The organism is Alteribacter aurantiacus DSM 18675 (assembly GCF_000429705.1).
Lineage (GTDB): Bacteria > Bacillota > Bacilli > Bacillales > Salisediminibacteriaceae > Alteribacter > Alteribacter aurantiacus.
Map to the genome: position 1 here is coordinate 1,208,414 of NZ_KE386941.1, position 115,343 is coordinate 1,323,756.

The window sequence follows — 115,343 nt, forward strand, 5'->3', positions numbered from 1 at the left end:
GATCCTTCTTGTGCGTACGCAAGTGATCGTTTAGTGTCGTGATTTGCTTCGTTAGGATAGCAACTTGCACTTCAGGAGAACCAGTATCGTTCTCGTGAGTTTTGAATTCGTTGATGATTTCATTTTTGTGCTCTTGTGATAAAGCCATCCAATCCACCTCCTTAAATATAGATCCCCTATCGCCTAGCGGACGTCGGTGACTCGTTCCGCCAAGTGAAGGTTAACATTAAATATAATACTAGCTTTGCCCGAAAAAAACAAGGGTAGACATTACTTTTCTTTAAAATCAGCAAAATAATGACGAATTTGTTCTTCATCTGACTTTAACTGAGCGAGCAGCTCGTCCACTCCTGAGAAGCTTTTCTCGGAGCGAATTCGTTCGTACCAGCGTATGGAAACACTTTCACCATACAAATCTCCATTGAAGTCAAACAAATGGACTTCCACTGTCAGTTCATCGGGACGCTCTTTGTTAAATGTCGGCTTATATCCAATATTACACATGCCTTCATACCATTTTCCGGATGCAGCTAATTCAACCGCATACACTCCTGGTTTAGGAATAAGATAGGAATCTTCTTTATTCACATTGGCTGTCGGGTATCCGATTGTTCTCCCTCGCTTGTCTCCACCGACTACGAGTCCTTTTGTTTCATAGTTTCTTCCAAGCAACTTCGTTGTCTCTTTTAATTCTCCGGAACGAATAGAGGAACGAATACGGGTTGAACTGATCTTTTCTTCGTCTTCATCCACCTTTTCCACTACTGTATGGCGAAACTCCCCACGAGAATGAAATTCAATCGTTTCCATTGTTCCTTTGCCTAAACGCCCGTAGGAGTAATCAAAGCCCGCTACAACGTGTTTCACATTTAAGCCAATCAAATAGTCATCACAAAAGTCTTGTGGTGTGAGTTCTGCGAATGCAGGTGTAAAATGAACAATAAAAAGATAGTCAGGACCCAACTTTTTAATCTCCGATTCTTTTTTGACAAGTGGAGTCAAATAATCAATAGCCTCCCCTTTTCTAAGCACTTCTTTTGGGTGAGGATCAAACGTCATTACGCCACTTTTTAAACCACGATTGTTTGCCTCTTCTATCGCTGTTCCAATCACTTTTTGGTGACCTCTATGAACACCGTCAAAGAAGCCGAGAGCCAGAACAAGTGGAGAAAAATCGGACTTTTGATAAGAATGAGGATGTTTTATATGAATTGTTTGCACATTGCCACCTCGAATACCTGCATGATCATTTTAGAAAAAAATCAATGTATTTTTAGCATTTTTTCCGGTTTCATCATACCAGCTTTGTTTGGGTGCTTTTGATAGATTGCCAAGCACTCCCCATGTTGATTATACAAAGTGAAACGGGATTCGTCCATGGTTTTTGGTAATGGAATGACAGCTCCGTTCATGACTTTTGCTTCTGTCTCTTCGTCAATGGTAAGACTAGGCCAGTTTTTAAGAGCATGTTCAAAAGGGTAAAGAGCATCAGATAAAGTCCCGCTTTCTTTCATTTGCGCAAGTTCTTCTTCAGTAAGGCATTGCTCTTTCGTAAATGCACCTGATGCGGTTCGGGTTAAATCAGACATGTGTGAAGGATAACCCAACTTCTCCCCCATCGTTACAGCAAGGGTTCTGACATACGTTCCTTTGCTGCATGTAACTCTAAAACGAAACCTCACTAATTCATCTTCGTGTGTAACAGGAGATGTCCTCTCCAAATGATAGATGGTTACTTCTCTTGAAGGTCTTTCAACTTCGATTCCTTGACGAGCATACTCGTAAAGTCGTTTACCTTTCACTTTTACTGCGGAAAACATGGGTGGTGTTTGCTTAATCGTTCCTTGAAGTTCTTTAAGGACATTGTCCACTTCATGTTCTCCAATCGTATCCAAGACTCCTTTTTTTTCTACGGTTTCACCAGACACATCTTCAGTAGTCGTTGAATAACCGAGCGTTGCTTCCCCTTCATACTCTTTGGCTTCAGCTGTCATATACTCAACAAGCTTTGTGGCCCGTCCGATACAAATAGGTAAAACCCCCTCCACATCAGGATCTAGTGTTCCTGTATGACCTACCTTTTTCGTTTCAAACAGTCTTTGCATTTGCCTTACACAATCAAAGGAGGTTTTCCCTCTCTTTTTCCATAGTGGCACGATTCCTTCTGGGTTCATCCTGTACACCTCAATTCGACTTTTTTGATTTTATTACTCTGTTTTTTTATCTACTATGTGTCATTCAATCCGAATCGTATCATGACCCAAAGGATCTGGTTACTCAAAGAGCTAAAGAAAAGGGATGACCCAAAGGATTAACTACATCCTTTGAATCATCCCCGGCATTCATTGCATTAACGGTCGTTAAGCTTTCTAAGAAGCTCTTCGATTCGATTGCCGCGCTCAATGCTCTCGTCGAACTTAAAAAACAATTCAGGTGTTTTTCGAATTTGGATTCGCTTTCCAATTTCAGAACGAATAAATCCGGTTGCTTTTGAAAGACCGTTTAAGGTGTTTTCCTTTTGTTCATCATCACCATAAACGGTAATAAAAGCTGTAGCTTGCTGGAGGTCCCCTGTTACATCAACAGCAGTGACTGTGACAAAGCCTACTCTTGGGTCTTTGATTTCACGCTGAATAATATCAGTTAGCTCTTTTTTTATCTGTTCTCCGATGCGATTTGCACGAACATTACTCATAGTGCGCACCTCCAAATGTAGTTACGGGTTTAGGTTCTATGTATAAACGAAGGTAGCTGCCTCCCTTTAGAACCACTCCCATTGAACCGAAGCAGTCTCGATCTCCGGAACGCTGTCAATGAAATGTAATGCTTTATTTAATTCCTGCTCCAAACGGACCTTGTCTGAGCTCACGGAAACTAGTGTGATTTCCGTTCTTTGCCAGACGTTTTGGTGGTCCGTTTCGGCAGCCGAAATATTGAAGCGATCGCGAAGGCGGGTCATCACACTTTTTAACACCCCGCGCTTCTCCTTTAATGACTGAGCATCATAAATAATCGCTTCGATTGTAATCGTTGCAATCATTAACGCTTAATCTCTTCCATTACGTAGGCTTCAATGACGTCGCCTTCTTTAACGTCGTTATAGTTATCCAATGTAATCCCGCACTCGTAGTTTTTCGCTACTTCTTTTGCATCATCTTTAAAACGCTTCAAGTCACGGATACCACCTTCGTGGACAACAACGCCATCACGAATCAAACGAACGGTTGCATCACGGGAGATCTTGCCTTCAGTAACGTAAGATCCTGCAATCATACCGATTTTCGACACTTTAAAGGTTTGACGGACTTCCGCTTGACCAATTACTTTTTCTTGGTACTCTGGGTCAAGCATCCCTTTCATTGCCTGTTCAACTTCTTCAATCGCATTGTAGATGACACGGTGAAGGCGAATGTCGACACCTTCTTGATCGGCGGTACGTTTCGCATTTACATCCGGACGTACATTAAATCCGATGATAATAGCGTTTGAGGCACTAGCAAGAATAACGTCAGATTCGGCAATGGCTCCTGCACCTGTGTGAATAATATTAACTTTAACACCTTCCACTTCGATCTTTTCAAGAGAGCCTTTCATGGCTTCTACAGAACCTTGTACGTCTGCCTTAATTATAATGTTGAGATCTTTAATATCCCCTTGTTGAATCTGGTTAAACAAGTCATCCAGACTTACGCGGGAAGATTCACGACGCTCTGACACTTTTTGTTGCATCGCACGTGTTTCACCGATTTGTCGGGCTTTCTTCTCGTCTTCAAATACCATGAATTGATCGCCGGCTTGCGGAACGCTGTTAAGACCGGTAATTTCCACAGGAGTCGAAGGTGGCGCTTCTTTTACACGACGTCCTAGATCATTGACCATCGCACGTACACGACCAAACGTGTTTCCTACTACGATTGGATCACCTACTCGAAGTGTTCCTGATTGAACGAGTAGGGTTGCTACAGGACCGCGACCGCGATCAAGTTCTGCTTCAACAACTGTTCCCCGTGCACGTTTGTTAGGATTTGCTTTGTACTCCTCGACTTCGGAAACAAGAAGAATCATTTCCAATATATCATCGATACCTTCTCCGTTAATCGCACTTACGTTAACGAAAATCGTATCTCCGCCCCACGCTTCTGCAACAAGGCCGTGTTCAGTTAGCTCTTGCATTACGCGGTCAGGATTAGCCCCTTCTTTATCCATTTTATTCACGGCTACAATAATTGGTACTTCTGCAGCTTTAGCATGGTTAATTGCTTCGACGGTTTGTGGCATTACCCCGTCATCTGCAGCTACTACAAGAATCGTAATGTCTGTTACTTCCGCACCTCGTGCACGCATTGTTGTAAACGCTGCGTGACCTGGTGTATCAAGAAACGTAATTTTTTTGCCTTTGTCCTCGACCTGATAGGCACCGATATGCTGTGTAATTCCACCAGCTTCTCCAGCTGTCACTTTCGTGTGGCGGATGCTGTCAAGAAGGGTTGTTTTACCGTGGTCAACGTGTCCCATGATCGTCACAACAGCCGGACGCTCAATTAAATCTTCAGGCGCATCTTCTTCTTCAATTGTTTCGAATTCCGCTTCATTAATGACAATCTCTTCTTCTACTTTCACACCAAAATCTTCAGCTAAAAGTTCGATTGTGTCGTTATCAAGCTCTTGGTTAATCGTGGCCATGACGCCTAATCCCATTAGTTTTTTAATAATTTCGGATGGTTCTTTATTCAACTTATCTGCAAATTCACCAACAGTAATCGGTAATGTATACGTAATTTCAGTTGGCATTGGCTTTGGAGCCGGACGGGATGGTTGGCGGTTTTGTTGCTGGTTGTTCCCGCGCTGATTGTTCCCGCGTTGGTTGTTACGGTTTCTATTATTATTGGTATTTCCCTTTTTTGCTTGGTTGTTATTCGGCTTATTTGAACGGGTTGTTTGTTTTTTATCATTCATAGGTGACTGATCACGTCCTTCATTACTTTTACGCGTAGGTGCGTTATTTTTTTGTTCCGTTTTCCCCTGTGTGTTATTACCTGACTCGAGCTTTTTTACAGCATCTTCAGTCAGCACACTCATGTGATTGGATACAACCACATTCATTGATTTAAGACGTTCAATAATGGCTTTACTTGTCGTATTTTTTTCTTTGGCATATTCGTAGATTCGCATCTTTTTCATCTATTTACCTCCTGAGATCATGGCACACTTACCTACCTTCCAAGAGGTTGAGCCATGAATCTTTATTCCAGTAACGACTGAAGCTTTTTGGCAAAGCCGTTTTCTTCGACTCCCAATACTACTCTTTCACTTTTGCCGATTGCTTGCCCTAGTATATGGCGTTCTCCTTTGATTAAGAGAGGGACACCATAATGGGACGCCTTATCGGTAATTTTCTTTTTCGTATTGTCGGATGCGTCTTCTGAGAGGATGACAAGATGCAGTCTGTTTTTTCGCATCGACTGTAATACTATTTCTTCACCTGTAACGATCATCCTCGCTCTATAAGCGAGTCCGAGCAGATTAAGGGCTTTATCGTTCATTTTTTCTTCCCTTCTGCTACTTCGGTTAAAAGATAGTCATAAAATTCTTCATCCACTTTTGTTTTCAAGTGTCTGGACAAAATGTTTTTTTGCTTGGCTTCTAAAACAACTTCTTTTGTTCCTGTGAGATAAGCACCGCGACCTGATTTCTTGCTGGTGGGATCAAAAAGAACATCACCTTCAGGCGTACGTACAATTCGTACGAGCTCTTTTTTGGGCTTCATCTCATTGGTCACGATACATTTACGTAAAGGAGTTTTCTTCGCTTTCATCTTCAGGACTCCTTACTTTTCAAAGTCCTCTTCTGAATAGGAGGCTGCTTCTGTATAATTCTCTTCTTGCTCGTCAAATCCTTCTTGATCGTAAACGTCGTGTTTTTCTTCTTCAAGAGCATTAGGATCATACAGACCAAGCTCAACTGCATCGGACTCACTCTTGATGTCAATTTTCCATCCAGTTAGTTTCGCTGCAAGGCGAGCGTTTTGTCCTCTTTTACCAATTGCCAATGAAAGCTGATAGTCAGGAACAACCACTTGCGTCATTTTCTCTTCTTCGTTCACTTTCACTTGAAGAACTTTTGACGGGCTAAGGGCATTTGCCACATACTCTTTAGGGTCTTCTGACCAACGGACGATGTCAATCTTTTCCCCTTTTAATTCATTTACAATCGTTTGAACACGTTGACCACGTTGACCTACACAAGAACCTACAGGATCTACTTCAGGATCTTCTGCATGAACCGCAATTTTTGAACGGTCACCAGCTTCGCGAGATACGGATTTAATCTCAACTGTTCCGTCGTAAATCTCGGGAACTTCAAGTTCGAACAAACGCTTCAAAAGGCCCGGATGAGTTCTTGAGATCATGATTTGAGGACCTTTGGTCGTTTTTTCAACCTTTGTAATAAATGCTTTGATTCGGTCATTATGTTTATATGACTCGTTAGGCATTTGCTCATTTAAGGGCATGATCGCTTCTACTTTTCCAAGGTCCACATAAATGAAACGGTGGTCTTGACGCTGAACGATCCCAGTCATAATATCTTCTTCTCGGTCAATAAAGTCCGAATAAATAATGCCTCGCTCAGCCTCGCGTACTCGTTGTGTTACAACTTGCTTAGCTGTTTGTGCTGCAATTCTCCCGAAATCTTTAGGTGTGACTTCGATTTCTACGATGTCATCGACCTGGTATTGAGGGCTAATCGACTTAGCTGCATCTTCGGAAATCTCTAGTCTCGCGTCGAAGACTTCCTCCACAACGACTTTTTGGGCGAAAACGCGAATATCACCGTTTTCCCGGTCAATATTAACACGTACGTTTTGTGCTTGGTTAAAATTTCGTTTGTAACCTGTAATCAAGGCTTGTTCAATCGCTTCAAGGATAATTTCCTTGTCAATGCCTTTGTTTTTCTCGATGCTCGTTAAGGCATCCATGAAATCACTGTTCATGAGTGGTATTTCCCCCTTTAATACAATTAATGGACATGTCGAATCGCCCGCCATATTCTAGATACGACCGGGACAAGACCCTTTATGGTTAAATAATGACGGCGAGACGCGCTTTAGCCACTTTTTCGTATGGAACTTGAACCGAACGTGTTCTCGTTTTCACGATCATTTGAATCGTAAGTGTTTCTCCGTCAAACTCCAACAGTTTTCCTTCGAACACTTTCTCACCGTCAATCGGTGCGTACGTAGTCACGTGCACGTTCTTACCAACGGCTTTCTTTACATCTTCTTCCTTTTTTAACGGGCGTTCAGCTCCTGGAGAGGACACTTCAAGGTAATACGCTTCTTCAATTGGGTCATCCTGGTCTAGCGCTTCGCTTAGTTTTTCACTAACCGCTGCACAGTCATCTAGATCGACGCCTTTTTCGGAATCAATGTATACGCGAAGAAAATAATTCTTTCCTTCTTTGACGTACTCTACCTCTACTAATTCAAGATCCATTTGTTCTACGATTGATTTTGCTATCGTTTCTGTTTTTGAAATAATGTTACCTGCCATATGTTTCGCCTCCTTGCTTTGAACGAACTGGACGTATGTTGGGATTGGTGTTCAAAATCAAGGCAAACGTTAAGAAAAGTATAGGTCTATGACTCTGTTTCCTTATTTTGAACGAAACTCATTTGGGCAACCCTTCAAGTGCCAAATAATGGACTTTTATCCAAAAGAAAGAGTGGGATGATCCCACTCTTCCGGCTGCCGTTATTCTAAGTATTGCCATCTAACTATAACATAAACCATTTTACACTGCAAACGAGCTAGAATAACGATAATTGATTGGAATCAGGCAACCCTTCCAAGCAACCATGATCATCAAGGTTTTGAAGAACGGTCTTTGTAATCTTGCTTCTCTTTTGTAAATCTTCTTTAGACAAAAATTCGCCGCCTTCTTTTGCCTTTTCAATATTAATTGCTGCGTTTGTACCGACACCAGTCAAAGCATTGAATGGAGGAATTAAACTGTCTCCATCAACGACGAATTCTGTTGCTTTCGAGCGGTACAGATCGACCTTTTGGAAAGAGTATCCTCTTTCGCACATTTCCAATGCTAACTCAAGAACGGTCACCAAGCTTTTTTCTTTTGGTGCTGCATCCAAACCTTTTTGATAAATCTCTTCCATTCGCTTTCGAATACTCGCTGAGCCACGATGCATCGTATCAAGGTCGAAATCGTCCGCACGTACGGTGAAGTACGCAGCATAAAACAAAATAGGATGGTGAACTTTAAAATACGCAATTCGAACCGCCATCAATACATAGGCAGAGGCGTGGGCTTTTGGGAACATGTATTTAATCTTAAGGCAAGACCCGATATACCAATCAGGTACACCGTGTTTTTTCATCTCTTCAATCCATTCTTCTTGAAGACCTTTTCCTTTTCGCACAAATTCCATGATTTTAAAGGCCAAGCTATCTTCAAGACCTTTGTATTGGAGATAGACCATAATATCGTCACGACAACCGATCACATCTTTTAACACACATGTGCCATCAGCAATTAAATCAGCGGCATTGTTTAGCCACACGTCGGTCCCATGGGACAACCCGGAGATTTGCACCAATTCACTAAAAGAGCTCGGTTTCGTATCTTCAAGCATTTGTCGAACGAAACGGGTACCAAACTCCGGAATTCCATATGTGCCTGTCTTACACATAATTTGCTCCTCAGTGACCCCTAGCGCTTCTGTACCGCTAAATAACTTGAATACTTCAGGGTCATCAACAGGAATATCTTGCGGGTCCATACCTGATAAATCTTGCAACATACGTATGACTGTCGGATCGTCGTGTCCCAGAATATCAAGTTTTAACAGATTGTCATGAATGGAGTGGAAGTCAAAATGTGTTGTTTTCCATTCAGATTCTCTGTCATCTGCTGGGAACTGGATTGGAGAGAAATCAAAAATATCAAGGTGGTCAGGTACTACGATAATCCCCCCTGGGTGTTGTCCTGTCGTTCTCTTTACTCCAGTACACCCGGATACAAGGCGGTCGATTTCTGCACCACGTAGCCTTAACTGATGATCATCTTCGTATCCTTTCACAAAACCGTATGCGGTTTTTTCAGCTACTGTACCAATTGTTCCTGCACGGTAAACGTAATCGACTCCGAACAGTTCCTTTGTATAGTTGTGAGCAACCGGCTGATAATCACCTGAGAAGTTCAAATCAATATCAGGAACCTTATCTCCTTTAAATCCCAGAAACGTTTCAAAGGGTATATCTTGACCGTCTTTATTGTATTTTGTACCACATTTTTCACAGTCTTTATCCGGAAGGTCAAAGCCCGAACCAACCGATCCATCATCAAAGAAGATACTATGCTTACAATTTGGGCACGCATAGTGAGGCGGTAACGGATTTACTTCTGTAATTTCTGTCATTGTAGCCACAAAGCTCGAACCAACCGATCCACGAGAGCCAACAAGATACCCATCATCTAGAGATTTCTTAACTAGCTTTTGTGAGATCAAATAAATGACTGAGAATCCGTTACTGATAATGGATTTGAGTTCTTTTTCGATACGAGCTTCCACAATTTCCGGCAATTCTTCTCCGTAAAGGCTTTTCGCTCTCGAGTACGTCATCTCTCGCATCTCATCATCCGCCCCTTCAAGATTAGGGGTATAAAGATCATCAGGGATTGGTTTAATTTCATCAATATCATCCGCTATTTTGTTCGGATTTGTAACAACTACTTCTTTTCGCTTTTCCTCGGGTAAGAAAGAAAAACATTCCAGCATCTCATCTGTTGTTCTGAAATGAACATCCGGAAGAGAATGACGGTTTAAAGGATTTGCTCCCCCCTGTGAAGCAATCAAGATCTGCCTGTACACTTTATCTTCAGGATTTAAATAGTGAACGTTTCCTGTCGCGACAACCGGCTTATCCAACTTCTCTCCAAGTTCGACGATGTTTTTCAAGATTTCTTTTAAAGCCAACTCATCTCTGATAATCTCTTTTTCAATGAGTTTATGGTAATTTGACGGTGGTTGTACTTCTAGATAGTCATAAAACCGTGCAATATCCTCTACCTCTTCAGGTGCTTTTTGCATCATCGCGTCAAAGACCTCACCGTTATCACAACCAGATCCTATCAAAACCCCTTCTCGATTTTTTTCCAATACGGATCTTGGAATACGAGGGACTCTGTGAAAGTAATCGATATGGGCGTGGGAAACGAGTCTGTAAATATTCCTAAGACCGTCTTGGTTTTTGGCAAGGAGTATACAGTGATGTGGTCGTTGTTTTTTATACTCATCTCCAGACGATTGGTCATTTAATTGATTGTGGTTTGTGATTTCTTTTTCTACAGCATCTTTGACCATTTTCCAAAGGAGGTGGCCTGTTGCTTCTGCATCATATATGGCACGGTGGTGGGAAACCAGTTCGATATTGAACTTTTTACATAACGTGTTCAACCGATAGTTTCGGTAATTAGGGTAAAGAAGCCTCGCAAGTTCAAGCGTGTCAATCACCGCGTTCGGCGTTTTCGGATAGCCGATACGCTTGTAGCCTGCATCAAGGAATCCCATATCAAAACTTGCGTTGTGCGCCACCAAAATAGCGTCACCCATCCACTCGTGAAAGTCTTTTAGAACGTCACCCACTTCCGGAGCATCCTTTACCATATCATCGGTAATACCCGTAAGATCAATGATTGTCGGGCTCAGCTTTTCGTGAGGGTTCGCAAATGATTCAAACCGATCGATGATTTCTCCATCTCTTACCTTTACTGCAGCAAGTTCAATAATGGTGTTATAAACGGCCGATAAGCCCGTGGTCTCCACGTCAAACACCACATAGGTATCATCCATCAGATTTCTGTCTTGTTCGTTATACGCAATCGGTACGCCGTCATCCACTAAATTCGCTTCCAGCCCGTACAATATTTTGATGCCTTCTTTTTTTCCTGCTCCGTATGCTTCAGGGTAAGCTTGGACAACGCCATGGTCTGTTACGGCAATCGCTTTATGTCCCCATTTTTTTGCTTGGGAAATGTATTTTGATACGCTCGTTACAGCATCCATTTGACTCATTGGCGAATGGAGGTGCAGTTCAACTCTTTTTTCGTCTTCTGGTGCAAGGTCTTGTTTTTCAACAGGGCGAACTTCTTGAATATCCCGCGCCATCATCGTAAGATCCCTTACGAACGTGTCATGTTGAATCATTCCTTTAACTTTGAGCCACATGCCTTTTTTAATGGCTTCTAAAGCAGGGACGTCTTCTTTATCTTTAGAGAACATTTTGATCAAGAATGAGTCCGTATAGTCCGTCATTTTAAATGTTAGCAATGTTCTTCCGCTTCTTAACTCGCGTGTTTCTGCGTCAAACACATACCCTTGAAAGACGATTCCGTTTTCTTCTTCCTGAATCTCTTCCATTCGTCTTGGCTCTTCTTTGATTGCTTTTCCGATTGAGACAGATGAAGTAGCACCCATTTCCTTCGCTTTCTTCTCTACCTTTTGTTTTTCAAGCATGGCCTCGACCACTTTGGAGTGATCTTCCTCCTGCTTCTTCTCAACGAACTTTTCATATGCCTCTTTCGACTCTTTTACAGTCGTATCAACGGTTAAAGGAGGAAAACCCGTTTTGATTAGAAGTTCCTTTAATGGTTCTGCCACTTTTCTCTTCATCATCGCCGCTTCAGCATCGTTAAGAGCCGCAAGAATGAGTTTGTTTTGATCGATCATCGGCGTTTGATCCTTAAGTCGGTGAATAAGACCGTTTGTACTTTGTTTTAAACATTCGACGAAATAAGGCCAGTAGTCGTTCACATGCTTTCTCGGATCGAGAGGTTCTTCATATGAAAGTGTGAGGTCGACAGCAGCAATATGTTTGAAGCCCTCTTTGATCGTTGTTTTGAATACGTCAAAAACCGGAAACGGAAGAATCCTAGGCAGACAAACTGAAAAATGCCACCGCTTTTCGTTTTTATATACTTCAAGCTTTTCTATGTATCCGCCTTTTACATGATGTTGTGCTATTTCAGTAGGCATGGCTACCTGTTCCAAAAGGAGTTCGAATCTCTCCTTACGTATCGTGCGCTCGTCTTGCATTTGTTCTTCCCCCTTACAATTCCACTTGAATCCTCTATATGAAGCATGATGCTAGCTTTAAAGTAAAGCCACTTCGCTGCTTTCGTAAAATACGACTGAAGTTCTAAAGTCTATCGTATATCGTGATTCCTTGTTAAGACACCTCTTCATTTGAACGATTCACCTGTGCCTTTAAACCATGAACCAATTGGTTCAATAAGAGTCACGATAGAGTGGAAGGGACTAAAACCTTCCGCCGTTTTTGTATGGTAGTAATATTTTTGACTTCCATCAATCTATTGGGAAAGTCGGCCACGTCATAATATCATGACACATACACGTGTTAAGGGTGCCCAAAAAGGCATTTCGTTCACCTTCACTGGACACCCTTATACTATGTTAAATCAGATTGTTTACAGATTCAAACGACTTTTTAATAAATCGCCAAGTTCGTCTACGTGAAGCTCCATTTTTTCTTCTTCCGTACGAAGTTTCACTTCAACGATTCCTTCATCTGCACGTTTACCAACCGTAATTCGGATCGGCATTCCCATCAAATCCGCATCTTTGAATTTAACGCCAGGCCGCTCCGGACGATCATCAAACAGCACGTCGTATGTTTTGTTTAACTCCCCGTATAGTTTTTCCGCGAGGTTCTTTTGTTGTTCTTGCTTCATGTTGACCGGAATTAAATGAATATGAAATGGAGCTACACTATGAGGCCACACAATTCCATGTTCATCATGGTGTTGTTCAATGATGGCAGCAACTGTTCTTGATACACCGATTCCATAGCTTCCCATCACCATAGGGCGGGATTTTCCGTTTTCATCCAAGAATGTCCCTTTCATTGATTCACTGTAACGCGTGCCCAACTTGAAGACATGACCTACTTCAATACCTTCTTTAAATTGGATCATACCTTTTCCGTCAGGAGACGGGTCTCCTTCTTGAATGAATCTGAGGTCATCGTAGTTCACATCGGAAAAATCGCGCTCTGGGTTCACGTTGCAATAATGCTTGTCCACTTCGTTTGCCCCACATACACCGTTGACTATGTATTCAACAGCGCGATCTGCAATGATTTTTACTTTATCTGAAATACCAATTGGTCCAACGAACCCTACTACATCGCCAATGTGTTCTTTCACATCTCCGTCGGTCCCTAAGTCAACCTTCGTAGCATCAAGAACGTGCTTCACTTTAATATCGTTTACTTCGTGATCACCACGTACGAGCACAAGGACAGGTTCATCATCTACCATAAATAGCATGCTCTTGATCAGATTTTCTTTGTCTGCACCTAAAAATGTAGACACATCTTCTATCGACTTCTTCCCAGGTGTGTCTTTTGTAACAAGCTCCTCTAGAGATTCGTTCGATTTTTCATAATTCACATGAACTGGAGCAATTTCAATGTTAGCCGCAAATGAAGATTCATCAGAGTAAGCAATTGTGTCTTCTCCAATATCACTTAACACCATGAATTCATGTGTATCTTTTCCTCCCATAGCACCTGAATCGGCAACTACCGCACGGAAATCGAGACCACAACGAGTAAAGACATTTGAATATGCGTCGTACATTTTTTGATAACTCACATCTAGGCCATCAAAATCTGTGTCGAATGAATACGCATCCTTCATAAGGAATTCCCGAGATCGTAATATACCGAACCTTGGACGTCTTTCATCTCTAAACTTTGTTTGAATTTGGTAAAGGGTCATTGGTAAACGCTTATAAGAATTAATATCATCACGAACGAGTGCCGTAATCACTTCTTCGTGGGTTGGACCTAACGCAAATTCCCTCTGATGGCGATCTTTTACTCGCATCAACTCAGGACCATACATGTCCCAACGGCCACTCTGTTGCCAGAGCTCGGCGTTTTGGATAGCCGGCATGAGCATTTCTTGTGCACCCGACTTGTCCATTTCTTCTCTAATTATATTTTCTACTTTCTTTAATGCTTTAAGACCTAAAGGTAAAAAGGAATATACGCCTGCAGAACTTTGACGAATGAGACCCGCTCGCAACATGAGCTGATGGCTTTTTACTTCTGCGTCACTTGGTGCTTCTCTCAATGTTGGGGATAAAAAGGTACTTTGTTTCATATGTATACCACCTCGTATTCTTTTTTTAAAGACTGCTTTTGTTTAAGGTGTTTCTTAGTTATTATGTTCATCACTAGAATTTGGTAAGCATAAGGGCTCTTCTTTGTATTAAAGAAGCACGCCTTACAAAAACAGTGTTATTAAAGCTTTCTTTGAAAATGACGTGCTGTGCTTACTTCCTTATGTTAACTTCCTTGCGATTCTAGCGTTCAGCTTCGCATAACAAAAGGACACGGCACTTCACATATAATTAAGTTTACTGACTAAGAGATCGCTCAATTTATAATATATAGAATTAAAGCATTAGCATAAGCGTTCTTCCTATACTTAAGGCGGTTAAGGAAAGTGTAGCTATGAACGATGTCACAGCTACACTTTATCTTAACTCTTTATTTAGCTTACAAGAAGAATTTATTAATATCGTTCCACGTTACTACAAGCATGAGAAGCATGAGCAAGGCAAATCCAATAAAGTGGACCATTCCTTCTTTTTGAGGATCGATCGGCTTTCCACGGACTGCTTCCAAACCAATAAACATGAGCCTTCCTCCATCCAACGCAGGGAGTGGCAGAAGATTAATAATACCTAGATTTACACTCAATATAGCAGCCCACTGCATGAGCACAAGAATTCCCATTGCGGCCACTTCACCTGTATAACTGTATATTCCTACAGGTCCAGCTAAGTGGTCAAGACTAAATTGCCCTGTTACGAGCATTCCTAATGCTTCAAGAATCAGAACGGTGTATTCATACGTCGTTGTAAAACCAAACAAGATGGATCCTAGAATGTTAAATTCAGTAGGGGGGTAAATACCCACAACGCCTTGGACTTGTTCTTCAGGACCCATTCTTTCTTCAGGTGTCATTTGAACTTCAAACGTCTCTGAACCTCTTTCTACTTCAAACAACAATGACTCGTTCGGACTTCCTTGTATGATAGAAGTCATTTCTTCCCACGTGGCTACACTCTCACCATCGATCGAGACAATTCTGTCACCACTTTCAAGACCTGCTTCTACAGCTACTCCATCATCGGTCACATCTCCTACAACCGATTCGTCAACAGGTAGGCCTGCAATTAACGCATACAGTGCTAAGATAACGACAGCTAAAGCAAAGTTCATTAAAGGTCCAGCAAAAATCGCCATTGCCCGCTGAGGGATGGTTTTTGAAGAGAACTGTCGATCGTATGGTGCAATTTGTGTAGCTTCTTCATCATGGATAAAACGTGCTTGCGGGTGGATCTCATACGTGACAAGACCTTCTTCATCCGGTACGTATCCTTGAACAAACAGTTTGTGTTCAAGATCAATCTTCTCGACCTGGATAACTTTACAATCAGGGTGTTTAGATTTGTTATTGACCACAATATCCGTAACACGGTCTTGATTGTCAAACTTCAAACCCACTTCATAACCCGGTTTAATTTCAATCATTTCCGGATCTTCTCCAGCCATACGAACAAATCCTCCTAAAGGAAGAAGCCTGATCGTATAGGTCGTCTCATTCTTTTTAAAAGAAAAAATCTTAGGACCAAATCCTATCGCAAATTCACGACATAAAATTCCAGCCCTCTTTGCAAAAACAAGGTGCCCCCACTCGTGAATAAAGACAAGGAGACCAAAAATGATCACAATAGCTATAAACGTGTTCACGTTATCACAACCTTTTATTTCATATCAGTTTGAATCACACTTCTCGTTCGACGGTCTACTTCAAAAATGGTTTCAAGGTCGGGATTGGAAATAACATCATGTTTCTCCAGAGCTTTTTCAATAATCGTTTCAATTTCCAAGAATGGGATGCGCCCGTTCAAAAACGCATCAACTGCAACTTCATTTGCTGCATTTAGAACCGTTGGTGCTGTGCCGGCAACCTTTCCAGCTTCATAAGCCATTTTCAAACAACGGAACCGATTAAAATCCGGCTTTTCAAAATGCAGTGTCCCAATTTCCCATAAGTTCAATTTCTTTTTATCCGGCAATGGAAGCCTATGTGGAAGGGACAAAGCATATTGAATCGGTACTTTCATGTCCGGCATTCCTAAATGGGCTAGTACGCTACCATCAATATATTCTACCATAGAGTGGATCATGCTTTCTTTGTGCAAGATCACGTCTATCATCTCATATGGCATATCAAAGAGCCAGCGGGCCTCTATTACTTCCAATCCTTTGTTCATCATCGTAGCGGAGTCAATGGTAATTTTGGCACCCATACTCCAGTTTGGGTGATTGAGGGCGTCGTTGACAGTTACACCTTCCAACTCTTCTCTTGATTTGTCTCGAAAACTCCCTCCAGAAGCGGTTAAAATTAGTCTTTCTACTTCTTTTTCAGAATTTCCTTCTAGACATTGATAGATGGCTGAATGTTCACTATCAATCGGGATGAGGTTGACTTTATATCGTTTAGCCCACTCAGTCACAATGTGGCCTGCAGTAACGAGCGTTTCTTTATTTGCAAGACCGATATCCTTGCCTGCCTTCATTCCGGCTAATGTAGGCTCAAGCCCCACACTCCCCATCAAAGCATTGACAACAATGTCGCCTTTGAGTTGTTCTACAGCTTCAATAAGGCCATCACTACCAAAGCCAACCTTCACGGATGAAGGTACCATAGTCTCAAGCTTTTCTTTGTCTTCTTTATTTTGAACACTAACAAATGCTGGATTGAATTCTTGTATTTGCTTTGCTGCAAGAGTGATGTTCTTCCCGCATGTTAAGGCATGAAGCTTAAACTGCTCAGGATGAGCACGGATCACATCAAGTGTTTGAACACCGATTGATCCAGTTGAACCAAGTAGAATGATCGTCTTCATCTCTATGACGCTCCTTTATTTGTACCTACTGAATGAACGATAATAAATACAAGATAGGCATTACAAAAATTAAACTGTCAAACCGGTCCAATATTCCACCGTGTCCAGGTAAAACTTGTCCTGAATCTTTTACTGAATAGTGGCGCTTTAGTGCAGACTCAACAAGATCCCCAAGTTGACCGGCAATACTTACGACAAGGATAAAGAGTAGGATCACAAACCAAGATTCGTACACTGGGAAGAAGTAGCTGTATACAAAACCAAATAGAATGGCAAAGAAAATACCTCCAAGCGATCCTTCAATTGTTTTTTTCGGACTGATTTCAGGCCATAATTTATGTTTTCCAAAAAAACGTCCACAGAAATAAGCACCTGAATCTGTAACCCATACAAGAACAAGAACGAAAAAGATAAAGATGAGCCCGTCATCCAAAAACCTAGCCGTTAAAAAATAATGAAAACCAAATCCTATGTATACAGAAGATAAGATAATAAAGCCGGCTTCATCAAACGTAAAACGGTTCTTTGAAATCACCGTAAGAGCTAAAAGAACAATGATCATAAGTAAAAAGGTTTCTGTTCGTTCCAAGTGGATGAGATCAAAGTTCAATATGTTTTCCGGTAACAAGAGAAGCCACATAAAAACAAAACCTATTACACCACGGTAAGAAAAAGGAGACATCCCCTTCATTTTTAAAATCTCAGCCATAGCTATAGTCGCAAGTAAAAAGATAAGGAGGGTAAACGGCAAACCTCCAACGAGTATAATTCCAAGAAATCCCGCACCGGCTATAACACCGGTAATAATTCGTTGTTTCATTGCCTACCCTCCTAAACTCCGCCGAATCGACGTGTCCTTTTTTGATATACTTCGAGCGCTTCAATAAAGTGTTCCTCTGTAAAGTCAGGCCATAACACGTCTGTAAACCAAAACTCCGAGTACGCCAGTTGCCAGAGCATGAAGTTGCTAAGCCTGATTTCTCCACTAGTTCGAATCAACAAGTCAGGATCCTTCAATCCGCTTGTCATGAGATGAGCTGAAAGAACATCTTCCGTTACATCCTCAATAGCCAGTGTGCCACGTTCAATTTCTTTATAAACATCTTTCATCGCCTCAACCATTTCATGACGGCTCCCATAATTCAATGCGAAATTCAAAATCAAGCCGTCATTGGAAGAAGTATCTTTAATGGCTTTGTTCACGGCTTCTTGAGTATGCTCTGGTAACGCATCCTTTGTTCCGGTTATACGCACTTGAACATTTTCTTCAATTAACTGAGGGAGTTCAGCCTTTAAAAAGCGCTCCGGCAATCTCATCAAAAAATCGACTTCCGGCTTGGGTCTTTTCCAATTTTCCGTAGAAAAAGCATAGAGCGTCAATGTCTTAACGCCTAATTTGTTGGACGTTTTAACCATTTTTTTAATGACGTTCATGCCTTCACGGTGACCCGCTACTCGAGGCAACCCTCTTTTTTTAGCCCATCGGCCATTTCCATCCATGATAATCGCAACATGTTCTGGAATATTTTGAGGATCGAGCACGATGTCTTCAGTAGCCGTTTTTCGTTCTTCTTTTTTACTCGTCCATCTTTTTAACATCATAAATCCCCCAACGTTTTAGAACAAAAGGGCAAGTACCTGCATAGGTACTATTAGCCGTTGCGGTAAAGTGTAAGACCTGTTACCACTAATTCTTAAATGTATAATGTGGAGACGTTTAACGAGTGGGCATGAAGGCCATTTGTCAATCCCGTTGTCTCCATTTTTAAGTGTAAAAAAACCCCCTGATAATAGAGGGTCTTTTACTCTGTTTATTTTACACGGTTTGAGCTTATACTTCCATAATTTCTTTTTCTTTGTTGTCAGCAATGCCGTCGATTGTTGTAACATAGCTATCCGTTACTTTTTGAACGTCATCTTGGTTACGTCGTAGCTCATCCTCAGTTAGTTCACCGTCTTTTTGCAGTTTCTTAAGTTCGTCGTTGCTATCACGGCGAATATTTCGAATAGCAACCTTAGCATCTTCGGAATATCTACGAACAAGTTTGACCAACTCGCTACGGCGCTCTTCTGTAAGTGCAGGAATTGTAATACGGATGATATTACCATCGTTTGATGGTGTAAGACCGAGGTCCGCTTTTTGAATCGCTCTTTCAATATCCGCTAGAGAAGATTTATCAAACGGTTGAATGGTTAACATTCTCGCTTCCGGTACTGAAATGGTAGCAAGTTGATTTAATGGTGTCATCATACCGTAGTATTCGACTTGTACTTTATCAAGAATGGAAGGGTTCGCACGACCGGCACGTAGAGTCGCAAGCTCCTTACGAAGAGATTCAATTGACTTATCCATTCTTTCTTTGGCTTGGTTAATCGTTTCTTGACTCATTATTTATTCGTCCCCCTTATAACTGTTCCAATTTCTTCGCCTACTACTGCACGCTTTATGTTACCTTCTTCCATGATGGAGAAGACAATTAACGGTATATCATTATCCATACATAACGATGAAGCAGTAGAATCCATTACAGCAAGACCGTCTTTTAAGAGGTCAAGGTACGTAAGAGATTCGTATTTCTTTGCAGATGCATCTTTTGAAGGGTCCGCAGAATATACTCCGTCTACTTTGTTTTTAGCCATCAAAATGACGTCAGCCTCGATTTCAGCTGCACGCAAAGCAGCTGTAGTGTCCGTTGAGAAGTACGGGTTCCCAGTACCTGCTGCAAAGATAACCACACGCTTCTTTTCTAGGTGTCTGATCGCTCGGCGGCGTATGTAAGGCTCTGCCACTTGTCTCATTTCGATTGATGTTTGTACTCTTGTTTGAACGCCGATGTTTTCCAAACTGTCTTGTAGAGCCAAGGAGTTCATCACTGTTGCAAGCATACCCATATAATCAGCGGTGGCGCGATCCATGCCTTTCGCACTTCCTGCCATCCCACGCCAAATATTTCCTCCACCAACTATGATAGCTACTTCAACATCAAGCTTAACAATCTCTCTGATTTGCTCTCCGATCGATTGGATTACAGAAGGGTCAATTCCGTAGCCCTGATCTCCGGCGAGAGCTTCTCCACTTAACTTTAATACAATACGTTTATATTTAGGATTCTCCATTTTACCCTCCTGACTTAGTCTAAAAACTAATGTTTGATTCATGATCGGATGAAAAAAGTTTTGCACTTGGGAAAAAGGGACACAATGTGCCCCTCTTATCCGACTTACTTTTTCACTTGTGACATAACTTCTTCAGCAAAGTTGTCTTCGCGCTTCTCCATACCTTCGCCTACTTCAAAGCGAACGAAAGATACAACACTTCCACCTTTAGACTGAACGTACTTCCCAACTCTTTGGTCAGAGTCTTTTACGAAAGACTGCTCGTTCAAGCAGATATCTTCAAAGAACTTAACAAGGCGACCTTCAACCATTTTTTCAACGATCTTCTCAGGCTTGCCTTCGTTTAACGCTTGTTGCTTAAGAACGTCACGCTCACGCTCAACTTCTTCTTCTGAAACAGCGTCGCGGCCTACATATTTAGGGTTAATCGCAGCAACGTGCATAGCGATGTCTTTTGCCGTTTCTTCGTCTGTTCCTTCAAGAACAGTAAGAACGCCGATACGTCCTCCCATGTGAAGGTATGAACCAAAGTTTTGGCTGTCTGTTTTCTCAACTAGTGCGAAACGGCGAAGAGAAAGCTTCTCTCCAATTTTAACAATTTGGTTGTTGATGTAGCTTTGAAGCGTATCATCAGAACCACCTTCAAACGCTTGTCCAAGTGCTTCCTCTACATCAGCAGGCTTGTTTTTAAGGATGTGATCCGCTACAGCTGCAACAAGGTTTTGGAAGTTTTCGTTTTTAGCAACGAAATCTGTTTCTGAGTTAAGTTCAATAATAACAGCTTGGTTACCTTCAGTTTTAACCGCAGTAAGACCTTCTGCCGCTACACGATCAGCTTTTTTCGCAGCTTTCGCGATTCCTTTTTCGCGAAGGAAATCTACCGCTTTGTCCATGTCTCCATCTGTTTCTGTTAGGGCTTTTTTGCAGTCCATCATTCCTGCGCCTGTTTTTTCACGTAGTTCTTTAACTAATTTAGCTGAGATTGCCATTGTAAATCCTCCTTGAAATTTCAGTAGGTTAAGTATCATAGTACCATCTTGACTTATCGAAGCCGTCCTTAAACGAAAACTTCTTTAAAAAAGGGTGATAAAGGGTCTGGCCCTCTATCACCCTTGTAGGACGTGCATATATTAAGCAGTTGTTTCTTCTTCTTTTTGTACTTCTTCTTCTTGACCTTGGTTAGCTTCAATAATAGCATCAGCCATTTTAGAAGTTAGAAGACGTACAGCACGGATCGCATCGTCATTACCTGGGATAACAACATCGATTTCATCCGGGTCACAGTTCGTATCAACGATAGCTACAACAGGGATGTGAAGTTTACGTGCTTCTGCAATTGCGATACGCTCTTTACGAGGATCGATTACAAATAGTGCGTCCGGAAGTGTGTTCATGTCCTTGATTCCGCCTAGGAATTTTTCAAGTCGGTCCATTTCTTTTTTAAGAAGGACAACTTCTTTCTTAGGAAGAACGTCGAACGTTCCGTCTTCTTGCATACGTTCAATGTTTTTAAGGCGTTGAATACGCTTTTGGATTGTTTCAAAGTTTGTAAGTGTACCACCTAACCAACGTTGGTTGATGAAGTACTGTCCAGCGCGCTCAGCTTCTTCTTTAACAGAATCTTGCGCTTGTTTTTTCGTACCAACGAAAAGAACTTTCCCTCCGTCAGCTGCGATGTTGCGTACGTAGTTATACGCTTCATCTACTTTCTTGACCGTCTTTTGAAGGTCAATAATGTAAATTCCGTTTCTTTCTGTGAAGATGTAGCGATCCATTTTTGGGTTCCAGCGACGAGTCTGGTGACCGAAGTGTACCCCAGCTTCTAATAGTTGTTTCATGGAGATAACTGCCACATCAAACACCTCCTTTGGTTTTTTATTATCCTCCGCATGATTCGTCTAAAAGTAAAACTGCGCTATGCAGCACCATTACTTAAATCCACATGCGTGTGTGATTAACACCGAGAATTACTATACCATAGGAAGATAGGTTCTAGCAAGGATTTAAGACGCATTATTTCAAACTTTTATTAGAAGTACAAAAGTCCGACGGCGTTATACATCGAATATGAATCCCACATTATTTATAAAACTTTAAAAAAAGTTCAACTTCCCCTTTGCCCATGTTCATTTTCTTTGCGATTTCATCTACTTTGAAACCTCTCTCTGATAAGGAAAGGATCTGGGCCGTTTGGGAGGTTTCCACGTGATCTTCGTTATTTGTAGGGGAAGGTGGAAGATATGTGGGTGTCGCTTTTGAGTGTTCCTTCATTGGTGAGTGATCATCGTTTTGCCTTTGTTCTTTGTCTTTCTTAAGTTCTTTTATCAAAGAAACATTATTTTCTTTCATTTCGGTTGTATATGCAAACAGCAAATCTTCAATTTCTTTTGTGGTTGTAGATGGATTAGAATGAGCCTCTACCTTATGTTGACGTTGGAAAAGCAATACGATCAAATAGAAACTGATAAGGTGCAAGGCGACGCTGACCATTAGTAAGTATTCCATTTTTGTTCCTCTTTCATTTTGATATATCAACAGTTCTTCCAATGTATGGGTGAAGATCATAACTTGCATTTTGTTGTGTTAGGTCTGTAGCTATATGTAGACTCGTTTTTTCCGAAGGTGTAATGACTTTTCGTTTCACTTTGTCTAAACGACTGGATTCTTTTGTGAGTATAGACTGGGTGACTTGGCCTCTTTGCTGAAGTTGATCTTGTATTTTTCCCGCCATTTGCGTTCTCGGTAGAACTACTTGCAATTCAAGTGCTTTTAGTCCGCCCATTCTAGATCAACCTCTCATCCATTTTATAATGAAGTGAGTGTAATTTCACTTTTATTCAATGTTAACGTAACACAATGGTGCTTAGCGAGAATTTTTCTTCTATATTTACCGAAATAAACGTTTACATTGGGGTTCAATCCCTTTTGAACGTGTAACGCTATCGATTCCGGTTGTTGTAAGACATAATGAATTTTTTCTTTTTTCTCACTGATCTCTTGAAAGTCTTTATTCGTTTTAACGATGTTATGCTTTACTTTTACTATGAACAGTCTTTCTTTACCAAGTAATGAATTTTCCTGTTCTTTCTGAATTAATATTCGATACAATTTTGACAGTTTAGTCATGACTTGCTTTGCTTCTTCATACATTTTTGAAACTTCTTTTTCTTTAATGAGTACCTCTTTATGGACTCCTAAGTAAAGGTGAGTTGGGGTGTTCATCTCATTTCCAGCTTCATTTACTTTAATTCCTTGTGCCGCTGACACACTTCCCCCAACGATATTGCCTCGTTGTTCCGTACATTCAACTTTCCCTAGGACACTTATGTTACTGTGTAAAATGGATTGCGCTACGATTAAATCATTACCCGCAAAAATGGTTGCTTGATTTACAAATGACGTGTGTACGTTGACTTCTGCCGTAATTGAACCTTTACCTTGAGAAACGATTCCTTCTCTTACGTAAATGCTACCACCACTGCTGAGGTCTGCACCTTCTACGGAGCCTAAAATGATAATGTCGCCCTTTGCATTAATTTCGTATCCGGCTGGAACATCCCCATGAACTTTTACCGAACCTGCAAAATCAATGTTCCCTGTTTTCATTGAAATATCACCATTTACTTCATGGACAGGATATACGTGAACGATATGATCTTCCACGCTCAATTTCCCACTGCAAGTAGCAATCAGTTCCGTTTGTTCACGATTTACTCGTGTATGTCGTCCTGCCCTTAGCGTCAAGTCTTTACCGGGAGTCGCCCTTATTTCTTGTCCGGAAACCGTCATTCCGTTTTCCCCTATTGTAGCTTCTACCTTTTTAGCAACTGTTGTTCCTGACTCAACATTTTTTAGCTGATGAATATTTCGCAAGTTCATGATCTGTGTCTCATTTTCACCTCCTTGCTCAAACAATGTTACAACGGCCGTCACAGTTGCCGGTGTTCCATGGATGACCTTTTTTCCACTTGCAATAACAACGGGGCTAGAAGCGGACAGGTCCTCCAAAAGAAATGAATCTATCTGTTTATAATCAATTCCATAAACAACACCAGAATTTTCCAAAAAAGTTAAAATCTCGTGTTTTGTCACAGCACCTTCAAGAGGCTTCTTCAAAGTTGCATATGCTTTTAAGTGATCGTTCGACAATGTAATATCAATGTACTCCTTTACCCTCATAGTCCTCTCCCTTCACACTACAACACATCGTTACATTCGCACCAATGCCGTTTGTAACTTAAACAAGGCTTTGGAATGAATTTGTGAGATCCGAGAAGTAGAAAGACTCAAGACTTTACCGATCTCTGTTAATGTAAGTTCTTCGAAATAAAATAAACTGAGAACCACCTGCTCATTGTCAGTAAGTCCTTTCATCATGTGTCCTAATTCTTCATATTTAGCTTTTTGTAGGACGTGCTCTTCAGGAGTCCTTGATTGGTGATCAATAATCGTAGAAGCGTATGTTTCACCTGGAACCTCATCACCTGTTTTTTCGTCAATAGAAAGCAAATGAGAAACGAGGCTCTCTTGCATAATTTGGAGAACTTCCTGTTCCGTTAACGAACATTCTAACGCGACTTCTGACGCTTCTGGTGCCCTTCCCAATTGCTGTTCTAGACGGTACTGAGTACTTTCAATTCGTTTGGCTTTTTCCCGTAAGGTTCTTGGCATCCAATCTTCTTGGCGTAAACCGTCTATTATGGCGCCTCTAATACGAAAGGAAGCATATGTATCAAACTTGAGTTCTCGCTTGTAATCGAACTTTGCCAATGCATCATATAGTCCCATGAGGCCATGACTTCTCAAGTCATCTTGCTGCACTCTTTTCGGTAAACCGGCTGCGACCCTTTGCACATGAAAGTCCACTAAAGGCATATAGGCTTCAATTAATCGATCGCATGCCTCGTTATCACCACCTGTTTTAAAGCGCTCCCAATACAGTTCCATCCCCTTCACTTCGCCAAGCTTTGGCATAATGTCCCCTCCCGACTATGACTTTTTCACACTGGCTAGTGGATTCATGTTCTTTGTCTTTGTCTTTGTCTTTGTCTTTGTCTTTGTCTTTGTTTGTTAAACCATCATGCGTTCACATGAAGGATTAAATGACTTTCATCTCTTGATTAATGGTACGAATTTCTAGCTTAAACGTCATTGAATTGAATTCAATTGTACGCCCATTCTTTCCTCCAACATCTTCACTCACAATTGGTATTCGATTGATTTTCAGTTCTTCTTTTACCGCTTCTATATTTCGTGGCCCTATTCTCATCGATTCGCTTGAGTTAGAATAGGCAAACATCTGTGCACCGCCTGCTATTTTTGCTTTCAAGGAAGATAATTGCGCGCCTTTTTTCTTCAAATTCAAAAGAAGGTCATGTATGGCTGTATCAGCGTATTTAGCTCGATTCAAATTCTCAGGCTTACATAATTTTGAGGTAGGTAACATAATATGAGCCATGCCGCAGTCATTCGTTTTCTCATCATAAACGACAATACCTACACATGACCCAAGTCCCATCGTTCTTAATTTCATTGGAGGTGTAGTCATCTTAAGATCTGCCATACTTACTTTCACGATATTATCCATCAAGTTGAACTCCTAATGACTGTAATAGAGGTTGAAATGACTTTGGGTCAGGAAGGAAGAAAAAATGACCATTCATTTTATTTTTATCGCAACCCTTTTCTGTCATCTTTGTATCAATCACTAAAGCATAGTCACTATGCATGGAATGGGCAATCAACCCATGGCTGACGATAGCCATTGCCATATCCACCACTGTTTGTGACACAGTTGGATAAAGTCTTAGCTTTGTAAACTCCGCAAGAGCTGAAAGGTACGATCCAGCTAAAATATTCCCTACTTCATTAAAGGCAGAAAGAGCCATTGATGAGTAAGGAGGGGTTTTAAGGGGTTCTTCTAAGTTAGATGTGAGTTCTTGCACAAGAGAAGATGCACCGTCTAAAGAAAGCATAAAGAATAAACTACCTGTCACATCACCCTCGACTTGAAGGAAAGCGGCAACAACGACCGCTTCTCCACCTCCAAGTCGTTCATTCATTTCCTCAAAAGGGACAAGATCCACTTGTGGCACACTCATATCCATCGGTTTATTCAAAAGCGTCGATAAGGCTGTGGCAGCATGTCCAGCTCCAATGTTTGCCGTTTCTTTAAAAGCATCAAGATGCTTCTCGCTGATCGCTTTTCGATCCATTACGATTTTGCCTCAATTGTTTTTAACTCCTCCAACTCAGCCTTGCTCAACACTTTGTTTAAGTTTAGTAGAATAAGAAGACGTTTTTCGAGCTTAGCGACTCCATTGAGGTAGTCAGCCTCAATGCCTCCTACAACTTCAGGCGGCGGCTCAATGTTATCTTGATTAATATCCATCACGTCGTTTGCTGCATCTACAATTAATCCCACTTCCATATCATCAACAGTTACGATAATTACCCTTGTCTGATTGTTGTACTCTCTCTCTTGAATGTTAAACCGCATCCTCAGATCAAGAATAGGAGTGACAACGCCTCGAAGATTAATCACACCTTTTATAAAAGATGCTGTATTTGGTACACGAGTAACTGTTTGTACTCTTTCAATCGACTTGACTTGTTCGACACCTACCCCATATTCTTCTTCTCCCAATTGAAAAACGATTACTTTTTGACTTTGTAAAACGCTCATTCAAACCCCTCCAATTTATGTGTGCCTACAAATTGATAACCTTTTTTACTTAATAATTGTATTGCAATCTATAATCAATGCTACTTCTCCGTCTCCTAAAATGGTTGCTCCTGAGATCGCAAACACTTGACTGAGGTAACTTCCTAATGCTTTTAAAACAATTTCTTGTTGCCCGATAAAGGAATCTACAATTAACGCTGCCATCTTTTCTCCCTTTCTGACCACAACAACAGAGAGGTACTCTTCCTCTCCTTTTTCTAAATCGGTAGGGGTATCAAAGATTTTCTTCAAAGAAATGAGTGGGACGACCCGGCCTCTAAAATCAATGACTTGTTGATTGTGCGCACGAAGGATATCTTCTTTTTTAATGATTGCCGTCTCGATAATAGAAGAAAGAGGAATAGCGTATTTTTCAACACCCACTTCCACCAGCATGACTGAAATAATAGAAAGCGTTAATGGAAGCTGAACCGAAAATGTTGTACCTTGCCCCTGACTTGATGTGATCGTCACACTTCCGCCTAGTGATTCAATCTTGCTTTTAACAACATCCAAACCTACACCCCGTCCAGAAACATCCGAGATCTCCTCTCTCGTACTTAGGCCACTAGAGAATAACAAATCATAGATTTGGGCTTCCGTAAGTGTTTTTGAAGATTCTTCTGTAACGACACCTTTCTTTATTGCTTTTGAGAGGACGTTATTTGTGTCAATTCCCGCTCCATCGTCGGAAACTTCTATAAACACGTGATTACCACTATGATATGCATGAAGCTGAATCGTACCTTGTTCGGGCTTTCCTCGCTTTATGCGTTCCCCGGGAGTCTCTACCCCATGATCAATGGAGTTTCGCAGTAAGTGCACAAGGGGGTCACCAATCTCGTCGATGACTGTTCTGTCGAGTTCGGTTTCTTGACCGACTACTTTAAGTTGGACTTGTTTATTCAAGTCTTTTGCAAGCCCTCTAACCATCCTTGGAAATCGGTTGAATACTTGCTCTACAGGTACCATCCTCATAGTGAGTATGATACTTTGCAAATCTGCAGAAATTCTGGTCATGTGTTCAACTGTATCTGTCAATTCGTTGTTGTTTAATTCATCTGCAATTTGTTCGAGCCTGCCCTTATCTATGACTAGTTCTTCAAACAAGTTCATCAAAGCATCCAATCGATCAATGTTTACACGAATTGTTTTATTTCCGGAGGTGCTTTTTACTGCTTCTTTTTCATTTGATTTTTTTGTTTCAACTTGTTTGATTTGTTCAATTTGCTTTGCTTCTTGTTGTCCTTCGTCCTCTTTTTTAGAGTCCAAGTCAATTTCAGTGACTACCACCTTTTCTACTTCGCTTACTTTGAAGATCCTCTCGTTAAGCTCGTCAGAGGTTTTTGTTGATAGAATGGTCAAGCTAAAGGAATTGTCAAACTGTTCGTCTTCCAACTTTTCTACAGGTGGGTTCGTTTTGATGACTTCTCCTACTTGTTCTAAAACATCAAAGATCATGACAACTCGAGCCGCTTTTAAAATACAGTCTTCACGAAGAGTGACCTCTACGTTGAAAGGTACATAACCTTGCTCCACTGATTGAGCGATTACAGTTAGTTCAAAATCATCAAAGGTTTCAGTATCAATAGAAGGCGCTTCCAATACTGCCGCTATTTCTTTTACGGCCCCATTTCTCTCAAACTCGCAAAGTTTCTCCAACACAGATTGAACATCTGCTGTGCCATCTCCACCTAAAGCAATGTCTTCTACCATTTTTTCAATATAATCAACAGATTCAAAAACCACATCAATTAATATCGTGTTCGCTTCATATGTATCATTCCTAATACCGTCAAGAACATTTTCCATTTGGTGAGTAAGATTCGTAATTTCTTCATAGCCCATTGTAGCCGCCATTCCTTTTAATGTATGGGCCGATCTGAAAATCTCTCCAATTAAGTCCTTGTTGTTCGGATCTGTCTCCAATTGTAACAAGTGCTCATTAATGGATTGAACGTGTTCACGACTCTCTTCAATGAACATATCCAAGTACTGATTTTTCTCCATCTTCTTTATTCCCACCTTTCTCTTAATGTTTGAGTAATTCCTTTGTGACTTGATTTAGATCAACGACCTTGTCGCACAGCCCAGCGTCAATGACAGATCTTGGCATACCATACACGATTGACGTGTGTTTTGATTCAGCAATCACAAACGCGTTTCCTACAGATTTAAGCTGTTTCACTCCACATGTGCCATCGCTCCCCATTCCGGTTAAAATTACCACTATTGTGCGTGTTTTTGACAAGTTGGATAGTGAATGAAGCATCACATCAACGGAAGGTCGATGCCCATTAACAGAGGACGCAGAGTAATCCAATTGAACTACGACAGAAGACCCAATTCTCTTCACTTTTAAATGGTAGCCTCCTGGAGCAATATAAGCAATCCCTCTTTTTATGATTTCACCATTTTCCGCTTCTTTTACTTTGATTTTTGATAGTTGATTTAGCCTCTCGCTTAACGACTTCGTAAATCCTGGCGGCATATGTTGCACGATTAAAACAGGATAAGGAAATGTTGAAGGCAAATCCTTTAAAATGTTTTGCAAGGCACGAGGGCCACCGGTAGATGTACCAATGGCAACAATCTGATTCATGGTCTTTGCACAAGCCGTCGTTGTTTCTTCCTCTACTTTATGATGATTTACCAATTCAACTGCTTGGCTTTGAATGGACGTTGATGCCGCTCTAACTTTTTGGATCAGGTCTGCTTGAACTCGGTGCATATCTAAGGAGATCGAGCCTGACGGTTTTGGAATAAAGTCAAATGCCCCAAGACTCATGGCTTCCATTGTTGTATCAGCACCTCTTTTTGTCGTACTTGAAACCATAATCACAGGAACGGGATTTTCTATCATTAGGGTTTTTAATGCTTCCAGTCCGCTCATCACTGGCATTTCTACATCTAACGTGATGACATCAGGATTTAGCTCTTTTACTAGAGCGATCCCTTGCTTTCCGTTTCTTGCTTTGCCAATGACTGTAATAGTGGAGTCAGCTTCAAGGAGGTCGCCGATCATTTTTCTCATAAAGGCAGAATCATCAATAATCACTACTCGGATCTTCTTGTCTATCGTCATTTATTTGTTAACCACCCTTTTAGTTTTGTTACAAAAGGATAGCGGTCGGTTTTTGGCTTTCCGCAATAATCATAGGCTACCTTCACCATCGCTTTGCTCACTTTTGATTGAGGTTTATCTTTAATGTAAGGTCGCTGATTACAAACCGACTCCCAAACCACGTTGTCTTTAGGTAAGAAACCAAAAAATTCAATCTTTTTATTTAAAAAAGAGCGGCATACCTTTTTGATATTCGAGGTAATTGCCAATGCTTGTTCTTGGTTTTTCGTCTGATTTACAAGGAGGTGAACTGGAAGTAAGGGATCTTCTTTATGTATAAACTTAATCATTCCATACCCGTCCGTTAGAGAAGTCGGTTCAGGTGTCGTAACGACGATTACATCATGAGCAGCAAATAACAGCTTCGTTCCCGAAGATGTGATTCCAGCACCAAAATCGAGAAGAATGACATCATAATCCTCAACAATTGAAGAAAGTTCATTTGTGAAAAATTCCAAATCCTCAGAGTGTAAGTGAACAAATTCTGCTAAGGCCGAGCCCCCTGTAACATAGTGAAGGTCATCTCGTGCTTTTTCAACAATTGTTGTTATCGGCCATTTATTCTTCATCATATCAATCATGGAATGCTTAGAAGTCTTTCCCATCAATAGATCGATATTCGCCATTCCCAAATCCAAGTCGATAATCAATACTTTTTTATTTACATTCGTAAGAGCCAAACTGAAATTTACGACGAAGTTGGATTTACCAACTCCTCCTTTTCCGCTCACCACAGCCATTACATGCGCTTTCGTGCTTACCGGTTTAATAGTACTGCTCTTTTGATGTTCATTCACTGTAAGCCTCAATTGTGACGCTTGATCTTTATGAACCATAATACTTGCCTGCCATTTGATCTATAATGCTATTTTTCTTCGCTAGTTGAATGTCGTCGGGTACATCTTGTCCTGTTGTTATATAGGAAGGCTTTAGGTGAAAGTCAGAGAGAACATTTGCGATTGACCCGTGTGAAGATGTTTCATCCCATTTGGTGAAAATCACAAATTCTGGTTCAAGCTTTTTGAATTGATTAATAATTAGTTTCATATCCTCATATTTACTTGTTAAAGACAAGACCAAATGGGTCTCCACATCCTCACTTAAATCGATCGTGTGTCGTAATTGATCAATAAAATCACCGTCTTGATAATTGCGCCCTGCTGTATCGATAAACACCGCGTCTTTGTCAGCGAGGGTTTGTTGTGCCTTTTTAAAGTCGTCAAGGGTGTAAACGACTTCAATTGGAACATTTAAGATGCGCGCATACGTTTTTAATTGCTCCACAGCACCAATACGATAAGTATCGGAAGTAATAAAACCGATCGATTTCTTTTCTTTCAACAAGGTGTATGAAGCCATTTTTGCAAGAGTCGTCGTTTTTCCGACACCAGTAGGTCCAACTAAGGAGATAAATTTTTTGCGATTTGGAGTTCCAGTAAAAGATTGTTCAGGAATAACTTGTTCCATAGCGTCTTTAAACCAAGAAACGTCATCAATAAATTCTGGCGAGTCTTCTTTGTACCATCGTTTCGTAACCTCACCCATGACGCGTCCTTTAAGGTCTTCTGACAATCCTTCTAAATAAAACAAGTGATTCATTTTCTCCAAAGGACCACCGGTATGATTGGGTAGTCCTTTTGGGGAGAGTGGTAAAATGGTGTGTTTTATCGAGCGTTGATCCTTATTCGTTTTTTCCACTCGGTTTGAAGGGATTACTGCAGGCTGTTTTTTCTTTTCTTTATGAATCGTTGGTTCAGGGTCAACTGCCGCGATTACTTCTAATTGTTTCTTAGTAAGAAATCCGAAAAACCCTCCTTTTTCAATTGTCCTTGAATGGAGAATGACAGCATCAGGTCCTAGTTCCTGCTTGATTCGGTTTAAGGCCTCGGGCATATCACAGGCTTGAATTTTTTTTACTTTCATATCCCTTTCACCACCCCAATACTTTGCACTTCAACGTTCGGTTCCAGTTCATTATAAGAAAGAACAGGAACTTGAGGAATATATCGTTCAATGAGATGACGTACATACATTCTCACAGCTGGAGAACATAAAAGAATCGGCATGTACCCCATTTGCTGCATTCTTTCAACCTCTTCCATGATTTGCTCAATAAGAAGTTGAGATCGCTCAGGATCAAGTGCTAAATAGTTGCCATGCTCTGTTTGCTGTACCGAATCTGATATGAGCTTTTCCACTGCTCCACTAACTGTAACGACGTGAAGAGCTTCATTGTCAGGTACGAACTGTTTAGAGATCTGTCTACTTAAACTCTGTCTTACATACTCCGTTAAAAGAGTTGTATCCTTTATCATCTGACCATAGTCAGCAAGGGTTTCAAAGATAATCGGAAGGTTTCGTATGGACACTTTTTCCTTTAACAAGTTACTTAACACTTTCTGCACTTCTCCTATGGTCAAAGGATTTGGTGTTACATCCTCTACCAACGTACTATAGGACTCGTTCAGATGGTCAATAAGTTGCTTCGTTTCCCCACGCCCGACAAGTTCATGCGCGTGATTTTTAACGACTTCCGTTAAGTGTGTTGATACAACAGAAGGGGGATCGACGACTGTATACCCGGATAATTCGGCCTTCTCTTTTGTTTCCTCTGTAATCCATAAAGCAGGAAGTCCAAATGCGGGTTCGATTGTCTCAATACCAGTAACTGCATCATCATCAACACCAGGACTCATAGCCATGTAATGATCGAGAAGCAACTCTCCTTTTGCGACTTCACTGCCTTTAATCTTGATTGAATATTCATTCGGCTGAAGCTGGATATTATCCCGTATTCGAATGACTGGAACGACCATCCCCATCTCAATTGCCAGTTGTCTTCTTATCATGACGACTCTGTCAAGAAGGTCGCCCCCTTGATTCGTATCTGCCAATGGAATTAAACCATATCCAAATTCAAACTCAATCGGATCGACTTGCAATAAACTGACGACACTTTCAGGAGAAGCGAGGTCATCGTCCGGTTCGTTCTCTATATCCGCTCGTTCTTCTTCTACTTTGCCTCGAGCTTCCTCTCTACTTAAGAAGAACCCGCCTGCACCAAGCATAAGAGCAACCATCGTAGGAATAGGCCAATTAATTGGCGTAGCAGCCCCAAGAAGGAAAATGGTAATGCCTGCTACATACATCATTTTCGGATAAGCAAATAGTTGTTTTGTGACATCGTGACCAAGATTCCCATCTGAAGCTGCACGAGTGACTACTATCCCTGTCGCTGTCGAGATGAGTAAGGCAGGGATTTGACTCACAAGACCATCCCCTACTGTTAACAGGGTGTACTTGTCAGCAGCCGCCGCAAGGGGCATCCCTTCTTGTAGCATTCCAATCACGAGACCAAAAATAATATTAATAATCACTATCACAATCCCGGCTATAGCGTCTCCTTTTACGAATTTACTTGCTCCATCCATTGAGCCGTAGAAATCAGCTTCTTGCTCAATTTTCTTTCTCCGTTCTTTAGCTTCAATATCGGATATCATTCCTGCATTTAAGTCTGCATCAATACTCATCTGTTTACCTGGCATGGCATCGAGGGTGAACCTGGCTCCTACTTCAGATACTCTTTCTGCACCTTTGGTAATCACGACAAACTGGATTACCACAAGAATGATAAAAATAACGAATCCTACTAATGCATTACCTCCTACAACAAAGGAACCGAATGTTTCGATAACATTCCCTGCATCACCATGATTACCAAGTATGGCTCTTGTCGTAGACACGTTTAGTCCCAATCGAAATAGAGTAACAAGTAACAGCAGTGTTGGAAAAATGGAAAACTGCAATGCTTCCTTTGTATTCATAGCAACTAATATAATCAGAAGCGCCAATGAGATATTAATGATGATTAAAAAATCTATGATGCCTGTAGGCAAAGGAATAATTAACATGATAACAATCGTTATTACCCCTAATAAAACGGTTAAATCCCTAGGTGCCATTGCACTTCTCCTTTTCTTTGCACTTACTGACCTGCTTGTTTATTTAAACGGTAAACGTAAGCCAAAATCTCCGCTACAGCTTTAAACAGCTCTTCAGGCACTTCTTGGCCGATATCCGCTTGGGCGTATAGGGCTCTGGCCAGAGGGCGGTTTTCTACTGTAATGACGTCGTTATTTTTGGCAATCCCGATTAACTTCAGTGCTACATAATCAACACCTTTAGCCGTGATGACTGGTGCTTCCATATTGCCTTCATCATACTTCAAGGCAACTGCATAGTGGGTCGGATTCGTGATGACGACATCCGCCTTTGGTACTTCTTGCATCATCCTGCTTGTTGCCAATTGCCGTTGTTTTTCTTTCATTCTCGATTTAATGAGAGGATCACCCTCACTTTTCTTATGTTCATCTTTCACATCTTGCTTTGACATACGAATGTTTTTTTCATGATCATACTTTTGGTACAAATAATCCAAGATACCTAAAAAAATGAGGAGTAATGCCACAGCGAGTCCCATGATAACGGTTAGAGAGCCAATCATTGTAGCACTGTCACCAACGGAATATAAACCGAGTGACAGAATATCATCCACATAAATCCAAATGATGGTAAAGGTGACGATTCCCACAAGACTGATCTTGAGCATGCTCTTAAGAAATTCAACTAAAGCTCTAACTGAGTAAATTCGTTTAAACCCTTGAATCGGGTCCATTTTACTGAGCTTCATCTTAATGGCCTCCGGTGCAAACAAGAAGCCGACTTGCATATAATTGCTTATAATGGCACCGATCATGGCTACAAACATAATCGGACCTACAATCCATACTACTTCCATCGTCAGGTCAAGGAACAATGCCTGAACATTTCTTTCTGTCAGTTCAAGAGTTAGTAAATGTTCAAATGTATAAGAACTCATTTTAAATAAGCGCTCTGATGCGTAACTTCCAATTAACCATAAAAATAAAAAAACAAATAATAAGATAATAGCTGTGTTTACATCAGAACTTTTAGCTACTTGCCCTTTTTTGCGAGAATCTTGTTTTTTCTTCGGTGACGCTTTTTCGGTCTTCTCTTGGGAGAAGAACATCAGATCGGCAGTAAGGTACATGTGCTAAAACCCTCCATAAAGCTCAAGTAACACTCTCATCGTTGCAATCATCGTCTCAATCAAATGACTCACGAGAATAAAAAACGGACCCATGACAAGAAAAAGCATTAAAAAACCAGCAATAATTTTAAGTGGCAGTCCCACTACAAAGACATTGACTTGTGGCACTGTTCTTGAAACCATTCCTAATGCTACATCAACTAGAAAGAGGCTTCCGACAATAGGCATCGCCATTTGAAAGGCGAGCATAAACATCGTATTCATACTTGTGACAACATGCATAACCACTCCCTTATCTCCTAAAGGAAGCGTTGGCTGATCGAGAGGTACAAATTGATAGCTATAAAACACCCCGTCAATCAATAAATGATGCGCATTTGTTGCCAGCATGAATAACAGTGCAAATGTATAGAGATAGCCTCCTGTCATTGGACTTTGAGCACCAGTTTGGGGGTCAATGACATTCGCAATCATAAACCCCATCTTTATGTCGATAAACCCACCTGCTACCTGTATCGCATATAAAACAAGAGAAGCCACAAAGCCGATCGTTAGTCCAACGAGTGCCTCTTTTATGATCAAGGTAAAAAAAAGAGCGTCTATCTCAATCACAGGCCACTCATAAGCAAAAAATACAATCCACGCCATGAAAAACGAGAATCCTACCTTATACATGGACGGGACGTTTTGATACGAAAAAAGAGGAAGGGTAATCACGAAAGCAGACATTCTCACTAAAACAAGAAGGTATGCAGGGAACCACTCAAGTAAATCAATCATTCTATTACCCTATGTATAGATGTAAATTGGAAAAGATATCTTCAGTAAATGAAAGAATGACATCCAACATCCAAGGTCCGAATATGACTAAACCTAAAAATACACCTACAATCTTTGGAATAAACGCCAAGGTTTGTTCTTGTATTTGAGTGGTTGCTTGAAACACGCTGACTAGTAAACCTATTCCTAATGCAAGAATTAATAAAGGACCAGCTACTAAAAGTACCGTGAATACCCCACGTTCTGCTAATGATATAACCATTTCTGAACTCACGTTTCACACCTCAGTTTTAAAAGCTTAATAATAATGAACGAATAACCAAATGCCATCCATCCACCATGACAAATAACAAAATTTTAAATGGTAAAGCAATCATTACTGGTGGTAGCATCATCATTCCCATGGCCATGAGAACACTTGCTACGACCATATCAATGATCAAAAAAGGGACAAAGATCATAAAGCCGATTTGAAACGCCGTTTTTAGCTCACTTATAGCAAATGCGGGAACAAGTGCAGTAAGAGGAATATCGTCCAAACTTTCAGGACGATCCAACCCCTGATAACCCATAAACAATGCCAAGTCTTTTTCTCGCGTGTGGTGGGCCATAAACTCTTTAATAGGTCCAGCTGCAGCTTCAAATGCCTCTTCTTGTGTTACCTCCTCGTTAAAGAGAGGCTGAAGAGCTTCTTCATTTATATCCTGAAACACAGGTGCCATTACAAAAAACGTAATGAACAAAGCAAGTCCAATAAGGACCTGGTTTGGAGGCATTTGCTGAGTTGCAAGACCAGTTCGCACAAAACTTAGAACGATAATGACACGAGTAAAACAGGTCATTAAAATAAGAAAGCTCGGCGCCAACGTCAGCACTGTTAATAGTAATAACAGTTGGATCGTAGATGTTAAATTCTCAGGTTCATCACTAAAGATGTCTAATGCCGGGATCTCAAGCATTACTTTTTCTCCTTCAATGTCGTGTGAAGTTTATTGTGAGTGTCTTTTACACTCTTTAAATTCTCATTGAGCATAGATGAAAAAGAATGTTTTGTATCTTTTTTAGCGTTAAACGACTGCCTTAACCAATGACTTGCTTTATTAAGAGGGATGTCGAATGCGTCTTGAGGTCGATGATCTTCAAGTAGTTTATCAACTTCTTGTTTATCCGAAATCTCTTTTAGCAATTGGACGTTCTCTCCCACTCCTACAATAAGAATTCTCTCCCCTACTTGAATGAGTTGAACAGAACGATTGGGACCTATATTTACACCACCTGCATTCTTAATGGCTGAATGAGCTTGGTGTGCCATATTTCGTTTATTAAATAGTTTTAAAAGCCCATAAATAAGTGCAATGACGACACCTAAAGCCACGAACATTTGAAATAACATCCCAATGTAACTTTGTTCATTTTGAGACGTTTGAACAAGCGTTTCATTATCCTGTTGGTTTTGTGATATTGGTGAGTCGTAACCATCCATTAGACCCTCTGTTACAGAACGATTGCTATCCCCAAAACCTTCTTCACTAAACACATTTTCCGGTAACAAGAAAATAGAAGTTACAAACCATAAAACTACAAACCATTTCATCTTCAACTGATTTTGCACACCAATCATTATCCTAACGTTTTGCCTATGGCTTCCAACACTCGTTCTGCTTGAAATGGCTTAACGATGAAGTCCTTAGCCCCTGCTTGAATGGCGTCAATCACCATCGCTTGCTGTCCCATAGCAGAGCACATGATCACTTTCGCATCTCCATCAAAACCTCGAATCTCTTTAAGTGCTGTAATTCCATCCATCTCAGGCATCGTAATGTCCATTGTTACTAGGTCTGGCTTATGCTCTTTGTAAAGAGAGACAGCTTGTTGCCCATCTTGTGCCTCTGCAACTACTTCATAATTGTTTTTAGTTAAGATATCTTTTATCATCATTCTCATAAACGCCGCATCATCTACTACTAATACTCTTGCACCCATTATTGGTACCCCCTGTAAAATAACTTATTTTAATTTATTGATTCTATCTCGTTGACTAACAATGTCTGTCACTCGAACGCCAAAGTTTTCATCAATAACAACTACTTCTCCTTTGGCAATCAGTTTTTGATTGACCAGTACATCCACCGGTTCTCCGGCGAGCTTATCCAATTCAATAATTGACCCTTGTGAAAGCTCCAATATGTCTTTGATCGATCTTTTCGTTCGACCTAATTCCACTGTCACTTCCAAAGGAATATCAAGGAGCATATCCAAATTTTTAACTTCAGTCGTGTGGCTCCTTCCTTCTTCCACCCCGAACTCACTAAACGCTACTGGTGCAACATCCGCTGTTCGTTGTGTAAGGTTGCCCGACGAGTAATCAAGTGTTTCAGATTCATAAGAAGGCTCTTGCTCCTCTGCAAGCCCCGGTGAAGGTTTCACTTCTCTTGGTATTTCAGGTTGTTGAGGAGAGGACTCTGTACTCAATTCATTTGAAGCTGCTACTTCAATTGAATCTAATCCCGGATTCATAAGCTCTTCCACCATTTCTTTTGCAAACGAAATACTAACTAATTGCATCATCTTGGAGTCAATTAATTCCCCCACTTTTAAGTGGAATGAAATATTTCCCAATACATCTCCATCGGGCATTTGGTTCAATCCTATGTTTTCAGACAAATCTAACAGATCGATTCCTGGTGGGGAAATGTCTACTCGCTTATTAAAAATGGTAGACATGGATGTTGACGCCGAGCCCATCATTTGGTTCATGGCCTCTTGAACTGCACTAATATGCATATCGGATAAGTTTTTGTCAGGATTTAGACCGTCTCCCCCAAGCATAAGATCAGCAATAATTGCAGCATCAGTCGTCTTTATGACCATAAGGTTTACACCTTCAAATCCTGTCGTATACTTCACATGGACGGCTACATGCGGTTGGGGAAATTCCTCGTCAAGATTTTCCTTTCTAATTACCGTTACTTTCGGTGTTGTAATATCGACCTTTTCGTTTAGAAGAGTGGATAAAGCTGTGGCTGCACTTCCAAAGGAGATGTTGCCGATTTCTCCAAGAGCATCCTGCTCGATACCGGACAAGTAATCTTCTGTTACAATACCTTGAGTGCCATCAGATTTAGTCTCATTCATACCATTTAACAAAGCATTTATCTCTTCTTGGCTTAACATATCATCAGTCAATGTGTTCTCCCTCCCCTATTTTTTCTGTAATTTGAACAGCCATGTTCTTCTTTTGTCTACCTGGTTGAGCCAGAAATTTAGGTTCATCCCCCACGCATACGGTTAAAGGGGAATCCGTTTGTTGGTTGAGCTCAATCACATCGTGTTTATCCAATTGCAAAAATTCTTGAATGGTAATGGAAGAACGGCCCAGCTCCACACTGATTGGTAGAAATGCTTTTTTCACATTCTTTTTTAACGATTCTTCTTCAAACGGTAGCCGTTCTTTATGTTTTTCTTGCATCCAAAGATGTACACTCAGTTTGGGAAGCAAGTGTTCGATAACCAGATGAGGCAAACAGAAATTAATCATTCCTGAAGCTTCTCCTATCAATGTTTCCAAAGAAATGACAACGACTGTTTCATTTGGGGAAACCAACTGAAGAAATTGAGGATTCTCCTCAAGTTCCTCCATCACGGGGTTAAACGCTTCAATGGATTTCCACGCTTCTTGATAGGTGTACAACATCTTTTGAAAAAGTTGTGAAATAATCTTTGTTTCGATTTCGGTTAAACCTTCGCTCTTGTTAAGGGCTTCTCCCTTCCCTCCAAGCAACCGATCGAGCATGGCATAGGCAACATTCGGATTTACTTCCATTAATAGCCGACCATCCATAGGGATGGGTTCGAATACGGTTAAAATTGTTCTTCTCGGAACAGAACGAATAAATTCTTCATATGGAAGTTGATCCACAGAAGCTACACTCATCTGAACATACGTTCTTAACTGAGCTGACATCTGAGTCGTAAGTAAGCGCGAAAAGTTCTCATGAAGCCTAGTCAAACCACGAACTTGATCTTTGGAAAAACGAAGGGCTCTCTTAAAATCATATGTACGTATTCTTTTTTTTGCGTCTTCTCTTTTTAACTCGTCTGCATCCATCTCACCCGTAGATATGGCCGAGAGAAGGGCATCAATTTCCCCTTGTGATAATACATCCGCCAAAACCTTCACCTGCCTTGTTTACCTGTGCTACTTTACTGTATAATACGCTCTCTTAAATACACGTTTTCTACAGCACCTGTGTCTAGTAGGTTATTAAAATACGTAATCAATTCTTGTTCCAGTTCAATGATCGAATCTGAACCTTTAAAGTCACTTGCACTTCGATCGGCTAATACTCTTATAATGATATTTTCAACTTGAAAATCTCGTTTTTCGAATTCTTCTTTTGCGTCATCGCTATCGAGTTGAATCACAAATTTTGTTCTAATCACATTGTTTGACAACAGGTTTGTTGTAATTTCATCCGTTTCAACACTCCATTTAATCATCTCTTCAATAGAGGGTTTTGAATCTGCAACTGTAGGACTTTCAAATTGGGTAATGATGACCAACCCTAAAACACCGATTAACGTTAAAGTAGTCAACATAATGACCATAATATTTACTAAGCGATTTTTAAACATTTAGTTTTTCCTCACCTCGTCCCAATTCATCATTGCCGTATTGAAAGTAAGGCCTGCTTCTTTATAAAAGTCTAAGATCTTTTTTGTTAAGTCTTCTTTTGATTCCTTCACTACAATCGCTTTTCCATTAATCAATGTAATCGTAGTATCCGGTAAGGTGTGAATTTGTTCAATAAGCAGTGCATTTAATATAAACTTATCGTTATTTAATCGTGTGAGCTCTACCATAAGATCATTGTTACCCTCCTTCTATACAGCCGCCCTAAGGATTGACCAAAGGGCGACTCTTTCTTTATCGTTTGAGGTTAACCAATTCTTGAAGGAGTTCATCTGACGTGGTGATCATCCGTGTGTTCGCTTGGAACCCTCTTTGACTCACAATCATCTCAGCAAATTCCTCACTCAAATCAACGTTGGACATTTCAAGGCCCGATACCATTAACTCTCCTCTTCCTCCAAGACCCGGAGCTCCGACTTGTGGATTGCCTGAGTTATTGGAAGCTTGAAACATATTGGACCCGGATTTTGTGAGACCGGCCGGGTTATTGAAGTTAGCGGTAGCAAGTTGCCCTAAAAGCCGGACCTCTCCGTTAGAAAATACACCATTGATTTCACCGCTACTTCCAATGCTGTAACTTTCAAGAACGCCTTCTCGGTTCCCATCAACTTCATCTATTTCCACGTTTGAAGGAGAAGCAAATTGCGTGATTCGAGAAAAATCAAGAGTAAACGCAACAGCTGGAGCATCACCAAGAGCGAGTGTCATCTCTTCTAACCATTCATCCTCGTCGTCGCCATCTTCCAGTCGCAATTCTCCACTTGTGAAATCCAATTGTTTTGACGCTCCAAACTCTTCGAACTCAAGTTCCCCGTCATCACCCTCAACTTCACGGCTAAATGTCGCTTCCCAGCTGTTTACACCATTCTTTGTAAAGTCCACTCTAATAGAATGGGTACGCCCTAGTTCATCATGAACCAAAAACTCCATCGGACGGGTACTACCTACTGCTCCTTCCGCGTTTAAGTTTCCACGAAGGGTTGCATTTTGTGTTGCTTGAGGATTAGTAACACCACCGGATTGAATGAGAAGATCGCCAAGTTGCGTGTCATTGATCACGCCGTTCTCGTCAGCAGGGTATCCTTGTATTCTCATTCCGTCAGCATTTACAAGTCTTCCTTGCTGATCAAGATAAAAGTTCCCGGCTCTCGTATAATAAGACTGGTTACCGTCAGCCGCTATAAAGAAGCCATCCCCAGATATAGCGAGATCAAGATCTCGTCCGGTCGACTGGACAGACCCTTGTGTTTGAACACTATCAACTGAAGAAAGCATTGAACCTAACCCCACTTGTTGCGGGTTGGTACCCCCTCTATTTTCTCCGGCTGATCCAGCTCCTGAGAGTTGCTGACTCACAAGGTCTTGAAATGTAACTCTTCCTTTTTTAAAACCATGGGTATTTACGTTTGAAATGTTGTTCCCGATTACATCGAGCTTCGTTTGAAAGTTTTTCATTCCACCGATTCCTGCATACATTGATCTAATCATTTATGAATCTCTCCTTTTTACCGCGTCCATCTATCGGCGGTCATTGGCTTCCTTTCGGTCCAGCCATTAGTGATCAATAATAATTGCCCCATCTATTCCTGTAAAAAGCTGAGAAGATGCTTCTTGCCGATTCATAGCAGTGATAATCGTTTCATTTTTTGCACTTGCGATGAGTGCAGCATTTTTCGTAAGAATAAGACTCTCGCTAACGCCTTTTGTTTTTGCTTCTGATAGCTTGGCTTCAATTTCAGCCCAAGTCCTGTGAGTAAAGGAAATATTTCGCTCGTCCATTCTTTTTTCTGCATGTTTACTTATTTTTATGGATGGATGAAGTGACTCGTTTAAGACAGATTGAAACGATTCCTTTGGCGATTTGCTTTTTAATGTGGGCAACGGCATTGGCTTATACAGATGATGAGAAGTGACTTTATTCATAGTCAGTCCTCCTTTATACAAGTACTTTTACGGATTGGAAATACTCATAATCTCTTTTTTAGAGAGATGGTGTTTGTCATCAACAATAAACGTTGTTTTACCTTCCTTAAACGAAACCTGGGTTACAACACCACTTTGTACAATACCGATATTATCACCTGCTTCATCGGTTTGTTTTTTCTCCCATTCTACCTTTTTACCAATCATGTCACCGTAACTTGTGAATGATTGTTGATCAGGTGCACTTACTAACTTATCCAACGTGGAAGAGATGTTTGCCATTTGCTCCAATGTGGAGAACTGGGCCATTTGCGCAATAAATTCTTTGTCTTCCATGGGATTTAGGGGATCTTGATTTTGCAGTTGCGTGATGAGAATCTTCAAAAAGGCATCTTTATCCAAATCGTCTGTTCGTTTATTTGAATTTCGAGCTTTATAATCTTCCAAATAAAGACTTTCGGTAGCAGAGTTAATCAAAATATCACCTCAAATTTTCTCATTAATAAATGCATTTAAAACATGTTCAAACTCGCCACCGGCCTTTTCATTTTGTTCCTCATGAACAGATGGTTCGTCCTTATGTTCTTCTCGATCATCTTGCTTTTCTTTGTATCCTTGCTGAGATGTGATTTCAATTTTGTCAACGGCAATGTGTTGTGAAGCAAAAGCTTGCCTTAAGTGTTGAACTTGTGAATCGATTAGCTCTCTTGCAGCTGATGTAGACGCCATGATGGTGGCCGCCATCACTCCATTTACCCTTGAAAGGGTGACATCAAGTCTTCCTAGGTGCTCGGGATAGAGTTTAATCGTCAATTGTTGAAGACCTTGCCCGTGTTGAACAAAAGATCGGTTCGCGATTGCTGTTTCAAATTGGTGCAAAAACCGATTAAACTGTTCTGATGTCTGATTTTTTTCACCTAAATGGATCGCTTGTTGTACAACCAAAGTCATAGGTTGAGTTAAATGGTCCAATCTCAACATTGCTGAAGGGCTTTGTACCCTTATTGGGTCCACATGTCTTGTAAAAGCCATTTTAAGTGTTTCATCAAATTGCCTTTGGTTTTTTTGATCCTTTGAAATGTTCGTTTCACTTTTGTCTTCCATACGAGTCCCTTGACTCGTTACCACTAAAAGCCGTTTTAATAATTCAGATAAAGCCGCCCCTAGCGAACTTGGTTCTTTTATTTCTTTAAATGCACTCATTAACTCAGGAGATTGCTCCATGACTTTATTTAGAACAGATACTAATTGACCCTGATACGTATTCCGCTGAACTTCGGAAGTGTTTAGGATCGTATCTTCATGGAATTTCTCATTCTCATTTCCCGTTATGTCATCTTGGGCGGTACGCAGATCCGGTGGTTGGTGATCTTTCGGTGCGATTAGCGCGTGTGCAAGAAGGACAGCCAATTTAACTTCTGGTGGCCATTCTTTCTTTTCAAGAGAACTAAACGTTAAGCTTTCGTCACTAACCTCCTCAACGGCATTAAGGGAATCGGGTAAAGAAGATAATACATGAATGAGTTCTTCTAAAAGTAAAACATCCTTATGAATCACCTCGTCCTCTTCAAGCATCAACACGTTTATTAATTCATCTAAAGGGCTTTGCTCATAGGAATTGTCATTCTCTATTTTAAAACGTTGATTATTATCAATGGGTGGGTCCAATAACTTGTTCAAGGTTTCGTGAAAGGTACTTTTAGATAATTTGTGATCAGGTGATCCATGTAATACGCTTAACATAGTTAAAGGCATAGCGGACGCTACTTGTGTGTTCACATTTACACCTCCCTTCGTTTCTTTTACACTATTAATTTTTCATTAGGCTAACTAACTGCGCCGCTTCCTCTGGATTCATTCTCGCTAAAATATTTGAACGATTGGATGTTCTCATTACCTTCAAATAAATCACAGCTTCATCTTGATCGATCTCGGACATGATGGCTGCAGCTTTGGATGCTGTCATGTTCTCCAGGGTTCGAACAATTTCACTTAAGTCACTCTTCTCATCTTGACTATCAGAAATTGAATCAACATCAACATCGTCGTCCTCTTCCGATTCTATACGTAGAATCTCTTCTTCAAGTTCTCCAATTGTGAACTCCATTGTTTCAATCGTTCTTAGACTTTGTGCATTTTCTGCTTCAAGCTCTTGAATTCGTTCTTCCAAATTCTCTCTTGCAATCTGATCTTCTCCTTCAATAAACGAGCTCAAAACCGGTAGCGCACTCCCTGTCTGTTTAACGGATTGTTTAAAGTCATCATTGACGAACCAAAAAACAACTAACGTAACGATTATAAGAAAAAGTACTGGGATTAGGACGAGCATGATTATCACTTGCATTTTATTCGATTGCCCATTCTCCAACTCATTCACCCTGTTTCTTTACTTAAATGAAAACGACTGTACCGCCATCTCATCCATGGTCTTTTGATCTTTTTCTTTTTGCCATTTATCGTAATCTGCTTTTCTTTTTTCTTTCACTTTTTCATATTTCTTTACATCCAATGCCCGTTGGGTTAGCTGATGCTCAGTGGAATGCATCTTTGTTCTTGCAAACTGAGTATCTCTTTGGCTGACATGGATCTTTTTTTCCACATCTTCCATGCTTGAATGGTAAAGCTGAATTTGATGAATAGATATTCCTTTTGACATTGCGGTTTCATAAGCATCTTGAAGCTCTTCTTTTTGTTTTAGCAAATGGTAAAGGTTTGTAGCTATGACTTCGAACTCTCTCGTTGCTTGGGTGCAAGCTTCATCGGCTACTCTCTTATCATGTTCTTTTAATTCAAGAATCTTCTGTAATGAGAAAGCAAAAGTCATTTCACTCACACCTTTCCGACCGTTTTCTTTAGTTGATCTATCGATTCTTGAAATGATACTTCCTCTTCGTTTCCCTGTTTTAAAAAGCTAATAATTTGTGGTTGTAAACGAATGGCTTCATCCACATCTTTATTAGATCCATTTTTATAAGCACCGATCGTAATTAAGTCTTCTGATTCTTCATAGATGGATATAAGATTGCGGATTTTATCTGCTGCCTGAATATGATCTTTGGCTACGATATCTTTCATCACTCGGCTGACGCTTTTTAAAACATTAACAGCAGGAAACTGACCTTTATTTGCAAGCTTACGATCGAGTACAAGATGACCATCCAAGATCCCTCTTACGGCATCGGCAACAGGTTCTGACAAATCGTCCCCATCAACTAAAACCGTATAAAAGGCAGTAATGCTACCAAACTTGTTTGTGCCACTTCTCTCCAATAATCGTGGGAGGATGGCAAATACACTCGGGGTATACCCTTTTGTTGTTGGTGGTTCTCCAACTGCAAGCCCGATTTCTCTTTGAGCCATGGCTACTCTCGTAACACTGTCCATCATTAACGTGACATTCATACCCAGGTCTCTAAAGTATTCCGCAATGGCTGTTGCGGTCATCGCACCTTTGATCCTCATTAGGGCGGGTTGATCTGAAGTTGCAACGACTACAATCGTCTTTTTTAATCCTTCCTCACCAAGATCACGTTCAATAAACTCTTTTACTTCACGGCCTCTCTCCCCAATAAGAGCGATCACGTTCACATCTGCATCCGAGTTTTTTGCAATCATGGCCATCATGGTACTTTTACCTACACCGCTTCCAGCAAAGATGCCCATTCTCTGTCCTTTTCCTACAGTAAACAAGCTGTCAACAGCCCTGATCCCAAGGTTTAGTGGAGAAGAGATACGTGGTCTCTCCATTGGGTTAGGTGGTGCATTGTCAGTAGGATACGGGATCGAACCTTTGCCACTATCCATCCCCTGTAGAGGTCTTCCGATTCCATCTACTACTTTGCCGATTAAATCGGTACCGACATTGATTCGTAGTGGATTTCGAGTAGACTCAACCAAACTTCCTGGAGCAATATCTTGCAGGGTATCGAATGGCATTAAAAGTACTTTCCCATCTTTAAATCCGACTACTTCAGCCATAATTTTTTTGGATGGCTTTTTTTCGGTACTTATGTAACACAGTTTACCGATGGAAGCTTGCGGCCCCCTCGCTTCAATCAATAAGCCTACCACTTGAGTTACTTTTCCATACCACTTGAAAGAAGTAAGCTTCGGGATTTCATTCAGGATGTGATTGACTTCCATTACATTCACCTTGTCTTTCCAACTCCAATAACTGCTCTTTTAATTCTTTTAGTTGACTACCAACCCCCGCTTCCATCTTGCCGTATGGGGTCTCAATGGTACAGCCATTAGAAGGTAGAGTAATATCTGGGTATATCATCATTTTGTGCGTGTGCGCAGTCATTTTTTCTAGCTCTTCTTTATGCCTCAACGTTTCTTCATAACGATTTGGGTGTACACAAATGATAATCTCATCTTGTTCTTTTACTTCTTCTATTGCATTGGAAACAATATTTTTCCAAACTTCATTTTCCTCAAGTTCAACACCAATAATTTTCTTTGCAACGGTTAAACCGATCTCCAATATTTGCGGGTAAGCATTCTCTAAAGTCTTTTCATACTCGTTTTGTGCTAGTGTAACGATCGACCTAGCTCGTTGAATTTCCTCTTTGCAAGAAGAGAAGCCTTCTTCTTTTCCTTTTGAGTACCCATCTTCAAAGCCTTGTTTCTTACTCGTTTCATACTGAAGATTCGCTTTTGCTAAAGCATTCGATTTCGCTTCTTCCATTTCCAGAGCCACTTGTTCTTTATATCGATTAGCCTCGTCGATCACCTTTTGTGCTTCTCGCTTTGCATCGGAAAGATAATAAATTACATCTTCTTTTATCTCTTGTTCTTTTTCTTCTTCCTTGAAGTTAGGTGAGATGGAGGTATCCGTTTGTGGTAATGAGGATTTTATTTCTACAATGGACTCTTTCGTCAGTGTCTTTGTAAAAGATGACTTGATTAGCTTAGACAATCACATCATCTCCCCCACCACGGGCAATGACGATTTCACCAGTTTCTTCAAGCCTTCTTATGACAGATACGATCCTTGATTGGGCTTCTTCAACATCCTTAAGTCTAACCGGCCCCATAAACTCCATCTCTTCTTTAAATGTCTCTGCCATTCTTTGTGACATATTTCCATAGAGCATATTTTTCACTTCTTCAGAAGCAACCTTTAACGCAAGTTGTAGGTCTTCATTTTCAACATCACGAATCACACGTTGAATAGAACGGTTATCAAGGGTCACGATATCTTCAAACACAAACATTCGTTTCTTGATTTCTTCTGCCAATTCTGGGTCTCTTGTTTCCAAACTGTCCAAAATGGTTCGTTCTGTAGCTCGGTCTACGCTGTTTAACACCTCTACAACCGACTCGATTCCCCCTGCTTGTGTGTAATCTTGTGTTACGGTAGCAGATAGCTTTTTTTCGAGTATCGTTTCTACTTCACTGATAATCTCAGGGGTGGTCCCTTGCATCGTTGCGATTCGACGAGCAACATCAGCTTGAACATCTTGTGGGAGAGATGACAATATTTGTCCAGACTGCTCACTATCAAGATAGGAAAGAATTAACGCAATGGTCTGAGGGTGCTCACCTTGAATGAAATTCAAAATTTGAGAAGCATCCGCTTTCCTCGCAAAGTCGAAAGGCCTTACTTGAAGGGTTGACGTAAGACGATTGATAATGGACATGGCTTCTTCCTCACCGAGCGCTTTTTCCAAAACGTCTTTTGCGTAACTAATTCCACCTTGAGATATGTAGTCTTGAGCCATAGCTAATTGATGAAACTGACTAAGTACTTCCTCTTTTATGTCAGGAGTTACTCTTCTCACACCTGCAATTTCAAGTGTAAGCTTTTCGATCTCTTCTTCTGTGAGGTGTTTATACACTTGAGCAGAAACATCCGGACCAAGAGAAATAAGTAAAACAGCTGCTTTCTCTTTTCCTGATAACGTTTTTCTTTTCGCCATGCTGTTTCCTCCTAATCCTCTGATAGCCACGTGCGAACAAGTTTCGAAAATTCTTCAGGCTTCTCTTTAGCCATCTTCTCAAGCTGTCTGCGGCGCGCCTTTTCTTCGGAATCTCTTTCTTGATTTACATCCGGAATATCATACCTTACGCTCTCTTGTTGCTCTTCACGTGTTTCATTACTAACATCTTGAGGTTTGGATTTACGTAGTAAAAGGAACAGTAGAAGAAGAACGGCTAATCCTAAGGCACCTGCTATGGCGTATCCCCAGTTAAAAGGTGTGTTCTCAGGTTGCTGACTGACGGCTTGCTTTCCAATGAACGGCTGCGCTGTAACGAAAATTCGATCTCTTATATCCGTATCTTCCCAACTAGCTAATACGTCGTTGGAGATGGACGTTCGTACCACGCGCATTAGTACTTCTTCTATGTCTTCAAGCCTTTCTTGAGGTAACGAAGTGAGATCTTCCGGATCAGGAGGTTCGACCATGACCTGAATGCCTAGATCCATTACTTGATATGGACTTTCAACGATTTCCCTCTTAATTCGGTTAACATCGTTATTAATTCTTTCTTCAATGAGTTCATAATCGCCGTTTCCAGACCCTGTGACCGCTGGGAAACCAGGAATATCATCCTCTCCTGTACCAGGAATCCCACCATCTGGTAGTTCCTCACCGGAGTAGGTTTCTGTAATTCTCTCTACGCTAACAGCAATTCCTTCCATGTTTTCCTCATCCACAGGTGTAACGAGTTGCTCTTCTCTGTTCTCTTTAGTGAAATCAATGTCAGTAGAAACCGTTACAAGGACCTTATCTGGTCCAACCATTGTGCCTAACATTTGTTGGAGTTGTCGTTGGATGTCCCGTTCAATGTCTTTTTGAATGGAACGATGTTGCTCATACACTGAAAGGGTTGAGTCTGTGACCGAATGGTCAGCGTATTCAAAATGATTGAACATTTGATCCATGATGACAATATTTTCAACAGGAAGGTTCGGTATGCTTTTAGACACTAAGTGAAACAGCGGCTTCACTTTACTCTGGTCCATTGATGCTCCAGGAGATAAACTCAACACAATCGATGCTGATGCAGTCCCTTGCTCATCTGAAAGCCAAATTGAATCTTCAGGTAGCGTAACCATGACCTGAGCACCTTGAACACCATCGACGGATCTTATCAACTTTTCCAACTCTGTTTGGATTAATCCCCGTTCTAATACATTGAACTCTTTATCAGTCGTTCCAAAACCCATATTCTCTTGAAAAGAACTATAGTCAATACTTCCGCTCCGCGGTAATCCTTCTGCTGCCAGTTCTACCTTCAAGTTGTCGACAACGCTTTCCGGTACTCGAATTTGCGTTCCATTTTCCGCTACTTCCGACACTATGCCCCTTGCATCCAACGTTGCTTTAATTTCTCCTGTTTCTTGTGCTGTTAAGTTCGTGTAAAGAGGTACATAATAGGTTCTCGAACCGAACCAAGACAGTAGAACAATTATAAAAAGGACAAGGATAACGGAACCAACGAGTAACCCTTTTTGTTTGGATGTCCTTGATTGCCAAAATTCAATTGTCTTTCTTTTGTAAGTTGTTAAAGTTTCGTTCATGGTTCCTCCTAAAAAAACATTAAGTACATCTTTTTCTATCTCACACTATTTGTAATCAATGATTGTAAATTTAGAAGATAGGATGAATCATCCATGATATAAACGCTCGTCATGAAGGGCTCGCCTTTCTTCTCACGATTGCAGTCCGTTAGAAAGTATTGTTTATGAGAACACGTTCTAAAAAAATAAACTTAGTATTGAATTCTCATTTTTTTTGCCGATATATACTACAAAGACACCCAAAAAAATGAATTACATACGAAAAATATACTAAACTTGCATTCGCATAATTTCTTGATAGGCTTCAATGGCTTTATTTCTAACTTCAACAGTTGTCTTGAGAGCGACACTTGCTTTTTGTGACGTGATCATGACCTCGTGAAGGTCAATATTCTCACCTCTTGCCATCTTTTCTGTTGCTTTTGCAGATGCAATTTGTTTGTGATTTACATCTTCTATTGCCTGATTTAACCACCCTGAAAATGCTTCTTTGGCCACATAACCAGGTCTGGAACTCATGTTGGACATGGTCGGCTTCATTATTGTGGATGGACTATGTATTGATTGTATTGATTCCATTATGATTCTCCTTTTTGTTGAACATCTACATAAGCTACTTTCCAATCTCCAATGCTTTCAATAGCATATTTTTGTGAGCATCTAGTGCTGTTATATTTGCTTCATACGACCTACTAGCACTCATCATATCGACCATTTCCTTTAAAGGATCTACATTCGGTAGTTGAACAAATCCGTTGTCATCAGCGTCCGGATGCGTAGGTTGATAGAACAGTTTAAAAGGAGTCTGATCTTCAACAATTCGACTAACCTTTACTCCGTTTCCCCTCTGTTCTTCTTGTGCACGGTTTAAATGCCCCTTAAACGTTTGGTTAGGTTCCATAACAACCATCTTCCTCCGATAAGGTTCCCACTCTCCATCCACCAGCCTACCTCTAGTAGACTCTGCATTTGCCATATTAGACGAGACGACATCCATCCTTAGTCGTTGAGATGTTAATGCCGAAGCAGAAGTATTTATTCCTTGAAACACGTCAGTTACCTCCCTTGACCAAGCACAGTCTGAATAGAGTTGAATCTTCCATTCATTCGATCGATAAGTGCATTATAGTAAATTTGATTTTTTGCCATATCAGACATTTCTAGATCTACGTCTACATTATTTCCATTATGGTTGTAAGAAGTGTTTGTGCGGTTAATTATTTTAGCATCTAACGAGGAAGATTCATTAAAAGTGAAATGCCTCACATCCGTTCGATTCGCTTCCATACTCCTGTTGCTAACTGCCTTTTCTAGCTCGTGGGAAAAGACCGTTTTTTTTGCTTTATAGTTTGGTGTATCTACATTTGCAATGTTGTTGGAAATCGTATGTTGGCGGGTCACCGAGGCATTAAGCGCGGACTGCAACAGTGTATTTGTCGAATTATTGAACAATTCCATATAACGGTACTCCCCATCTGTGTAAAATCTTCTTTTTAAAGTGAAAAAATTCCTCTATCTAGTCGTATTTTATATAAATATGAGGACATTGTCTAACTTTGATGAAAATTGGTACCATGTCAATCAAAAAGACCTAATTCGAGATATTTATGAAATTATACTCATAAATCCTTGATACCCTTCCCTTTCTTCTCTGTGTGACCGAATGGACCTCTTATCTCGAGTGAGTCTTTCGTACCATCACTTTTATATGTCTGAATATACTGATTAGCTTTACTACTCAGAGAGGCCTAATGCGTTTCTTCCTCCTTCCTTTAGTCCATTATTTACGAGCTTTACTTCAGTTGGCGGATCAATCGTCTTTCAGACAAAAAACCATTATCCATTACATTCAATTAATAAGAAAGGACGTTTGTATGATTATCTGGTTAAAGCGGGAGGATGTTGAGTCGTTATCCTACGTGAAAAGTATATTCCTTGACGAAAACAAAAAATTGGCCCCATTCACAATTTGAATGGGGCCTGGGTAACTCACCTAGCTGTTTTTTAATTTATCAAGCTCTAGCAAGAACTTGTCGTTTAACACTTTAATATACGTTCCTTTCATACCAAGGGAACGAGATTCAATAACGCCGGCACTTTCCAATTTACGCAAAGCGTTAACAATTACAGAGCGTGTAATCCCAACACGGTCGGCTATTTTACTTGCAACAAGCAACCCCTCATTACCTTCAAGCTCGTCGAAGATATGTTCTACTGCTTCGAGCTCACTGTAAGAAAGGGAGCTAATCGCCATTTGTACAACAGCTTTGGATCTTGCTTCTTGCTCAATTTCTTCAGTCTTTTCATGAAGAATTTCCATCCCTACTACTGTTGCACCATACTCTGCAAGTAGAAGATCATCATCATCAAAGGAATCGGATAATCTTGCTAGGATAAGTGTTCCAAGACGTTGACCTCCCCCTTGAATAGGAACAACGGTTGTTAGACCGTTTTCAAACAAGTCTTTGTTTTCAACTGGAAAAGCTGTAAATTCACTGTTAATGTCAAGATTTGAAGAGGTTTCTTCAACTTTAAACAAACCGCTTGTATATTCTTCAGGAAATTGTCTGTCTTCAAGCATTTGCTTCATACGCTCATTCTCAATCTCTTGTTTAATTGCGTATCCTAATAACTTTCCACGGCGACTTACAATAAAAGTATTCGCTTCAATGACATCACGCAGAGTAACAGCAACATCTTTAAAGTTCACTTGCTGTCCTCCGGTTTTTTGTAGTAACTCATTAATTTTTCTTGTTTTTGATAGTAAATCCATTACAAATCCTCCCGAGATTATAAAATATATTGACTAAGGTCGCGGTTTTCAACAACATTTTGTAGTTTATCATCCACGTATTTAGGTGTAATAACCACTTCTTCTAGATTGATATCCGAAGCTTCAAATGAAAGATCCTCCAGAAGTCTTTCTAAAATGGTATGCAAACGTCTGGCACCGATGTTTTCTGTTTCTTCATTTACACGAGTGGCAATTGTGGCAATCTTATAAACAGTTTCGTCAGAAAATTTCAAGTGTATACCTTCTGTTTCCATTAAGGCTTGATACTGCTTCAAAAGTGCATTGTCCGGCTCTACTAGGATACGCACAAAGTCATCTACAGTCAAGCTTGACAACTCGACACGAATAGGAAAGCGCCCTTGTAATTCTGGAATTAAATCGGATGGCTTTGAAAAGTGAAACGCACCAGCAGCGATGAAAAGCATGTGATCTGTCTTTACAGGCCCATACTTAGTCATGACGGTAGACCCCTCTACAATTGGAAGTATGTCTCTTTGTACCCCTTCACGAGACACATCTGCCGATTGCTGTTGATTCTTTCCCGCTACTTTATCAATTTCATCAATAAAGATCATGCCGAGTTGTTCTGCGCGGTTCACTGCCTCTTGCGTTACTTCATCCATATCAATCAACTTTTGTGCTTCATCTTCAGTGAGAACTTTACGTGCATCCTTGACGGTAAGTTTTCGCTTTTTCTTTTTCTTCGGCACCATGTTTCCAAGCATCTCTTGCATATTCATGCCCATCTGTTCCATGCCGGCCCCTTGAAACATATCCATGAAGTTCCCTTGTTGTTCATCAACTTCAACGGTTACATAGTGATCTTCAAGTTCGCCCATAGCAAGTTGTTGTGCTACGCGTTTTCGTTTATCTCTAATGCTCTCTTCTTCTTTTTGATCTTGGTTAGGCTGTTGTTGTGGGGTCTCTTGATTTCCGCCAAAGATCATTTCAAAAGGATTTTTGTAATTGTTTTCTTTCTTTTTTGACGGAACAAGAAGTTCCACGAGTCTTACATTGGCACTTTTCTCTGCTTCTTTTTTAACATCTGCCATCTTTTGTTCCTTCTCAATGCGAATAGCAGTCTCAACCAAGTCTCTTACCATCGATTCTACATCACGACCAACATAGCCAACTTCAGTAAACTTGGTAGCCTCCACTTTTACAAAAGGAGCGCCTACGATCTTGGCCAGTCTTCTCGCAATCTCTGTTTTTCCCACACCAGTAGGACCGATCATTAAGATGTTTTTCGGTGTGATTTCCTCTTTAAAGCTCTCATTCAACTTCGAACGACGATACCTGTTGCGAAGGGCTACTGCGACTGAGCGCTTTGCCTGGGACTGTCCAACAATATATTGGTCAAGCTTTTCAACAATTTGCCTTGGTGTATAGGCTTCACTCATTACGTTTATCCCCCTTGATCTTTAAGCTTCGCTTGTTAGTTCTTCAACAATGATTTCTCTGTTCGTGTATACACAAATATCCGCTGCTACTTCTAAAGCCGACTTCGCAAGCTCCTTTGCAGACAGATGTTCCCCATGCTTTATCAAAGCTCGACCAGCTGCTAAAGCATAGTTTCCACCTGATCCAATAGCAATAATACCATCGTCAGGTTCGATGACCTCACCAGTACCTGCGATTAAGTAGATGTTTTCGTGATCCATAACAATTAACATGGCTTCAAGCTTTCGTAGCACACGATCGCTACGCCACTCTTTTGCCAATTCCACAGCGGCACGCTGAAGGTTGCCACTGTATTCTTCAAGTTTGTTCTCGAATTTTTCATAAAGGGTGAATGCATCAGCAACAGAACCGGCAAACCCTGCTACCACTTTCCCACGGTACAGTCGGCGTACCTTTTTTGCAGTATGCTTCATCACGACAGCATTACCGAACGTGACTTGGCCATCGCCTGCCATTGCGAGAGAACCGTTATGCTTAACAGCGAATATTGTTGTTCCTCTAATCTGATCCATATTTACTCTCCTTTACAAAGCTTACGCCCTAGGATGTGATCGTTGATATGTTTCTTTCAGTCGGTCTTTCGTTACATGAGTGTACACTTGTGTAGAGCTTAGGCCGCTGTGACCCAAAAGCTCTTGTACTGAACGAAGGTCCGCCCCTGAATTTAACATATGTGTCGCAAACGAATGTCTGAACACATGAGGACTGATCCGAGCACTCATGGAAGCATCATTTACTACTTTTTTAAGCATCGTCCGAATACTCTTTGTTGTCAGCCTTCCACCTTTATAGTTAAGAAACAGTGCTTCAGGATTTTCTTTTCCATTTATAATATCTTTACGACCAGATTTTATATAGGTTTCAATTGCTTCCATCGCAAAGCTTCCTACTGGAACGTAGCGCTCCTTATTTCCTTTTCCCCTTATTAGTAACGTTGAAAGCTCCGTGTCCAAGTCTGATACGTTCACCCCTGCACATTCACTTACTCGAATGCCTGTTGCATAAAGCAATTCAATAATGGCTTTGTTTCGCTCACCGAGACTACCTGAGGTTTCGATGTGCTTAAACAGCGCTTCTACTTCCTCCTCATAGAGAAATGTAGGCAAACGATGACCACCTTTAGGAATGGAAGCCAAAACAAAAGGATTCTCCTTTACCGCCTCTTCCCTTAATAAGTAGCGATAAAACGAACGTAAGGCAGAGACCTTTCTGGAAACGGTTTTCCTAGCATATTCCCGCTTATGCAAAACAGATAAATATGCCCTTACTTCTCCATATGAAACATCGGCATAGCTGTCGAGCTCGTACTCTTTCATAAATCGAATAAAGTCATCAATGTCTTTTCGGTAGTTCTCTACTGTATGAACAGATGCATTTCTCTCTATTTGTAAGTATCGTATAAACGTTTTCGTCCATTCTTCGCTCATTTATACATTCACCAGAACTTTCGTTTAAGGCTACTCCATTTTACACGGTTCTTATGTTTAGGCTACGTTCCCTATATGAAAAATCACAATTACCTATACCAGCTTGACTGTGCATTTAACATGGACATACGCTTGATATACTAGGCTTTAGCGTGATTAATCACAAAGAGCTACTAAATAGTATCACAATTTAGTAGCTCTATCAATAAACTTTACACTTTTTTCACAAAATTCTGAATTGTTGCCAATGCTCGCTCACCGTGTGCTTCATAGCGTTCTTTTTTGTTTTTGATTCTTTTCTCAAACGGTGGTAGTAGTCCCATGTTCGCATTGATTGGTTGAAAGTTATCAGGGTTGGCCGTTGTAATATAGTTGGCCATCGCACCAATCATTGTTTCATCAGGAAAGATAACCGGCTCTTTTCCTAATACTAGATTGGCGGCATTAATACCGGATACCAATCCTGCAGCAGCACTTTCCACGTACCCTTCTACTCCTGTCATTTGTCCTGCGAAGAACAGATCATCTCGATCTTTATACTGATAAGTCTTTCGCAGTAAATTTGGTGAATTAACAAAGGTGTTTCTGTGCATCACACCGTATCTAACAATCTCTGCATTTTCAAGTCCCGGGATTAATGAAAACACCTCTTTTTGAGGCCCCCATTTCATGTGTGTCTGAAAACCTACAATGTTATAAAGGGTCCCTGAGCTGTTATCTTGTCTTAGTTGAACAACTGCATACGGACGCTTCCCGGTTTTCGGGTCTTCAAGACCAACCGGTTTCATCGGTCCAAAAAGAAGGGTTTTTTTACCGCGCCTAGCCATCACTTCGATTGGCATACAACCTTCAAAGAACATTTCTTTTTCAAAATCTTTAACAGGAACGGTCTCAGCATTGATGAGTGCATCGTAAAAGCGATCGAATTCTTCTTCTGTCATCGGACAGTTCAAATAAGCTGCTTCTCCTTTATCATATCGAGACTTCAAATATACTTTTTCCATATCAATGGAGTCCGTCTCAAGAATTGGTGCTGCAGCATCATAGAAATATAGGTGTTCTTCACCTGTTAAAGCTTTCAATTCGTTTGAAAGACTTTCGGAAGTTAACGGACCTGTCGCAATAATGGTTGGTCCTTCCGGAATTTTTTCCATTTCTTCTGAGAAGACCGTTACATTTTCGTGACCTTTCACTCTCTCTGTTACGAGCTGAGCAAATTCATGGCGATCGACTGCGAGTGCTCCTCCAGCTGGTACGGAACAATCATCTGCTGATCGAATAATGACAGAATCTAAGTTACGCATTTCTTCTTTTAAAATTCCAACTGCGTTTGCCAGTCCGTTCGCACGAAGAGAGTTACTGCAAACAAGTTCTGCAAATTTATCTGTATGGTGGGCTGGCGTCTGTTTTTTGGGACGCATTTCGTATAGGTGTACCTTTACGCCTCTTTTCGCAAGTTGCCATGCAGCTTCACTACCGGCAAGGCCTGCCCCAATTACATTTACATGTTGTGTCATATTAATCCTCCTCAATAATAGCCAGGTATGTCCAGTTGTATCGAATGCACCTTTCTGCTATTACTTGTTCCTTTCCATCCACGCCTGCTAATATACCTTATCACTTCTTTAAATGCAAGAAGAAAACAGGCCTAGATCTTTAAACGCTACCTTTAGGAGGTCAAAATGCTCAAACTGAATGAAGTAGAGATTTACATAAAATTAAATGATCCACACATAAGAGAGATTTTAAATTCTTAACCAAAATAAAAACAAGAGCCGAATGAGGCCCTTGTTTTTCATTAATTTTGTTCTTCTTTATAGTCACACTCAGAACATTGAACGTTTGTTCCTTTTTTCGTTTTCTTTTCAACAAGCATTTTAGAACATTTAGGACACGTTCGGTTGATCGGTTTATCCCACGAAATGAACTCGCATTCCGGATAACGATCGCATCCGTAAAAAATTCGTTTTTTCTTGCTCTTTCGTTCAACGATGTTTCCTTCTTTACACGTAGGACACTTTACACCTACGTCTTTTACAATTGGCTTTGTGTTTCTGCACTCAGGGAAGTTAGAGCAAGCCATAAATTTTCCGTAGCGGCCCATTTTAAAAACCATCTCATGTCCGCATTTTTCACAATCTTCCCCTGCAGGTTCATCTTTAATTTCGACTTCTTTCATCTCTTCTTCTGCTTTTTGAAGTCGCTTTTCAAAGTCTTTATAGAAATGGTCGATGACGTGGACCCAATTCTCTTTGCCGTCTTCAATTGAATCGAGATCAGTCTCCATTTTCGCCGTGAACTCTACATTTAGAATTTCCGGGAAAAACTCAATAATCAAATCGAGGACAATTGTTCCAAGCTCCGTTGGTACAAAGCGTTTGTCTTCGAGTGCCACGTAGCCTCTTCGTTGAATCGTGTCTAACGTCGGTGCATACGTGGATGGGCGCCCAATTCCGAGCTCTTCCATTGTTTTTACAAGGCGAGCCTCTGTATAACGAGGTGGTGGTTGGGTGAAATGCTGGTTTGGATCAATGGAGTCTACTCCCGCTTCCTCACCTTTTTCCAATTCAGGTAGCCAATGATCTTCTTCTTTTTTCCCGTCATCGTTACCTTCAATGTAAACCTTCATAAAGCCTGGAAATTTCATTTTCGATCCGTTAGCTCTGAAAATAACCCCGTTATTTGAAAGGTCAACACTCAGCGTGTCCATTATAGCGGGTGCCATCAGACTTGCTACAAGCCGATCCCATATCAACTTATACAAGCGGTACTGATCTCTTGAGAGGTACTGCTTCACGTTTTTTGGGTCTTTCATAACCGATGTTGGACGAATGGCTTCGTGAGCATCTTGAGAGTTTGCGCTCTGCTTCGACTTCTTTCGGTCTGTATTAATGTATTCTTTACCATAATTGGCTTCAATGTAGTCTCTTGTCTCGCTTTGAGCAGTTTCAGATACGCGAGTAGAGTCAGTACGCATATAGGTAATCAAACCTACTGTACCTTCTTTACCTACATCGATTCCTTCATATAGCTGTTGCGCAAGCATCATTGTTTTCTTTGCTCTGAAATTCAACTTCCTTGCAGCTTCCTGTTGTAATGAAGAAGTCGTGAATGGAACAACAGGGTTTCGTTTTCGTTCTCTTTTCGTAACTTTGTCAACAGTAAACGTGTCTCCCGACAATTTGCCGAGCACACCTTCTACATCTTCTTTTGTTTTCAGGTCCGTCTTTTTCCCATCGACTCCGTAAAACTTCGCTTCAAATGATTCGTCACCTTTATTTAGCGTCGCTTGAATTGACCAGTATTCTTCAGGCTCAAATGCCTCAATTTCCTTTTCACGGTCAATGATCATTTTAACTGCAACACTTTGTACACGACCGGCACTCAATCCTTTTTTTACTTTCTTCCATAGTAAAGGACTAATATTGTAACCAACGAGGCGATCGAGAACTCGTCTGGCTTGCTGGGCATCTACCAAATCCATGTTAATGGTTCTAGGTGTTTTAAACGAATCTTTAATTGCTTGTTTTGTAATTTCATTAAAAACAACACGGCATTTTGATTTATCATCAATATTTAGGCTGTGAGCTAGGTGCCATGCAATGGCTTCCCCTTCTCTATCGGGGTCGGCTGCGAGATAGATTTTTTTCGCTTTTTTTGCCGCTGTTTTCAGTTCTTTTAAAACAGGCCCTTTTCCTCTGATGGTAATGTACTTTGGAGTAAAGTTATCGTCAACATTTACACCCATCTGACTTTTTGGTAAGTCAATAACATGTCCCATAGAAGCTTTTACAGCATATTTTTTACCTAAATACTTACCGATTGTTTTTGCTTTAGCCGGGGATTCGACGATCACTAAGTAATCGGACATAAGGCTGTTCCTCCCCTTCAGAGGTAAAATCGTCATAAACTTAAATTGAAATCTCCACTATTATTAACTACCCATTTGCACTTTGTCAAACATATAATCGGAAAAAAACGGTTAATTCGTCTCAAAAAACCACTTTCACCCACTCTGTGAGGCTTTTTTGAATTTTTAGATTATACGTGTGCTTGTTTGATATTTATTCACCTATTTTCAAATTCCATACCTCATATTTTAAATTTCTTCCATTATATCTATTGATGAAACAACCACCTTAGCCCCTTCCTGAATCAGCCTTAAGCAACCTCTAGCCTGCATTTTCAGAGGAGAGCCTGGAACGGCTAATACTTCTTTCCCTTGTTCCAATGCAAAGTTGACCGTGATCATAGAGCCGCTTTTCTCCGTAGCTTCAACAATCAACACGGCATTACTCAGACCGGCAATTATTCTGTTTCTTTGGGGGAAATGCCACTTTTGAGGTCTGCAATCCGGTGGGTATTCACTTAACAACAGGTTTTTTTGGATAATGGATTTAGCGAGAGTGGTGTTGCTGGAAGGGTATACGTGGTTAAAACCTGAACCGAGTACGGCAACCGTTGGAACATGATGACGTAACGCCCATTTATGAGCTAAGGCATCAATCCCTTCAGCAAGACCTGAAACAACCAAGGTTGAATTTGAGTGGAGTGGGTGTAGAAGATGTTCGATCAAGTGTTTTGCTTCTATTGAAGGCTTTCTCGATCCAATTACGGCTAAAGGTGAAGGTTGGGATAGAAGATCGGCGTCCCCTTGATAAAATAAAACAGAAGGAGGATCATAAATGAATGTAAGTCTGACAGGATAATTCGAGTCAAATCGACACATCCACCCAATACCTCTTCTATTTAATTCCGTTGAAATGTCTAGTTTTCTCAGTTTGATTAAACGATCATGAATTCTTTTGGCTCGTTCATATCGAATGGTAAAGGAAGACGCGAGAGACTGAGGAGTCATACTGAAAGGGGTTTTCAACGTTGGATCAGAAGTATACATTCGACCCACTAAAGAAGCATCGACTTCCACTGCATAATGTAAGTAGAGAATGCGTTCTCGTAATGTATTCATTTTTTTACCACCTTTGAAGGGATTTTAGAAGGCTGGAATGAAGGGGAAAGTTTCACTTGAATACAAAAACCGGCTTAACACGTAAGAAGGTGAGGAAAAGGAAGGAATGTCGAGGTATATAAAGAGCTCCCCCGGAAACCGGGGGAGAAACATTGACGTTTATTTGTGAGTCACACACTTTTCATAGATACCGTTATCTTTAAGAGAGCTGATTAACGTCTCTCCCATAACAGCTGGCGTTTGTGCTACTTTTACGCCACATGCTTCAAGAGTTTTGATCTTTTCAGCAGCAGTACCTTTACCGCCGGAAATGATCGCTCCTGCATGTCCCATACGCTTTCCTGGAGGCGCTGTTTGACCGCCGATAAAGCCTACTACGGGTTTAGTCATGTTCGCTTTAATCCATTCAGCTGCTTCTTCTTCAGCTGTTCCACCGATTTCACCAATCATGATAACGGCGTAAGTATCTTCATCTTCATTAAACTGTTTTAATACATCAATAAAGTCAGTACCGTTTACAGGGTCTCCGCCGATCCCTACCGCAGTAGACTGGCCGATTCCTTCTGTAGAAAGTTGGTGTACTGCTTCATAAGTCAATGTTCCGGAACGGGAAACAACGCCAACGTGACCTTTTTTGTGAATATAACCTGGCATAATACCGATCTTACATTCGTCAGGTGTAATCACTCCTGGACAGTTTGGTCCGATTAAACGCGTTTCTTTGCCTTCCAAGTAGCGCTTAACTTTAATCATGTCTGTAACGGGAATGCCTTCTGTAATTGTGATTACAAGTTCCACACCTGCGTCAGCCGCTTCCATAATCGCGTCAGCTGCAAATGCCGGTGGAACGTAGACAACAGAAGCGTTTGCTCCAGTTTTTTCTACTGCATCACTTACTGTATCAAAAACAGGGATCCCTTCAACTTCAGTGCCGCCTTTACCAGGAGTGACACCGCCTACAACATTCGTTCCGTATTCAACGGCCTGTTTTGTGTGGAACAGCCCGGTAGCCCCGGTAATACCTTGTACAATTAGTTTTGTGTCTTTATTAATAAGGATACTCATTTGCTACCCGTCCTTTCTTACTCTTTAACAAGAGAAACGATTTTTTCTGCGCCATCAGCCATAGAGTCAGCTGCTGTAATGTTAAGACCGGATTCTTCAAGAATCTTTTTACCAAGATCAACGTTCGTACCCTCAAGTCGAACAACAAGTGGAAGTTCAAGTCCCATTTCTTTCGTGGCTGCAACAACACCTTCAGCAATGATGTCACACTTCATGATTCCACCGAAAATATTAACGTAGATACCTTTTACACTTTTATCTGAAAGAATAATTTTAAAAGCTTCTGTTACTTTTTCTTTTGTTGCTCCTCCACCTACGTCAAGGAAGTTTGCAGGGTCTCCGCTGTAGTGCTTGATGATGTCCATTGTAGCCATCGCAAGTCCTGCACCGTTAACCATACATCCGATGTTTCCATCAAGAGCAATGTAGCTTAAGTCATGCTTGGAAGCTTCAATTTCTTTCTCATCTTCTTCTTCCAAATCGCGAAGTTCTACAATGTCCTTTTGACGATATAAGGCGTTTGAATCAAAGTTTAATTTCGCATCCAATGCCATTACTTTTCCGTCTCCAGTTGTAACAAGAGGGTTGATTTCGGCGATGGAGCAATCTTTTTCTTCAAAAGCTTTGTAAAGACCCATCATAAATTTCACGGCATCTCTAACAAGCTCTTTTGGAATGTTAATATTGAATGCTAGTCGACGGGCCTGATAAGGCATAAGACCTACTACAGGATCGACAACTTCTTTAAAGATTTTTTCAGGTGTTTTTTCTGCTACCTCTTCAATTTCAGTTCCGCCTTCTTCAGACGCCATCATGACAATGCGAGATGTATCGCGATCGACGACAAGCCCCACATAGTACTCACTTTTAATATCGCAGCCCTCTTCAACAAGTAAGCGCTTTACTTCTTTACCTTCAGGACCGGTTTGATGCGTGACTAATGTTTTACCGAGAATCTCTTCGGCGTATGTACGTACATCGTCCAGATTTTTAGCCACTTTAACCCCGCCTGCTTTACCTCGTCCACCTGCGTGAATTTGTGCTTTGACAACGGTTACATCAGTGCCTAGCGTTTTGGCTGCTTCTACAGCTTCTTCTACAGTGTAAGCCACTTTTCCGTTAGGAACTGCGACACCATATTTTCTTAACACTTCTTTGCCTTGATACTCATGGATATTCATTGCCATCCTCCTAACTTAATTGTCCCTTACGTCTTTTTTCCCGCGCGTATACAAAGTTCGATAAAAACTTCACAAATCCTTTTGGGAAAATAAAAAATATTCATTACTATGTGCGAAAAACAGAGAAAATTGTTTCTCTTTAACTGCACAAGTTTTATTTTACTATACTTTTGTCAATTTTGTGAATCGATTGCTCAATTTTTTTATGGAAATTTGGATAAAGGTCAAAAGTCACCTTTGTTTGGAAAATTAAGACGAGGAAACATTTTCTTTTTTTTATAACGGTTTTAAACCAATTTCACTCTTCTATGCTTCTTTACACAATAAAAGATCACCCTACGAGTAGAGTGATCACTTATTGTAGCTTCTCTCCTGCATCACATCACCATCCGAATGTCTCTTCGTACCAGGAAATTGACTATCCGGATTCATTGTAGATCCGCGTTCAATATTTAATTTGTAGCCGTTGCCATTCATCCGCTCGCCTATTTTATACTTTTTTTCATGATCATTTTTCATCACTTGTTCTGTTTTAGTTTTTCAATCACGCTACGAGTAGCATTTTGAGTAATTTGATCCGATTCTCCCACAGAGCGATACACACCGAATTCTTCGGCAATCTCTTCACGATACGAATTCATATACTCCTCAACACCATCACATAGCAAACCATTTTTGAATTGTTCTTTCTTTTCCACTTGTCAAACCTCCCTTTAGGACTGTATTTTTATTCTTTCCTTATGGGCTGGCTTCACTCTAGAAGGTTTTTCCTGATAATTTTTTAGCTTGCTCTTTGTCCAAACGGTAAACAAAAGCAAAAACCTCAGCAACAGCTTCGTATAAATCTTCAGGAATTTCTTCATTAATTTCAAGTTCTGACAAGAGTTGAACAAGGGATGGGTCCTCTTGAATAGGCAAAGCATTTTCTTTCGCTTTTTGAATGATTTTTTCAGCAAGATACCCTTTACCTTTTGCTTTTACTTTAGGGGAGTGGCTTTGATCGTATTCTAGTGCAACTGCTCGCTTTTGTGTCATATTCGAATATCAATCCCTTTTTTCGGAGACCAAGTAGTTTTAAGTTTTTGATCCTCGTTTCTTTCAGTAGGTCTTGTCCAAAGAATGGATGACAAAACGTAATTCCCCTTCTTTAAACTCTCTTCAAGTAATGGCCTTAATGTTGAAATAGCGATCTCTGGCTTCTTGTTTTCATTATATAAATGAACGGTAACCACTCTATTTTGAATATGAACATCAATAACGGTCTCATTTAAAGAAGCGAGCTCTATATAAAAGAGAATGCGGCAATGATTACTATCCCAATCTCCATTTTGTTTTTTGAGTCCTTCCCATTGAACAGTCATGTCTTGAGTGATGTTACCAAATTTAACAGGAATCGAAAGGATGTTGTGAGCGTGCGTGTGATGTTGATCAATGTTTTGTAATTGGATCCCCGTTATGCGAAAAACAATCGCCTGAGCCAGCTTTCTCTGTTCAGATGATATCTCAGGGTTTTGCAAAAAAGAAAGGAGTTGTGCCTTTAAACTAATCCCATGGTTCGTATCCACCGAATGGGCCATATTTGCTTCGTAAATAAGACCTAACCCATTCATAAAGGTGTGTAGCGGAGGAGGAAATGATCGTTGTATACCACTTTCGCGGGAGAGATCGGGCAGGAATGATTGGATTGCAAGCATGAGTGCCCGATGTTCTTTTCCGATTAGACTAGTGTATAGTTGTTCTAGACCTTTGGCCAAAGACCCGTCTTGTTTAAGTGAAGCAAGGCTTAAAAAGGTCTCCTCGGTAAAGGGCAGTCGACGACTGGCCATATCGGATAAAACCTCTAAAGTCTGCTTGATCGGAAGGGAAGAGTGCTTGAATAAACGTTCTCCTTGTTCGATAACCTCTTTTGTAAATGGAATTCCTATGGAAGTAAATGCAGTTAGTAACCGTTCTTGTGCACTGTTACGAGTGGCTTTCCATTCCTTTAAGAGAGAATCCGTTGTCCCATGTAGCGCTGCGGCATACTTACTTTCACCATTTCCAGTTAGTACTTTAAGCTTTGGCATGCCTTCTGTGGAAGCAACTTCAAACCAATAGGTACGGTCTCTTTCTAGACCTACTTCCAGTTTGGCTGTTACTGTCGTTTGTCCGTAGGTTAGAGTAGCTAGATTGTTTGGATAAAGTTGTTTCACTTTTCCTTGGAGGAGTTGTCCTGGCATAAGAGGCAGGCTTTTAATTGTTGTTGATGTTGGCCTTAAACCCGAAAACAGACCTTTTAAACCTGTTCCTTCCATACAATCCTCACCTCGTTCCTTGTCATCCAGACTGTTTATAAACCATTATTTCTAAAGCTGTTTTCGTACATTTATTAACTTTTGATCTCTAGATCATATCCTTAATCGGAGCAAATGATTTTCGATGCTCTTCTGTTACACCTGAACCTTCTAAAGCCTTCAAGTGTTCCTTTGTACCATATCCCATATGCTTATCAAATCCGTACTCAGGATGCATCAAAGCAAGCTCTGTCATATAGGTGTCCCGCTTTACCTTAGCTACTACAGAAGCTGCGGCAATACTCACGCTTTTAGAATCCCCTTTAATCAGTGATGTTTGTCCTATATCAATGGGTAAGTTCATAGCATCCAACAACAAATAGTCGGCTTCTTTTTCCATGTTCAGGATCGCCCGTTGCATCGCAATTTTTGTAGATTCATAAATATTTAAACTGTCAATTTCTTCTGCAGTTGCGATCCCTACCCCAACTGCATACGCCTTATCGAGGATCGTACGGGAGTATTGTTCCCTCTTCTCTTTAGACAGCTTCTTTGAATCGGTAAGACCCGGCAAATAAAAATCCTCTGGTAAAATAACGCTTGCTGCAATAACAGGACCAGCAAGAGGTCCTCGACCTACTTCGTCAATTCCTGCAATAAAGCAATACCCTCTTTTCTTAAGGTCATCTTCATATGCATTCATTTCAACAAATTGATTGTGAAGGGCCTTTTCGGCCTCCATTCGTTTATGATAAGAAGCTAGTGCCTGCTGCACACCTTTTCTGGGATCGTGCTGAAGTTCATCTAAGAATGATGGTTTTACAGATTGCTTCAATTGTTCTTGAATCTCTTTTATGCTTGTTTTTTTTATGTCCATTGTAACTCCCTCTTTTTTGTATCGGTTAATTTTAGAATATATGTACCTCGATTTTTCAATTTAGAGTAAAAGGGTATTTAGTATAGATTGTTCCTTTTTATTATTTTCTTTGTCATTAGAGTTCTGGTTGAAACTGACGGGTCCTTCCCTTTTCGCGGCGGTGCTTGCAAGCCTCCTCAAGCGAGATCGAGCTTCTTCCTTTACTAGCGTCGAAGCAACTCTCAGTGGACTCACGATGTAAACACTCGTCGCTGCTAGCCGGTTCTCAAATAACAATAGAACACAGTATTTCACATAAAGTGAAAAGGTTACTGGCTAAAGGAACCCTCATTTTTTTAGTGTAGGAGCTGATAAACAATTACTCGAAAGAAGTTATCCACACGATAGACAAAAATACATTTAGAAACATAAAAAAAAGACCCATAAGGCGGTTTGCACCTTATGAATCCAATGTACCGTAGAATACCCTCTTTAAGGTTGTTCCAAAGTAAGGCGGCCAAACTTACCTGTTCGAAAATCCCGAAACACAATCTCGGCTGTGCGGTCGTAATCCACATGACCTCCACTTACAAGACAACCTCGCTTCTTTCCGATCGCGTCGAACAACTCCCCAATGTCATCCGGTATTTCCGTAAGGTTATAGCGTTCTTTTAATTTTTCAGGGTAAGCGACTTTCACATAATTCAAGAAAAACACCGCAGACTCTTGAAAGTCGAAGATTTCTTCTTTAATTGCCCCGGTTAAAGCTAAGCGAAAACCGACGGCTTCATCATTGAATTTTGGCCATAGGATTCCTGGCGTATCAAGCAACTCCATCTCTTTGCCAACTTTAATCCATTGTTGGCTTTTTGTGACTCCTGGACGGTCACCGATTCTAGCTATTTTTTTATTCGCAAGACGGTTGATAAGCGTCGATTTCCCTACATTAGGGATTCCTAAAATCAACGCTCTCACTGCTCGAGGATTCATTCCTTTTCGAATCATTCTCTCGATCATAGCTGATGCTTGTGTGTTTACAGCAGGAGGAATTCCTTTAATCCCTTTTCCTTTTTGTGAATCCACCTCAATGACGACGTGACCTTGTTTTTCAAAGTACTTTTTCCACTCCTGAGTGACGTTTGGATCTGCCAAGTCCACTTTATTTAAAATGATCATTCTTGGCTTTCCTTGCGTAATCTCATCAATTACAGGATTTCGTGAAGAAAGGGGAATCCTTGCATCAAGAAGTTCAATGACAACATCGATGAGCTTCATTTTTTCTTTCGCTTCCCGCTTCGCTTTGGCCATGTGGCCCGGGAACCATTGTATGGACATATGGGACAACTCCTAGTTTACAATTCTGAACTCATTAAATGGCCAGAACACAAAATTTGCTTTTCCAACTACTTCATCATAAGGGATGGTACCAATATGACGACTGTCTTTACTATGCTGGCGATTATCACCAAGTACAAACACATGACCTTCAGGAACAGTAGATTCCCCTGTAAGACCTTCTAAGGTGAAGTCGCCAGTAAATGGTTGACTGTATGCATTTTCTTTATATTCATCCAAGTAGGGCTCGTCTACTGGCTCGCCGTTAATGTAAAGCACATCATTTTCATAGGCAACATGGTCACCTGGCAATGCAATGACACGTTTTATATAATCTTTCGTTTGTGTTGCATGGAACACGACAATGTCAAAGCGATCGGGCTCTGAGATGCTGTATCCGATTTTATTTACAATCATACGGTCATTATGCTCTAAAGTAGGCATCATTGATTCACCGTCCACTACAATTGGCGCAAAAAAGAAATAACGGATTACAACGGCTAACAATAATGCTACGGCAACGGCTTTTAGCCATTCCCATGATTCTGACTTTGCCATAAGTTCGTGCCTCCAAACAGATGTAAACTCTTGTTCTTTATCATTGTAATGGATAATTTCTTTATTTTCCATATAAAATACCATAGGACTCTGGACACTTCACGTAAGTCAAAAGGGTTACTGAGTTAGAGGGACACTCTTTTTTACCTATGTAAAAAGGAGCCTGGACAAAAGCCAGACTCCTTTTTTGTTCGTTTTAGCTTAGCGTTCTTTAATTCGAGCTGCTTTACCGCGTAGTGCACGCAAGTAGTATAGCTTAGCACGACGTACTTTACCTTTACGAGTCACTTCGATTTTGTCCAAACGAGGTGAATGTACAGGGAATGTACGCTCTACTCCAACACCGTTGGATACCTTACGAACAGTGAACGTTTCGCTGATTCCAGATCCACGACGCTTAATTACGACACCTTGGAAAAGCTGGATACGCTCGCGAGTTCCCTCAACTACCTTCACGTGTACACGAAGAGTATCTCCGGCACGGAATTCAGGGAGGTCACCTTTTAGTTGTTCTTTTGTAATATCGCGAATAATTTGTTCCATTTGCTGTTCGCCTCCTTCCCGCCAGATGTTCATGTCCCAATTACGACAGCGGAGCATCTTGATATGTGTGACTTTTTGTCACAACGTCTATAATAGCACAGCTTGTAACCAACCACAAGAATAATTTAACGCTCTTTGTTGCGTAGCGCTTCAATAAATACTCTATCTTCATCAGTAAGGGTGATTTTGTCCAAAAGATCCGGTCTTCTCGTAAATGTTCGCCTCAGTGACTCTTCTCTTCGCCAACGTTCAATGCGCTCGTGATGACCACTTAAAAGGACGTCTGGTACTTCCATCCCTCTATACGTGGCTGGTCTTGTATAATGAGGGTGCTCAAGGAGCCCCGTGCTATGGGAATCGGTTATCGCACTCATTTTATTGCCCAATGCCCCCGGCAAAAGACGAGTAACGCTATCGGCAACGACCATTGCCCCTAATTCCCCTCCGGTAAGTACAAAGTCACCTATGGATATCTCATCAGTTACTAAGTGCTCACGGATCCGCTCATCATAGCCTTCATAGTGCCCGCATAAGAATATGAGGTGCTCTTCCTGTGCCAACTCCTCAGCCTTCTGCTGATCATACTTCTCCCCTTGTGGACACATTAAAATAACCCTCGGACGGCTATTCTCGCCTTTGTGGGCTTCAACAGCATCAAAAAGCGGTTGCGGCGTCAAGACCATCCCACCGCCGCCTCCATATGGGTAATCGTCCACACGGTTATGACGATCGGTCGTATAGTCTCTAAAATTAACCACATCAAACGTGACTACACCTTTTTTTTGAGCCTGTCCTAAGATAGACGTATCAAAGACCCCCGTGAACATTTCCGGGAAGAGAGTAAGGACTGTCATCTTCATTCGTCAATCAAGCCTTCCATCAACACGATAGTCACACGTTTTTGTACTACATCAACCTCTTTGACTACAGGGTCTATGTAAGGAATAAGTGCGTCCTTTTTTCCTTTACGAGGAACGACCCATACATCATTGGCACCTGGAGATAGAATCTCAGTTATCTCACCAATCGTCTCCTCATCGACAGTAACGACCATACAGCCGATAATATCGGAATATAAATATTCTCCTTCAGCAAGATCAGGCTTAACATCTTTTGAAACTTGCAGGATCGACCCCTTAAACCGTTCAACGTCATTTACATTTTCGAAGCCTTTAAAGGTGAGAAGGTCAAATTGTTTGTGCTTTCTATGACTAGTCACGATAATCGGTTCACGCTTGTTTGTTGATTCATGTTTGACAAACAGTTCGCTCCCCTCTACATATCGCTCTTCTGGGAAGTCCGTGCGGGAAATCACCCTTACCTCACCACGAATACCGTGAGTGTTTACGATCTTTCCCACATTGAGCCAATCAGTCGTCATCATGCATGCCGCCTTTACGAATTTCATGTACCATGCCATTTTTAATGACAATTTCGGTACCTTTCATAATTTCTTCCCAATTATCCCCTTCTTCAACCTCTTCAATCATCTGAATCGATCCTTCACGCACTTCAGCGCCTAAGTCCAATTCATCCAGTTGGCTGAGTTTCAGCTCCAATTGACGGATACGTTCTTTTCTACGTTGCATTTCACGTTGAAAACTCTGTTTCAGGGAATTCTGATAATTAGCGTTTGATTTGTTGTCTTTCAACTTTTTATGAAGAACAAACTCGAGTTGCTGAACCTCTTTGTTCAGTTGGTATTGCTTTGATAGGAATTGTTCTTTTAGCCTCGTTTTGCTTGTTTCCGTTAAAATTTGTTTGACAACTACTTTTTTCAAAATCTGCATGTTGTCACCTCCAACTGATATAGTAGCTTGCTTTTTTATATTGTTTAAGATGAGTATCCTCTTGCATCAGTTTATAAAGCTCCGCTCCAATCCACGCCCTCCGCTCCCTTTCCGCGGAGGTGCCGGCGAGCCAATAGAAACACTTGCTTCTTCCTCTACGAAAAATGCTTCGTAGTGTTCTCTGTCGTTGCAACTCCAGATGACTCACGATGTAAACGGTCGTCGCTGATGGCTTAAGCAAAACAAAACAAAAGGACAAGATATTCCACAAAAAAATTAAGGTTACTGACTATGTGGAATACTCCTTTTTGTTTAATGATTGACATACATAAAAAGGGAGAGGAAATTCCTCACCCTTTAACCAATTTCCAAGTTAATACGCTTGTTTTGGCTTGCTCCTGCTGCATATACAACGGAACGAATCGCCTTTGCAATTCGGCCTTGCTTCCCGATGACTTTACCCATGTCGTCTTTGTGAACGGAAAGCTTAAGTGTGAGTGATCGGCCTTCATCGTTTTCGGTGACATGGACATCTTCAGGATGATCTACAAGGGCTTTAGCAATGGATTCTACTAATTCTTTCATAGTCACTCACCTCATGTATAGCAGAGGTTCAAAGAAGCGGGTCACGCTATCTTTGAACCTGTCTGCCGATTATGCAAAGAACTTACTTTGCGTTTTTCGCGTTATGAAACTTTTCCATCAAACCAACGTTTGAGAAAAGGTTGCGAACAGTGTCAGAAGGTTTAGCTCCCTCTGTCATCCATTTCAACGCTTTTTCTTCGTTCACGTCAAATTTAACTGGGTTTGTTAACGGGTTATATGTTCCAATCTCCTCGATAAAGCGACCGTCACGTGGAGAACGAGAGTCCGCTACTACGACACGATAGAAAGGAGATTTTTTAGCTCCCATACGCTTAAGACGAATTTTAACTGCCATGTGTTTCACCTCCAAATCGAATTAACACAATTAAAGATATTATCATAGTTTCACCGACTTAACAACCCCCGTAAAGGAAAAAACCTTAACACTGGTTAAAAAAGTGGTAAAACCTTATGAAATCAAGGGTTTAGGCTTACATAAACGGAAATTTCATCCCGCCTAAGCCGCCTTTTTTCTTCTTGCCTTTTTGTTGCATGCCTGACATTTGCTTCATCATTTTCTTCATTTCACCGAACTGCTTTATCAAACGGTTTACCTCTTGAATAGTGGTTCCGCTACCTTTAGCGATCCGGCGTCTTCTGTTTGCATTTAAAATAGACGGATCTTCCTTCTCGGCTTTGGTCATGGAGCGAACGATCGCTTCAATTTGTCCGATCTGTTTATCGTCTACTTGAACGTTTTTCAAGCCCTTCATCTTACCAGCACCAGGCATCATGTTTAACAGCTCATCGAGAGGTCCCATATTACGGACTTGTCCCAACTGCTCAAGGAAGTCATCAAACGTAAGCTCATTCGTACGCATCTTCCGTTCAAGTTCTTTTGCCCTTGCTTCATCAACGTTTGTCTGGGCTTTTTCAATTAACGTTAGGACATCTCCCATTCCAAGAATACGAGAAGCCATCCGGTCGGGGTGGAAAGGTTCGAGTTGGTCGACTTTTTCCCCCATACCAGCAAATTTGATTGGCGTGTCAGTTACAGCTTTAACACTCAAGGCTGCACCGCCTCGTGTATCTCCATCAAGCTTCGTCAATACGACACCCGTAATACCAAGGCGTTCATTGAAGCTTTCAGCTACGTTGACTGCGTCCTGACCTGTCATGGCATCCACGACGAGAAGAATCTCATCGGGCTTGGCCAATTCTTTAATCTCATCTAGTTCGCCCATCAACTCTTCATCAACATGGAGTCGACCGGCAGTATCAATCAAAACATAATCGTGATGGTCTTCTTTTGCTTTCGCCAGTGCTTCTTTAGCAATTTCAACGGGGCTCACTTGATCACCCATAGAGAAAACAGGCATGTTGAGCTGTTTACCAAGTGTTTCAAGTTGCTTGATCGCTGCTGGGCGATAAATATCTGCTGCAACCATTAACGGATTGCGGTTATGTTTTTTTCGTAAATGATTTGCAAGTTTTCCGGTTGTCGTCGTTTTACCTGCACCTTGCAGACCGACCATCATCACAACCGTGGGAGACTTTTGGGCTACAGCGATCTTGCTTTGTTCGCCACCCATTAAGGCAGTCAATTCTTCATTAACAATCTTAATAATTTGTTGTCCGGGTGTAAGGCTCTCAAATACATCAGAACCTACTGCCCGCTCTTTTACGCGAGCGATAAAATCCTTAACAACTTTAAAGTTTACGTCCGCTTCCAAAAGGGCCAGCCTGACTTCGCGCATCATTACTTTAACGTCTTGTTCAGATACCTTTCCTTTACCGCGGATTTTATTTAAAGTTCCTTGGAGTCGCTCCGCTAAACCTTCAAATGCCATTCGGTTTCCCCCTATTCAAGTTTGTCCAGGGTGTGGAGGACACGAAGGATCTCTTCTTTCTCAGCACTTTTTTCAGTCAGTTCCCGTAGCTCTTTAATAAGGGCACTTCGTTCTTGATAACGTGAAAACAGCGAGAGTTTCTCTTCGTATTCTTCCAACAAAGCCTCTGTGCGTCGTATATTATCATACACTGCTTGCCGGCTCACTTCAAAGTGTTCCGATATCTCACCAAGTGACCAATCATCCAAATAATACATTCTCATGTATTTGTTTTGTTTATCGGTCAAAAGGGATTGATAAAAATCGTACAGATAATTAATTCGGATCGTTTTTTCAATCACCGGACGCACCGCCTTGTTAAGTGAATATCCTTTACACTTATCATCATACAAGACGGCCAATCCCATGTCAAGAAAATATCTTGACGGATTTTTAATCTTCCTCAGCTAACTCTTCCGCCTCTTGCAAGACGTCTGCGAAAAGACCATGAACATACTGATCCGCTTCAAATTCCTGAAGGTCGTCCATCCCTTCTCCCAATCCGACGAACTTGACTGGAATATCAAGCTCGTTTCGGATCGCAAGTACAATGCCACCTTTTGCTGTTCCATCTAACTTAGTAAGAACGATCCCTGATACATCAGTGGTTTTTGAGAAGGTTTTCGCCTGACTCATGGCATTTTGCCCTGTCGTTGCATCAAGTACAAGCAGAACTTCGTGAGGGGCATCAGGAATTTCTCTGCTAATCACTCGCTTTACTTTTTCAAGCTCGTTCATTAAGTTTACTTTATTTTGCAATCGACCGGCAGTGTCACATAACAGCACATCCGCTTTCCTTGACTTAGCAGCTTGGATCGCATCAAACATGACCGCAGCCGGGTCTGAACCAGCCTGTTGTTTGATTACGTCTACACCAACTCGCTCGCCCCATACTTCGAGTTGCTCAATGGCACCTGCACGGAATGTATCTCCTGCAGCCATGACGACACTCTTTCCTTCTTGTTTAAATCGGTGAGCCATTTTTCCGATCGTCGTCGTCTTTCCAACACCATTGACTCCGACGAAGAGGATGACTGTCATCGTTTCTTGCATATTTAAAGCTGATTCATTCTCAGACTTCTGAAGCATTTCTGCCAGCTTTTCCGAGATTACCGGTTGAATGTCTTTTGCATCCTTAATGTTTCGTCTTCTCGCTTCATCTTTTAACTCATCAATCAAGTCCATAACCGTGTGAACCCCTACATCAGCAGAGATCAAGATATCTTCAAGCTCTTCGAAAAATTCTTCGTCTACGCTTCTGTAATTCTTCACAAGCTCATTCATTTGACCAACAAAAGAATCTCTCGTTTTTGTCAGACCATCTTTAAACTTCGTTGTAACACTATCCGTTTGGGTTGTGATTTTTTCTTTCAGCTTCTTAAAAAAGCTCATCTGCATCCTCCATCCTAGTCGGAGCCGACTAAGGCTTCCGTCTCTTCCATCCTCACACTTACAAGGTTTGACACACCTGATTCTTGCATTGTTACCCCATAGAGCACATCTGCTTCTTCCATTGTCCCTTTACGGTGTGTAACAACAATAAATTGTGTATCCTTACTAAACTCTTTTAAATACTGAGCGAATCTCGCCACGTTTGCATCGTCAAGGGCCGCCTCGACCTCATCGAGTACACAAAAGGGAACGGGCCTCGTTTTTAGAATACCAAACAGCAGGGCGATCGCAGTAAGAGCTCTTTCTCCACCTGAGAGAAGTCCCAAGTTTTGAAGCTTCTTTCCTGGAGGCTGAGCGACAATATCGACTCCTGTTTCCAATAGATCGCTTGGGTCTGTTAACACCAAGTCCGCACGTCCCCCACCGAACAATTGAGCAAAGACGTTTTTGAAGTGGCCTTGGATGTGATCAAACGTCTCTTTAAAACGGCGAACCATTTCTATATCCATTTCTTCAATGACTTGAACAAGTGTCGCTTTACCCATCTCAAGGTCTTCTTTTTGCTCTTTCAAAAAGTCATAGCGTTCTTTCACCCTGTCGTATTCCTCAATAGCCCCCACGTTGACTGTGCCAAGTTCTTCTATGGCCATCTTAATGAGTTTCACTTTCGTTCTGGCCTGCTCAATCGTTAACGACGGATGCTCTTTTTGCTTTGCTGCTTCGAATGTGAGTTCGTAGTCTCCTTCTAGCTTAGCAAGTTTGTTGTCTAACTCCACATCTGTTCGGTTTACTAATACTTCCGTTTCATGAACAGCATTGCTCATTTGCTTTAGCTGACGTTTTCGTTCTCTCAAGTCAACTTCCGTATCATCATGTTCTTGCTGCAAGCCTGTACGATCTGAACGTCTTTTTGCAATTAAACGTATTGTCTGTTCTTTTTCCAGCTTTCGCTTAGCGATAATCTCTTCTAACGTTTCACCATCATCTGCTTGAGAGTCGATTTCTCTTCTTAACTGATCAAACTCTTGTTCACGATAAGCTAAGTCTTTTTTCACTTGGTAAAAAGAATCCGTCAAAGCATTAAGCGTTTGCTCAAGATAATTCAATTGTTCACGCTCTTTTGTTTCTTGAATACGGGATTCTGTCATTTCTTTTGAAAGGCTCTCTTTAGAAACAGCCTGTTTTGCTTCTTTCTCTGAAGCTTTCTTTATTTCTTCGTTTAAAGACTCGGTTTTCTTCTCCGCATCTTCAATCTTCGCACCAAGCTCGTTTAATCGCGCTTCTTTTTCTTTTCGCTCACGTTCAAACTCGTCTTTTTCTTGATCGTACAATCGGAGACGGTCGTTTAAACTACTGATCGAAAGCTCCAATTCTTTGACCTTCGTTTTCTCGACTTGTTCTTTTTCACGGGTAGACTCCCCTTGGCTTCTCGCTTCTTCCATTTGGCTTTTTAACGAGGACAAGTGGGCTTTTCGTTCTTTTACGTCTTGTTCTACTTTTCTCACTTCTGAATCCAAGCGTTCGAGTTTTTCTGTCATACGCTCGAGCTCTTGCTGTCTGCCGAGAAGATGATTCTTCTTTTTGTTCATACTTCCACCGGTCATTCCACCACCGGGATTGATCACATCTCCATCGAGAGTAACGATTCGAAAACGGTATCTTACTTGACGGGCAATCCCATTAGCCACCTTCAGATCTGTTGCTACAACCACATTGCCTAATAATTGACCAATAACATTTTCATATCGATCGTCGTATGTCACGAGTTCGGCAGCCGTACCAACGTACCCTTCCATTTGCTCGAGCACGCTCATATCAGTTGCAGGTAACCGTCTTGGTTTCATTACGTCCATCGGAAGGAAGGTAGCTCTTCCTAAATTCCGTTGTTTCAAATACGCGATGGCCTTTCTTCCTGTCGCTTCGTCTTTGACTACCACGTGTTGCTGTGCGGCACCTAAAGCGATATCAAGAGCGGTTTCATGTTCTTTCTTCACGTCAACAAGCTCCGCTACGGCTCCTTCAATTCCCTGAAAAGTACGATCTCGTTCTTTTAAGATTTCTTTTACACCTTGGAAAAAACCAGAATAGTCGTTCTGCATATCTTCCATGAATTCTTTTTTTGATCGGAGTTGTTCCGCATGTCGATAGGCTTCATAAAGAAGCGTTTCTTTCTTTTGGTATTCTTGCTCACTTTTCGTAAACGCTTGTTGCAATTCTCTAAAAGACGTAAGTGAATGATCGATCTTCTCTTTTAACTCGTCGTACACCCGGTCTTGTTCAGCTTTTTGTTCTGAAAGGACTCGTCTTTTCTCAAGAAGATCTATGTTCTCTTTTTCCAGTCGATCTTCTTTAAATCGCTGTCGATCAAGTTGTTCGATCAAATAGCGCTTTTCATTCTTTAAAGAAGCTGCTTCATTTAAGAACTCTATGTACTCGGATTTAAGACTATCTATACGTTCCTTGGTATCTTCTGAAAGCTCTTTATAAAGTGCCTCTTGTTGCTTTCGTTTAGCCGCCGTCTTCTCAAGATCGGATTTTGCTCGGTCGACTTTTTGAGTCTGATCTTCCACTTCTTTTGATAAGGTCTCTTTTTGGTCTTTGAGCTTATCCAACTCTTCCATGAACTGTTCTCGGTTTTTGGCAAAGTTCTTCTTACGCTCATGCCAAACTTGCTTTTGACCTTCTTGCTTCTCAAGCTCTTCACTCGTGTTTAATAACAGCTCTTGGAGTTGTTGAATCGACTCATCCAATGCATGAATATCGCTTCTCAAGCGATCGATCATCCGTTCTTTTTCTTTTACCGACTCGGTAAGCTGTTCTTCTTTTTTGATGAAGGTTACTAGCTTTCCTTTCTCGTCCGTCCACTTTTCGTGCAACACTTCGATTTCTTTTACATAAAGACCGATTTCAAAACTTTTAAGCTCTGCTTTTTTCTCTAAATATTCTTTCGCAACTGATGCCTGTTCTCTTAGAGGTTCAACTTGTCCATGAAGCTCGTGAAGAATGTCCTCCACACGATTCAAGTTATCTTGGGTTTCTGCGAGTTTTTTTTCGGATTTCAGCTTTCGCGTTTTATATTTGAGTACCCCTGCAGCTTCTTCAAAGATCTTACGGCGCTCTTCAGGTTTACTGCTCAAAATCTCTTCAATTTTCCCCTGTCCGATAATAGAAAAAGACTCTCTCCCGAGTCCTGAATCCATAAACAGGTCCACGATGTCCCTTAATCTGCATGGCTGTTTATTAATCAAATACTCACTTTCTCCTGAACGGTAAACACGCCTTGTCACACTTACTTCGCTATAGTCAATGGCAAGCTGTTGTTTTTCGTTGTTCAACGTGAGAGTGATTTCAGCCATGTTTAAAGGCTTTCTCAAATCAGTACCAGAGAAGATGATATCTTCCATCTTCCCTCCACGGAGGTTTTTCGCTGATTGTTCTCCTAATACCCAGCGAATCCCGTCTGAAATATTGCTTTTACCACTTCCGTTTGGACCGACTACCGCGGTCACACCGGAAACAAAGTCTATCGATAATCGATCGGCAAATGATTTGAAACCGATCAGATCGAGACGTTTAAGAAACAATGCCATCCACCTCATTTTACTTAATGCATACTAGGACGAGGGGTTTTTCGTCTTAACTCGTCTATTTTACCACAATTGGTTTTGGATTTGGAACGTACTGTAGACAAAGGCCACTCAAGTGTTAAAATAAGAAAAGAGTGAAAGTGAAATTGAAAGGGTGATACGATGAACTTAGATCAAAAAACAGAACAAAACATCAATCATATGCTTGATGAAATCAAACAGAAATTGCAAATTGTTAACGCCGGTGCTATTAAAGCAGAAGCGTTCGACCTTAATAAATACGATGATTTAAAGGATATTCACGCTTACGTGATGAGTAAGGACAACTTTAGTGTTAATGAGTTGGACGGTATCGTGAGTGAACTAGGCCAAATGAGAAAATAAGAACGACAATAAAAAGAGTGGTACTCACGACAAACGTGGTACCACTCTTTTTTATTAACCGAGTTAGCTTGGTCTGTTTCTATTTATCTTGTTGTGAAAGCTTTTGAAGCGCTTGTTGGGCGGCGTGTTGTTCAGCTTCTTTTTTGGATCTCCCCGTACCATTTCCGAGGTTCTCGTCTTCAAGCCATACTTCACTTACAAATTCTCTGCAGTGTGCAGGTCCTTTTTCCTGGACAATTCGATATTGCACTTGACCATGGCCTTCTCTTTGAATGAATTCTTGTAATTGACTTTTAAAATCCATCATATGAGAAAAAGCCCCTTGTTTCACTTTAGGGTACACGTGTTCCTCCAAGAAGCGATAAACAGCTTCAAGTCCCTGATCGAGATAAAGCGCCCCTACAAAGGATTCAAATACGTCTGCAAGCAATGCAGGCCGCGTTCTTCCTCCCGTCATTTCTTCACCCTTGCCAAGTAGTACATGTTCTCCAAATGAGAGTTCCCCTGCGAATTTGGCCAATGAAGGCTCACATACGATGGCAGCTCTGAGTTTGGTCATCTCACCTTCGCTCATAGTGTCGAAAGTTTTGAATAAAAATTGCGAGATGGCCAATTCCAAAACCGCATCGCCCAAAAATTCGAGCCTTTCATTGTCGTCATGGGGACGAATACGATGTTCGTTCACATAAGAGGAATGCGTAAAAGCTTGAATGAATAAATCTTCATTTTTAAACTCAAAGCCTAATGAGTGCAAGAAACGTTTATAACTTTCTTTTTGTTCTTTGGTTATTTGAATCTTTTTTTGTTGTCGTCGTAACCCTTTTTTGCGGACTTTTCGCGACTGTTGCATGAGTACCCCCATCTACCTTTTCCCTATTCATTTATGAAAGCCCGAGCTACCTTTAGAGGTAACTCAGGCTCTATTCACTATTGCTTGTCTATGTAAGTGATCACATCACCAACAGTAGTGATTTTTTCAGCATCTTCATCGGAAATTTCCAAGTCGAACTCATCTTCCAATTCCATCACGAGTTCAACAACATCCAAGGAGTCTGCACCTAAGTCTTCTTTAAAAGTAGCCTCAGGCTTCACTTCTGACTCATCTACTCCAAGACGCTCAGAAACGATTTTGGCGATTCTATCTAACGTTGCTGCCATGTCTTTCACCTCCCTTCAAGTCATTATAGGATAACTTTGTTAAAAAGACTAGTCCAGATTTACATAACCATTCCGCCATCAACGTGAAGGGTCTGACCGGTCATGTAACCTGCCGACTCGCTAGCCAAAAATGTCACCACATTGGCTACATCTGAAGCAGAACCTAGTTTTCCTAGTGGTATTTGCCCGAGCATGGCTTCTTTTACCTCATCAGATAAGGCATCTGTCATATCCGTTTCAATAAAGCCTGGTGCAACCGCATTAACATGAATATTACGATTGGCAAGCTCCCTGGCAAGGGATTTCGTAAGACCAATGACGCCTGCCTTGCTTGCTACGTAGTTTACCTGTCCGGCATTTCCTAATACACCAACAACGGAACTAATGTTAATAATTCGACCATAGCGTTGCTTCATCATTTGTCTTGTTACAGCCTTTGAGCAGTTAAACACGCCTTTTAAGTTGATGTCAATGACCGCATCAAAATCTTCTTCTTTCATACGCATTACAAGTCCATCTTTTGTAATTCCCGCATTGTTTACGAGGATTTCAAGTGATCCAAATTCAGCTAGTACGACTTTAACCATGTCTTGAACATCTTTACCGTCAGCCACATTCGCTTGGACGGTAATCGCTTTTACACCATACGTTTCACACTCTCTTGCCACATCCAAGGCTCGCTCTTCACTGCCTGCGTAATTGATGGCCACGTTCGCACCATTTTTAGCAAGGTGAAGGGCAATTTCACGTCCTATTCCTCGGGATGCGCCTGTTACAAGAGCCGACTGTCCTTCAAACAACATTTACTTCCCCTCCTTTAGCGTCGATAAGGCTTTTTCCAACGTTTCTTCATCATATACAGGCAACACCTTTGCTCTGCGGTTGACTTTTTTAACAAGACCGCTAAGTACTTTCCCAGGTCCTACTTCAATAAACACATCAACCTCATCTTCTACTAGCTTCCGAACGGTATCTTCCCACAAAACAGGAGAATAGATTTGCTCATAGAGAAGTCTCGATACATCTTCACCGCTTGTTACCTTGGCTGCCGTTACATTGGCAATGACGTCGATGGCAGGCTGAGAGATCGTTAGTCCATCCAACGTTTCTTTCATTTTCTCTGCCGCCGGCTTCATTAAACTGGAGTGGAATGGCCCACTCACATTCAATGGAAGTACGCGCTTGGCTCCGGCTTCCCTAAGGGCTTCCGATGCCTTTTCCACCCCTTCTTTAGATCCTGAGATCACGATTTGACCAGGACAGTTGTAGTTGGCAGGTTGAACGTCACCAGCTACTTCTGCTACTTCCTTTGTAATCCGATCAACATCTTCTCTTTCCATTCCAAGAACAGCTGCCATAGATCCTTGACCGCTGGGAACGGCTTCTTCCATCAACTGCCCACGGCGTCGGACTGCTCGAACAGCATCACCGAAAGAAAGACTGTCAGCAGCAACTAAAGCGGAATACTCACCTAAACTATGGCCCGCTGCGTAGTGTGCTTTGATGCCTTTTTCTTTTAGAACTTCCCAAATGGCGGTACTCGTAGTAAGAAGAGCAGGCTGCGTGTTTTCAGTACGCTTCAACTCCTCTTCCGTCCCATCAAACACAAGGTCTTTTAAAGAAAAACCTAAAGCTTCGTCCGCTTGATCAAAAATGGCCCTAGCTACTTCATAGTTTGCGGCAAGTTCTTTTCCCATTCCGATCGATTGAGATCCTTGACCCGGGAAAAGAAGAGCAATTTTAGTCATATTTACATCTCCCTATTCATCCGAAGATTTGATTTCTCTTGTTATTAATTCCACCACATTTTCTTCATGCATGGTCCGTGCTTGACGAATCGCACTAAACACGCCTTGAGCATCTGAAGAACCATGAGCTTTTATAACAGGAGCTTTTAAACCAAACAAGCCCGCACCACCGTACTCGGAGTAATCCAACTTTTGTTTAATTTGTTTGAAAGAAGGCTTTAACACACCTGCAGCAAGCTTGTTCTTTAAAGAAGAAGTAAATTGTTCTTTTAACAATGAGAACATGGATAAAGCTGTACCTTCAATCGACTTCAAAACAAGGTTTCCTGAAAAACCGTCACAAATCACCACGTCTGCCGCTCCGTTTAATAAATCCCGCGCTTCAACGTTTCCAATAAAATTGATTGGGAGTTCCTGCAGTTGCGCATAGGCTTGCTTTGTAAGGTCGTTCCCTTTTCCAGCTTCACTTCCTACATTCAACAAACCGATGCGTGGCTGTTTGATCCCTCTTACTTTTTCCATATAAATGCTGCCTATCGTAGCATACTGTGCCAAATGTGTTGGTTTGGCATCCATATTAGCGCCAACATCCAAAAGGAGAAAACCTTCCCCGCCCAGTGTAGGGAGCATTGGGGATAAGGCTGGCCGTTCGATACCTTTAATGCGACCTACAACCAAAAGTCCCGCCGTCATGTATGCACCCGTGTTTCCAGCAGATATACAAGCATCAGCCTGTCCATCTTTTACGGCTTGTACAGCTCTTACCATAGAAGAATTTTTCTTCCGTCTTACTGCACGAACGGGGGAGTCTTCACTGGTAATAAGTTCGTCTGTATGAGTAACGGTGATCCGTTCGTTTTGTTTTAACGTTTTATTAATTTCTTTTTCGTCACCGTAAAGAATGACTTCTAAATCTTTATATTCTTGTAACGCTTTTTCTACTCCTTCAAGGATGGCCGCTGGGGCGTTGTCTCCCCCCATGGCATCAATGGCAAGTTTCATTCTTTCACCCTTCTTTCTTTGCAGCATGCTCTTGTCTGAACATCATAAACTCTCCCGCAAAAACAACTTCTTGATCGACAAAACTATTGACAACCACCGTTGTTCGATCGTCTTGCAAATCATGAACAGATGCCTTCGCTACAACTCGCTCCCCGTTTTTCACTTGTCTTTTAAAGGAAACATTCGCTGTAACAGTAAGGGCTAGTTCATCATCTATGATCGCTACGGCCAATGAGTTGGCTTGTGCAAAAAGATGGTGACCCCTGGCAATCTTGGTTCTTGAGAAGACATGTTCTTCTTTTATGTCAAGTATTGAAATCGCTTGTTTATCCAATTCCAAATCAACTACTTCACCGATGACTTCCTCAAGTTGCAATGCTTTAACCGTATCGTATTGCTGTTTTGCTACGTCTTTAATTCGTTCTCTTACTTCAGGTATATTCATCTCCAACCTGTCAAGGCGGATGGTTTGCACACTCACACCAAACGCTTCGGCAAGTGCTTCATCAGTTGTAAAAGGATTTTCTTCAATCCTTTGTTTTAGCTTTGGTTGACGCTGTTTTTTCGATAACTTCATTCCATCACTTCCACACTTATATGACTAGGTACTAATAGTAGTATATTATTGCACATGATACTTTTCAAGGAAAATCCTGATGAAGCTTTTTTTACCCGCAAACAAATAGTCCGCTACTCTCACAATGAGCTCCAGCTTAATCTAAATGATTGAGAGTCAATACACCTTCGTCCTCGAGCCATTTTCTTAACTTCATATAATCTTTTGATTGCCAAAAAGCTTCTGAACCTACAAGCTTTGCAGCGTCTTGTCTTGCAATTTCAAGAACTCTGTAATCGTGAACAAGATCTGCCACTTTGAATTCAGGCAGACCACTTTGCTTTGCCCCGAAAAAATCCCCTGGTCCCCTAAGTTCAAGGTCCCTTTCCGAAAGCTCAAAACCATCATTTGTTTCCGTCATGATTTGCATTCTCTCTTTGCCGTTATCGGATTTCGGATCCGCTAAAAGAATGCAATACGATTGCTCACTCCCGCGTCCTACACGCCCTCTTAGTTGGTGAAGCTGCGACAGCCCGAACCGTTCAGCATCGTATATAACCATTACAGTTGCATTAGGGACATTCACACCTACTTCAACGACAGTTGTTGAAACAAGAACTTGGGTTTGGTTTTCAGAAAATGCATCCATAGCCGCTTCTTTTTCTTCTTGATGAAGTCTTCCATGCATGAGGCCGATTTTCCAATCAGACAGCCCTTGGGTTAACATGGCATGAACATCAATGGCGTTTTGGACATCCAGTTTTTCAGATTCTTCAATAAGAGGACAAATCACATAAGCTTGTCTTCCGTTAGTGATTTCTTTTTCCATGAAATGGAGTACTCGATCAAACATGGAAGGTTTTGCCCAATACGTTTCAATTGGTTTTCGACCTTTCGGCATTTCATCGATGACTGATACATCCATATCACCAAAAGCAGAGATGGCTAGCGTCCTTGGAATTGGCGTTGCAGTCATAAACAACACATCGGGATGCAGTCCTTTTTTTCTTAAGACTTTGCGCTGGTTCACCCCGAATCGATGTTGCTCGTCTGTAATCACAAGTCCGAGGTTCTCAAAGTCTACACCTTCTTGGATTAAAGCATGTGTACCTACCAATACATCTAGTTCACCACTTTTAAGTGACGCTAGAACCTCTCTACGCTCTTTAGCTTTAGCACTTCCGGATAATAGCTTAACTGATATGCCCTCAGGTTCAAGGAGACCTGTTAATGATTCAAGGTGCTGTTCAGCCAGGATCTCTGTAGGTACCATCAATGCCCCTTGATACCCTGATTTGACCACTGCATACAACGCGATGGCAGCGATGACTGTCTTTCCTGAGCCAACATCCCCTTGTAATAAACGGTTCATCCTATAGGGTGATGTTAAATCCCTCAAAATTTCGTTTTTTACTCTATTCTGTGCTCCTGTGAGAGGAAAGGGGAGTTTTTGAACAAACTGCTCAACACTCTCGGTTGGCATATGTTTTTTATCCCCTTTTTGTTGTTCCCGTTCTTGTTTTCGGTACGTTTGCATTTTTAATTGAAACAGTAACAACTCTTCATAAATCATCCGTCTTTTTGCCTGCTTTAAATCGTCTTGAGATTTTGGAAAGTGAAGATGGAAAATAGCTTCCTTACGATCCATAAGGCGATAGGCAGAAACAAGCTGACGTGGCAACGTTTCCTCAATTAAATCCCCATAACTGCCCATTGCTTCATGAATGAATTTTCTGAGGGTGGCCATTTTCAAATCCCCTTTCAAGGAGTAGACTGGCTCAAGCCCTTCTTCGTTTGATTGCTTTTTTGTCGTCATTACTGCAGGTGAGAGGCTTGCTCTACCTTGGTCCCATTTCCCCGTTACAACGACTTCGTTTCCAATCACAAACCTACTTTTCAAATAGTGCTGATTAAAGAAGATAGCCTGAACGAGCTGACCATCGACTAATATGCGTACGGTTAAACGGGATTTCTTTTTTCCATAAAACCGAACAGCAGGTTCACTTTGAACTTGGCCACGAACGGTTATCCTCTCTTCGTGCTGCACTTCAGATAACGGCCTTACTGCGTAATCTTCATGACGGAAAGGGTAATATTCCAACAGGTCATTTACTGTGTGTATATGTAAAGAAGAGAGCAACTCGCGTGAGTGCTCTCCAACTCCTTTAATTACTGTTACGGGTAACTGTAGACTCATACAATTATCGCGGCGTCTTCCCGAATATCTCCTGCTGCAACCTTCTTCCGGTCGGTGTCGCCGCAAGCCCCCCTTCAGCCGTTTCTCTTAATGCAGATGGCATGGATTGGCCAATTTTGTACATAGCGTCAATCACTTCATCAGTTGGAATCCGACTAGTAATTCCGGCAAGAGCCATATCTGCTGCCACAATCGCATTCGATGCTCCAAAAGCATTCCGTTTCACACAAGGGACTTCAACTAAACCTGCTACCGGGTCACATACGAGACCAAGCATATTCTTTAAAGCAATGGCCATCGCTTCTGCCGACTGCCTTGGGGTTCCACCTGCCATTTCTACAACGGCAGCAGCAGCCATCCCTGTTGCAGAACCAACTTCAGCTTGGCATCCTCCTGCAGCTCCTGAAATGGAGGCATTGTTTGCTACAACGTATCCAAATGCTCCACTAGTGAACAAGAAACGAATCATTTGATCGCGACTTGGATTTAATTTCTTTTTCACAGCGAACAAGGCACCAGGAACAACACCGGCAGAACCAGCTGTTGGCGTTGCGCAAATTGTCCCCATTGCTGCGTTCACTTCATTTGTTGCCATCGCTTTAGCAACAGCATCCAAGAGAAGGTCTCCGGCTAACGTTTCATTTTTTTGCATATATTCATAAAGTTTCTTACCAGCCCCACCTGTAAGGCCAGAGACACTTTTCACTTCTTCTTCAATACCTCTTTTTACAGCCTGTTCCATCACAGTTAAGTTTCGGTCCATTTGTTTAATAATCTCTTCTCTAGAGCGATCATGGACTTCCATTTCCTGAAGGATCATGGCTTCAGAAATTGAAATCTTCTTTTCATCAGTTAATTCAATGAGTTGTTGAACGTTTTGAAACATGTCGGGCACTCCTTTTTAGTCATGAATTTTAGTTACTTTATCAACGGAAGCAAGAGCCCCTACTTCATTTAACAGTTCATCACTCACGTTTTGGTCTACTTCAATCACCATAAGAGCTTCTTGACCTTTATTTTTTCTTGACACTTCCATGTGCCCAATATTAATTTCATTTTTAGCCAGCACGGCAGAAACAGAAGCAATCGCACCGTAACGATCGTTATGAACGACAAGTATGGCTGGGTGATTCCCACTCAAACGAAGCTTAAAGCCATTAAGTTCCTTGACTTCTACCTTACCGCCTCCGATCGAAATTCCCACCAACTCCATTTTATCATTCCCTTTACCTAATCGAATTTTCACGGTATTGGGGTGATCATGTTCGTCAGGTTCTTCAATGAACTGTACGTTTATCTTTTTGTCTTTGGCCAATTTCAAAGATTGGGGAATTCTTTCGTCGTAGGTGTCAAACCCCAACAAGCCTCCCACTAGAGCCACATCGGTTCCGTGTCCCTGATAGGTTTTTGCGAATGAGCCGTATAAATGGATATCCGCCCAATCTGGTTCCGTTTGAAACAAATGTCTTGCAACAAGACCTATTCTCGCGGCACCAGCGGTATGCGAACTAGAAGGCCCTACCATAACCGGACCAATAATATCAAAGACACTGCGGAATTTCATGTGTCTTACCTCCTCTATATAAAAAACATCCCAATTTTGTCATACTCCTCCCCTATCGTAACAAATCCTTACTGAAAGGGCTATCATCGTTTTTTGGTAAATACAAAACACAAGTGAAGTCGGTGAACAAAACACTCAACTCGATCGATAAATCCCAAAGTCAATGAACAAACCGCAACAAACCGCTCAACTCAATCGATAAAATAAACATAAAAAACCCACCCATAACAGGCAGGCTTTTCACAAATGTATCTTTATGATTTTGTCACACTAATCGAAATGGTACCCGGGCCTACGTGGGCTCCGATAACGGGGCCAATCGATGTCATAACTGATGAAGTGACGTTCAATCGGTCCTCAAGCTCTTTCATGATGACAGCAGCTTCTTCATATGCTTTAGCGTGAGAAATCCCAACATAAACCTGGTCTGTTCCAAATCGAGTTTCCAGCTCCTTGTAGATTTTCCCCAAGGCCTTTTTTTGCCCTCTCGCTTTTTCATACGGGAAAACCTCCCCATCGTCGTTCAATGAAAGAATAGGCTTGATCTTGAGAAGTGAGCCAAGCATAGCTGAAGCCTTACCGATTCTTCCGTTCTTCTCCAAATATTCTAGCGTATCGACCATAAAAAAGACGGAAGTATCGTGTAATAACTCGTTCATGCGGCGTTCACACGCCCGTTTATCAGCACCTTCTTTGGCCAAACGAGCGACTTCTGTGACCATAATTCCAATTGCATATGATGCTTTCTTAGAATCAATAACAGTGATGTCTACATCATTTTCCAATTCCAAAGAGGCGATGTGAGCCGATTGGTATGTCCCACTTAGTCTGGAACTTAAATGAATCGATAAAATGGAAACATCCTCATCATTCCCAGCCAGCCTCTTGTACTCCTCTTCGAATTGGAAAGGGGTTGGTTGTGAGGTGCTTGGCATTAAATTACTTTCATCGAGTTTGTTATAAAATTCTTCCGGGGTAAGGTTTATTCCATCTTCGAACATGTCGTCCCCAAAATGTACTTTTAAGGGAACCACTGTAATATCCAATTCTTCAACAAGCTCTTTTGGTATATCTGCGGTTGAATCTGTAACAATCTTTACTTTACCCACTTGTGCAACCCCCTTTAAAATGATGCTACTCTACACTAACAATGTAGGAATAAAGTGGTTGGTTTCCGCTGTGAACTTCCACTTCAACATCTTCATAACGCTCTTCTAAATATGCGACAAGTTCACTAGCTTCTTCCTCTGAACGATCTTCCCCTTGAATGATTGTCACGATTTCACTGTCTTCATCAACCATAGAGTCGAGCAGTCGCTTTGCTACCTCTTGGACTTTAGGACCGGTGGTAATAATTTTCTTACCTTCAATACCCATAAAGTCGCCTTTTTTGATATCAACGCCGTTAAGGCTCGTATCACGTACGGCATAGGTAACTTCTCCTGTTTTCACATCAGCCATAGCCTCCGTCATCGTCTCTTTGTTTCCTTCGAGATCTGTTGTCGGATTGAAAGCAAGAAGTGAAGCAAGACCTTGTGGTACCGATTTGGAAGGTACCACAACAACTTCTTCATCTACAACGCTGGTTACTTGATCAGCGGCCATAATGATATTTGAATTGTTCGGTAAAAGAATGATTTTCTTTGCATTCGCTTCTTCAATGGCTTTAACGAAGTCTTCTGTTGAAGGGTTCATCGTTTGTCCACCTTGAATAACGCCTGTTGCACCAAGTCCTTTAAATAAAGAAGCAATACCTTCGCCCATGGCTACTGTAATTATTGCGTATTCCTCTTTTTCTTTCTTCGCCTCTTCTTTATGTATGGACGCTCCGAGCTCTTCTTTCATTTGGTTCTCTAAAATAGTCGTGTGTTGTTCACGCATATTCTCTATTTTCACGTGTGTGAGAGCGCCGTATTGTTGTGCTGCAGTGATGACATTTCCCGGGTGCTCTGCATGGATGTGAATTTTCAACAAATCTTCATCAGAAACGACGAGAAGAGAATCACCGTATTCACTTAGCTTATTACGGAAAGTATCTTCATCATATGGATGCGCTTCTGTTTTTTCAGATTCGAACTTAACCATCACTTCCGTACAGTAGCCGAACTCGATGTCTTCAGTTGACATATGGCTCTGGGCGGACTGGTGGTGCTCTACTTTAACAAGCTCGTCCATAGATGGAGCCTGTTGAATAGTGGTAGTTACCTTTTCCCCTTTAAGTACAGCAAGAAACCCTTCGTAAATGGTAACAAGTCCTTGACCACCTGAATCTACAACCCCTACTTCTTTTAGAACCGGTAGAAGATCAGGCGTTCTTTCAAGTGAAGCTTTTGATTCTTTTAGTACTTCTTCCATTACGGCAATGCAGTCGTCCTCGTTCTTTGCAAATTCAACACCGCGTTTCGCTGCATCTTTCGCTACTGTAAGGATCGTTCCTTCAACCGGTTTCATTACGGCCTTATAAGCCATCTCTACTCCGTAATCGAAACCTGCACTCAAGTCTTTAGCAGAAAGAGTTTCTTTCCCTTCAACTGACTTAGAAAACCCACGGAACAACTGGGATAAAATAACTCCTGAGTTTCCTCTGGCCCCCATCAATAGTCCTTTAGCAAATGTTCCTGCTACTTCAGCTACTGAAGCCCCACTCATTTGTTTAACCTCTTTCACACCGGATGTGATCGTTAGGTTCATGTTTGTCCCTGTATCACCGTCTGGCACAGGAAACACATTGAGTGCATCAATTGCCTTTGAGTTGTTTGAAAGGTTGTTTGCTCCTTCCAGTAGCATTTCGGCAAGTTTCTTACCTTCAATCGTCTTGATAGTCACTGATGTTCCTCCTAACTCTAATCGCCCTATGGATTGGTCACTCGTACACCTTGTACAAATATGTTAACCGAGTCAACCACTAGTCCGAGCATTTGCTCAAGCTGATATTTAACTTTGGATTGTACGTTGTGTGCGACCTCTGAAATCTTCGTACCGTAACTGACAATAATGTACATGTCAATTTGTATCTCATCGTTTTCTTCACGAATGACAACACCGCGGCTTAAATTTTCTTTACCCAAAAGGTCGGTAATGCCGTCTTTTAGTTGTTTTTGTGAAGCCATTCCTACAATACCATAGCAGTCAATGGCTGCTCCGCCTGCGATCACGGCAACAACTTCTCTCGATACATCAATTTTTCCATAGTTCGTTTTCATTTCAATAGTCATGCCAAAAGCCTCCTTTTGGTTTTGCCTTCTTTGGCTATCGTCATTTTACTATACTCTCCTTTATTTTAAAAGAAAACCTTTGATTTTTGCCGATATGATAGGGAAATTCTCGAAAAAAGGTGGTTTTTTCATAAAAACGCAGCTAACCTGTGTAAAAGTCACCAACACATGTCTATAGTCTAATCGAACCCTATTCAAACTTCACACCACGTTTGAAAACCTTGTAACCTGATTTTTTACGAGTCTCCTTCACGCTTCCCCTACTGCATTACTATCGAATTATTTCTGTTAAAAGATTAATGTGGAAACGATTTCCTCATTGTTGGTTATGGTGTCAAGAATTTTTCCTTGATAAACCCTTCATATCCTCTTGAAATATATATAGGGCTATGCTAAGATTACTTAGTATTTTATTGCAACTTAAGATGATTGTCTGCAATGTTCGTTTTTAATGAAGGAGGGAAATTATTATGGCACGTAGATGTGTAGTAACTGGTCGCGGACCTAGCTCCGGTAACAAACGTTCTCACGCATTGAACGCAACGAAGCGCCGCTGGGGTGCTAACGTTCAAAAAGTACGCATCCTGGTTGATGGTAAGCCTAAGCGCGTATATGTATCAGCGCGAGCGTTAAAATCAGGAAAAGTTCAGCGCGTATAATCGTGTGTGACCATGGGTCACCACTCAACATAACTACAATAAACGCTTATGAACACACGAAAAAACGGCGACCATGAGGGCGCCGTTTTTTGTATGTCTAAAGAAAGTGCGGGTTCAAAAAGGAGGAAACGGGATCGTACACCCCAATCCTCCGTCCTTTCTGAACAGGTGAGTATTACCCCTTTTTGAACGTCCCCAGCATCGCCCGAACGACACCGCCTAAAAACTTGGGCAATTTGATCGTATAAAACTTCATGTTTCCCCCTCCTTGAGTGAGCTCCCGCCTATTCCTAATGTAAAATGGATGTAAGATAACGTGCTTCGTTATTACAAGTATATTCACGACATGAAAAATAGTACCATTTTTTAATCGTCAACGGTCTCCATAAACAACAAATACCCTTCCTTAAACGTGACACGCCCTACATTTTCAACCAACTCATTACTCACACACAAGGTTGTACCTTGGGTAAGAGTATGATCATCAAGGGTATACTTGAAACCGCTCATCGAAAGCCCTTCCACTTGAGAGGAAAGTGGAATACATGAAAAATACGACCCCTGAGTACAGTTTACTGCATACGTCCCTGGAGCCTTTAATTCAATCTGGTTTTGACGATCCACAATCGTCACGTCAACACCGTTTTCGACCCCTTTAAAAAGGAGGTGGACGTTTGCAAACAAATGATCGAGCCTACCTCCAGTGCAACCGTAAAGGTAAATGTGATCTGGTGAACGATTGATCGCTTCGGTCAAAGCAATTTCAAGATCCGTTTCATTTTTTTCTTGTGGGTAAACATTTAAGGAAACAGCCTTTTTATTTATCCACTCCATCTCAGTGGCTGAAACAGAATCAAAGTCTCCAAATGCTTCATTTGGAACAATTCCGTTCTTTAAAAGGCGAAACACACCACGATCTACACCAAACCAAACCGCTTCTTTATGTCTTTCCTTTAACGTTTCATAGAAGGGCACAAATTCTTTAGGCCCACCTGCCATAATCGCAATATCCATCCGAAAGCGCTCCCTTTATGATGATGCATGTAAAATACGTTTATTTGCTTTCATTAAGAAAATCATCACCAATAACGTGATTACAAATGATGGTGCCAAATACGTAATGTTATAAACAAATGAGTAAATGTATGCATTTGCTGCATCAGGGGCAAACACATCAATCCAAATCACACCCGAAAAGAAGTGTGCGGTAAAGCGGAGCAACGTACCAAAAAACACCCCTAAAAAAATCATTGTGACTCTCTTTCCGGCACTCGTTTGTTCACTAAAAGCAAACAGCCCTGCAAAACCGACCACAAGAAAGGCTACAGGGTAGTCAAGAATCGCTTGCGCCGGATGAACGATAAACGGGTTGAATGAAAGGTTTAGTAAACCTACAATCAGCCCAGTTGCAAGGCCAGCTTTCAATCCTCTTCTAAACGCCATAATAAAAATCGGAAGCATCATTAGAGAGATAGACCCTCCTTGTAGCCATGCTAATCCAAAGCTCAAGAAATCGAGTAAAAATCCAATTGCTCCCATCAGTGCTACTTCAGCCATTACAACTACTTTTGATCGATTATTCATACATTCTCTCCTTATTGTTATTCCCACTACATGAACAAAAACGCTGGACTAGGAAAAAAAAGGAAATCTCCCAAAACAGAATCATGCACATATAGGAAAACGTAAATTCGTAAAGAAAAAAAAAGCAACTGCACAAATGCAGCTGCTTTTCTACGCAAGAAAGCAAACCACATCCCTGCGCAAGTGTGAACTTACAGGTTCAAAGGGTCGAAGCGATCACAGCTTCCTCTCAGCCTTTCTAAAGACTCCCCTCGTGGGTTAACATGAAATTTTAATAGACTTCATTATAACGTTAACCGCGAATTTGTTCAATGGCTTGTTTTCGATCGGATTGATTGTAAATGGCAGAACCGGCTACCAAGACATTGGCCCCCGCCTCTACACAAAGACGTGCCGTCTCCGGATTCACACCACCATCAATTTCAATATCCATATCCTTACGCCCAGCACGGTCACACATTTCTTTCACTTGAGCAATTTTAGGGACAACACTGTGAATGAAGGACTGACCACCAAAGCCCGGATTAACGGTCATTAGTAGAATGAGGTCTACATCATCAATGACATGTTGGATCGTCTCAACAGGTGTCGCAGGATTAAGGACTACCCCTGCTTTAACCCCTTCCTCTTTTATCAAATGAACGGTTCGGTGCAAATGGGGACAAGCTTCAACATGAACGGAGATAATGTCTGCTCCCGCTTTTGCAAACTCCGGAATATATTGATCAGGGTTCTCAATCATCAAATGAACATCCAATGGAAGATTGGTAATTGGACGAATGGCATCCACAATTAAAGGTCCGATTGTAATGTTTGGCACAAAATGCCCGTCCATTACATCGACGTGGATGTAATCGGCTCCCCCTTGTTCTACCTCTTTTATTTCATTCCCAAGCTTTGCAAAATCAGCTGATAATATCGATGGTGCTATTTTTGTCATGATGATTAGTACCTCCGCTTTTGGTTTTTTATTTCTTCAGCGAATTGAAGATAATGGTCATAGCGGGACCTCTTGACTTCCCCTGTCTCAACCGCTTGTTTAACCGCACATTTTGGCTCATTAATATGGGTACACCCTCTAAATTTACAGTCGTTCATACGCTTTCTCATTTCAGGAAAAGTGTAGGTGAGCCCTTCCACATCCATTCCCTCAAAATCCAATGAGCTGAACCCTGGCGTATCTGCTACATAGCCATCATCTACAGGAATAAGTTCCACATGACGTGTAGTATGCTTTCCTCGACCTAAACTTTTCGAAATCTTGTCAGTTGCCAGATTTAAGTCTGGTTTCAGCGCGTTCAGTAATGAGCTTTTACCAACGCCTGATTGGCCTGCAAACACTGACACTCTGCCACGAAGAAAAGGCCTTAGCATTTCAATGGTTTCATCCACATAGATAGATGTACTAATCACCGTGTAACCAAGTTCCTTGTACATCGCTTCTGCTTCGTTCATCTTTTCTTCTTTTTGTTCGTCGAGCAAATCGATTTTAGACAAACAAATAAGTGGTTCAATTTCATTAGCCTCTACGTGTACCAAAAACTTATCTAGCAATAAGGGGCTGAAATCAGGCTCTTGTGTGGAAAAAACAAGAACCGCTTGTTCCACATTTGATATCGGTGGTCTTACAAGCTGGTTTTCTCTTTCGTGTACCTCAAGAACATAACCATCCGTTTTGTTTTCAGCTTCAAATTCGACTCTATCCCCGACCAATGGAGTAATCTTTCGTTTACGAAAGTTCCCTCGTCCCCGGCATTGAAAGATTCCATTTTCGTTTTCAACATAGTAAAAGCCGCTCAACGCTTTTATAATCCGTCCTTCTGCCATGCAAACCTCCTTCACGGTGAGCTATTGTCCGTTATTTTCAATTTCCAATAGATCTTCGTACGTATAAGCCATCGGGCTTGAATCTTGTTCCTCGCCATTATAATACAGGAATACGTATCCAATTTCATCTTCATCATCCAATACCATAGGAATCAAAAAGGTTGTCGACTCTTCCACTTCTTCTTCTACAACTACTGTTGCTTCATCCGTTGTAGAATCCAAACGCTCAATCCTTACAGAAAGTGGTTCTTCTAGATCTTCAGGGAATTCTATAGTTAACGGGACCTCTTGTTCAATTGGAACCTGCTCTTCTTCTAAAGGTTCTTCCTCTTGTGATCCTTCCAATTCACCTTCGTCTTCTTCTGCCTGAGGCTCAGGTCCAAGAGAGAATATAACAGTTACTCTTGTAATCTCATCTATTTCAGTACCTCTACTCGGATCGTGTGAAATGACGGTCCCTTCTGAAACACTATCGCTATATCGTTCTTCGAAAGTGGCCGATAGAAGCGATTCTTCCGAAATATAGGCCATGACTTCTTCTCTTGAGTAGCCTATTAAGTTCCTCATGACCATGACCGGCTTTTCACTTACGATAAGCCTGACTGTCGTTTCGTTCATGATCACTTGTTGCCCAGCTTCCGGCCACTGCTCAAGTATCGTTTCATCTTCTACGGTGTCATCCACTCTCGTTTGAACCTCAACCTCTCTATAGTCACCTAATACCTGTTCGGCTTCGGGTAACGACATTCCAATAACGTCATCCATGGGCACTTCAGCCGCACCTTCACTTACTCTTAACGTGACCAAGGTATCTACCTTTACTGACGTCCCCGCTCTTGGATAGTGACTGATTACGGAGCCTTCAGGTACTTCGTCATGAGGGAACTCGTCGATCTGTACACGAAGATCCATATCAATAAGCTGCTCTGCTGCCTCATCCGCTTCCATTCCTTCAAGATGATCAGGTATGGTTACTTCATCCACGTGGAGCCATTGGGGTAACCATGTGAAGGCTACAAACACAGACCCAAGTAATAAAACAAAAATAATAATCATCGCTGTGAGCCACTTTTTCCAGCCCCCTTTTTTCTTAACAGAGGGGTCTTTTTTACTTTCCAAAGCTTTTGCTTGAACAAGAGGGGTTCCAGCAATCATCGTCTCTTCTTGTTTGTCACTCTTATCAGGAGGTGTGACAATAGGGATGGCCTCCGTTTGGGCTTCGTTCAGTCCACCAATAACATAAGTACTTTCATTGACACGCGAGGCACTTAGAACCGTGTTTAAATCCGATTCCATATCAGACGCAGTTGCATAACGGTCAATTGGGTCTTTTGCAGTTGCTTTTATAATTGCATTCTCCACACTTTGAGGAATGTGTGGTTTTACTTTTCTTATTGAAGGAAGTGGTGTTTGCAAATGTTTAATCGCAATCGATACGGCAGTGTCTCCGTTAAAGGGAACCTGACCTGCCAACATTTCATACAGGACGATTCCAAGAGAATAAATATCGGATTTATAAGTGACATGTCCACCTCGAGCTTGCTCCGGAGATAAATAGTGCACTGATCCCAAGATTGAGTTCGTGTGGGTAATGGTAGCCTCACTAATTGCCCTGGCAATACCAAAATCCGTAATTTTTGGTGTTCCGTCAGGCCCAATCAAAATATTGTGCGGTTTAATATCTCTATGAATGATGCGGTTAAGGTGAGCGTGTGCGATTGCCGATGATAAATCCTTCATGATGCGGACTGCTACGTCAACTTTTAAACCATCTTGTTCGTTTATATATTGTTTTAACGTAGGACCATCTACATATTCCATTACGATATAATAGAGATTGTCTTCTTCACCCACATCATAAATATTCACAACATTTGGATGAGAAAGGCTTGATGCCGCTTCTGCTTCTCTTCTAAACCTGCGGATAAAATCGTTATCTTGGGAGAATTGGTTTTTCAAAACCTTTACTGCAACATCCCGATCAAGAATAATATCATGTGCCAAATAAACATCTGCCATGCCTCCGCCGCCGATGAGCTTTAATATCTTGTAACGTTGGCTAAGACGTTTTCCAATCATGTTTGGTCCACGCCCTCTATCGGTAATTCCAGTCGTACAATTGCAATGGTCACATTATCCTCTCCGCCTCGTTCGTTGGCTACTCGAATCAATTCCTCGGCCGTCTCTTGGAGAGAGGTACCTCTATTCATATAATGCTCAATTTCATGACTTTGAACTTTATCTGTTAGGCCATCCGTACATAATAAAAGGGCATCTCCTTCTTCCCAGCCAATTGATTCGACGTCGACATTTACACTTGCTTCTGTTCCAAGTGCCCTCAAAACGACGTTGCGTCTCGGATGATGCATTGCCTCATCTTCCGAAATTTGACCCGACTTTACTAACTCCCCTACGAGAGAATGATCTTCAGTCAATTGTCTGAACGATGTATTTGTTTTTAAGTAAATTCTAGAATCACCAACATGTGCCACTGTGACAAACTCATCTGTACAAATAGCAGCAACAACCGTTGTACCCATCCCTTGACAATCTGCCTCATCCATCGCATGACGATAGAGCTCAGCATTAATCTCGTGGATCGAATGTCGAAGCCACTGCTCTGCATCAGAAGGTTTAGTAAACTCTCCAGTACCGTTCCACTTACTCACCATCGATACCTTTGTCATCTGACTAGCAACATCTCCTGCTTGATGTCCTCCCATTCCATCAGCAACGACAACAAGCATTTGATTTTTCGAATTGTAAGCGTAAGCCCCATCGTCTTCATTATGAGCCCTCACTTGCCCTACATCTGTCCTTAAGACAGCTTTCATGATTGATCCCCTCTTTCTATAACACTCCCATACTGCAAACCAATAACATGTACCTATTCGCTAAAAAAAGGTTTTTCTCCTTTACATTAGGGGAAAAGTATTCCTTACGCTTTTTTTGTTACAGCTGTTATAAAGAAACCGTCTGTATCGAAATCGCTTGGGAAAACTTGTACCAATCCCTTCTCGTTCAAAAGCGGCTTGACTCTCTTTGGTAATCGATTAGGCAGTTGCGGATCGATCTGGGCATTTGGTTCGTTTTCAAGAAACGTTGCTACTACGTGATCATTCTCTTCTCTATCTATTGTACAAGTACTGTAAACGAGGGTTCCCCCGGGTTTTAAAAGAGACCAGACGCTGTTTAGAATAGCTAGTTGAATCTCTGATAGCCTTTTGACATCGTCTTCACTTTTCGTCCACTTCATATCAGGCTTCCTTTTAATCACACCAAGTCCAGAACAAGGGGCATCCACTAAGATACGATCGAAGCTTTCCTTCTCAAACTTTTCATGTGCTCTTCTGGCATCAAGCTTTTCCGCTTGAATATTGGTTAAATCGAGGCGTCCTGCTTGTTCCTCAATGAGAGCTACTTTTTGCTTATGAATATCAAGGCTTCGAATAACACCTGTGTTGTTCATCGTTTCTGCAATGTGTGTGCTTTTTCCACCCGGTGCTGCACAGGCATCAAGAACATGTTCTCCTTCTTTCGCACCGAGCGCATGAGCCACGATCATGGAACTTTCATCTTGGATCGCAACAAAGCCTTCTTTAAATACTCGGGTTCTAGATAGGACACCGTTGGTCACGATTAAGGCCTCTGGTATAACCTCACTAGGAACAGCAGTTACGCCTTCTTCTTGGAGCAAGCTCAAGACCTCATCCAGGGTTGCTTTCGTTTGGTTCACTCTCGCCGATTGTTTCGGATGTAGGAGATTAGCTTCACAAATCTCTTCACACTTCTTTTCACCGTACTGTCTTATCCAGCGTTCTACAAGCCATTCTGGATGACTCGTTTTTACAGCAAGCTTCTTAATGGGGTCTTCAATCTCATTCACATCAGGCAATCCTTCTCTTTGCATTGATCGAAGAACGCCGTTTACCATTCCTGAAATTCCTTTATGGCCTCGCTTTTTGGCAATTTGAACGGCTTCATAAAAGGCTGCGCGTTCAGGGATTCGATCAAGATAAGCGGTTTGATATACAGTTAGTTCCAACAGAATTTTCACCCACTGGTCCAATTTATCGAGTGGCTTTTTAACAAAAGGGCTGATGTAGAAGTCCAGTGTTTTTTTATGCTGAATGGTTCCGTATACGATCTCTGTGAATAACCCTATATCTTTGGGGCTAATCTTGTTTCTTTTAATCGTATCGTTCAATAACAGGTGACTGTATGCCTGGTTTTTTTCAACTTTAAGTAATACATCAAGGGCTGCCTCTCTTACGTTACCGTTACTCATGACTTCCTCCTAAAACTGTTCCGATCAAAAGCTTACTTCCTTGTCCATGGTAAAAGGTTTTTGCATCCATGCGTTTTTTGCCAGAAGGCTGGATATCAGTGATGGTAACGGCCTTTTGGTCCCCTGTAACAACCATAACTCCTGACTCGTCTACTTGAACAACGGTACCTGGTTTTTCATCAAAACGTTGATCTACCAAATCAGTCCACCAAATCTTTAAGCGGTTCCCGTCCCAGGTGGTATACGCAACTGGCCATGGGTGAAGTCCTCTAACGTGGTTGTAAATGTCTCTTGCAGACTGACCCCAGTCAACTACTTCTTGATCTTTGGTAATATTAGGGGCGAATGTGACTTTTTCTTCATCTTGTGGAACTGCTTGAATGGTTTCTGCTTGAATGCTTGGAAGCGTATCTTTTAACAGCTCAGCTCCCAGCGTGCTTAGTTTAGTAAATAATGTGCCGGTATGATCCTCTTCGTTAATCGGTATTGCTCGTTGGGACAAAACATCTCCTGCATCGAGAGCTTCCACCATATACATAATTGAAATTCCCGTTTCTTTTTCTCCGTCAATAACGGCCTGGTGAATTGGCGCGCCGCCTCTGTATTTCGGAAGTAATGATGCATGAACATTCACACACCCCAGTCTTGGAACATCCAATAACCCTTGAGGTAAAATCTGACCGAAAGCAGCAGTGATGATGAGGTCCGGAGCCATTATTTCAATTTTCTTCCATTCTTCCTCATTTCTAATTCTTTCAGGCTGAAGGACAAGTAAGCCATGCTTTAAGGCTTCCACTTTCACGGGTGGAGGAGTGAGCTCTCGTTTTCTTCCCTTTGGACGGTCCGGCTGCGTCACCACACCGATTATGTCATACCCTTCCTTAAGCAGCATTTGTAGAACAGGGACAGAGAAGTCCGGTGTTCCCATAAAGACAATTTTCATTTATAGTAGCGCTCCTTTATCTTTTCCTTTGACTATTTACGTATAGATTGTTATTTTTTGTTTTTTCATTGATTAACCATGGTGTTCGGTATTTACCGTTCCCTACATCATCATGTAAGGATTTGTATCAATTGTAATCATCAAGTCTGTTCTGCTCATTTCCGTTTGGTAGGTTTTGAGTATTTCTTGCAAAACATGGACAATCTGTGGTTCAACTTTGTATTTTATCATGCATTGATAGCGATATCTATCTTTGATCCGGGGGATGGCAGACGTTGCAGGCCCGTGAATCACAGTTGTTTCTGATAAACATTGACGCAAGAAATCGGCAATTTTTCCCGTCACCGAAACAACTGTTGCTAGATCAGTCGCACTTACGTTTATCAGCGTGACAAAGAAGTACGGTGGATATTCACCTTGCTTTCTAAAATACATTTCTCGTTGAAAAAAGGACAGATAATCATGCTCTTTTACAAGCTGAATACTAAAATGCTCAGGAGTATAGCTCTGGACAACAACTTCTCCAGGTTTACTGTGCCTACCTGCCCGTCCGCTCACTTGTGTAAGAAGCTGGAAGGTCTTCTCAGAAGCTCTGAAATCGGGAATATGGAGCATCGTATCAGCTGTTAAAACCCCAACCAGTGTTATGTTTGGAAAGTCCAGACCTTTTGCAATCATCTGTGTTCCTAAAAGGATATCTCCCTCACCTTTTTCAAAACTTGTTAGTAGTTTTTCATGTGACCCTTTCCTTCGGGTCGTATCCACGTCCATTCGGATTACTCTCGCTTTTGGAAGGACCTTTTTTAATTCTTCTTCTACTTTTTGAGTACCTGAGCCAAAGAACCGTATGTGCTCACTGTCACACTCGGGACATCGATTCGGCTTGGTCACTTGGTACCCGCAATAATGGCATTGACACGTTTGATTGGCTCTGTGATACGTAAGCGAAATATCGCAATGAGGACACTCTGCTACATACCCACAGTCTCGACACAACACGAATGTGGAATACCCCCGCCTGTTTAAAAAGAGGACGATTTGCTCCTTTTTCTCAAGACGGTCATTCATACTATCGAGAAGTTTTTTTGAGAACATACTCCGATTGCCATTTTTCAGCTCGTCACGCATATCGATAATATCTACGTCAGGGAGCTTCACATCGTTCACTCGCCGATCCATTGTGATTAAGGAGTACACGCCTTTTTTTGCCCGAGCAAAGCTTTCAAGACTTGGCGTTGCACTTCCTAAAATGACTGGGCAGCCGTACCTTCTTCCTCTTTCAATAGCTACATCTCTGGCATGATACCTTGGGGCTTCTTCTTGTTTGTAGCTGGATTCATGTTCCTCATCGATGATGATCATCCCCAAGTTTTCAAACGGGGCAAAGATCGCTGAGCGTGCACCAACAACAACCGTGACTTCCTTATCACGTATTTTCCGCCATTCATCGTATTTCTCTCCCTTTGATAACGCACTGTGAAGGACTGCAACGTTAGAGCCGAATCTTCCTTTGAATCTGTGTACCATCTGAGGAGTTAAGCTAATTTCAGGAACGAGAACAATCGCTTCTTTTCCTTTTTTTAGCGCATGGTCAATAGCCTGAAGATAAACTTCCGTTTTACCGCTTCCAGTAATTCCGTGAACAAGAAACGTATCATGTCTGTTCTCATGAACGGATGCCAGGATTTTTTTTAGGGCTTCTGCTTGCTGATCCATAAGGGGGAGCGCTTTAGAAACGTTAAATTCGCGGCCTTCATAAGGGTCGCGGTACTCCTCTACATCAGATTGCTTTAGGATTCCTTTTGATATTAGGGATTTTATTGTGGCTTGGGACGTACCTGTAAGTTCTAAGAGCCTTGCCTGTGCAATAGGTTCGTTTCTTTCCTTGAAAAAACGAAGCATCTCACTCTGCTTCGGTGCTCGCTTCTCAAATTCCAAGGCTCTTGTTTCAAGTTCTTCTCTAGAACATGTTGTATGTATGACTCTTGTTTTCTTTTTTGTTTCATTCGATTTTACGAGGGGTTCTATAAAGAGGTGCCCAGCCTTTACATCTTTTTGAACACTTGCAAGTAAGGTTTCAGATGACTTTTTAAGATCCTCCCACATGGCATAGCCTTTTTTACTAAACCAAGGCTTTAATGAATCTGCTAAGTCCTCTATCGTCGCTTCTTTAGTTAGCTGAATTCGCTTATGATAAGATGCTCTCATCGCAGCTGGAAGCATAGACTTTAGGGCGATTACTTGTAGACATAATGTTTTTATGGTTAACCACTCTGCCAAATCAAGTAACTCACTTGTAAGAGCTGGTTTCACGTCAACAATGTCTTCTACTTCCTTTAATTTGGATGTGTCGAAGTCCGTCTCCTGTTTAATCGCCAGCACAAACCCTTGTACTTTTCTTGGACCAAACGGTACGATGACTCTCATCCCAGCTTGAACCGTTTCTTTAAAAGGTTCAGGAACGAGATAATCGAAGGCTTTATTCGTTTGCTTACTCGCAACATCTACAATGACACTGGCAATCATCTCTTATCACGCTCTTCGAACAATTCATCGGCCGCGTCCAAAATTTTTGTTGCAACCTCTTTCTTTTGTAATAAAGGTAGTGATTGAGCTTCTTGATCACGTCTAATGAGGGTAATCGCATTTGTGTTACTTTGAAAGCCTGAACCCGGATCGACAATGGAGTTTGCACACACCATATCAAGGTTCTTGGATTGGAGCTTCTTTTCAGCGTAGCTTATGACTTGCTCACTTTCAGCTGCAAATCCGACTAGAATTTGATGTTCTTTTCTCTCACCTAATTCTTTTAATATATCTTTCGTGCGCTCCATAGGGATGGTCATGTCATCATTGGATTTTTTCACTTTTTGCTCAAACGTTTCACTTGGACGGTAATCCGCTACTGCAGCCGATTTAATGACGAGGTCTTGATCATGGTATCTAGAGATTACCGCATCATACATTTCTTCTGCTGTGGTCACTCTGACTGTTGTCACTCCTGGAGGGTCTAAAAGTGAAGACGGTCCACTAACAAGAGTGACTGTAGCTCCTCGTTTTGCTGCCTCTTCTGCTATGGAATACCCCATTTTTCCTGATGACCGGTTAGAGAAAAAACGAACCGGATCAATGGTTTCTTGTGTTGGTCCGGCTGTGACCAAAACGTTGCGACCTTTCCATTGGGGATGCAGCTGTTGAGAGAAGAATGCCTCCGCCTCTTTCACAATCACTTCCGGCTCTTCCATACGCCCTTTCCCTTCATACCCGCATGCTAAAAACCCTTCTCCTGGTTCAATGAACGTGTAACCGAAGGATCGTAACGTATCCATGTTTTTTGTGACTGCTGGATGTGCATACATATGTACATTCATGGCAGGCGCGATCATGACAGGGGCTGTCACTGCCAATAAAGTCGTTGTAACCATATCATCGGCGATGCCGTTAGCAATTTTACCGATGACATTTGCTGTGGCCGGAGCAACAATAACCAAATCCGCCCAGTCGGCAATATCGATATGAGCGATCTTTTCCGGATCTTTCTCATTAAACGTGTCCATATGAACAGGGTTTCTTGATAAAGCCTGGAATGTCAGAGGTGTAACGAATTCAGCTGCGGACTTTGTCATTAACACTTTCACATCAAAACCACTCTGAGATAATTTACTCGTTAAAGCTGCAGCTTTAAAAACAGCAATACCCCCTGTTACACATAGCAATACTCTTTTTTTGCCACTCATCATCGTTCCTCCCGTCTTAAATTGTTACATTCACTTTACCTTAAAAAAGCCCGCTATGACAATCCATCATAGCGGGCTTTTGAGGTGTTTACTCTTCCCCTGGTTTCAGTTCAAGACGCTCAAAGTGGATTTTGTCAGCCACAATCTCTTCAAGTGCCATTCCGACCAAGTTCACGGAACGAGGGTTATCCAGCTTGAGTTTTGCTTCCGTATTATCTCTCAAGTCTCTGGCACGTCTTGCAGACACGGTTACAAGCGTGTACTTGGAATCAATTTTTTTCATCAAGCTATCAATAGATGGGTTTAACATTTACTCGACCTCCGCTAATTCTTTGTATTTTTCGATTAATCGCTCTTGCTTACAATGTTCAGCGGTTACGATGGATTTAATTCGTTCCACAGCCAATTCCACTTCATCATTTTCTACTACATAATCATACTTGCTCATCATTTCAATCTCTTCTTTAGCAACGGTCATCCGACTATCAATAAGATCTTTCGTCTCTGTACCTCGACCTTGAAGGCGACTTCTGAGCTCTTTTAAGCTTGGTGGCATTAGGAAGATGAATACACCTTCTGAGAAGGATTCTCGGACTTGAAGAGCTCCTTGGACTTCAATCTCCAAAATGACGTCCTTTCCTTCTGCCAGCGTTTTTTCAACATAATCACGAGGAGTTCCGTAATAGTTGTCTACGTACTTTGCCCATTCTAGGAGTTGATTGTTTTCGATCATACTCTCGAATTCTTCCTTCGGTTTGAAGAAATAATTCACCCCATCAATTTCCCCTTCTCTAGGGTTTCTTGTGGTTGCTGAAACGGAGTACTGAATATCCGTATCATGGTTTCTAAGAGCGGCACAAACCGTTCCCTTACCCACACCAGAAGGGCCGGATAAAACAATCAACAAACCTCTATCTTTTTTCATAGTAACCTCCATCGTCCAAATCTAAACTTACAAACACGAAGCCACCGGAGAGATACCGATGGCAACAGTGTCTAGTTATACATTCCTTTGTACTAATGTACAAAAGTTCAAGGAAATATGCAAGCAGTGAATGTATAAATTAACGCTACAATTCCCCTATCAAACGAACATATAAACTATTCGTCCGTTACATCATCTTTATTGTTAATCACTCGTTGTGCGACAGTTTCAGGCTGCACCGCTGACAAAATAACATGGTCGCTATCAGCAATGATGACAGCTCTCGTTCGACGGCCATATGTAGCATCTACAAGCATATTGCGATCTCTGGCATCTGTGATGATTCGTTTAATCGGTGCACTCTCAGGACTGACGATGGAAATAATTCGATTTGCAGATACAATGTTTCCAAAACCAATATTAATTAATTTAATGTCCATACTCTCATTCCCCTGTCTATCTATAAAATTATCATGAAACGCAATGAATTGAAGTAGGGTGTATGTACAACAATATACAGGTACGTTACCTTTTCACTAACGTAGCCCCCGATAAGAGAAATTATACCTAGGTGAATCTCTATTCGATATTTTGTACTTGTTCCCTTACCTTTTCAAGCTCTGATTTCAAGTCGACAACCCGTTGACTAATTTGGATGTCATTCGCTTTAGAGCCGATCGTATTAAACTCTCGGTTTAGTTCTTGAACCAAAAAGTCAAGTTTTCGACCAACTACGCCACCACCTTCAAGAATAGCGTCAAATTGCTTTAGATGGCTGTCAATTCGAGTTAGTTCTTCTTGAATATCGGACTTATCACTGTAGACGGCGACTTCTGTTAAGATTCGTCCCTCATCTGCCTCAAACTTCCCTTCAAGAAATTGATTCACTCGTTTATGAAGTCTCTCTTGATATTGCTCTGAAACAATGGGGGCATATTCTTTAAGTTGTGTTGCCCACTCCCGCATTAAGGAGGATCGGTGAATAAGGTCACGGTACAGTTCTTTGCCTTCTTCTTGACGCATCGTATGTAATTGCACTGCGGCTTGTTCAACGGCATGGATCAACAAGCTTTTTACTTCTTCAGAGACGTCATCTGATTCATCGATGGAAATAACGTCCTCATGGGTTAACATTTGTTCAAATGGAAAATCGCTTTTGTTTACGTTAAATCGTTTTTTCATTTCCTCAAATGTAGTGACATATTGTTCAAGCAAATCCCAATCCACGTTAACGGCCCTCTTGGAGACGCTTTCACCACCTATGGTTATAAAAACGTCCACTTTTCCACGGTTAACGAGTTTTCCAACCGCTTTTTTCAAACGATCTTCTATCATTAAAAATGGGCGAGGCATACGAATGTTTACTTCTGAAAAACGGTGATTTACACTTTTCATTTCCACTGTAACATGAAAAGAGTCATTCTGCTGAAGAGAGCTTCCATATCCTGTCATACTCACGATCATGTCTATCACATCCACTCTAATTCTATTTTAGAATACCATATTAAAGATCGATAGGAAAAGTCATCTCATCAAGGGTTGTATGTATGCAAGAGTAAAAATTTAGAGAAATGACTTTAAGTCAGCCTTTGACCATACGAGCAAGGATCTACCTTCCTAACGTGTCTACACAACGCTTGGGTAAAACCGTAACATGCTCTTCTATAATGGAAGTCAACTTGAAAGAACCTTCATTCAATTTAAATCCCTTGAAAAAAGTAGAGGATAAAGTAAAAAGAAACCATACCTTTTTGTTAAAACGAACCACGCTCCGCGAATAAACGCGAAGCGCAGTATCGTTCTTTAGTATTATTTAATCACAACTCTTCGGTTTTTGCCAAGAGTTTCCTTACTGCGAAAGAGTTGAAAGCCCGCTAGTGCTACAGTTGGTATCGATGCAGAACCTAAGATTAGTAGCCAGTGTTCAAAGCTTAAATCAACAGTGTGAAAGATCGATTGCAGTGGCGGGTAATAGAGAACCACTAGCATGAGTAAAACGGACGATATGACAGCCCCTACGAGATATTTGTTCTCAAACGGGTTCCGATGAAAAACAGAGTGCTCGCTCCGGCAGTCAAAGACGTGTATAAGTTGCGCCATGACAAGTGTGGCAAATGCAACAGTTTGTGCAAGCATCAAATTCTCACCTGATGACTGGTACGTCTGCCAAAATGCAAACAACGTCACTGCCCCAATCATAAACCCTCGACTAATGACTTTCCAACCAAGCTTCCTAGCAAATATGCTTTCATTTGGTGCTCTCGGCTTTCTTTTCATCACATCATCTTCAGGCTGATCCATCCCTAATGCCATAGCCGGCAATCCGTCCGTCACAAGATTGATCCAAAGAATCTGGATCGCAACTAGAGGAAGAGGCATGCCAAGCATCATGGCAAACAGCATGACCAGGATTTCTCCTACGTTTGAGGCAAGCATGTAACGAATGAATTTCCGTATATTATCGTAAATGTTTCGCCCCTCTTTAATGGCTGCCTTAATTGTTTTAAAATTATCATCACTCAAGATAAGCGACGAGGCTTCTTTTGCTACATCCGTCCCAGTCGTGCCCATGGCGATTCCGATGTTCGCTGCCTTGATTGCAGGGGCATCGTTCACACCATCCCCTGTCATGGCAACGATATGCCCTCGTGACTGTAAGGCTTTGACGATTTTTAATTTGTGCTCCGGCGTTACTCGCGCAAACACATAGACATCATCTACAACATTTCCAAGCTCATCCACATCCATTTTTTCTAAGTCATTTCCAGTCAACACTTTGCCACCGATGGGGAGCATGCCAAGCCTTGTAGCAATAGCTTTAGCGGTGAGCGCGTGATCCCCTGTTATCATGACTGTCTTGATTCCTGCTTTTTTGCATTCATCTACGGCATTAAACACTTCTTCTCGAGGAGGATCGATCATCCCTTGGATACCGATAAACGTAAGCTCTTTTTCAGCTTCTCTTTCCGTTTCAATGTAATCATCAGGCTTTAATTCCCGATAAGCAACAGCAATCGTTCTTAAGGCATTTGATGCCAACTCCTCAACAACTGCAAACTGCTTGCTCCGATCTCCCTCACTCAATTTCCCTTTCCTTCCATTGGTAAGCATGAAAGACGTATTATTTAGAACGACGTCAGGAGCTCCTTTTGTTACGATGAATCGCTCGCCTGTTTCATTGTTACGCACAACCACACTCATCATTTTTCTTGAGGAATCGAAAGGAAATTCTTTCTCAACTGTAAAACGGGTAATAAGAGAATCGTTAGAGACTCCTGCTTTTAAGGCTGCGGCTAGAAGAGCTCCTTCTGTGGGATCTCCATCAACCGAATACGCACCGTCATCTTTCTCAATCAAATTGGCGTTGTTGCACAGGGCTCCAAAGGTAAGGAGCTGCCACAAGGGCTTTTCTTTTGATGGGTCAATTTTTTTCTTACCTAGGTAAAACTGCCCGGTAGGCTGAAAGCCACTCCCGGTAACATTCCATAATGTATGATCCGAATAAAGAGTCGTAACTGTCATTTCATTTTGTGTGAGGGTACCTGTTTTGTCTGAACATATAACGGTGGCACAACCAAGTGTCTCAACCGCTGGCAATTTTCGAACAATGGCATTGCGCTTGATCATTCGTTGTACACCTAAAGCCAATGCTACAGTGACAATGGCAGGCAGACCTTCAGGAATCGCCGCTACTGCAAGAGAAACCCCGGCAAGGAACATGGTGTACACATCGTGACCTTGAATGATTCCGAACACCACAACTAGGGCGGTTAGGAGAAGGGCGGCTGCAATGAGGATTTTACCCAGTTGCTCCAATCTCTTTTGAAGAGGGGTCTCCATGGATTCCGTTGTTTTCAACAAGTGGGCAATTTTTCCCATTTCGGTTTTCATACCAGAAGCAATAACCACGCCTAATCCGTTTCCTTGCGTTACCATCGTTCCCATAAAAGCCATGTTTTCTTGATCTCCAAGTGGTAAACGATCATGAGATCGAATGGCTTCACGACTTTTTCGAACAGGGAGGGACTCGCCAGTAAGTGCGCTTTCTTCCACGTACATGCTCTCACTGTTCAAAATGCGCACGTCCGCTCCAATACGATCACCCGCATTCAATTTAACGATGTCCCCTACCACCGCTTCATGTGAAGGAATCTTGCCCCACTCACCATTGCGAAGAACCGTCATCTGAGGGGCAGATAAAGCCTTCAGGGAGGCAAGGGACTTCTCTGCTTTTCGCTCTTGGAAAAAGCCAAGAAACCCATTCAACAAGACAATGATCATGATCGTGAGGGCATCGATGTATTCACCAAGTAACCCGGACACTAATGTTGCCGCAAGAAGAACAAGAACCATAAAATCTTTAAACTGGGAAATAAACAAAAAGAAGAGCGGCGTCCGCTTCCCATCATCAATTTTATTCAGGCCGTGTTTTTTTAACCTTATTTGCGCTTCTTCATCATCCAGTCCCCGTGTTTTATCTGTATCGATTGCCTGTTCAACTTCTTCTACCTCCATCTCATACCACTTCATGACTCCACCTCTTCTTTTTTACGCCTGTTATTAAACTACCAATCCATTAGTGCTGTTCTGCTTTTTTGCAAGGTTGTGCCTGATAGAAACCTACATAGATCGTTCCACACCAACAAACAAGTCGGAACTCACCGTTATTGAGGTGTGTCGCACGACTTTACTTTGTTAGTGGAAGTTCTGCCCGACTTCTTCATGCTTTTATAATCGACAGCACCAACCTATCAAAAAACATCCACACACAATGACTCGGAAATGAGACAACCTTTACAACAATTCTTATTCACGGTTGTCCATAATCATGACTTCCAAGGGAGTTGTTCTTTCTGTATAGAGAAACGTTTGCTATACTTAGTAAGGATAGTGGAATTAATTTGGCGGTGATAAGAATGGCATTTGACGGAATCGTAACGAAGGCAGTCACAGACAGCCTTGAAGAAATATTGACAACAGGACGAATTACAAAAGTCCACCAACCTTATAAGTCGGATCTTGTAATGACAATAAGAGCCCGAGGAAAAAACCACACTCTTTTTATTTCAGTAAACTCAAGCTTTGCTCGCTTTCATTTAACAAAAGAGAAATATGAAAACCCAAAAGAACCTCCCATGTTTTGCATGCTCTTACGTAAACATTTGGAAGGCGGTTTAATTGAACGGATTGAACAAAATGGGTTGGAGCGAATCGTAACATTCTATATTAAAGGGCGTAATGAATTAGGGGATGTGTCCAAAAAGAAACTTGTTTTGGAGCTTATGGGACGTCATAGTAACTTAATTTTAGTCGATGACGACGCAGGAATGATCTTGGACAGCATCAAACATATCCCCCCATCTCTCTCTTCATACAGAACAGTCCTGCCAGGACAACCATATAAAGAGCCACCTCACTTGGATAAAGTAAATCCCCTTACAGCGGACGAAGGGACGGTAAGGCGTAAACTACAATTCCAAGCAGGTAAGGTAGACAAGCAAATCGTAGCAAAGTTCAGTGGTCTCAGCCCCTTGATTGTTCGTGAAATGTTTCATCGAACAGGGCTCGTAAACCCGGACACCTTGCCAGATACATTCGTATCCCTTCTTGATTCTGTGAAGAAGAAAGACTATAAACCACAAATCGTGCTTGGAAAAAACAATGAGGCTTTTTCTGTAATTGACTTGGAGCATCTCCCTGGAGAAAAACAAACGTTCGAGTCTGTTCATGACATGCTTGATCGTTATTTTTACGGTAAAGCTCAACGAGATCGAGTAAAACAACAGGCACATGATTTGGATCGAATGCTTAAAAATGAATACAGTAAAAACAAGAAGAAAATCAAAAAGCTCGAAAATACGTTAAAGGATTCCGAAAAGGCGGCTCGTTTTCAGCGGCATGGTGAATTACTTACCGCTCACATGCACGCCGTAAAAGAAGGGGCTCAAGAAGTAGAAGTGGTTGATTACTATGATCCTGACCAACAAATGGTCACGATCCCTCTCAACCCCCAAAAAAGCCCTTCAGCCAATGCACAGCAATACTTTAAGAAATACAACAAGCTTAAAAATAGCGTCACTGTTGTCAAAGAGCAAATCGAAAAGGCCCGCGAAGAAATGGCATACCTCGATCAGCTTATTCAACAAGTCGAAACGGCAGCTCCATCTGACTTGGAAGACATCAGGGAAGAACTTGCCGACGAAGGGTATTTAAAAAAGCGACGTGTAGATAAGAAAAAGAAAAAAATCACGAAGCCTCAGCCTGAAAAGTACAAATCTAGTGAAGGCGTCGATATTCTCGTTGGTAAAAACAACAAGCAGAATGAATATGTAACAAACCGCCTTGCCCGTCAAGACGATACGTGGCTTCATACGAAAGACATTCCCGGCTCACACGTAGTTATTCGCAGTCAGGAATTCACTGAAATCACCCTTACTGAAGCAGCCAACTTAGCAGCTTACTTCAGTAAGGCCCGAAGTTCAGGACAAGTCCCGGTAGACTATACATTAATTCGTCATGTGAAAAAGCCCAGTGGTGCTAAGCCTGGGTATGTGATTTATGATCAGCAGACCACCTTGTTTGTTACTCCAGATGAGGATCAAGTAAGAGAGCTTCGAGTAAGATAAACGTGGTACATGGGTACGGGATTCGGCATGCTGGGGTTATTTATACAGGTGCGAGGTGTGAGGTAGCGGTTTAAACAGGTTAGCGCTCCTTTTAAACAGGTTAGCACCAACTCACCACTTCGTACCCTCCCCAGCCTCCCACTCATAAAAAACACCCCGCTGAAGAATTCGTTCTTCAGCGGGGTGTTTTTTACACTGTATTTTCAAACTCATATGGAATAGAACGATCAAGAAGTACTTTCACCCCATTTGGATGATAAGGCATCCACTTGTCTGCCTCTTCCCACTTCATCCAACTGACACCACCAATAGCCTCTTTGTCGACCACACCAAGTTCCCCACCGGTAACTCTGGCATTAAAGGTAAAAAACAAAGCATGATTTTGGTCATCTTTCATAAAAGCCTCGTTTACTGAAACAAGGTTATTCACCTCGACTTTTAGTCCAGTCTCTTCATAAGCTTCACGAACGGCTGCCTCTTTTAATGTCTCCCCTTTTTCAACCGATCCTCCTGGCAGGGACCAGTTATCATATTTTTTGTTATTGACCATGAGTACTTTTGTACCTTCCTGGTTTACGATCAACGAGTAAACGACATCCACTCTTTTCATATGTACACCTCTTTTTAAACATTCGTTTAAATTCTGAATAATCAAACAAATCATTAAATCCCCGAACATGATCCGGGGATTTACATTTATCCTACATCATTTAATACTTTAAACTGTGCTTTAACTAGATCATAATATTCGCCTTTTTGATTCATCAATTCTTCATGATTTCCTTGCTCCAATATGTTACCGTGCTCTAACACAATAATGTTGTCTGCTTCTCGAATCGTTGAGAGTCTGTGGGCAATCATGATGGCGGTTCTTCCATGGAGAAGACGCTTTAAAGCGGATTGAATCACTTGTTCGGTTTCCGTATCAATGGAAGCCGTTGCTTCATCAAGAATGAGGATCTGAGGGTCAGCTAAGAGCGCTCGGGCAAATGAAATGAGCTGTCTTTCACCGACAGATAAAACATTTCCTCTTTCTTCTACTTCTGTTTCATATCCGTTTTTTAATTGTTGGATAAACCGATCCGCACCAACAGTTTTTGCGGCCTCAATGACTTCTTCGTCCGTTGCGTCGGGTTTACCGAATCGAATGTTCTCCATGATTGTACCGGAGAAGATAAATGTGTCTTGTAAAACAATACTTACCTTTTTTCGTAAACTATTTAATGTAACATCTCTTAAATCGTGTCCATCGATCGTCACTTTTCCGGAAGTCGGATCGTAAAAGCGACTGATCAAATTGACGATCGTCGTCTTTCCACTTCCCGTATGCCCTACAAGTGCTACCGTCTCGCCACTATTGATCGTCAAGCTAATCTTGTTTAACGCTTTACGGTCCTCGTTGTATGCGAATTCCACATCATGAAAACGAATATCTCCACCGATGTAGTTCAGTTTTTTTGCACCTGCACGTTCCGGTACGCTTGGCTGTTCATCCAAGAATTCGAAAATTCGTTCGGATGACGCCATTCCCATAAGGAGTTGACTGTACACTTGACCAAGTCTTGAAATTGGCTCCCAAAACATTCCGATGTAAATGGCAAATGCCACAAATTCACCTATTGAAAGGGACCCCGCTTGAATGAGTGTCACACCATACCATAAGAGGACTGCCGTTCCAATCGCTCCGCTAATTTCAACAAAAGGACGGAACAAAGCGTTCTTTTGTGAAGCATTTCGCCATGCTTCATAGTTATCACTATTCATGTTGTGAAAGAAACCGATGTTTTCTTTTTCCTGTGTATACGATTGTGTCACACGAATCCCTTGAATGCTTTCATTTAAATGAGAATTGATATGAGATTGTTTAATCCTCACATGTTGCCAAGATCTTCGAATGTTTCGTCTGAGCTTAGTAGAAATCAAGAACATAATTGGCAAAACAATCATAATAGCCAACGTTAATTCCGGGCTGATCATAAATAATAATACAATAATCCCGATCAACATAATTAAATCCATTAACAGGTTAATAACCCCGTTTGTGAACAGCTCCTGTAAAGAGTTAACATCGTTTGTAATCCTCACAAGGATCGATCCGGCAGATCGTTGATCAAAAAAACGATGGGATAAGCGTTGAATGTGATCGAACAAACTTTTTCTGAGGTCAAAGATAACCAGCTGACCGAGTTTGTTCATAAACCTAATTCGAAAAAAGTTACCAATCCAAGACAGCACATACAATCCAGCAATAATCGCAACCATTAGCCACAGGTAATTGAGATCCCCTTGCTCAATAATATTATCCAAAGCGTACGTCCCGATTAAAAGTGGTGTTAGTAGCCGAACCGCTGTTGAGACTATCATGGAAAGGATCGCAAGGGGAAGTAGATTGGTCGAATAAGGCTTCATGTATGCGAGTAGTCGGCTCATTTGTAACCAGTTAAATGGTTTTTCAATCGCTTGATCAGTGGAATAGTGGAAACGTTTTAACGTGCGGTCGTCCTGTTTTTCTGCCATGAAATCACCTCCTCGTTATTTGGCTTCCTGTAATACAGCATGGCGGTCTTTAAATTGGATATCATAAATGCGGCGGTATTGCCCGTTTTCGTTTGTAAGCAGGTCATCGTGTGTGCCTCTTTCTGCAACTTCCCCGTCTTCTAATACAAGAATTTCATCTGCATGCATGAGTGATGAAATACGATGGGCAATGATAAACGTGGTTCTCCCTTTCATCACTTCACGGAACGCAGCTTGTATTTTTGATTCTGTTTCCATATCTACTGCACTGGTAGCATCATCCAAAATAAGGATAGAAGGATCGATACAAATCGCTCGCGCAATGGCAATCCTCTGCTTTTGTCCACCTGAAAGTCCCATTCCTCGCTCACCTAAAACGGTGTCGTAGCCGTCGGGCATCTCCATAATAAAATCATGTGCTTGAGCTCGCTTAGCTGCGTCGATGATGTCTTCCATTGTCGCATAAGGAAGTCCATAAGAAATATTGTCCTTAATGGAGCTTGAGAATAAAAACGATTCTTGCAAAACAACGCCAATGTTTTTTCTTAATGATTTTAATGAGTAGCTATCAATCGGTCTTCCGTCAATCTTAATCGTGCCTCTGTCAGGCTCGTAAAAGCGAGAGATCAATTGGGTTACAGACGTCTTTCCTGATCCGGTAGCACCAATTAGTCCAATTGTTTTGCCTGACTCGGCAAAAAATGTTACATCCTTTAATGCTAGTTCCTCTTCTTCATCGTATCGATGACTTACATGGTCAAAACTCACATTTCCTTTTAGACGATCAATTGTGATGGCCCCTGGTTTATCCATGATATCTTCATCCTCATCAAGGACTTGTAGAAGACGTTCTCCAGATGCTTTTGATTGACTGAATGTATTTACGATAAATCCTAAGTTCATAAGTGGCCCGATGATATACCAAACAAGACTGAAGAAAGCAACTAATACACCGGGTTGGATTACCCCGTTAATGACAAGCCAACCTCCGTAACCAAGGAGAACTACAACCGAAATTTGTCCAATTAATTCCATCAAAGGGAAGTATTTCGCCCAAATGTTGGCTGTGAATACATACTTATCTTTGTAGTCGGCATTCTTACTATCAAAGCGCCCCATCTCAAAATCTTCTTTTGAAAGAGACTTTACTGTGTTCATGCCACTAATATTTTCTTGGACTTTGGTTGTCATCCCTGCAAATGATTTTCGGATATCTGTAAATGCCGGATGCACTTTTTTATCAAACTGGTAAACCGTCACAATAAGAAACGGCATCGAAGCTAATGTGATTAAGGCTAAGGAAGGACTGTAATAAAACATAATTCCCATACTTAATCCAACGAGCATCGTTAAGTTAATAAGTTGTGCGAATCCGAAAGACAAAAAGAAACGGAATCCCTCTACATCTGCCGTCAATCGTGACATGAGGTCCCCCGTTCTTGCGTTATCATAATATCGAAACGGCAAGTATTGAAGCTTTCGGTATAAGGCATCTCTAAGCTCGTAGACTGCCTTGATTCCGAACAAATCACCTAAGTACTGATGAAAGTACGTAGCAACTGCTTTTATCGCCATTAAAATAAAGAATCCTAGAGCCACATACGGGACAAGCTCATAATTTCCGGCAAGAACAACATTATCAATCGTGAATTGCAAAATGATAGGATAAGCAACTGTGATCCCTGACACAAAAAGTAAAAATAAAATAGACAGGAAAAAGTACCCTTTATATGGCCAATAGAACTCCTTTAAGCGTTTAAACGTATTCACCGTTCGTCACCCCCTGGTTATTTTTCTGAATTTTTTAAAGAAACGTAACATTACTAATATATCGGTTTCCGAAATATATAGCGATTCGATTTTACGGTTGATTACCGCTATTTTCGCACATTTTTATGGGTTAATCTTTCCCTTACTCTGTTTTTATCATGATTACTCTTTTTTTCACCTCCTTGTATGAATTGGTATTATTAACCCTACGTATTGAACGAAGCTACTCACAGAAAATGCTGGAATTGTTTATCATTCTCCTTGGAGTCTCGCCCCCCCTCTGATTCAACTTTTCTTATATAAGAAGAACAACACTTCCGAGAGAGCGATCGAAAAAGAAAAAACGCCTTCCTAAATTAATGTAAGAAGACGTTTCCCTTATTATGCATTAACCCCTGTCGTAATGAGTGCCAAACCGTCAAGATGGCGCTCGTGGTGCACATCGCGCCACCCGCACGCCGTCATGATCCTGCTCAATTCATCTTCTTGAAATCGGTGGCGATGCTCTGCGACCTTTCCCCATTGTAAAAGAAACTCCTGCTCGACCCCACTCAAGTTATACTGAGTACAATAATCATTAGCTCTTTTCAAGCTGTTCTCGTAAGAAGGGTTTAAAAGAGCGATTCTACCTTTCGTTACGCGTGCAATCTCTTTGAGTACTTTTTTCGGATCGGGCATTAAAAAAAGCACACAGGCACTAATGGTAAGATCAAATTCATCTTCATTAAATGGAAGAGCTTCCGCATCAGCCGTTAAAAACGTTGCATTATGTCCTCTACCGAGTCCTTCAAAGAGCTTCTGGCTTTTTGAAATCATACGAGAGCTTAAGTCCACTCCAGTAACAATACTCGTACCACTCTGACATCTCATTAACAGCCTGCCAGTACCACACCCAACATCCAATACATGTTTGTTTTCCCAGGATCCTGTTCTCTTTACAAGCTCTTCATGT

General features: G+C 41.4%; 116 protein-coding genes and 1 riboswitch (2 of these 117 running past the window's edge). Of the genes, 3 read left to right on the forward strand and 113 right to left on the reverse strand.

Features of this window, described 5'->3' with window-relative positions; all coding sequences use genetic code 11:
* The 81 genes from rpsO to smc form a co-directional block, all read right to left on the reverse strand.
* Positions 1 to 148, reverse strand: the 5' portion of a protein-coding gene (gene rpsO / locus G476_RS0109300; RefSeq protein WP_026689855.1) for a 30S ribosomal protein S15. Its footprint begins 122 nt before the window's first position; the window shows 148 of its 270 coding nt (coding positions 1-148); its start codon is at positions 146 to 148; its stop codon lies off the left edge, out of view.
* 122 nt (positions 149 to 270) lie between these two features.
* Positions 271 to 1,221 (reverse strand): bifunctional riboflavin kinase/FAD synthetase, encoded by a 951-nt coding sequence (gene ribF, locus G476_RS0109305; protein ID WP_026689856.1) that lies wholly within the window; start codon positions 1,219 to 1,221, stop codon positions 271 to 273.
* 41 nt (positions 1,222 to 1,262) lie between these two features.
* A complete protein-coding gene (gene truB / locus G476_RS0109310; RefSeq protein WP_026689857.1) occupies positions 1,263 to 2,174 on the reverse strand; it encodes a tRNA pseudouridine(55) synthase TruB in 912 nt (303 codons plus the stop codon).
* A 176-nt stretch (positions 2,175 to 2,350) separates the two neighbouring features.
* Entirely contained in the window at positions 2,351 to 2,695 is a 345-nt protein-coding gene (rbfA, locus tag G476_RS0109315; protein ID WP_026689858.1) for a 30S ribosome-binding factor RbfA, read from the reverse strand.
* 66 nt (positions 2,696 to 2,761) lie between these two features.
* Complete coding sequence (locus G476_RS0109320) at positions 2,762 to 3,040, reverse strand: DUF503 domain-containing protein (RefSeq protein WP_026689859.1); 279 nt, start codon at positions 3,038 to 3,040, stop codon at positions 2,762 to 2,764.
* The gene (gene infB, locus G476_RS0109325) at positions 3,040 to 5,181 is read right to left on the reverse strand and encodes a translation initiation factor IF-2 (protein WP_026689860.1); all 2,142 of its coding nucleotides are present in this window, start codon (positions 5,179 to 5,181) and stop codon (positions 3,040 to 3,042) included. Before infB ends, G476_RS0109320 begins: the two co-directional genes overlap by 1 nt.
* A 62-nt stretch (positions 5,182 to 5,243) precedes the next feature.
* Positions 5,244 to 5,543 carry a YlxQ family RNA-binding protein gene (locus G476_RS0109330; RefSeq protein ID WP_026689861.1) on the reverse strand — a complete coding sequence of 100 codons (300 nt, stop codon included), beginning with the start codon at positions 5,541 to 5,543 and terminating at the stop codon, positions 5,244 to 5,246.
* Complete coding sequence (gene rnpM, locus G476_RS0109335) at positions 5,540 to 5,815, reverse strand: RNase P modulator RnpM (protein WP_026689862.1); 276 nt, start codon at positions 5,813 to 5,815, stop codon at positions 5,540 to 5,542. Before rnpM ends, G476_RS0109330 begins: the two co-directional genes overlap by 4 nt.
* A gap of 12 nt (positions 5,816 to 5,827) precedes the next feature.
* Complete coding sequence (gene nusA, locus G476_RS21665; RefSeq protein ID WP_051314733.1) at positions 5,828 to 6,991, reverse strand: transcription termination factor NusA; 1,164 nt, start codon at positions 6,989 to 6,991, stop codon at positions 5,828 to 5,830.
* 88 nt (positions 6,992 to 7,079) lie between these two features.
* Complete coding sequence (gene rimP / locus G476_RS0109345; RefSeq protein WP_026689863.1) at positions 7,080 to 7,550, reverse strand: ribosome maturation factor RimP; 471 nt, start codon at positions 7,548 to 7,550, stop codon at positions 7,080 to 7,082.
* A gap of 257 nt (positions 7,551 to 7,807) precedes the next feature.
* Positions 7,808 to 12,109 (reverse strand): PolC-type DNA polymerase III, encoded by a 4,302-nt coding sequence (locus G476_RS0109350; protein ID WP_026689864.1) that lies wholly within the window; start codon positions 12,107 to 12,109, stop codon positions 7,808 to 7,810.
* A gap of 392 nt (positions 12,110 to 12,501) precedes the next feature.
* The gene (locus G476_RS0109355) at positions 12,502 to 14,202 is read right to left on the reverse strand and encodes a proline--tRNA ligase (protein ID WP_026689865.1); all 1,701 of its coding nucleotides are present in this window, start codon (positions 14,200 to 14,202) and stop codon (positions 12,502 to 12,504) included.
* A 398-nt stretch (positions 14,203 to 14,600) separates the two neighbouring features.
* The gene (rseP, locus tag G476_RS0109360; RefSeq protein WP_026689866.1) at positions 14,601 to 15,860 is read right to left on the reverse strand and encodes an RIP metalloprotease RseP; all 1,260 of its coding nucleotides are present in this window, start codon (positions 15,858 to 15,860) and stop codon (positions 14,601 to 14,603) included.
* A gap of 14 nt (positions 15,861 to 15,874) precedes the next feature.
* Positions 15,875 to 17,023: a 1-deoxy-D-xylulose-5-phosphate reductoisomerase gene (gene dxr, locus G476_RS0109365; RefSeq protein ID WP_026689867.1), complete on the reverse strand. Its 1,149-nt coding sequence runs from the start codon at positions 17,021 to 17,023 to the stop codon at positions 15,875 to 15,877.
* Between the two features lie 25 nt (positions 17,024 to 17,048).
* Complete coding sequence (locus G476_RS0109370) at positions 17,049 to 17,843, reverse strand: phosphatidate cytidylyltransferase (protein ID WP_026689868.1); 795 nt, start codon at positions 17,841 to 17,843, stop codon at positions 17,049 to 17,051.
* An 11-nt stretch (positions 17,844 to 17,854) separates the two neighbouring features.
* The gene (locus G476_RS0109375; RefSeq protein ID WP_026689869.1) at positions 17,855 to 18,625 is read right to left on the reverse strand and encodes an undecaprenyl pyrophosphate synthase; all 771 of its coding nucleotides are present in this window, start codon (positions 18,623 to 18,625) and stop codon (positions 17,855 to 17,857) included.
* A gap of 229 nt (positions 18,626 to 18,854) precedes the next feature.
* Positions 18,855 to 19,412 (reverse strand): ribosome recycling factor, encoded by a 558-nt coding sequence (gene frr / locus G476_RS0109380; RefSeq protein WP_026689870.1) that lies wholly within the window; start codon positions 19,410 to 19,412, stop codon positions 18,855 to 18,857.
* The gene (gene pyrH, locus G476_RS0109385; RefSeq protein ID WP_026689871.1) at positions 19,412 to 20,140 is read right to left on the reverse strand and encodes a UMP kinase; all 729 of its coding nucleotides are present in this window, start codon (positions 20,138 to 20,140) and stop codon (positions 19,412 to 19,414) included. The genes frr and pyrH overlap by 1 nt, the downstream gene beginning before the upstream one ends.
* 104 nt (positions 20,141 to 20,244) lie before the next feature.
* A complete protein-coding gene (tsf, locus tag G476_RS0109390) occupies positions 20,245 to 21,129 on the reverse strand; it encodes a translation elongation factor Ts (protein WP_026689872.1) in 885 nt (294 codons plus the stop codon).
* A gap of 141 nt (positions 21,130 to 21,270) precedes the next feature.
* Positions 21,271 to 21,993 carry a 30S ribosomal protein S2 gene (gene rpsB, locus G476_RS0109395; RefSeq protein ID WP_026689873.1) on the reverse strand — a complete coding sequence of 241 codons (723 nt, stop codon included), beginning with the start codon at positions 21,991 to 21,993 and terminating at the stop codon, positions 21,271 to 21,273.
* Between the two features lie 226 nt (positions 21,994 to 22,219).
* Positions 22,220 to 22,645, reverse strand: a complete 426-nt coding sequence (locus tag G476_RS0109400; protein ID WP_026689874.1) for a DUF6115 domain-containing protein — start codon at positions 22,643 to 22,645, stop codon at positions 22,220 to 22,222.
* Positions 22,646 to 22,658: 13 nt separating this feature from the next.
* Positions 22,659 to 22,922 carry a hypothetical protein gene (locus tag G476_RS21670; RefSeq protein ID WP_035186345.1) on the reverse strand — a complete coding sequence of 88 codons (264 nt, stop codon included), beginning with the start codon at positions 22,920 to 22,922 and terminating at the stop codon, positions 22,659 to 22,661.
* 23 nt (positions 22,923 to 22,945) lie between these two features.
* Positions 22,946 to 24,319: a flagellar assembly protein A gene (locus G476_RS0109410; protein ID WP_026689875.1), complete on the reverse strand. Its 1,374-nt coding sequence runs from the start codon at positions 24,317 to 24,319 to the stop codon at positions 22,946 to 22,948.
* A gap of 30 nt (positions 24,320 to 24,349) precedes the next feature.
* Positions 24,350 to 25,114, reverse strand: a complete 765-nt coding sequence (locus G476_RS0109415) for a FliA/WhiG family RNA polymerase sigma factor (protein WP_026689876.1) — start codon at positions 25,112 to 25,114, stop codon at positions 24,350 to 24,352.
* A 124-nt stretch (positions 25,115 to 25,238) separates the two neighbouring features.
* Positions 25,239 to 25,727 carry a chemotaxis protein CheD gene (locus tag G476_RS0109420; protein ID WP_026689877.1) on the reverse strand — a complete coding sequence of 163 codons (489 nt, stop codon included), beginning with the start codon at positions 25,725 to 25,727 and terminating at the stop codon, positions 25,239 to 25,241.
* Complete coding sequence (locus G476_RS0109425; protein WP_026689878.1) at positions 25,720 to 26,355, reverse strand: chemotaxis protein CheC; 636 nt, start codon at positions 26,353 to 26,355, stop codon at positions 25,720 to 25,722. The genes G476_RS0109420 and G476_RS0109425 overlap by 8 nt, the downstream gene beginning before the upstream one ends.
* Positions 26,355 to 26,825: a chemotaxis protein CheW gene (locus G476_RS0109430; RefSeq protein ID WP_026689879.1), complete on the reverse strand. Its 471-nt coding sequence runs from the start codon at positions 26,823 to 26,825 to the stop codon at positions 26,355 to 26,357. Before G476_RS0109430 ends, G476_RS0109425 begins: the two co-directional genes overlap by 1 nt.
* Positions 26,826 to 26,870: 45 nt before the next feature.
* The gene (locus tag G476_RS0109435) at positions 26,871 to 28,874 is read right to left on the reverse strand and encodes a chemotaxis protein CheA (protein WP_026689880.1); all 2,004 of its coding nucleotides are present in this window, start codon (positions 28,872 to 28,874) and stop codon (positions 26,871 to 26,873) included.
* Positions 28,875 to 28,896: 22 nt separating this feature from the next.
* On the reverse strand, positions 28,897 to 29,949 hold the full coding sequence (locus G476_RS0109440) for a protein-glutamate methylesterase/protein-glutamine glutaminase (RefSeq protein ID WP_026689881.1): 1,053 nt from the start codon (positions 29,947 to 29,949) through the stop codon (positions 28,897 to 28,899).
* Positions 29,946 to 30,824 carry a MinD/ParA family protein gene (locus tag G476_RS0109445; protein WP_035186347.1) on the reverse strand — a complete coding sequence of 293 codons (879 nt, stop codon included), beginning with the start codon at positions 30,822 to 30,824 and terminating at the stop codon, positions 29,946 to 29,948. Before G476_RS0109445 ends, G476_RS0109440 begins: the two co-directional genes overlap by 4 nt.
* Complete coding sequence (locus G476_RS0109450) at positions 30,814 to 31,911, reverse strand: flagellar biosynthesis protein FlhF (protein WP_026689883.1); 1,098 nt, start codon at positions 31,909 to 31,911, stop codon at positions 30,814 to 30,816. The genes G476_RS0109445 and G476_RS0109450 overlap by 11 nt, the downstream gene beginning before the upstream one ends.
* A complete protein-coding gene (flhA, locus tag G476_RS0109455) occupies positions 31,908 to 33,950 on the reverse strand; it encodes a flagellar biosynthesis protein FlhA (RefSeq protein WP_026689884.1) in 2,043 nt (680 codons plus the stop codon). Before flhA ends, G476_RS0109450 begins: the two co-directional genes overlap by 4 nt.
* 23 nt (positions 33,951 to 33,973) lie before the next feature.
* Positions 33,974 to 35,059 (reverse strand): flagellar biosynthesis protein FlhB, encoded by a 1,086-nt coding sequence (gene flhB / locus G476_RS0109460; RefSeq protein WP_026689885.1) that lies wholly within the window; start codon positions 35,057 to 35,059, stop codon positions 33,974 to 33,976.
* A 3-nt stretch (positions 35,060 to 35,062) separates the two neighbouring features.
* On the reverse strand, positions 35,063 to 35,839 hold the full coding sequence (gene fliR / locus G476_RS0109465) for a flagellar biosynthetic protein FliR (RefSeq protein ID WP_026689886.1): 777 nt from the start codon (positions 35,837 to 35,839) through the stop codon (positions 35,063 to 35,065).
* Positions 35,840 to 35,843: 4 nt separating this feature from the next.
* A complete protein-coding gene (gene fliQ / locus G476_RS0109470) occupies positions 35,844 to 36,113 on the reverse strand; it encodes a flagellar biosynthesis protein FliQ (protein ID WP_026689887.1) in 270 nt (89 codons plus the stop codon).
* Between the two features lie 16 nt (positions 36,114 to 36,129).
* On the reverse strand, positions 36,130 to 36,798 hold the full coding sequence (gene fliP / locus G476_RS0109475) for a flagellar type III secretion system pore protein FliP (RefSeq protein ID WP_026689888.1): 669 nt from the start codon (positions 36,796 to 36,798) through the stop codon (positions 36,130 to 36,132).
* Positions 36,798 to 37,451: a flagellar biosynthetic protein FliO gene (locus G476_RS22855; protein WP_169720884.1), complete on the reverse strand. Its 654-nt coding sequence runs from the start codon at positions 37,449 to 37,451 to the stop codon at positions 36,798 to 36,800. The genes fliP and G476_RS22855 overlap by 1 nt, the downstream gene beginning before the upstream one ends.
* A gap of 8 nt (positions 37,452 to 37,459) precedes the next feature.
* A complete protein-coding gene (locus G476_RS0109485) occupies positions 37,460 to 37,822 on the reverse strand; it encodes a response regulator (protein ID WP_026689889.1) in 363 nt (120 codons plus the stop codon).
* Positions 37,823 to 37,846: 24 nt separating this feature from the next.
* Positions 37,847 to 39,025, reverse strand: a complete 1,179-nt coding sequence (fliY, locus tag G476_RS0109490) for a flagellar motor switch phosphatase FliY (protein WP_026689890.1) — start codon at positions 39,023 to 39,025, stop codon at positions 37,847 to 37,849.
* Positions 39,018 to 40,010, reverse strand: a complete 993-nt coding sequence (fliM, locus tag G476_RS0109495; RefSeq protein WP_026689891.1) for a flagellar motor switch protein FliM — start codon at positions 40,008 to 40,010, stop codon at positions 39,018 to 39,020. Before fliM ends, fliY begins: the two co-directional genes overlap by 8 nt.
* Positions 40,011 to 40,042: 32 nt before the next feature.
* Complete coding sequence (fliL, locus tag G476_RS0109500) at positions 40,043 to 40,474, reverse strand: flagellar basal body-associated protein FliL (RefSeq protein ID WP_026689892.1); 432 nt, start codon at positions 40,472 to 40,474, stop codon at positions 40,043 to 40,045.
* Positions 40,475 to 40,702: a flagellar FlbD family protein gene (locus tag G476_RS0109505; protein ID WP_026689893.1), complete on the reverse strand. Its 228-nt coding sequence runs from the start codon at positions 40,700 to 40,702 to the stop codon at positions 40,475 to 40,477.
* Positions 40,703 to 40,766: 64 nt separating this feature from the next.
* Positions 40,767 to 42,020 (reverse strand): flagellar hook protein FlgE, encoded by a 1,254-nt coding sequence (locus tag G476_RS0109510; RefSeq protein ID WP_026689894.1) that lies wholly within the window; start codon positions 42,018 to 42,020, stop codon positions 40,767 to 40,769.
* A gap of 66 nt (positions 42,021 to 42,086) precedes the next feature.
* Complete coding sequence (locus tag G476_RS0109515; protein ID WP_026689895.1) at positions 42,087 to 42,455, reverse strand: TIGR02530 family flagellar biosynthesis protein; 369 nt, start codon at positions 42,453 to 42,455, stop codon at positions 42,087 to 42,089.
* 27 nt (positions 42,456 to 42,482) lie between these two features.
* Positions 42,483 to 42,932, reverse strand: a complete 450-nt coding sequence (flgD, locus tag G476_RS0109520; RefSeq protein ID WP_026689896.1) for a flagellar hook assembly protein FlgD — start codon at positions 42,930 to 42,932, stop codon at positions 42,483 to 42,485.
* Positions 42,933 to 42,941: 9 nt separating this feature from the next.
* The gene (locus tag G476_RS0109525) at positions 42,942 to 44,234 is read right to left on the reverse strand and encodes a flagellar hook-length control protein FliK (protein ID WP_026689897.1); all 1,293 of its coding nucleotides are present in this window, start codon (positions 44,232 to 44,234) and stop codon (positions 42,942 to 42,944) included.
* Between the two features lie 31 nt (positions 44,235 to 44,265).
* A complete protein-coding gene (locus tag G476_RS0109530; protein WP_035186348.1) occupies positions 44,266 to 44,823 on the reverse strand; it encodes a magnesium transporter MgtE N-terminal domain-containing protein in 558 nt (185 codons plus the stop codon).
* An 18-nt stretch (positions 44,824 to 44,841) separates the two neighbouring features.
* On the reverse strand, positions 44,842 to 45,279 hold the full coding sequence (gene fliJ, locus G476_RS0109535; protein ID WP_026689899.1) for a flagellar export protein FliJ: 438 nt from the start codon (positions 45,277 to 45,279) through the stop codon (positions 44,842 to 44,844).
* Positions 45,280 to 45,284: 5 nt separating this feature from the next.
* Positions 45,285 to 46,598, reverse strand: coding sequence for a flagellar protein export ATPase FliI (gene fliI, locus G476_RS0109540; protein ID WP_026689900.1), 1,314 nt, complete (start codon positions 46,596 to 46,598; stop codon positions 45,285 to 45,287).
* Entirely contained in the window at positions 46,573 to 47,376 is an 804-nt protein-coding gene (gene fliH / locus G476_RS0109545) for a flagellar assembly protein FliH (RefSeq protein WP_026689901.1), read from the reverse strand. Before fliH ends, fliI begins: the two co-directional genes overlap by 26 nt.
* Entirely contained in the window at positions 47,369 to 48,379 is a 1,011-nt protein-coding gene (gene fliG / locus G476_RS0109550) for a flagellar motor switch protein FliG (RefSeq protein WP_026689902.1), read from the reverse strand. The genes fliH and fliG overlap by 8 nt, the downstream gene beginning before the upstream one ends.
* Positions 48,380 to 48,390: 11 nt before the next feature.
* The gene (gene fliF / locus G476_RS0109555) at positions 48,391 to 49,986 is read right to left on the reverse strand and encodes a flagellar basal-body MS-ring/collar protein FliF (RefSeq protein WP_026689903.1); all 1,596 of its coding nucleotides are present in this window, start codon (positions 49,984 to 49,986) and stop codon (positions 48,391 to 48,393) included.
* Positions 49,987 to 50,256: 270 nt separating this feature from the next.
* Positions 50,257 to 50,565 carry a flagellar hook-basal body complex protein FliE gene (fliE, locus tag G476_RS0109560; protein WP_035186350.1) on the reverse strand — a complete coding sequence of 103 codons (309 nt, stop codon included), beginning with the start codon at positions 50,563 to 50,565 and terminating at the stop codon, positions 50,257 to 50,259.
* A 34-nt stretch (positions 50,566 to 50,599) separates the two neighbouring features.
* The gene (gene flgC / locus G476_RS0109565; RefSeq protein WP_026689905.1) at positions 50,600 to 51,037 is read right to left on the reverse strand and encodes a flagellar basal body rod protein FlgC; all 438 of its coding nucleotides are present in this window, start codon (positions 51,035 to 51,037) and stop codon (positions 50,600 to 50,602) included.
* A gap of 5 nt (positions 51,038 to 51,042) precedes the next feature.
* Positions 51,043 to 51,444: a flagellar basal body rod protein FlgB gene (flgB, locus tag G476_RS0109570; protein ID WP_026689906.1), complete on the reverse strand. Its 402-nt coding sequence runs from the start codon at positions 51,442 to 51,444 to the stop codon at positions 51,043 to 51,045.
* 535 nt (positions 51,445 to 51,979) lie between these two features.
* Positions 51,980 to 52,759, reverse strand: a complete 780-nt coding sequence (codY, locus tag G476_RS0109575) for a GTP-sensing pleiotropic transcriptional regulator CodY (protein WP_026689907.1) — start codon at positions 52,757 to 52,759, stop codon at positions 51,980 to 51,982.
* Between the two features lie 17 nt (positions 52,760 to 52,776).
* Positions 52,777 to 54,180 (reverse strand): ATP-dependent protease ATPase subunit HslU, encoded by a 1,404-nt coding sequence (hslU, locus tag G476_RS0109580; protein ID WP_026689908.1) that lies wholly within the window; start codon positions 54,178 to 54,180, stop codon positions 52,777 to 52,779.
* 21 nt (positions 54,181 to 54,201) lie between these two features.
* Entirely contained in the window at positions 54,202 to 54,753 is a 552-nt protein-coding gene (gene hslV / locus G476_RS0109585) for an ATP-dependent protease subunit HslV (RefSeq protein WP_026689909.1), read from the reverse strand.
* Positions 54,754 to 54,774: 21 nt separating this feature from the next.
* Positions 54,775 to 55,668: a tyrosine recombinase XerC gene (gene xerC, locus G476_RS0109590; protein WP_026689910.1), complete on the reverse strand. Its 894-nt coding sequence runs from the start codon at positions 55,666 to 55,668 to the stop codon at positions 54,775 to 54,777.
* A 212-nt stretch (positions 55,669 to 55,880) separates the two neighbouring features.
* Positions 55,881 to 57,191, reverse strand: coding sequence for an FADH(2)-oxidizing methylenetetrahydrofolate--tRNA-(uracil(54)-C(5))-methyltransferase TrmFO (gene trmFO / locus G476_RS0109595; RefSeq protein ID WP_035186834.1), 1,311 nt, complete (start codon positions 57,189 to 57,191; stop codon positions 55,881 to 55,883).
* A 275-nt stretch (positions 57,192 to 57,466) separates the two neighbouring features.
* Complete coding sequence (topA, locus tag G476_RS0109600) at positions 57,467 to 59,539, reverse strand: type I DNA topoisomerase (protein ID WP_026689912.1); 2,073 nt, start codon at positions 59,537 to 59,539, stop codon at positions 57,467 to 57,469.
* Positions 59,540 to 59,767: 228 nt separating this feature from the next.
* Positions 59,768 to 60,637, reverse strand: a complete 870-nt coding sequence (gene dprA / locus G476_RS0109605) for a DNA-processing protein DprA (RefSeq protein ID WP_026689913.1) — start codon at positions 60,635 to 60,637, stop codon at positions 59,768 to 59,770.
* Positions 60,638 to 60,796: 159 nt separating this feature from the next.
* On the reverse strand, positions 60,797 to 61,702 hold the full coding sequence (gene sucD / locus G476_RS0109610) for a succinate--CoA ligase subunit alpha (RefSeq protein WP_026689914.1): 906 nt from the start codon (positions 61,700 to 61,702) through the stop codon (positions 60,797 to 60,799).
* A 17-nt stretch (positions 61,703 to 61,719) separates the two neighbouring features.
* Positions 61,720 to 62,883, reverse strand: coding sequence for an ADP-forming succinate--CoA ligase subunit beta (gene sucC / locus G476_RS0109615; protein WP_026689915.1), 1,164 nt, complete (start codon positions 62,881 to 62,883; stop codon positions 61,720 to 61,722).
* Positions 62,884 to 63,234: 351 nt separating this feature from the next.
* Positions 63,235 to 63,402, reverse strand: coding sequence for a hypothetical protein (locus G476_RS23535; protein WP_156906545.1), 168 nt, complete (start codon positions 63,400 to 63,402; stop codon positions 63,235 to 63,237).
* Positions 63,402 to 63,581 carry a hypothetical protein gene (locus tag G476_RS0109625; protein ID WP_026689916.1) on the reverse strand — a complete coding sequence of 60 codons (180 nt, stop codon included), beginning with the start codon at positions 63,579 to 63,581 and terminating at the stop codon, positions 63,402 to 63,404. Before G476_RS0109625 ends, G476_RS23535 begins: the two co-directional genes overlap by 1 nt.
* A 58-nt stretch (positions 63,582 to 63,639) precedes the next feature.
* Positions 63,640 to 63,918, reverse strand: coding sequence for an EscU/YscU/HrcU family type III secretion system export apparatus switch protein (locus G476_RS0109630; RefSeq protein ID WP_026689917.1), 279 nt, complete (start codon positions 63,916 to 63,918; stop codon positions 63,640 to 63,642).
* A complete protein-coding gene (locus G476_RS0109635) occupies positions 63,915 to 65,177 on the reverse strand; it encodes a hypothetical protein (RefSeq protein ID WP_026689918.1) in 1,263 nt (420 codons plus the stop codon). Before G476_RS0109635 ends, G476_RS0109630 begins: the two co-directional genes overlap by 4 nt.
* Before the next feature lie 88 nt (positions 65,178 to 65,265).
* Positions 65,266 to 66,027: a ribonuclease HII gene (locus tag G476_RS0109640; protein ID WP_026689919.1), complete on the reverse strand. Its 762-nt coding sequence runs from the start codon at positions 66,025 to 66,027 to the stop codon at positions 65,266 to 65,268.
* A gap of 477 nt (positions 66,028 to 66,504) precedes the next feature.
* Complete coding sequence (ylqF, locus tag G476_RS0109645; RefSeq protein WP_026689920.1) at positions 66,505 to 67,347, reverse strand: ribosome biogenesis GTPase YlqF; 843 nt, start codon at positions 67,345 to 67,347, stop codon at positions 66,505 to 66,507.
* 12 nt (positions 67,348 to 67,359) lie between these two features.
* Positions 67,360 to 67,905: a signal peptidase I gene (gene lepB / locus G476_RS0109650; RefSeq protein WP_026689921.1), complete on the reverse strand. Its 546-nt coding sequence runs from the start codon at positions 67,903 to 67,905 to the stop codon at positions 67,360 to 67,362.
* Between the two features lie 201 nt (positions 67,906 to 68,106).
* Positions 68,107 to 68,448: a 50S ribosomal protein L19 gene (rplS, locus tag G476_RS0109655; protein ID WP_026689922.1), complete on the reverse strand. Its 342-nt coding sequence runs from the start codon at positions 68,446 to 68,448 to the stop codon at positions 68,107 to 68,109.
* Positions 68,449 to 68,573: 125 nt separating this feature from the next.
* The gene (trmD, locus tag G476_RS0109660) at positions 68,574 to 69,308 is read right to left on the reverse strand and encodes a tRNA (guanosine(37)-N1)-methyltransferase TrmD (protein WP_026689923.1); all 735 of its coding nucleotides are present in this window, start codon (positions 69,306 to 69,308) and stop codon (positions 68,574 to 68,576) included.
* Complete coding sequence (gene rimM / locus G476_RS0109665; protein ID WP_026689924.1) at positions 69,305 to 69,829, reverse strand: ribosome maturation factor RimM; 525 nt, start codon at positions 69,827 to 69,829, stop codon at positions 69,305 to 69,307. Before rimM ends, trmD begins: the two co-directional genes overlap by 4 nt.
* Positions 69,819 to 70,238, reverse strand: coding sequence for a YlqD family protein (locus G476_RS0109670; RefSeq protein ID WP_026689925.1), 420 nt, complete (start codon positions 70,236 to 70,238; stop codon positions 69,819 to 69,821). Before G476_RS0109670 ends, rimM begins: the two co-directional genes overlap by 11 nt.
* A 357-nt stretch (positions 70,239 to 70,595) precedes the next feature.
* Complete coding sequence (locus G476_RS0109675) at positions 70,596 to 70,823, reverse strand: KH domain-containing protein (RefSeq protein ID WP_026689926.1); 228 nt, start codon at positions 70,821 to 70,823, stop codon at positions 70,596 to 70,598.
* Positions 70,824 to 70,905: 82 nt separating this feature from the next.
* Complete coding sequence (gene rpsP, locus G476_RS0109680) at positions 70,906 to 71,178, reverse strand: 30S ribosomal protein S16 (RefSeq protein ID WP_026689927.1); 273 nt, start codon at positions 71,176 to 71,178, stop codon at positions 70,906 to 70,908.
* A 136-nt stretch (positions 71,179 to 71,314) separates the two neighbouring features.
* Positions 71,315 to 72,673, reverse strand: a complete 1,359-nt coding sequence (ffh, locus tag G476_RS0109685; protein ID WP_026689928.1) for a signal recognition particle protein — start codon at positions 72,671 to 72,673, stop codon at positions 71,315 to 71,317.
* A gap of 11 nt (positions 72,674 to 72,684) precedes the next feature.
* Positions 72,685 to 73,014 carry a putative DNA-binding protein gene (locus G476_RS0109690; RefSeq protein WP_026689929.1) on the reverse strand — a complete coding sequence of 110 codons (330 nt, stop codon included), beginning with the start codon at positions 73,012 to 73,014 and terminating at the stop codon, positions 72,685 to 72,687.
* A gap of 91 nt (positions 73,015 to 73,105) precedes the next feature.
* Positions 73,106 to 74,104 carry a signal recognition particle-docking protein FtsY gene (gene ftsY, locus G476_RS0109695; protein ID WP_026689930.1) on the reverse strand — a complete coding sequence of 333 codons (999 nt, stop codon included), beginning with the start codon at positions 74,102 to 74,104 and terminating at the stop codon, positions 73,106 to 73,108.
* Between the two features lie 14 nt (positions 74,105 to 74,118).
* Complete coding sequence (gene smc / locus G476_RS0109700) at positions 74,119 to 77,688, reverse strand: chromosome segregation protein SMC (RefSeq protein ID WP_026689931.1); 3,570 nt, start codon at positions 77,686 to 77,688, stop codon at positions 74,119 to 74,121.
* Between the two features lie 165 nt (positions 77,689 to 77,853).
* Here smc and G476_RS0109705 point away from each other — a divergent pair, with 165 nt between their 5' ends.
* Positions 77,854 to 78,075: a DUF1128 domain-containing protein gene (locus G476_RS0109705; RefSeq protein ID WP_026689932.1), complete on the forward strand. Its 222-nt coding sequence runs from the start codon at positions 77,854 to 77,856 to the stop codon at positions 78,073 to 78,075.
* A gap of 79 nt (positions 78,076 to 78,154) precedes the next feature.
* Here the strand turns inward: G476_RS0109705 and rnc are convergent, their stop codons facing one another.
* The 12 genes from rnc to G476_RS0109765 form a co-directional block, all read right to left on the reverse strand.
* The gene (gene rnc / locus G476_RS0109710; protein ID WP_051314735.1) at positions 78,155 to 78,925 is read right to left on the reverse strand and encodes a ribonuclease III; all 771 of its coding nucleotides are present in this window, start codon (positions 78,923 to 78,925) and stop codon (positions 78,155 to 78,157) included.
* Between the two features lie 77 nt (positions 78,926 to 79,002).
* Positions 79,003 to 79,233: an acyl carrier protein gene (gene acpP, locus G476_RS0109715; RefSeq protein ID WP_026689934.1), complete on the reverse strand. Its 231-nt coding sequence runs from the start codon at positions 79,231 to 79,233 to the stop codon at positions 79,003 to 79,005.
* Positions 79,234 to 79,292: 59 nt separating this feature from the next.
* Positions 79,293 to 80,033, reverse strand: a complete 741-nt coding sequence (fabG, locus tag G476_RS0109720) for a 3-oxoacyl-[acyl-carrier-protein] reductase (RefSeq protein WP_026689935.1) — start codon at positions 80,031 to 80,033, stop codon at positions 79,293 to 79,295.
* A 3-nt stretch (positions 80,034 to 80,036) separates the two neighbouring features.
* Positions 80,037 to 80,981: an ACP S-malonyltransferase gene (fabD, locus tag G476_RS0109725; RefSeq protein ID WP_026689936.1), complete on the reverse strand. Its 945-nt coding sequence runs from the start codon at positions 80,979 to 80,981 to the stop codon at positions 80,037 to 80,039.
* Between the two features lie 12 nt (positions 80,982 to 80,993).
* The gene (plsX, locus tag G476_RS0109730; RefSeq protein WP_026689937.1) at positions 80,994 to 81,983 is read right to left on the reverse strand and encodes a phosphate acyltransferase PlsX; all 990 of its coding nucleotides are present in this window, start codon (positions 81,981 to 81,983) and stop codon (positions 80,994 to 80,996) included.
* 4 nt (positions 81,984 to 81,987) lie between these two features.
* Complete coding sequence (fapR, locus tag G476_RS0109735; RefSeq protein WP_026689938.1) at positions 81,988 to 82,560, reverse strand: transcription factor FapR; 573 nt, start codon at positions 82,558 to 82,560, stop codon at positions 81,988 to 81,990.
* 136 nt (positions 82,561 to 82,696) lie between these two features.
* Entirely contained in the window at positions 82,697 to 84,736 is a 2,040-nt protein-coding gene (gene recG / locus G476_RS0109740; protein ID WP_026689939.1) for an ATP-dependent DNA helicase RecG, read from the reverse strand.
* A 4-nt stretch (positions 84,737 to 84,740) separates the two neighbouring features.
* A complete protein-coding gene (gene sdaAA / locus G476_RS0109745) occupies positions 84,741 to 85,622 on the reverse strand; it encodes an L-serine ammonia-lyase, iron-sulfur-dependent, subunit alpha (protein ID WP_026689940.1) in 882 nt (293 codons plus the stop codon).
* A 15-nt stretch (positions 85,623 to 85,637) separates the two neighbouring features.
* Positions 85,638 to 86,300 carry an L-serine ammonia-lyase, iron-sulfur-dependent subunit beta gene (gene sdaAB / locus G476_RS0109750; RefSeq protein WP_026689941.1) on the reverse strand — a complete coding sequence of 221 codons (663 nt, stop codon included), beginning with the start codon at positions 86,298 to 86,300 and terminating at the stop codon, positions 85,638 to 85,640.
* A 254-nt stretch (positions 86,301 to 86,554) separates the two neighbouring features.
* On the reverse strand, positions 86,555 to 87,409 hold the full coding sequence (locus G476_RS0109755) for a DegV family protein (protein WP_026689942.1): 855 nt from the start codon (positions 87,407 to 87,409) through the stop codon (positions 86,555 to 86,557).
* Between the two features lie 25 nt (positions 87,410 to 87,434).
* The gene (locus G476_RS0109760) at positions 87,435 to 89,126 is read right to left on the reverse strand and encodes a DAK2 domain-containing protein (protein WP_026689943.1); all 1,692 of its coding nucleotides are present in this window, start codon (positions 89,124 to 89,126) and stop codon (positions 87,435 to 87,437) included.
* A 26-nt stretch (positions 89,127 to 89,152) separates the two neighbouring features.
* Complete coding sequence (locus G476_RS0109765) at positions 89,153 to 89,515, reverse strand: Asp23/Gls24 family envelope stress response protein (protein WP_026689944.1); 363 nt, start codon at positions 89,513 to 89,515, stop codon at positions 89,153 to 89,155.
* A gap of 470 nt (positions 89,516 to 89,985) precedes the next feature.
* Between G476_RS0109765 and rpmB the strand changes: the two genes are divergently transcribed.
* Positions 89,986 to 90,174 carry a 50S ribosomal protein L28 gene (rpmB, locus tag G476_RS0109770; protein ID WP_026689945.1) on the forward strand — a complete coding sequence of 63 codons (189 nt, stop codon included), beginning with the start codon at positions 89,986 to 89,988 and terminating at the stop codon, positions 90,172 to 90,174.
* A gap of 175 nt (positions 90,175 to 90,349) precedes the next feature.
* Here the strand turns inward: rpmB and spoVM are convergent, their stop codons facing one another.
* From spoVM to G476_RS0109850, 16 genes are all read right to left on the reverse strand, one after another.
* Entirely contained in the window at positions 90,350 to 90,430 is an 81-nt protein-coding gene (gene spoVM, locus G476_RS21680) for a stage V sporulation protein SpoVM (RefSeq protein ID WP_035186353.1), read from the reverse strand.
* A 110-nt stretch (positions 90,431 to 90,540) separates the two neighbouring features.
* Complete coding sequence (locus G476_RS0109780) at positions 90,541 to 91,188, reverse strand: thiamine diphosphokinase (protein ID WP_026689946.1); 648 nt, start codon at positions 91,186 to 91,188, stop codon at positions 90,541 to 90,543.
* A gap of 15 nt (positions 91,189 to 91,203) precedes the next feature.
* A complete protein-coding gene (gene thiT, locus G476_RS0109785; protein ID WP_026689947.1) occupies positions 91,204 to 91,758 on the reverse strand; it encodes an energy-coupled thiamine transporter ThiT in 555 nt (184 codons plus the stop codon).
* Between the two features lie 155 nt (positions 91,759 to 91,913).
* A riboswitch (TPP riboswitch) is annotated at positions 91,914 to 92,020 on the reverse strand.
* A gap of 30 nt (positions 92,021 to 92,050) precedes the next feature.
* Positions 92,051 to 92,698: a ribulose-phosphate 3-epimerase gene (gene rpe / locus G476_RS0109790; RefSeq protein ID WP_026689948.1), complete on the reverse strand. Its 648-nt coding sequence runs from the start codon at positions 92,696 to 92,698 to the stop codon at positions 92,051 to 92,053.
* Between the two features lie 5 nt (positions 92,699 to 92,703).
* Positions 92,704 to 93,585 (reverse strand): ribosome small subunit-dependent GTPase A, encoded by an 882-nt coding sequence (gene rsgA / locus G476_RS0109795; protein ID WP_026689949.1) that lies wholly within the window; start codon positions 93,583 to 93,585, stop codon positions 92,704 to 92,706.
* Positions 93,586 to 93,606: 21 nt separating this feature from the next.
* Positions 93,607 to 95,664, reverse strand: coding sequence for a Stk1 family PASTA domain-containing Ser/Thr kinase (pknB, locus tag G476_RS0109800; protein WP_026689950.1), 2,058 nt, complete (start codon positions 95,662 to 95,664; stop codon positions 93,607 to 93,609).
* On the reverse strand, positions 95,661 to 96,419 hold the full coding sequence (locus tag G476_RS0109805) for a Stp1/IreP family PP2C-type Ser/Thr phosphatase (protein WP_026689951.1): 759 nt from the start codon (positions 96,417 to 96,419) through the stop codon (positions 95,661 to 95,663). Before G476_RS0109805 ends, pknB begins: the two co-directional genes overlap by 4 nt.
* Positions 96,420 to 96,523: 104 nt before the next feature.
* The gene (gene rsmB, locus G476_RS0109810) at positions 96,524 to 97,873 is read right to left on the reverse strand and encodes a 16S rRNA (cytosine(967)-C(5))-methyltransferase RsmB (RefSeq protein ID WP_026689952.1); all 1,350 of its coding nucleotides are present in this window, start codon (positions 97,871 to 97,873) and stop codon (positions 96,524 to 96,526) included.
* Positions 97,866 to 98,816, reverse strand: coding sequence for a methionyl-tRNA formyltransferase (gene fmt / locus G476_RS0109815; RefSeq protein WP_026689953.1), 951 nt, complete (start codon positions 98,814 to 98,816; stop codon positions 97,866 to 97,868). The genes rsmB and fmt overlap by 8 nt, the downstream gene beginning before the upstream one ends.
* A gap of 102 nt (positions 98,817 to 98,918) precedes the next feature.
* Entirely contained in the window at positions 98,919 to 101,342 is a 2,424-nt protein-coding gene (gene priA / locus G476_RS0109820; protein ID WP_026689954.1) for a primosomal protein N', read from the reverse strand.
* Positions 101,339 to 102,556: a bifunctional phosphopantothenoylcysteine decarboxylase/phosphopantothenate--cysteine ligase CoaBC gene (coaBC, locus tag G476_RS0109825; RefSeq protein WP_026689955.1), complete on the reverse strand. Its 1,218-nt coding sequence runs from the start codon at positions 102,554 to 102,556 to the stop codon at positions 101,339 to 101,341. Before coaBC ends, priA begins: the two co-directional genes overlap by 4 nt.
* A gap of 85 nt (positions 102,557 to 102,641) precedes the next feature.
* Positions 102,642 to 102,863, reverse strand: coding sequence for a DNA-directed RNA polymerase subunit omega (gene rpoZ, locus G476_RS0109830; RefSeq protein WP_026689956.1), 222 nt, complete (start codon positions 102,861 to 102,863; stop codon positions 102,642 to 102,644).
* Positions 102,864 to 103,478, reverse strand: a complete 615-nt coding sequence (gene gmk / locus G476_RS0109835) for a guanylate kinase (RefSeq protein ID WP_026689957.1) — start codon at positions 103,476 to 103,478, stop codon at positions 102,864 to 102,866.
* Positions 103,479 to 103,654: 176 nt separating this feature from the next.
* Positions 103,655 to 103,918, reverse strand: a complete 264-nt coding sequence (gene remA / locus G476_RS0109840) for an extracellular matrix/biofilm regulator RemA (RefSeq protein WP_026689958.1) — start codon at positions 103,916 to 103,918, stop codon at positions 103,655 to 103,657.
* Between the two features lie 139 nt (positions 103,919 to 104,057).
* On the reverse strand, positions 104,058 to 104,942 hold the full coding sequence (locus tag G476_RS0109845) for a YicC/YloC family endoribonuclease (RefSeq protein ID WP_026689959.1): 885 nt from the start codon (positions 104,940 to 104,942) through the stop codon (positions 104,058 to 104,060).
* Between the two features lie 345 nt (positions 104,943 to 105,287).
* Positions 105,288 to 108,008, reverse strand: a complete 2,721-nt coding sequence (locus G476_RS0109850; RefSeq protein ID WP_026689960.1) for a calcium-translocating P-type ATPase, SERCA-type — start codon at positions 108,006 to 108,008, stop codon at positions 105,288 to 105,290.
* A gap of 386 nt (positions 108,009 to 108,394) precedes the next feature.
* Between G476_RS0109850 and G476_RS0109855 the strand changes: the two genes are divergently transcribed.
* Positions 108,395 to 110,104, forward strand: a complete 1,710-nt coding sequence (locus tag G476_RS0109855) for an Rqc2 family fibronectin-binding protein (protein WP_026689961.1) — start codon at positions 108,395 to 108,397, stop codon at positions 110,102 to 110,104.
* Between the two features lie 190 nt (positions 110,105 to 110,294).
* Here G476_RS0109855 and G476_RS0109860 read toward each other — a convergent pair whose 3' ends face one another.
* The 4 genes from G476_RS0109860 to G476_RS0109875 form a co-directional block, all read right to left on the reverse strand.
* On the reverse strand, positions 110,295 to 110,714 hold the full coding sequence (locus G476_RS0109860; RefSeq protein WP_026689962.1) for an NUDIX hydrolase: 420 nt from the start codon (positions 110,712 to 110,714) through the stop codon (positions 110,295 to 110,297).
* 86 nt (positions 110,715 to 110,800) lie between these two features.
* On the reverse strand, positions 110,801 to 112,621 hold the full coding sequence (locus tag G476_RS0109865) for an ABC transporter ATP-binding protein (protein WP_026689963.1): 1,821 nt from the start codon (positions 112,619 to 112,621) through the stop codon (positions 110,801 to 110,803).
* 15 nt (positions 112,622 to 112,636) lie between these two features.
* On the reverse strand, positions 112,637 to 114,391 hold the full coding sequence (locus G476_RS0109870) for an ABC transporter ATP-binding protein (RefSeq protein WP_026689964.1): 1,755 nt from the start codon (positions 114,389 to 114,391) through the stop codon (positions 112,637 to 112,639).
* A 381-nt stretch (positions 114,392 to 114,772) separates the two neighbouring features.
* Positions 114,773 to 115,343, reverse strand: partial view of a class I SAM-dependent methyltransferase gene (locus tag G476_RS0109875; protein WP_026689965.1) — the 3' portion only. 83 nt of this gene lie beyond the right edge of the window; the window shows 571 of its 654 coding nt (coding positions 84-654); the start codon falls outside the window, past its right edge — the gene reads right to left on this strand; the stop codon is at positions 114,773 to 114,775.

What these genes read in the sequence shown, in the direction of transcription:
- truB (WP_026689857.1), bottom strand. Translation starts at nt 2,174, where the DNA reads ATGAACCCAGAAGGAATCGTGCCACTATGGAAAAAGAGAGGGAAAACC.
- rbfA (WP_026689858.1), bottom strand. Translation starts at nt 2,695, where the DNA reads ATGAGTAATGTTCGTGCAAATCGCATCGGAGAACAGATAAAAAAAGAG.
- G476_RS0109320 (WP_026689859.1), bottom strand. Translation starts at nt 3,040, where the DNA reads ATGATTGCAACGATTACAATCGAAGCGATTATTTATGATGCTCAGTCA.
- infB (WP_026689860.1), bottom strand. Translation starts at nt 5,181, where the DNA reads ATGAAAAAGATGCGAATCTACGAATATGCCAAAGAAAAAAATACGACA.
- G476_RS0109330 (WP_026689861.1), bottom strand. Translation starts at nt 5,543, where the DNA reads ATGAACGATAAAGCCCTTAATCTGCTCGGACTCGCTTATAGAGCGAGG.
- rnpM (WP_026689862.1), bottom strand. Translation starts at nt 5,815, where the DNA reads ATGAAAGCGAAGAAAACTCCTTTACGTAAATGTATCGTGACCAATGAG.
- nusA (WP_051314733.1), bottom strand. Translation starts at nt 6,991, where the DNA reads ATGAACAGTGATTTCATGGATGCCTTAACGAGCATCGAGAAAAACAAA.
- rimP (WP_026689863.1), bottom strand. Translation starts at nt 7,550, where the DNA reads ATGGCAGGTAACATTATTTCAAAAACAGAAACGATAGCAAAATCAATC.
- G476_RS0109350 (WP_026689864.1), bottom strand. Translation starts at nt 12,109, where the DNA reads ATGCAAGACGAGCGCACGATACGTAAGGAGAGATTCGAACTCCTTTTG.
- G476_RS0109355 (WP_026689865.1), bottom strand. Translation starts at nt 14,202, where the DNA reads ATGAAACAAAGTACCTTTTTATCCCCAACATTGAGAGAAGCACCAAGT.
- dxr (WP_026689867.1), bottom strand. Translation starts at nt 17,023, where the DNA reads ATGAAGACGATCATTCTACTTGGTTCAACTGGATCAATCGGTGTTCAA.
- G476_RS0109370 (WP_026689868.1), bottom strand. Translation starts at nt 17,843, where the DNA reads ATGAAACAACGAATTATTACCGGTGTTATAGCCGGTGCGGGATTTCTT.
- G476_RS0109375 (WP_026689869.1), bottom strand. Translation starts at nt 18,625, where the DNA reads ATGATGTTAAAAAGATGGACGAGTAAAAAAGAAGAACGAAAAACGGCT.
- frr (WP_026689870.1), bottom strand. Translation starts at nt 19,412, where the DNA reads ATGAGTCAAGAAACGATTAACCAAGCCAAAGAAAGAATGGATAAGTCA.
- pyrH (WP_026689871.1), bottom strand. Translation starts at nt 20,140, where the DNA reads ATGGAGAATCCTAAATATAAACGTATTGTATTAAAGTTAAGTGGAGAA.
- tsf (WP_026689872.1), bottom strand. Translation starts at nt 21,129, where the DNA reads ATGGCAATCTCAGCTAAATTAGTTAAAGAACTACGTGAAAAAACAGGC.
- G476_RS0109400 (WP_026689874.1), bottom strand. Translation starts at nt 22,645, where the DNA reads ATGGAATACTTACTAATGGTCAGCGTCGCCTTGCACCTTATCAGTTTC.
- G476_RS21670 (WP_035186345.1), bottom strand. Translation starts at nt 22,922, where the DNA reads ATGGGCGGACTAAAAGCACTTGAATTGCAAGTAGTTCTACCGAGAACG.
- G476_RS0109410 (WP_026689875.1), bottom strand. Translation starts at nt 24,319, where the DNA reads ATGAGGGTAAAGGAGTACATTGATATTACATTGTCGAACGATCACTTA.
- G476_RS0109415 (WP_026689876.1), bottom strand. Translation starts at nt 25,114, where the DNA reads ATGCCAAAGCTTGGCGAAGTGAAGGGGATGGAACTGTATTGGGAGCGC.
- G476_RS0109420 (WP_026689877.1), bottom strand. Translation starts at nt 25,727, where the DNA reads ATGGATAATATCGTGAAAGTAAGTATGGCAGATCTTAAGATGACTACA.
- G476_RS0109425 (WP_026689878.1), bottom strand. Translation starts at nt 26,355, where the DNA reads ATGGATCGAAAAGCGATCAGCGAGAAGCATCTTGATGCTTTTAAAGAA.
- G476_RS0109430 (WP_026689879.1), bottom strand. Translation starts at nt 26,825, where the DNA reads ATGAGCGTTTTACAAAGTCAAAAAGTAATCGTTTTTCAATTGGGAGAA.
- G476_RS0109435 (WP_026689880.1), bottom strand. Translation starts at nt 28,874, where the DNA reads ATGGAGAAAAATCAGTACTTGGATATGTTCATTGAAGAGAGTCGTGAA.
- G476_RS0109440 (WP_026689881.1), bottom strand. Translation starts at nt 29,949, where the DNA reads ATGACGATAGACAAGAAGATCCGAGTAGTGATTATTGATGATTCTGCC.
- G476_RS0109445 (WP_035186347.1), bottom strand. Translation starts at nt 30,824, where the DNA reads ATGGTTCATAAAGATCAAGCGTCACAATTGAGGCTTACAGTGAATGAA.
- G476_RS0109450 (WP_026689883.1), bottom strand. Translation starts at nt 31,911, where the DNA reads ATGAAAGTAAAAAAAATTCAAGCCTGTGATATGCCCGAGGCCTTAAAC.
- flhA (WP_026689884.1), bottom strand. Translation starts at nt 33,950, where the DNA reads ATGGCACCTAGGGATTTAACCGTTTTATTAGGGGTAATAACGATTGTT.
- flhB (WP_026689885.1), bottom strand. Translation starts at nt 35,059, where the DNA reads ATGTACCTTACTGCCGATCTGATGTTCTTCTCCCAAGAGAAGACCGAA.
- fliR (WP_026689886.1), bottom strand. Translation starts at nt 35,839, where the DNA reads ATGATTGATTTACTTGAGTGGTTCCCTGCATACCTTCTTGTTTTAGTG.
- fliP (WP_026689888.1), bottom strand. Translation starts at nt 36,798, where the DNA reads ATGCTTGAGATCCCGGCATTAGACATCTTTAGTGATGAACCTGAGAAT.
- G476_RS0109485 (WP_026689889.1), bottom strand. Translation starts at nt 37,822, where the DNA reads ATGGGTGCAAGAGTATTAGTAGTAGATGATGCGGCGTTTATGAGAATG.
- fliL (WP_026689892.1), bottom strand. Translation starts at nt 40,474, where the DNA reads ATGTTTAAAAATCGCTTAGTAAATATTATGGTCATTATGTTGACTACT.
- G476_RS0109505 (WP_026689893.1), bottom strand. Translation starts at nt 40,702, where the DNA reads ATGGTAGAGCTCACACGATTAAATAACGATAAGTTTATATTAAATGCA.
- G476_RS0109510 (WP_026689894.1), bottom strand. Translation starts at nt 42,020, where the DNA reads ATGATTAGATCAATGTATGCAGGAATCGGTGGAATGAAAAACTTTCAA.
- G476_RS0109515 (WP_026689895.1), bottom strand. Translation starts at nt 42,455, where the DNA reads ATGAATAAAGTCACTTCTCATCATCTGTATAAGCCAATGCCGTTGCCC.
- fliJ (WP_026689899.1), bottom strand. Translation starts at nt 45,279, where the DNA reads ATGACTTTTGCTTTCTCATTACAGAAGATTCTTGAATTAAAAGAACAT.
- fliI (WP_026689900.1), bottom strand. Translation starts at nt 46,598, where the DNA reads ATGGAAGTCAATCACATCCTGAATGAAATCCCGAAGCTTACTTCTTTC.
- fliG (WP_026689902.1), bottom strand. Translation starts at nt 48,379, where the DNA reads ATGGCGAAAAGAAAAACGTTATCAGGAAAAGAGAAAGCAGCTGTTTTA.
- fliF (WP_026689903.1), bottom strand. Translation starts at nt 49,986, where the DNA reads ATGAACGAAACTTTAACAACTTACAAAAGAAAGACAATTGAATTTTGG.
- fliE (WP_035186350.1), bottom strand. Translation starts at nt 50,565, where the DNA reads ATGGAATCAATACAATCAATACATAGTCCATCCACAATAATGAAGCCG.
- flgB (WP_026689906.1), bottom strand. Translation starts at nt 51,444, where the DNA reads ATGGAATTGTTCAATAATTCGACAAATACACTGTTGCAGTCCGCGCTT.
- codY (WP_026689907.1), bottom strand. Translation starts at nt 52,759, where the DNA reads ATGGATTTACTATCAAAAACAAGAAAAATTAATGAGTTACTACAAAAA.
- hslU (WP_026689908.1), bottom strand. Translation starts at nt 54,180, where the DNA reads ATGAGTGAAGCCTATACACCAAGGCAAATTGTTGAAAAGCTTGACCAA.
- hslV (WP_026689909.1), bottom strand. Translation starts at nt 54,753, where the DNA reads ATGGATCAGATTAGAGGAACAACAATATTCGCTGTTAAGCATAACGGT.
- xerC (WP_026689910.1), bottom strand. Translation starts at nt 55,668, where the DNA reads ATGAGCGAAGAATGGACGAAAACGTTTATACGATACTTACAAATAGAG.
- topA (WP_026689912.1), bottom strand. Translation starts at nt 59,539, where the DNA reads ATGTCCGATTACTTAGTGATCGTCGAATCCCCGGCTAAAGCAAAAACA.
- dprA (WP_026689913.1), bottom strand. Translation starts at nt 60,637, where the DNA reads ATGAATACATTACGAGAACGCATTCTCTACTTACATTATGCAGTGGAA.
- sucD (WP_026689914.1), bottom strand. Translation starts at nt 61,702, where the DNA reads ATGAGTATCCTTATTAATAAAGACACAAAACTAATTGTACAAGGTATT.
- sucC (WP_026689915.1), bottom strand. Translation starts at nt 62,883, where the DNA reads ATGAATATCCATGAGTATCAAGGCAAAGAAGTGTTAAGAAAATATGGT.
- G476_RS23535 (WP_156906545.1), bottom strand. Translation starts at nt 63,402, where the DNA reads ATGAAAAATGATCATGAAAAAAAGTATAAAATAGGCGAGCGGATGAAT.
- G476_RS0109630 (WP_026689917.1), bottom strand. Translation starts at nt 63,918, where the DNA reads ATGACACAAAAGCGAGCAGTTGCACTAGAATACGATCAAAGCCACTCC.
- G476_RS0109635 (WP_026689918.1), bottom strand. Translation starts at nt 65,177, where the DNA reads ATGGAAGGAACAGGTTTAAAAGGTCTGTTTTCGGGTTTAAGGCCAACA.
- ylqF (WP_026689920.1), bottom strand. Translation starts at nt 67,347, where the DNA reads ATGTCCATACAATGGTTCCCGGGCCACATGGCCAAAGCGAAGCGGGAA.
- lepB (WP_026689921.1), bottom strand. Translation starts at nt 67,905, where the DNA reads ATGGCAAAGTCAGAATCATGGGAATGGCTAAAAGCCGTTGCCGTAGCA.
- rplS (WP_026689922.1), bottom strand. Translation starts at nt 68,448, where the DNA reads ATGGAACAAATTATTCGCGATATTACAAAAGAACAACTAAAAGGTGAC.
- trmD (WP_026689923.1), bottom strand. Translation starts at nt 69,308, where the DNA reads ATGAAGATGACAGTCCTTACTCTCTTCCCGGAAATGTTCACGGGGGTC.
- rimM (WP_026689924.1), bottom strand. Translation starts at nt 69,829, where the DNA reads ATGACGACTGATTGGCTCAATGTGGGAAAGATCGTAAACACTCACGGT.
- G476_RS0109670 (WP_026689925.1), bottom strand. Translation starts at nt 70,238, where the DNA reads ATGCAGATTTTGAAAAAAGTAGTTGTCAAACAAATTTTAACGGAAACA.
- G476_RS0109675 (WP_026689926.1), bottom strand. Translation starts at nt 70,823, where the DNA reads ATGAAAGAATTAGTAGAATCCATTGCTAAAGCCCTTGTAGATCATCCT.
- rpsP (WP_026689927.1), bottom strand. Translation starts at nt 71,178, where the DNA reads ATGGCAGTTAAAATTCGTCTTAAGCGTATGGGAGCTAAAAAATCTCCT.
- ffh (WP_026689928.1), bottom strand. Translation starts at nt 72,673, where the DNA reads ATGGCATTTGAAGGTTTAGCGGAGCGACTCCAAGGAACTTTAAATAAA.
- ftsY (WP_026689930.1), bottom strand. Translation starts at nt 74,104, where the DNA reads ATGAGCTTTTTTAAGAAGCTGAAAGAAAAAATCACAACCCAAACGGAT.
- G476_RS0109705 (WP_026689932.1), top strand. Translation starts at nt 77,854, where the DNA reads ATGAACTTAGATCAAAAAACAGAACAAAACATCAATCATATGCTTGAT.
- rnc (WP_051314735.1), bottom strand. Translation starts at nt 78,925, where the DNA reads ATGCAACAGTCGCGAAAAGTCCGCAAAAAAGGGTTACGACGACAACAA.
- acpP (WP_026689934.1), bottom strand. Translation starts at nt 79,233, where the DNA reads ATGGCAGCAACGTTAGATAGAATCGCCAAAATCGTTTCTGAGCGTCTT.
- fabD (WP_026689936.1), bottom strand. Translation starts at nt 80,981, where the DNA reads ATGACTAAAATTGCTCTTCTTTTCCCGGGTCAAGGATCTCAATCGATC.
- plsX (WP_026689937.1), bottom strand. Translation starts at nt 81,983, where the DNA reads ATGAAACTTGCCATTGATGCCATGGGGGGAGACAACGCCCCAGCGGCC.
- fapR (WP_026689938.1), bottom strand. Translation starts at nt 82,560, where the DNA reads ATGAAGTTATCGAAAAAACAGCGTCAACCAAAGCTAAAACAAAGGATT.
- recG (WP_026689939.1), bottom strand. Translation starts at nt 84,736, where the DNA reads ATGAGTCTACAGTTACCCGTAACAGTAATTAAAGGAGTTGGAGAGCAC.
- sdaAA (WP_026689940.1), bottom strand. Translation starts at nt 85,622, where the DNA reads ATGTTTCAAAACGTTCAACAACTCATTGAATTAACTGATGAAAAGAAG.
- sdaAB (WP_026689941.1), bottom strand. Translation starts at nt 86,300, where the DNA reads ATGAAATTCCGCAGTGTCTTTGATATTATTGGTCCGGTTATGGTAGGG.
- G476_RS0109765 (WP_026689944.1), bottom strand. Translation starts at nt 89,515, where the DNA reads ATGACTATTGAAATGAAAACGAACTATGGAAAAATTGATGTATCGAGA.
- rpmB (WP_026689945.1), top strand. Translation starts at nt 89,986, where the DNA reads ATGGCACGTAGATGTGTAGTAACTGGTCGCGGACCTAGCTCCGGTAAC.
- spoVM (WP_035186353.1), bottom strand. Translation starts at nt 90,430, where the DNA reads ATGAAGTTTTATACGATCAAATTGCCCAAGTTTTTAGGCGGTGTCGTT.
- G476_RS0109780 (WP_026689946.1), bottom strand. Translation starts at nt 91,188, where the DNA reads ATGGATATTGCGATTATGGCAGGTGGGCCTAAAGAATTTGTGCCCTTC.
- thiT (WP_026689947.1), bottom strand. Translation starts at nt 91,758, where the DNA reads ATGAATAATCGATCAAAAGTAGTTGTAATGGCTGAAGTAGCACTGATG.
- rpe (WP_026689948.1), bottom strand. Translation starts at nt 92,698, where the DNA reads ATGACAAAAATAGCACCATCGATATTATCAGCTGATTTTGCAAAGCTT.
- rsgA (WP_026689949.1), bottom strand. Translation starts at nt 93,585, where the DNA reads ATGGCAGAAGGACGGATTATAAAAGCGTTGAGCGGCTTTTACTATGTT.
- pknB (WP_026689950.1), bottom strand. Translation starts at nt 95,664, where the DNA reads ATGATTGGAAAACGTCTTAGCCAACGTTACAAGATATTAAAGCTCATC.
- G476_RS0109805 (WP_026689951.1), bottom strand. Translation starts at nt 96,419, where the DNA reads ATGAAAGCTGTCTTAAGGACAGATGTAGGGCAAGTGAGGGCTCATAAT.
- rsmB (WP_026689952.1), bottom strand. Translation starts at nt 97,873, where the DNA reads ATGAGTAACGGTAACGTAAGAGAGGCAGCCCTTGATGTATTACTTAAA.
- fmt (WP_026689953.1), bottom strand. Translation starts at nt 98,816, where the DNA reads ATGAAAATTGTCTTTATGGGAACACCGGACTTCTCTGTCCCTGTTCTA.
- priA (WP_026689954.1), bottom strand. Translation starts at nt 101,342, where the DNA reads ATGATTGCCAGTGTCATTGTAGATGTTGCGAGTAAGCAAACGAATAAA.
- coaBC (WP_026689955.1), bottom strand. Translation starts at nt 102,556, where the DNA reads ATGATGAGTGGCAAAAAAAGAGTATTGCTATGTGTAACAGGGGGTATT.
- rpoZ (WP_026689956.1), bottom strand. Translation starts at nt 102,863, where the DNA reads ATGTTAAACCCATCTATTGATAGCTTGATGAAAAAAATTGATTCCAAG.
- gmk (WP_026689957.1), bottom strand. Translation starts at nt 103,478, where the DNA reads ATGAAAAAAGATAGAGGTTTGTTGATTGTTTTATCCGGCCCTTCTGGT.
- remA (WP_026689958.1), bottom strand. Translation starts at nt 103,918, where the DNA reads ATGGACATTAAATTAATTAATATTGGTTTTGGAAACATTGTATCTGCA.
- G476_RS0109845 (WP_026689959.1), bottom strand. Translation starts at nt 104,942, where the DNA reads ATGATCGTGAGTATGACAGGATATGGAAGCTCTCTTCAGCAGAATGAC.
- G476_RS0109850 (WP_026689960.1), bottom strand. Translation starts at nt 108,008, where the DNA reads ATGAAGTGGTATGAGATGGAGGTAGAAGAAGTTGAACAGGCAATCGAT.
- G476_RS0109855 (WP_026689961.1), top strand. Translation starts at nt 108,395, where the DNA reads ATGGCATTTGACGGAATCGTAACGAAGGCAGTCACAGACAGCCTTGAA.
- G476_RS0109860 (WP_026689962.1), bottom strand. Translation starts at nt 110,714, where the DNA reads ATGAAAAGAGTGGATGTCGTTTACTCGTTGATCGTAAACCAGGAAGGT.
- G476_RS0109865 (WP_026689963.1), bottom strand. Translation starts at nt 112,621, where the DNA reads ATGGCAGAAAAACAGGACGACCGCACGTTAAAACGTTTCCACTATTCC.